Raw genomic sequence first — 115,343 nt, 5'->3', positions numbered from 1 at the left:
TGTTCCTTTTCCAGGCGGAGAAGAGCACCAGCAGCAGGGCGAAAAGGAAGGTGAGCTTGATCAGGCGCCTGATCGCGGTCCGCTGGGCGTCGAACTGATAGAGGATCAAGCCGGCGATCAGGGGCAGGCAATAGGAGCGGAACTCGACGCCGATCTGGACCGCGAATACGAAGCCGAGGAAGGAGACGCAGAGCAGCGGCGTGTGCAACGGAATGCTGCGGTGGTTCATCCGCATCGCCAGGATCCCCGGCACCCACAGCGCGGAGTGGATGTGCTGAAGGTCGACCCGGTTCGTCCCTATCTTCAGGAAGAGGATGGCAAGCAGCGTCAGGGCGATGGCTTCGGCGGCATGCAGCCGCAGCGTCCGCCCTTTCAGGTGGGAGCCCCAGAACAGGCCCAGCGCCAGCAGGTTGATGAAGAGGGCGAAGGCCGTCAGCGTCGCCGTTTTCTCGCTGGGGTTGTAGCGCCACTGCGCAGAGGTCTGCACCAGCACCATCACGTTCTCGATGAAAGCCCGTGGCGAGAAGACGTCGTGCAGGCAGGCGAGGATCACTAGGCCGGCGGCGAAGGAGAGCAGGGGCAGCACGAAGCGCCTGTCCGTCCAGGCCAGGTAAAGCGTGGCCGTGCCCAGGGAGACCACGGCGGCAATGCCGCGGTCGAAGGACCAGTACAGGCCGAAGGCGGTGGAGAGGCCGAACAGGAGCTGGAGCGCGGTTCGCCAGCCGGGGCGGAGTTCCGCGGTAAGCAGGCCGTAGAAGGCGCCCAGGGAGATCAGCAGGAAGAAATCCCGGTAGCCCACCGCCAGACCGCCGATGAGCGCCAGGGCGAAGAGGGAGGCGCGCCGCCTGGCGGCATCGCCGGCGGCGCCGGGGACGAGGAACAGCAGCAGGGCGGCCAGCGTTCCCAGCAGCGCATAGATGGCGTAGCTGGGGATGAAGTGGTGATCGCTGCCCCACAGCTGTGCGCCGATGAGACTGGGGATGAAATCCAGCGCGCCGTGGATGGAGAGCGCGTCCACCGCCTGAGTCGAGTTGCCCAGGGACTGGGCGAAGGCGAAATGCTCGCCCTGGTGGAAGGGATCGCTGAAGGCGAAGAGGCCGCCGTTGAGGGAGAAATTGCCGGGAAAATTCTGCAGGAAGGCGTTGAAGGCGGCCAGTAGCAGGGCGCAGGCGGCGAAAAGGCGGTTTGTCGTGGTTCTTGCCGGGTTCATCTTGTGGTTTGGGGGTTAGAGCGCAGCTGGTTCTCGGCCCAATCCAGCGCAGGCGGCGTCAGGCGCGGAGCAGGGGCTGGGGAATAACGGTGCCGGCGCGGCATCAGGCTTCCCGGTCGCCGGCGGGGTTGAACCGGCCGAGGCAGGCGGCCACCAGCACCTTGAAGACGGAGAGGTTGCCGCGCACGCTGGAAATCTTGGTCGGCACCTCGCCCTTCGGATAGCGCCGGATCGAGGGCAGCTCGATGCAGCGGAAGCCGAGCCGGGGGCCGCGATAGGAGAGGTAGGCCAGCAGTTCGTAAGTGAGGAAGACGTCGCGGAACGGTGCCACCCTCGGGTCCAGCAGCATGCGGCGGCTGTAGGCGCGGAAGCCCTGGGTGGTGTCGGTCCACCGGAAGCCGGAGGCCAGGCTCAGCATGGGGGCGTGGATGAAGCGGATCGCCCAGTCGCGCGAGCGCGGCGTGTTCTCCGCCACGCCGCCGGGCACGAAGCGCGAGCCCTGGACGAAGTCGTAGCCTGCCTTCAGCGCTTCGATGAAGCGCGGAATCCCCTCCGGGTCGTCCTTGTCGTTGCCGTCTATGGTGACGATGCCCGCGTAGCCCTGTTGCAGCGCGAAGGCGTAGGCGCAGCGCAGCTGGGCGCTCAACTTGCCCGGCCCGGTCTTGACCAGCAGGCCCCGCACGCCTTGCGCCTGCAGCGCATCCAGGGCCAGCGAGCCGTCCTTGCTGCCGCCATCGACGATGATGATGTCGGCCATCGCCGAAACGGAGAGCGCCGCCATCCGGCGCAGGAGGTTGCGGATGCGCTCGCCCTCGTTGATCACCGGAATCACCACGCACCAGGGCTGGCTGCGGCCCGGCCACAGGGCGATGTCGAAGGCGGGTACTTCCCAGGTGGCGGATCCGGGCAGCGCTGGCGGGGTGGATGGAGTCATTTTTTCTTGCAGGAGTTCAGGCAACACGAAGGGTGATCAGGCAGACGCCGGCAATCACCAGCAGGACGCCCACCGCGGTGGTCCAGTGGAAAGGCTCGCTGAACAGCACCACGGAGAAGAGCGCCACGGTGGCCACGGCGCCGGAGGTCAGGATGGGGTGGGCGACATTGAGCGGCAGCCGGGCGAGCGCGGCCGCGTACAGCAGGAAGGCGCCGCCATAGAGGGCAAGGCCCAGCCAGAAGGGCCAGTTGCCGAGCGCCGCCAGCGGGTCGGACAGCGAGGGGAAACGGCGCGGCGGCAGCATCGCGTACTTCACCAGCACGCTGGCGGACGCGTTGGCGAGGATGCCGAGGACGAGGATGAGCCACTTCATGAGGCTAGGCTCCGGCGGCCCGGTAGGCCGCGTCGGCCAGGTCGAGGGCCCGGCCTATGGCGGAAAGATGGGGCTCGCTCTCGCTGGCCAGCATTTCGATGCAGACCACATGCTGGGGCAGGCTGGCCAGCAGCGCCGCTGCGGCGCGCTGGTGGTCGCTGCCGCCGTCGCCCAGGGTTTTCAGGCCGGGCTCGCTGGCATGTACATGCGCGACGAGGTCGCCGCAGCGCTGCACCACCTCGGCGGCATCCTCGCCGTTCATGGTGACGGCGCCGACGTCGAACTGCATGCGGATGGCGGCATGGCCGATGGCGCGCACCACCGCGGCGGTTTCCGCGCTGGTAGTCATGAAGTTGGCGCCGTAGGCAGCGGGGTTGGGCTCCAGGCAGATCACCACGCCGTGGCGGGCAGCGGCATCGCCCAGGCGGGAGAAGAAGGCGCATGCCATGTCCGTGGCTGCGCTGTCGCTCATCCCGCTGCGGTCACGGTTCTTCGGCGAGCCGAAGACCAGGTGCGTCGCGCCGAGGCCGCCGCCGATGCGGCAGACCGCCTCCAGGTGGGCAAGCATGGCGTCCTGGGTGGCGGCGGGGCCGAAGACATTGAGGCCCTGGGTGCCGAACAGCAGGGCCTGCATGCCGGTGATCTCGATCTCCTGCTCCGCCCACCACTGGCGCACGGCGTGGATCTGGGCATCGGTGGCCCGTGCGGGATCGGGAAAATACTTGCCGGGGGCGATGTCGATCGCATCCACCTTGCGCTGGCGCAGCAGCGCGGCGACCGCGCCATCTTCCTCGATGTCCCAGGCAATGTTGGAGATGGACAGCCTCATGCCGGCGCCTCCGCCTTGGGCTTGCGCGGTTCCGACTGGGCGTAGGCACGCACCGCCAGCAGCGTTTCGCGCAGGTCGTATTGGTAGCTGCCGTGGCCGCCGAACAAGGCAGCATGGCGGCTGCGCATGTCGTAGCGTGCCGGCGGGTTGCCCAGCGCCTGCTCGAAACGGCGGCCGAAGCCGCTACCGGCGATGGTGGCCACGCTCACCGGCTCCGCCGTCAGGTGCAGCAGCGAAAGCCCGGCCTGCAGGGCCGTCTGCAGGTCCTGCCAGAGGTTGACCATGGGGTAGAACTGGAAGACGCCGCGGCTATCGATGGCGTGCAGGTTGTTGTCGTTGAGGAAGTCGAAGATGACGTTCTTGCGCAGCCCGGGGCCGACTAGGCCGGGCAGGCGCACGACGAGATGGCGCTCGAAGCGGCGCTCGACGAACTGCTCCAGCAGGCGGCGATGCAGTCCGTAGGCATGCAGGCCGTCCTCGATGACCGGCGAGGCTTCATCCACCTCCAGCGGCTGCTTGAACACGTCCACGGTGCTGATCAGCACGAAGGTCTTGCACTCGATCTTGTCCAGGTGGCCGATCAGGCCGTTGATGCTGGCGAGGTCGGCTTCCGGTTCCTTGTTGGCGATCCACTTCTGCGCCGGGGCGCCGGCGCAGACCACGAGATCGAAGCTGCGTCCCCGGACCTCATGGATGTCGGTGGAGCGGTACAGGGCATCGAATGCCGCCTGCCGCAGCAAGGTGCCACCGACGAAGCCGGTATGGCCGATCAGTGCGTTCATGTTGAGTGCTCCCTGGCCCCGGAGGCGGAAAGCAGCGGTTCGCTCTCCAGCTTCTCCAGGACGTCATAGATGTTGTCGATCTTGCCGCCGAGGATGGAATACGCCCCCGGCAATCCGGCGTGGCGTTCGAACAGGATGGGGCGGCCGTCGTCGCCTTCGTTTTTCTGCAGGACCGTCTTTACCTCGAACAGCGAATCCACATGGCGGGCCTGCGCCACCAGCGGCATGTAACGGGCGACGTCGCGCACCATGCGGTCCGCCCGGCTTGCCTGCCCGTAGTCCTGCATGCGGCGGTAGGGGTCCAGTCCGGGCTCGTCCTCCCACTGCAGGTGAGGCGTGTAGCGGACATGGGAGAGGGTGTGCAGCCCGCGCGCCGGGAAGGGCATCAAGGAGAAGAAGGGGCCGTCCATCACCGTCACCCCCAGGTCCTTGAACGGCGCCGGCACGTCCATCAGGGCCATCTCCGTCAGTTCGTGCTTCAGCCCGGTGCGGGTGGTGCCGAAACTGCCGCCCAGCTGGTTGAGCCCGCTGTAGGTGCAGTTGAATACACCGAATGTGTGAACCTGGTAAGCGTCTGCCCCGCCCGTCAGCGTCACCGTCAGCCCGCCCGCCGGGGCCACATCCACCGCGAGAGCCTGCGTTGCCAGCCGGACCTCGACGCCGCTTTCCCGCAGTTCCCGCTCCGCCCAGGCGCGCAATACGCAGGCGTCGAAGGCGTACTCCTCGACCACGTAGGCGCGCTCGATGAAGCGCGGGTCGAAATGCCTGGCCAGGGTGGCGGGAGCGGCCTGGATGCGGGCGCCGATGTCGCGGCAGAAACGCTCGAACTGGCGGCTCGTCACCTTGGAGTTGCGTCGGGCGATGGCATACAGCTTGGTGAAGTCGGTGCGCACCGCCGCCGGCCAGTCGCTGACGAAGCGCGGCAGGTTCACCCGGCTGCGGTAAGCGGTGGTGAAGCTGCGCGGGTAGTGGTAGCCGTTATGCACCCGGGCCTGGTTGTGATACGAGGCGCGCGTCAGCAGAGCCTGCCCGCGCTCGACCAGCAGCACCCTCCCGAAGCCGCGGCTGCGCGCCAGGTAGACCGCGATCGCGGCGCCGTAGAACCCTCCACCGACGACGACGGCGTCGAACGCCTGCAGGGTCACGCCGGGCGTCCCGCAGCGCTGAAGACGGAGCGCCCGCGCTCGGTGGAAGCGTCCTCCACGTTGAGCTTCTCCCGCCGCGTCAGCCGGGCGCTGGTGAACTCCTGGGCGACGTGGTACGGCGGCCCTTCGGTGGACAGGCTGGCCATGTGCAGGATGTATTCGCCCAACACCAGCAGCACCAGGGAGATCAGCAGGAACATGCCTGACTGCTGCAGCGACAGGCTCACCCAGCCGGCCGCCACGTTGGGATTGAGCAGCGCCACCGCCAGCACGTAGATGGAATAGAGCACGTTGGCGACCGCGCCGAACAGGGATAGCCCCATGACCAGCCGCATCGGCGCCCGGGTGGTGGACACCAGCAGCCGTGTTCCCCTGCCTATGCTCTCGCCCAGGGGCTTCGCCGCGGTGGCGCGCGGCGGCGCGCTGTAACGCAGGTTCACCCGGGCAAAGCCGCCGGTGGCCGGCAGATGGCGGTAGGTGATGGAGGGCTGGGGATGCTGCAGGATGAAATTGATCACCCGCTTGCTCAGCACCCGGTACTGAGGCGCCTCGTTGGCAAGGTGGATGCCGTTGAAGAATTTGTACAGACGGTTGAAGACGGAGTAGGCCAGCGTGTAGGCCAGGGACTGCCGCGGCCGCTGCTCGTTGGTGGCGAAGACGACGTCGGCACCGGAGACGGCCTTGTCCAGCATCTGCGGCAGGAAGGCGATGTCGTCGGCGAGCGGGTCGATGACGGCGACGAAGTCGCCCAGCGCGTTTTCCAGGCCCACCCAGGAGGCGGTGTCCGCGTCCACTTCCTTCGTCAGCGCGTACACCTGCAGGTTCGGCAGCCCGTTCTCGCTGGTCAGCCGCTTCAGCTCGGCCACGCTACCGTCGGTGGATGCGTTGTCGACGACGATGATCTCGTGGTCGCCAACCAGGGGGGAGATGCTGCCCACCGCCGCCGAGAGCATTTCCTCGAGCCGTGCCTCCTGATTGCGGACGACCAGCACGACCGAGAGAAACACCGGGAAAAACGCCATTGCACGCCACCTTTCACTGCCACGATTTGTATCTGCTTTGTGACAGATTCTACCGCAGCGCGGCGGGGTTCCTGTGGGGCGATGCCGGGCGCCGGGGCGCTCGATGCGGTTTCCGGCGGAAGCGGCGCCGGCCATCTGCGGTGGCGGCGCCGGCCATCTGCGGTGGCGGCGCCGCCCTGCCTCAATGCAGCTTCACCTTGGGCTGCGAGCGTTTGCTCAGCCATTGCCCCAGAGTGACGAAGGCGGTGCGCAGGCCGCCGAGGAGTACCGAGAGGTGTTTGCGGTAGAGCACCCAGTAGCCGAAGCGGGCGGAGCGGCCATGGAGGTGGAGGCGGCCGGTGGGGGCTTCGACGTTGCCGACGGCCTTGTCGCGGCCCAGCGAGATGAGGTTGCCACGCTCCTGGTAGCGGAATTCGAGCAGCGACTTGCCGGCGACGTGGCGCTGCAGCGAGCGCGCCAGCAGTTCGGCCTGCTGCTGGGCGGCCTGGGCCTTGGGCGGCACCGGCGGGGCGTCCGGGTCCGGCTGGCAGGCGGCGCAGTCGCCGAGGGCGAAGATGTTGGCGTCGCGGGTAGTCTGCAGCGTGGGGTGGACGACCAGTTGGCGGCGCTGGTTGGTCTCCAGGCCGTCCAGGCCCTGCAGCACTTCCGGGCCCTGCACGCCGGCGGCCCACACGGTGAGGTCGGCGGGGATGCGCTCCCCGCCCTTCAGCATCACGCAGTCTGCCCGTACCTCGGCGACGCGGGCGCCGAGCCGGATGTCCACCCCACGGCCGCGCAGGTCGTCGCCGGCCTTGGCGGCGATATCGTCCGGCAAGGCGGCGAGCAGCTTGTCGCCGGCCTCCAGCAGGGCGATCTGCAGCGGCAGGCGCAGGTCGCGCAGCTGCATGCCGTAGGAGGCGATCTCGTCGGCCGCGCCAGCGAGCTCGGCCGCCAGCTCCACGCCGGTGGCGCCGCCGCCTACGATGGCGACGCGCACCGCCTCGCCGGTGCTCATCTCGGCGCGGGCGCACAGGGCGAGCAGGCGGCGGTGGAAGCGCTGGGCTTCTTCCATGCTGTTGAGCGACAGGCTGTGGGCGCGCACGCCGGGGGTGCCGAAGTCGTTGTCGATGGCGCCGATGGCGATCACCAGGGTGTCGTAGGCCAGCGGCCGGCGCGGGGCCACCTCCATGCCTTCCTCGTCCACCAGCGGGGCGAGCCAGATCTGCCTGGCTTCCCTGTCCACCGTTTCCAGGCGGCCGAGGTGGAAGCGGAAGTGGTGGCGGCGAGCTTGCTGCAGGAAGTTGAGCTCGTTTTCCTGCGGCCCCAGGGTGCCGGCGGCCACCTCGTGCAGCAGCGGCTTCCACATGTGGGTGAGGACGGCGTCCACCAGCACGATCTCTGCCTTGCCGTGGCGGCCGGCGTCGTCGCCCAGGCGGGCGGCCAGCTCCAGCCCGCCGGCGCCGCCGCCGACGATGACGATGCGGTGGCGGCGTTCCGCGGCTTCGCGGGAGGCGAGGTCGGCGGCGCTGCGGCTGCGGCGCGGCGCTTCCTCCGGCATCGCGCCGGTGCCGCCGGGTTCGCCGGCGAAACGGGTTTGCAGCAGGCTCCAGCCTGGCATGCCGGCGGCGGCCGCGCCGGCGGGCAGCGGGAGCGATAGCAGGCAGGCCTGCTTCAGGGCGTTCAGCAAAGAGAGGGCGGACGGGGCGTGGGCGTATAGATGGGGCGGGGTGACTGTGGGCGGCATGAGGGTGTTCTCCGGGGGGCGTTGGGGCGGGCCGTCAGCCTGCGTAGGCCAGGGTGCTGAGCAGCGCGAGTTCGGCCTGGCGGGCGTCCAGCCGGGTGTGCTGGACGACGATGGGGCGGTCGGACTCGATGAGGCTGGCGTAGTCGGTGTCCGGCGGTATGGGTTCCGGCTCGCGCAGGTCGTTGAAGCGCAGGTGCAGGGTGCGCCGCGCTGGTACGGTGACGCGATAGGGGCCGGCGGGCTCGCGGTCGACGAAGTAGACGGTGATGCGCACATTGGCATCCTCGTCGCCGGTGTTGAGCAGGCAGGCGGTTTCGTGGCTGACGAGCTGGCGGCTGGCGTCGCCGCGCTGCGCCGGCAGATAGCCCTCGGCGATGGCCCAGCGCGTCTTGCCTATTGGTTCGCTCATGGTTGCTCGCTCCGTGCGGGTGAAAAGCTTCGGCTCATGTCCTCAACCCCCGCCCTCAACCCTTGCCAATGGGGAAGAGGGTCTCCCAGGTCTCGCGCAGCGAGGCGAGGATGAGCGCCCTGGCGTCCGGGTCGCCGCGCAGGGCAGAGAAGTAGGCCAGGGTCTGCTTGGCGGTGAGGTGGGGCGGAATGGGCGGAATGTTGGGGTCGGTCACCATCTCCACCAGCGTCGGCCTGTCGGCGGCAAAGGCAGCGTCCCAGGCAGGCGCGACCTGCTCCGGGCGGTCCACCCGTATGCCCTCCAGGCCCAGCAAGCGGGCGTATTCCGCATAGGGGAAGGCCGGCACCTCCTGGGCGTCGGCGAAGCGCGGGTCGCCCCCCAGCGCGCGCTGCTCCCAAGTGACTTCGTTGAGGTCGCCGTTGTTCAGCACCATCACCACCAGCCGTGGGTCGCTCCACTCGCGCCAGTGGCGGGCGATGCTGATGAGGCCGGTGATGCCGTTCATCTGCATGGCGCCGTCGCCCACCAGGGCGACTACCGGCCGCTGCGGATGGGCGAACTTGGCCGCAAGGGCGTAGGGCACCGCCGGCCCCATGGTGGCGAGGCCGCCGGACAGCGAGCCCATCATGCCGCGCTTGAACTGGATGTCGCGGGCGTACCAGTTGGCGGCGCTGCCGGAGTCGCAGGTGAGGATGCTGTCCGCCGGCAGCCGCGGCGACAGCTCCCAGAACACGCGCTGCGGATTCACCGGCTCGCCCGGGTTCAGCGCGCGGCCCTCCATCACCCGCCACCAGCGGTCCACCCAGCCGGTGATGTCCTTGCGCCAGCCGGCGGCGTCCTTCTGTTCCAGCAGCGGCAGCAGGGCGCGCAGGGTTTCGCGGCTGTCGCCCACCAGGCCGAGTTCCATCGGGTAGCGCAGGCCTATCATGCGCGGGTCGATGTCGATCTGCACCCCGCGCGCCTTGCCCTCCGGCGGCAGGAATTCGCTGTAGGGAAAGCCGGAGCCCACCATCAGCAGGGTGTCGCATTCGTTCATCAGGTCCCAGCTCGGCTTGGTGCCAAGCAGGCCGATGGCGCCGGTGACGTAGGGCAGGTCGTCCGGCATCGCCGCCTTGCCCAGCAAGGCCTTGGCCACGCCGGCGCCGAGGCGGTCGGCCACCGCGATCAGCTCCTCGGTGGCGCCCAGCGCACCGGCGCCCACCAGCATCGCCACCTTCTTGCCGCGGTTGAGGATGTCCGCCGCCCGCAGCAGTTCGGCCGCCGCCGGCACCTGGCCGAGGGCGGTGTGGCCGATGCCGCTATGCACCGTGCCGTGTTCCCGCGGCGGCTCGGCGGCCGGCAACTCCTGCACGTCGTTGGGGAAGATGATGCAGGTGACGGCGCGGCGGTCGCGGGCGATGCGCATCGCCCGGTCTACCAGGTGGCGCACCTGCTCCGGCGTGGTCGCCATGTGCACGAACTCGTGGGCGACGTCCTTGAACAGGGAGATGAGGTCCACCTCCTGCTGGTAGTCGCCGCCGATGGCGGAGCGCTTCTGCTGGCCGACGATGGCCACCACCGGCTGATGATCCAGGCTGGCGTCGTAGAGGCCGTTGAGCAGGTGGATGGCGCCCGGCCCGGAGGTGGCCAGGCAGACGCCGACCTCGCCGGTGAACTTGGCGTGGGCGCAGGCCATGAAGGCGGCCAGCTCCTCGTGGCCGGCCTGGATGAAGCGGATGCCCTCGTCCGGCTTGTCCGCGGTGCTGGCGGTGAGGCGGCCGAAGGCGCCCATGATGCCGTTGATGCCGTCGCCGGGATAACCGTAGATACGCCGGACCCCCCAGGCGGAAAGGCGTTCCAGCAGATAGTCGCCCACAGTCCGTGCCATGCCGTGCTCCTTGAAAGGCTTGCGGCAGTGGGTGCAAGCGACGTTCCCGCGCTTGCCGCCGGGTCCGCCGTTTGCTGGCTGGGCGCGCATGTCAGCCCCTCGCATGTCAGACCCTGTTTCCCACTCCGCCCCCCGTCCGGACCGGCAGGCCGACGCGGCCGCCCTTGCGCGCGATCCCGCAGCTGCCGAGCCCTATCCGGACATCGCCGACTACGCCGTTATCGGTGACTGCCGCAGCGCCGCGCTGGTGTCGCGCACCGGCTCCATCGATTGGCTCTGCCTGCCCCACTTTTCCGCACCCTCGGTGTTCGCCGCGCTGCTGGACAAGGAGCGCGGCGGCCGCTACCTGCTGCGCCCGGCGGACATTCTTTCCTGCCGCCGCCGCTACGACGGCGACTCGGCGGTGCTGGTCACCACCTATCACTGCCGCGACGGCATCCTCAAGGTCTCCGAGGCGATGACGCTGCTGCCGGAGGACGCCGGTGGCGAGGAACTGCAGCCCCAGCACGAACTCCTGCGCCTGGCCGAGTGCGTGGAAGGGGAGGTGCGGCTGCACGTGGAGTTCGAGCCGCGCCCCGGCTACGGGGCCCGCGGGGTAAAGCTGCGGCGGCGCGGCCGGCTGGGTTGGTATTGCGAGATCGACCCCGGCCGCCGCCATGGCAACCAGGGCAGCGGTGCCCTCTACCTGTATGGCGACATGGACCTGCAGGCGGAGGCCGGCGGCACCCGCCTGCGCGGCCAGATGCTGCTGCGCGAAGGCGACTGCTGCCGGCTGGCGATGGCCTGGAGCGGCAACGGCATCTGCGTGCTGCCGCCCGCCAGCGAGGTAAGCGAGCGCATCGCCTGCACCCGCCGCTGGTGGATGCGTTGGGCGGGCGGGAGCGGCTATCGCGGCCCCTACCGGGACGCGGTGCTGCGCAGCTGCATCACCCTGAAGCTGCTCACCTACCGGCTCTCCGGCGCGGTGGTGGCGGCGGCCACCACCTCGCTGCCGGTGCACCGGGGCGGCGAGCGCAACTGGGATTACCGCTACTGCTGGCTGCGCGACACCTCCATGCTGCTGCAATGCCTGCTGGATCTCGGCTTCCGCAGCGAGAGCGCCGCCTTCATCGACTGGCTGCTGCACGCCACCCGGCTCACCCGGCCGCGGGTGGACGTCATGTACGACGTGCATGGCAACCCGGTGCCGCGGGAGGACATCGCCCGGTTGGAGGGCTACCGCGGCATGGGGCCGGTGCGCATCGGCAACGCCGCGGCGGAGCAACTGCAGCTCGACATCTACGGCGAGGTGCTGCTCACCGCCCGGCGCTACGTGGAGCAGGGCGGCGAGCTGGACGGCCACGAGCGCCGCTTGTTGCTGGACCTGGGCGAAGCCGTGCGCCGGCACTGGCGCGAGCCGGACAACGGCATCTGGGAAATCCGTCTGCCACGGCGCCACAACACCCACTCCAAAGTGATGTGCTGGGTGGCGCTGGACGCGCTGCTGGCGGTGCACGGGCAGCTCGGCCTGGAACTGGACGAGGACGCCTGGCGCGCAGAGCGGGCCGCCATCCGCGACGACATCGAGAACCACGGCTACAGCGCCGACCTTGGCAGCTACGTCGGCTACTACGGCGGCACCGCGCCGGACGCCAGCCTGCTGCTGCTCGCCCGCTACGGCTACCTGCCGGCCGACCACCCGCGCATGCGTGGCACCTGGGCGCTGATCCAGCGGCAGCTGGCCAGCGGCGAACTGCTGTACCGCTATCCGCCGGGCAGCGAGTACGACGGCGTCGGCGGCGCCGACGAAACCTTCCTGCTGTGCAGCTACTGGCAGGTGGATTACCTGGTGCGCCTGGGCGAGTACGACCACGCCCGCGACATCTTCGAGCGCCTGGCGGCGCGCGCCAACGACCTCGGGCTGCTCGCGGAAGGGGTGGCGCCGGATAGCGGCGAGCCGGCCGGCAACTTCCCCCAGGCCTTCAGCCATGTCGGCCTGGTGGTGGCGGCGCTGGCGCTGGCCACCACGCGGGAGGGCGATGGCCGCGCCAGGGGCGATTCCGTGGTGGGCGGACGCCGCCGCACCTACAACAGCGGACGCGCCGGCTTCCTGGAGGATGACCTGCCCGGCAGCGGCGCGCAGGCGGAGAAGGAGGACCCATGAGCGAAACGGAGCGACTCTCGGTGCAGGCGGCGATGGATGTGGATGTGGCGCTGGCGGTGCTGGGCATCCTGGTGTGGGCGGTGATCGCCACCCTGGCGATGACCTCGCTGATGTTCATCAGCCAGTTCCGCGGCTGGTCGCGGCTGGACCTGCCGCTGCTGCTGGGCTCGCTGTTCACCGGCGACCGCGAGGCCGCCAGCCTGCTGGGCTTCCTGCTCAACTTCGCCGGCGGCTGCCTCATCGCCTTCCTCTACTACTTCGCCTTCGCCTTCGGTGGCAGCGGCGCCGGCTGGCTGGCGGGGCTGGTGGCCGGGCTGGCGCATGGCCTGGTAAGTCTTACCGTATTCCTCCCGGTGCTTTCCCATATCCACCCACGGCTGGCCTCGGAGCACGATGGTGCCGGCGTGCGCCGGCGTCTCGAGCCGCCAGGTTTTCTCGCGCTCAACTATGGTTACCGTACGCCTTTGGTTGCGCTGGCGGCGCACGCGGTTTACGGCACCGTGCTCGGCGCCGGATTTCGTCTCCTGATGTAAGGCGGGCGGACGGCAGCGCGGAACTGGCGCGGAACCTGCTGCTTTCCACGGGCAAGCTTTCCGGCACCGCCTTGACAGGCGGAGGAGGTGGATATGCCCTGTACCGTTCATTGCCTGGTCAGCGACGACGAGCAACTGGCGCCGATGCGCGAACGCATCGCCCGTGCCGGCATCGCCGACGAGCGTGTCTATGTCGTCTGGCGTGGCCCCGAAGCGCGGACACCCGCTGGCGCCACCCTGCGCGCCTGGGGCTTCATCCTGGCGCCGGCCGCCTGGTGGTGGTCGCAAGCGATGCGCGAGTGGCTGCTCGCCACCGAGCATGTGATCGCGCGCCCGAGCGCGGCGTCCGCTGCGGCTGACACGCCGGCCGAGCCTGTTGCCCGCCAGCCGGCGGCCCGCGCCAGGCGGGCGTCCGGGGCGCGCGGGCCCGGCGCAGCCCAGGCGGCGAAACCACGGCGGGCGCGACCCGCCGGCAAAGCCGCCGCCAAGCCGGCCATCAACGCGCCCGCCAGACCCAGGGGCAAGTCTCCTTCCAAGCCTCCCGCCAGCACCTTCTCCAGAAAACCTTCCAGCTCCCCCTCCAAGGCGGTCACCAAGCCCGGCCGTCGCGGGCGGATTTCCGGCCCGCCTGTGTCGCTTTCTTCCTCCGCCTGCCTGCACACCAAGGCGGCGCCGAGACTCGTGGATAAGGGCGATTCCGCGGCGGGGCCGGGGGCCGTCCCCGGCCCCTTGCTGCGGGCGAGGCGCGCGGCCAGTGCCGCCAGGCTGGCCAGGGCCGCCCGCCTGGCGGCGGCGCGTAGCGCCAACGGGCGCCCGCCGCTACGTCTGATAGAGGGCGGGCTGACGCGGACTTCCAGCGAGGAGGGCGACGACGAGCCGCAGCCGCCGGCGGGAGGAGGCAAGCGCCACCGCCCGGGTGGTGGCCGTGGTGCCAGCCAGGGGGCGGGCGGGAGAACGAGCTCGACCCAGGCCGTACGCCCTCCCGTGCCGGCGGACTCTGCGACTGAAACAGGAGCGCCGCAGGGCGCGGGGGCAGCGGCAACTCAGGCAGAAGCCGCGCCGGGCACGAAGACTGCGGCAGCCCGGCCAGCCGCTCCGCATGGTGGTGGCTTGAGCGTTCCCGGCGCCACCGCCGGTGGCCGGCGGAAAGCGGCCGCCGCTGCGCCCAGGGGCGCAAGGACAAATACAAGAACAAGAGGGGGGAAAACGGGGGTGGGCGCCCCCGTGCCGGGGCGCGGGAGGTGCTCCGGACCGGCTTGAACGCCGGTGTCGCCGGAAAAGGCCGGGATTCCGGGGGGGATCCCGGCCCGGCGCTTGCCCCTGAGGGCGCGCTCCAACGCGGCGCAACCATGCGTCGCCGCAGCCGTGCATCCCCGAGGGGCATCCCGCCCGTCTGTTCCGGCCGCCGTCCCCCGAGGCCCGAAGGTCAGGGCGATTGCCCGGATTGCCGATTGCGAAGCCAGGCCCCGGGCGCGAGCCGCGCGAGTGAGCGGGCGCCCTGGCTGGAAGTTTGCCGCTGCGGCTGGCTGTGCCATGCCGGGGAAGGCGAGGCCGTACGCGCGGTAGCGGCAATGTCGATCCCGTCAGCTGCCTCATCCGGTGCTTGCTGCTGCTGCCGGCTGGGCCCGGTGTGGTCCCGGTTTGCTTCCGCCCTGATCCGGAGGGATGGCGGAATCAGGCCGCCTTGCCCGCCTTGGCCGCTCCGTCGCCCGCCTGCCTGGCGGCTTCCGCACCCTCGCGTACCGCGCTGCGGGCGTTCTCGTTGATCCGCTCGCCGCCACGGCGCAGCGCTTCCACCTGTCGGCTGGCCAGTTCGCGGCTGTGCTCCAGCCCCTGGCGCACGGTGGCGCGGAACTGCTCGCCGCCTTCGCGCAGCGTGGCCTGCGTCATGTCGGTGATGGAGTCGGTGGCGCGGGCCATTTCATCCGCCTGTTGACGCGTCAGTTCCTGCAGCTCCTGCAGGCTCTCGCTGGCCTGCTGCTGCAATTCCTCCAGGCCGTTTTGCCAGCGCTCGGTGAAGCCTATGGCCTGCTGCTCCAGCAGGCGGGAGAAGTGGCTGTGGATCTGTCCCAGGGTGTCGTCCGCCTGGCCGACGAAACGCAGCGCATTGTCGGTGGTGGCCGAGAACAGCGTGAGGGCGCGGTCGTCCGCCACCTGCAGCAGGCGGGAATAGTCCGGCATCCCGATGGCGGACAAGGCGCGCAGCTGGGTCCGCAGCATGATGCGGGCGGTGGCGGCCTGGAGGTCGTAGAACTGGCTGATGCTGCGCAGCGTCGTCGCGGCGAAGTTGCTGGCGATGGCGTCGCGCGCGCTGGAATCGGACTGCTGTTTCAAGCCGCTGGAAGTCTGGGCCATGGTCTGATCTCCTGAAGTTGATGAAAAAAGCCGGGTACAAGGCGCTGCCCCGCACCGGCCGCAGCCCCTTTGGGGCTACGGTTACGTTGCATAGCAACATGAGGGCCCGCCGCGCTGCCGCCCGTCGATCCGCATGGATTCGCGCTCGACTGCGGCACCGCCGCAAGCCGCGATGGCGCCAGCGCGGCCTCGGCGGCCGCCCGCCGCGCTGGAGGCGGGCCCCGGCCCGGGTTTTCCGGCTGGCGAAATCCTTGTTCCAGCGCTGAAAAAAATGCACGCAGGGGAAAAAACTACCGGTCCGCCGGACTTGGGCAGCCCAGGTCCAGGCGCAGGCGTGCTGGGGTTCCGCAGTGGCGCCGGGAACGGGCCGCAGGGTGCAGGCGGGGCGGGGCTGGCAGCCTGCACCCCGCTCGGGCGTCGGCGAGGGCGGGGCCGACGCGCGGCTGGGCACCCGGCTTGCTGAGGCCGGCACCAGGCGAAGGACCGGGGGCAGGAGCGCCCGGCGGGATCGCCACCGTCTAGGAGGGGACCTTATGAGCGAGTTGAGCGAGCAGCAGCTGCGGGCCTTGAGCGAGTTGCTGGACAAGCGCGAGCAGGCGGTGAAATCCGGCGTGCATGAGCATGTGGACCGCCTGCGCGCCAGCAGCGAGCCGGGCCTGAGCGCGCCGGTGGGCGATGCCGCCGACCAGGCCGACCTCGAACTGCTGCGCGACAACGAGAATGCCGCGGTGGTGCGCGAGGTGCGGGAACTGCGCGACATCGAGGCCGCCCGTGCTCGCCTCGCCGAGGGCGAGGCGGGCATCTGCATCGACTGCGGCGACGACATTCCCTTCGCCCGCCTGGAGGCGCAGCCAGCCGCCGCGCGCTGCGTGCGCTGCCAGGATCTCTACGAACGCACCCACGCCACTACGCCGGAAATCGCGGTGCGCGAGGAGTAGGGCGACGATGGAGAGCCTGGACCCGGTCCTGCTGTCGCGGCTGCAGTTCGCAGCCAACATCACCTTCCACATCCTGTTCCCGGCGATCACCATCTCGCTCGCCTGGGTGCTGCTCTACTTCCGCCTGCGCTACGACCGCAGCGGCGACGAGTCGTGGATGGGGGCCTACCGCTTCTGGGTCAAGATCTTCGCGCTCACGTTCGCGCTGGGCATCGTCACCGGCGTCACCATGAGCTTCCAGTTCGGCACCAACTGGCCGGGCTACATGGAGACCGTGGGCAATATCGCCGGGCCGCTGCTGGCCTACGAGGTGCTCACCGCCTTTTTCCTGGAGGCGAGCTTCCTCGGCATCATGCTGTTCGGCACCAAGCGGGTGAGCCGCAGGGTGCACATCCTGTCCACCTTCCTGGTGGCCGCCGGCACCACGCTGTCGGCCTTCTGGATACTGGCGCTGAACTCCTGGATGCAGACGCCGGTGGGCTTCGAGATGATAGACGGCCGCGCCCACCCCACCGACTGGCTGGCCATCCTTTTCAGCCCGTCCTTCCCCTACCGCTTCACCCACATGCTGCTGGCCTCCGGCCTCACCACCGCCTTCCTCGTCGCCGGCATTTCCGCCTGGCGCTGGCGCCGCGGAGACCGGGGCGGCGACGTGCGCGTCGCCCTCGGCACCGGGGTGCGGCTGGCCGCCATCCTGATCCCGCTGCAGATCCTGGTGGGCGACCTGCATGGCCTTAACACCCTACACCACCAGCCGGCCAAGCTGGCGGCCATGGAGGGCATCTGGGAGACCCAGCGCGGTGCCGCCGCGGTGCTGTTCGCCGTGCCGGACGAGGCCAGCCGCAGCAACCGCTACGAGATCGCCATCCCCGGCCTGGCCTCGCTTTACCTGGGGCACTCCTTCGATGCCGAGATCCGCGGCCTCAACGACTTCGCCGGCGAGCATCCGCCGGTGAAGCCGGTGTTCTTCGCCTTCCGGCTGATGGTGGGCACAGGCCTGCTGATGCTGCTGGTGTCCTGGCTGTCGCTGTACCAGTTCAGGCGCCAGGGCGCACCGGGGCCGCGCACGCTGATGATCCTGGTGGCGATGACCTTCTCCGGCTGGGTGGCGCTGGTGGCCGGCTGGTACGTCACCGAGATCGGCCGCCAGCCCTGGCTGGTGCATGGCGTGCTCAGGACGGCGGAGGCCGCCACCGCCACCGCGGCCAGCCGCATCGGCCTCACGCTGGCGATGTACCTCAGCCTCTACGCAGTGCTGCTCACCGCTTTCATCTCGGTGATCTTCCATCTGGCGAAGAAGGCCGGCGAGAGCGAGCAGCCCAAGCAGATGAACCCGGTCGCCGACCCCTTCCATGCCGGCGTCGGCGTGGCCGACAAGGAGCGCGCCCAGCGTGGCGCCACCCCGGACGACGGCGCCCGCTCGCCGGAGGAGAGACGCGATGCCTGACCTGAGCCAACCCGCCGGCTGGCTGCCGCTGGTGTTCCTGCTGGTGATGGGGCTGGCCATCCTCATCTACGTGGTGCTGGACGGCTACGACCTCGGCCTGGGCGCGCTGCTGGGCGTCGCCGACGAGCACGACAAGGACATCATGGTTGCCTCCATCGGCCCCTTCTGGGACGCCAACGAAACCTGGCTGGTGCTGGGCGTGGGCGTGTTGCTCACCGCCTTCCCGCTCGCCCACGGCGTTGTCATGGGCGCGCTCTACCTGCCGGTGGCGGCGATGCTGCTGGGCCTGATCTTGCGCGGCGTCGCCTTCGATTTCCGCGTCAAGGCCCAGGCCCACCACAAGCCGTGGTGGAACCGCGCCTTCTGCGCCGGCTCGCTGATCGCCGCGCTGGCGCAGGGCTACATGGTGGGGCTGCTGGTGGTGGGCTTCGAGCGCAGCGCCATCAACCTGTTCTTCGCCGCCTTCATCGGCCTCGGCCTCACCGCTGGCTACTGCCTGCTGGGCGCGGGCTGGCTGCTGATCAAGACCGAGGGGGAACTGCAGATACGCGCCGCGCGCTGGGGCTGGCGGGCGCTGTGGTTCACCGCCTTCGGCGTCGCCGCGGTGTCGGTGGCCACGCCGCTGCTGAGCCGTGCCATCTTCGACAAATGGTTCGAAGTGCCCAACCTTTTCCTGCTCGCGCCCATACCGCTGATCACCGCAGTGTTGTTCGTCTTCGCCGCGGTGGTGCTGCGCCGGCTGCCGGCCCAACTGGCGCGGGGCAACCACGCCTGGGTCTGGGTGCCCTTCGCCGCCACGGTGGCGATCTTCATCCTCGCCTTCCACGGCCTCGCCTACAGCCTCTTCCCCTGGATCGTGCCGCAACGCATGGACGTCTGGCAGGCCGCCGCCGCCCCCGGCTCGCTCGCTTTCATCCTGGTCGGCGTGGTGGTGGTGCTGCCGTTCATCATCGGCTACACCATCTTCGCCTACCGGGTGTTCTGGGGTAAGGCGACGCACCTGGAGTACGGCTGAGGGGGCGCTCAAGCGGCGGAATCTGCTGCCTGCCCCATCCGCTCCGGGCCTGCCGAAGAGCGACTGCCCGCGAGGCCGGCAGTCCAGTGCAGGCCTGCACACCCGCCTGCGGAAAAAAGAAGCGCAGGCACCGCAGCGGCGCCCGCCCTTGTCCCGTCTTTCAAAGAGGCTTGCCGCTTAGCGCTGATGTTTGGCGATCGCCCGCGCCAGTTCAGCCTTGTTCATGCTGGAGCGGCCGCGGATGCCGAGGTCGCGGGCGCGTTCGTACAGCTCCTGCCGGCTATGGCCCTGGTAGTCCACGCCGCCGAAGGTCTCGCCCTTGCCCTGGCGCTTCTCGGCGGTGGAATGCTCGGCGCGCGGGTCCGAGGGGCCGCGCTCCTTCTTTGCCTCCCAGTGGTCGCCCACCTTCTCGAAACCGTGCTTCAGCGCGGCGATCGCGGTACGCCCGGCCCGCTCGCCGGGGCCGTACTCCCGCTCGGCGTTCTCCAGCGTCTTCGCATAGGTGCGCTGCGCCTTGGCCGGCGAGCGCTTGAGCGTGCGTGGAACTTCGATGTGATGCCTGGGCATGGCTGTCTCCGGTTGCTGGGCGGAATTGCCTGCCCCAACGCATGAGAACCGCGTGCCCGGCGGTGGCCTACTGGTCGCTTTGTGCGGACGGGAGACCGTCGCACTGGTTGATCTCATACCGCGTGCTGCGCCCGCCGCCCGGCAGGCGGACCAGGCAGCCTTTGGCGACGAGGTCGGCCAGGTGGCGGGTGGCGGTGGCCTTGGAGACTTGCGCCACCGCCTTGTACTGGGCGGCGCTGATGCCGTCATCGAAGCCGCGTTCCCCGCCGTCCAGCAGGCGGTTGAGCACCTTGAGCTGTTCGGCGGACAGGCCCTCGTGGCGGTGGCGCTGCCAGAAGCGCGCCTTGGCCAGCACGCGGTCGATGCGGGCGAGGGCTTGTTCCAGGCTGTGCAGCAGCGTTTGCAGGAACCACTGCAGCCAGGCGGTGACGTCCAGGCTGCCTTTCTGACTGGCTTCGAGGATGCGGTAGTAGGTGGCGCGCTGCTCCAGGATGCTGGCCGACAAGGCATGGAAGCGGATTGCCTCCGGCGCGTCCTGGGCCAGCGCGAGGTCGGTCAGGGCGCGGGTGAGGCGGCCGTTGCCGTCGTCGAAAGGGTGCAGGGTGACGAACCAGAAATGGGCGATGCCGGCGCGCAGCATGGGGTCCAGCGTGGTATCGCCGCGGCTGTGTTCGAACCAGGCGATGAAGCCATCCAGTTGTTGTTCCAGGCCGGCGCGCGGCGGCGCCTCGAAATGCACGGTGGGCCGGTCCAGCCGGCCGGAGACGACCTGCATGGTCTCGTCGCCGCGCAGCTCGCCGACGCGGATGCGGGTGAGCTGCAGCTCTTCGGCCGGGAACAGCCAGCGGTGCCAGCGGTACAGGCGTTCCAGGGTGAGCGGCTGATCGGGATGGCGGGTGGCATCCAGCGACAGTTCGGCCAGGCCTTCGCTGCGGGGGCTGGGGTTGCCGCTGTCGTCCAGGCCGAGGCGGCGGGCGAGGGAGGAGCGCACCGAGCCGACGTTGAGCTGTTCGCCCTCGATGGCCGAGGAGGTGATGATGTTCTGCAGCAGGGCGTCCAGATTGTTTTGGGCTTCCACATCGGCGCCGATCGCGCCCGCCATGCCCAGCAGTCGCCCCTGGGCCTGGGTGCAGGCCCGCAGCAGCGGTGCAAGCGCTTCGGCTTGCCAGCGGAACTGAGGCCAATCGGGCTGCTGCCAGATCCAGGGTGGGGTGCGCATCGCGGGGCGGCTCGTGTTGTGAGCCGATTGGGAGGGGTTAATCGGCTCATTGAGTGAGCCGATTTTGCGGCTTATTTGGCTCAGGGTCCAGCGAGCAGCAGATTTCAGGCCGAGCGCGCCTGCCGCTGCGGCGGCACATGTTCCACCTGCGCGCTGGCCGGCGGTACTGCGGGGGCGACGATGGCTCTCACCGGCAGATGGTCGGAGGCGATGCGGGAAGAGGGGCTGCGGTGGGTTTCGAAGGCGAGCAGGGTGTGGCGGGGGCGGACCCAGACGCGGTCCAGCGCGAACAACGGCAGGCCGGAGGGGAAGGAGCGTTCGGCCGGGGCGTGGCCGAGCAGGTTGTTCAGCCAGCGCAGCGGCCGGCCCATGGGCAGCCATTCGTTGATGTCGCCCAGTACCACCACCGACTGCTCCGGCGGGATGTCGTGCAGCAGCCTGAGCATCTGCTGCACCTGGTAGCGGCGCTCGGCCGGCCGCAGGCCCAGGTGGGTGACGATGACGCGCACCGTTTCGCCGGCCACGTCCAGGTCCACCTCCAGCGCGCCGCGCGGTTCGCGGCGGCGGTAGCTGAGGTCGTGGCGGCGTACCGCCAGCACCTTGCGGCGGGTGAGCAGGGCGTTGCCGTAGCTGCCTTCGTGGCGAATGATGGTGTGGCCGGCGACCGCCTCCATGCCGGTCTGGGCGGCGAGGAAATCGAGCTGCATGGAGTCGTGGCGGCCGTCGGAGCGGCTGTCCACCTCCTGCAGGCCGACGATGTCGCAGCCCAGTTCGCGTATCACCTGGCCGACGCGGGCGACATCGCAGCGGCGGTCGCGGCCGACGCAGCGGTGCACGTTGTAGGAGGCGATGCGCAGGCAGTCCTCGCCGAGGGCGAGGTCCAGGTTGCGCCAGCTAGCGAGGCTGTTGGCCTGGGTTGCCATGGGCGTGGGTGCGGTGCTCGGAGACCAGCCAGCGGCGCACCGCCAGGGTGATGAGGGCGACGCCGGCGACGGCGGCGGCGATCAGGCCGTAATTCACCCGCGAGGGATCGCGCAGCGCCGACTGCAACTGGTCGCCGAACACGGTGGTGGCCAGGGTGCCGGGCAGCATGCCGAACAGGGTGCCCAGCATGAAGGGCAGCAGGCGGATGCCAATGGCGGCGGCGACCACGCCTTCCACCGCGAAGGGCGCGATCGGCACCAGGCGCAGCGCGGTGATGGCGATCACGCCGCGCCGTCGCAGGGTTTCGGCGATGTGGCGCAGCTTGCGGCCGGCGAGGTTGTGCACCGTCTCCTGCGGCATCGCCATGCCGGCGACGTAGGTGAAGAAGGCCGCCAGCAGGATGCCGGAGAGGGAATAGACGAAGCCCAGCATGGGGCCGAAGGCCACGACTGCCGCCAGCGTGATCAGCGGCCGCGGGAACATCAGCACGCAGGCCGGGGTATAGGCGAGCAGGATGAGGATGGGCGCCCACGGCCGGTCGGCGAACTCCCGCGCCCACTGGGTGACGCGCTCCGCGTTCACCCACTGCGCCAGCGGCGTGTATTGCCACACCGCGGTGAGCGCAACCAGCACCACCGCGAGGGCGGCGATGCGGGCGGCGAGGCGGCGTACCGGATGCATGCGACGCGGCCGCGGCATGCCCGGCAGCAGCCCGGTGGCCTGGCCGCCGGGGCTGCCCTCGGCAGCGTATTCCGGGCTGCTGGCGATGAGGCTTTCCGGGCTGAACTCCTCGATCAGCCGCTCCAGCGACACCGGTTTGCCGGGGTCGCCGACGCGGGCGAAGTCCAGCACCGCCTGCGGCCAGTCCGGCTGGTCCTCAAGCGGTTTCAGCGTGCGGCTGCGCCCGGCCAGCGCGGCAATGGCGGCCGCCAGGCTGCCGTGGCGGCGTAGCGCCGCCTCCACCGCATCTGGCGCGCAGTCCAGGTGTTCCGCCAGCAGGCGGTTGCGGTAGGTGGCGATGGCGGAGGCGACGCGGGTGTCGCCACGGGCTTCCAGCGCGGCGTCGCACTCGCTGTCCATGCCCATGGAGCGGTTGCACAGGTTGGCCGAGCCGATGCGCAGGATCTCGTCGTCTACGATCATCAGCTTGGCGTGCAGGTCGATGCAGGTGCGCTCGGACAGGCCGTCCACATGCGGGTAGTAGATGTGGAAGCGACCGTGGTGGTCGGCGGCGCGCAGGCGCTCCACCAGCCGGGCGCGCAGCACGTGCATGGTGTGTTCTTCCAGCCAGCCGTGGCTGAACAGGCGCACCACCACGATGATCTCCGGCCCGTCCTCCTCCTCCAGCCGCGCCGCCAGCGCCTCGCCGATGCCGCCAGCGGTGAAGTACTGGTTCTCCACGTAGATGCAGCGGCGGGCGGCGGCCACCATGTCCAGGTAGAGCTGCTCGACCTCGCGCACCGCCGGCTGGCCGGCGCGTTCCGGCAGCGTGCGGGAGATGGCGATGTCGATATCGGAGAAGGCCACCTCCAGTCCGGGCGGCCAGGGGCTGCCATCGGCGGCCAACTCCGCATGTCGCGGCGGCGGGGGCAGCGGATGGCCGAGGGCCGCCTCCCAGCGGGTGCGCACCACGCCGGCCAGTGCGCGGGCGGCTTCGCCATCCACCGCCAGCATCATGTCGTGGAAGGGCGGATAGGGCTTGCCGGCGCAGTCGCGGCGCGGATCGTCGGCGCGGTGGGCGCAGGTGTCCCAACGCCGCACGGTGAGATCGAAGCCGCCGATGAAGGCGAGGGCGTCGTCGATGACGACGATCTTCTGGTGGTGCGAGGCGCCCAGCGGATGGGTGTCGTCATAGGCCAGGTGTACCCGGCGGTGTGGCTCCCAGCCGCCCAGGCCATAGAGCGGCGGGAATTCCCTGTCGGTGCCGAACACCATCGGGTAGTCCCAGTCCAGGATGTGCACCTGCAGGCCACGGCGGCGCTGCACCAGCCAGTTGAGGAAATCGCCCAGGCGTTCCGGCATGCCGGGCACCGGCGGCTCGTCGTCGAAATGCAGGCAGGTATTGCTGTTGAAGTCCCAGGCCAGGATGGTGATGGAGCGGGTGGCACGCTCGGCGGCGCGGGCGAAGGCGCGGAAATACTCTTCGCCATCCACCACCATGCCGGCGCGGTGGGCGCGGGCCACGGTGCAGCAGTTGTGGCCGGGGACGAACAGGCTGGCCGCAGGGCCGGCCGGCGGCGGAGCGCTGCGGGCGCCGGTGCCGGCAAGGCCGGTGTCCGGGAGGGCGGTGGCGGGGAGGGCGCCGCCGGCCACGCTGCGCAGACCGCCGCTGCCAGGATCGCCAAGAAGCGTGGGGTCGCGGGGGCGCAATCCGGTGCCCTCCGCTCAGCGCGCCACCCGGCGGCGGCCGCGGCTGCTGCGCGTGCCGCGGCAGGCAGTACCGCTGCGCGACCGCCGGGGATGCGCTTCGGCCGTTCCCATCAGCGGGGCACAGCGGGAGCAGCCCTGGCAGGGCAGCACCCAGCGCAGGATTTCCGGGACCTCGAACTCGAATTCCGCGGGTTCGGTGTCGGTCTCGTACGGATTGCTCATGAAGTCATCCCGGGCAGCAGCGATGGCCGGGGGGTTGCAATGGGCGTGCCCGGGGTCGTCGGCGGTGACCCGGCCCGCCTTCCCGAGGGCGTCCGCATCGCGGCCGGGCTCCAGCAGCTCCGCCGGGCCGCATGCAAATTCGACAGCGGCATGTAGTTTTTTCCCCTCGCAGATCCATTCCGCTATTCCGCCTGCCCCGCCCCCGACCGGGGGCGGGAGTGGGCATTGCTGCGCTGCGGTCGCTCTCGCCGGCGTGGGGCGGCGCCGGCCGCCCGCCCGCCGATGCGGGCGCTTCCCGCGGCTCCGCTCGGGCATGGCGATTGCCTTCAGTGCCCTGCCCGCCGGTTTTCCTGTGCGCAGGAAGCCCCGACACAGAGACACGCGCTGCGGCGCGAAGGAGAAAACAATATGGAACGCCCCCGCCTGTCCATCGCCGTGGTGACCGAGACCTACTCGCCGGAACTGAACGGCGTGGCGCTTACGGTTGAGCGCACGGTGCACTACCTGCGCGGCCGTGGTCACAAGGTGGATCTGGTGCGGCCGCGGCAGGCGGGAGAGGTGGCGGAAGAGGGGACGCTGCTGGTACGCGGTTTTCCGCTGCCGCGCTATCCCGGCCTGCAGTTCGGCATGCCGGCGGTGTTCCGCCTGCTGCGGCGCTGGCGCAAGGCGCGTCCGGACGTGGTGCACATCGTCACCGAAGGGCCGCTGGGCTGGGCGGCGCTGTTCGCCGCGCGCCAGCTGGGCGTGCCGGTGACCAGCGATTACCGCACCCACTTCCAGAAGTACAGCGGCTATTACCGGCTGGGCAGGCTGGCCGATGTCATCAGCGCCGCGTTGCGTACCTTCCACAACCGCTGCGATCTCACCTTCGTGCCCACCCGCATGCTGGCGGCGGAGATGGCGGCGCAGGGCTACCGCAACCTCGCCATAGTCGGCCGCGGAGTGGATGGCGAGCTGTTCTCGCCCACCCGGCGCAGCGCCGGTCTGCGCGCGCAGTGGGGGTTGGGCGAGCGCCAGCTGGCGGTGCTGCATGTCGGCCGGCTGGCGCCGGAGAAGAACCCGGCGCTGGTGCGCGAGGCTTTCCACGCCATCCGCCGCGAGCGGCCGGATGCGCGCCTGATCTGGGTGGGCGATGGCCCGCTGCGGCCGGAGCTGGAGCGCGACGCGCCGGGTGAGATCTTCGCCGGCGTGCAGCGCGGCGAAGCGCTGGCACAGCACTACGCCTCCGCCGATCTCTTCCTCTTCCCCAGCCTCAGCGAGACCTTCGGCAACGTGGTGGTGGAGGCGATGGCGAGCGCGCTGCCCATCGTCGCCTTCGACATCGGCGCCACCCATGAGCATCTGGCCGACCGCCTGAGCGCGCGGGTGCTGCCGCCGCCGGGCGGCGACACCCGGGCCGCCGCCGCGCTGGCCGAGAGCGCCTTCATTGGTGCCGCCCGCGTGCTGGCGGTCCAGGACAGGGAGCGCCGCCTGCTGGCGGATGCCGCCCGCAGTGCGGCGCGGCAACTGGCCTGGCCGGTGATCCTGGGCGAGTTCGAAGCCCGCCTGGTGGCCTGCGCCGCCGGCGTCGGCCACTACCGCCATGCGGCCGGACTCGCTTGAGCGCGTGGGCCGGCTGCTGGCCATCGACGGCGCCTGCGTCGTCGCGCTGAACCGCGTGCTGGCCTATCGCCCCTGCCTGTGGCTGGCACGGGCGGTGAGCCGCATGGGCGATGGCGAACTGTGGGGCGCGCTCATCCTCGGCCTGCTGTTGCTGCCCGGGCAGACAGGGGTGCGCTGCGCCCTGCACATGGGGGCGGTGGCGCTGGTGGGCGTGGCGCTGTATCTGCTGATCAAGCGCCGCGCCGGCCGGCCACGGCCCTGCGTGCGCCTGGCCGGGCTCACCGTGTGCGCCCGGCCCCTGGACGAATTCAGTTTTCCTTCGGGCCACACCATGCATGCGGTGGCCTTCGCCGTCATCGCCTTCGCCTACTTTCCGCTGCTGGGGGGCGCCCTGGCCGGCTTCGCGGTGCTGACCGCGGTGGTGAGGGTGGTGCTGGGCCTGCACTATCCCAGCGATGTGCTGGCCGGCTCCGCCCTCGGCGCCACGCTGGCGACACTCTCGCTGGCGCTGGTGCTGCCGGCGTAGGGGGCCTTGTCGCCAGCAGGGGCCCCGGCTGCCGCCTGCGGCGGCCGGCGGCCCAGCAGCGCGGCGGCGAACGCGCGCTTGGTCAGCGCCATACGGCTGCGCAGCAGACTCTCCAGCAGGCCTTGCAACTGGCGGATCACCGCCGGCTGCCCGGCATCGTCCGGATGCAGGGCGATGCGTACCCCGGGGGCACGCGGCAAGGGGCGCAGCCCGTGCCACGCCAGCGAGAGGCCGAGGCGGGCGCGGCTGCGGGTGCTATAGGCGATGGCGGGCATGTCCACGCTGCGTCGCGGATGCAGCAGGTGAAAGCCGGTGGCGGTGGTGGTGTAGCTCAAGGGCAGGTTCTCCAGCGCCTGCCAGGTCCCGGGGCTGAGCAGCCAGGCCGGGGCGACGAAGCCCTCCACCGGCCAGCCGTGCTGGCGACACCAGCCCAAACCGGCGCTGAGGCGGTTGCGGGCGGCGGAGGTGTCCAGCGCCGAGAACTCGCCTTCGGCGGCGGTCATGATGCGCCGGCGCCACCACTGCCGCGGCGTGCGCGGCAGCGGCGCTTCGTCCTGGTGGGCGTAGCCGTGCAGGGCGAGTTCGTCGCCGCGGGCGAGGTGCTCGCGCAGCGCCTGCTCGTACCAGTCCGGCACCCGGTCGCCCTGCCGGTGGTAATTGGGTACCACCAGGAGGGTGAAGGGCACCGGCGCGACTTCGCTCATCGCCTTCAGCAGGCTGGCGCAGCGCGTCCAGGTGGCCGGGGCGACGTCATGCATGGCGACGCACACCGCGGGTGGGGCGGGGAAGAGCGAGAGGGCGGCACCGGCGTGGCGCGGCGGGCTGGCTTGCGGGTTCACCGTGGCGGCTTCATCGGTTCAGGAAAGCGGGAGCGGCCCAGGCCGGCGCGGGGCGGCAGGCAAGGGGCGGTTGGTGCGGCAGGGCGGGGCTGCCCGCCGCCGCAAGGGGCGGGGATGGGGCTGGATCGGGCAGCGGCCAGGTCAGCGTCTTCATCGCCGGAACGGGCTTTCCCTTCAGCGCAGTGCCGAGGGGCTGAGGCCGATATCGCCCAGCGGCAGCTCGCGATGGCGGCCGAGGGCGGCGTAGCGGGCGGCGATGCCGGGCAGGATGCGCTCCCAGTCATAGCTCTCGGCGCGGCTGCGGGCGGCTTCGCGCAGCGGCTGCAGGTCGGCGGCGCACAGCTGCTTCACCGCCTCTGCCATGCCGCTGGCCAGGGTGGCAGGGTCGGGGGCCGGTACCGCGCAGCCCACGCTGTCGTCCACCAGTTCCGCCAAGCCGCCGGCACGGGCGGCCACCACCGGCAGGCCGCAAGCCATGGCTTCCAGCGGCGCGAGGCCGAAGGTCTCCTGGTCGCCGGCATGGACGAAGAGGTCGCAGCTGGCGATCAGCCCTGCCAGCCGGGCCGGGTCGGAGATGAAGGGCACCACCCGCACTGCCGGGTGCTCCGGCGGCGGGTTGCCGTTGCCGACCAGCACCAGGACGTGGCCGGGCCCCAGGCGGTCCAGCATGTCGTACAGCACTGGCAGGTTCTTTTCGGCGGCGAAGCGGCCGACGAACACCAGCAGGCGGTCGCGCGGGCCGGCGCCCAGGCGCAGCCGCCAGCCCTGGCTGCGGCGCGAGGGGTGGAAGACGCGGCTGTCCACCCCCAGCGCCTGGCGTTCCACCCGCGGCAGGCCCAGTTCCAGCAGGCGCTGCACCATGCAGGCGCTGGGCGCCAGCACGAGGTCGAAGCGGCTGTAGAGGCGGCGGGTGTAGGCCTCGGCCAGGCGCTCGGCGGCGGCGCCGCAGGCCTTGCCGATCACCCGTGGCATGTCGGAATGGTAGAAGCCGACTACCGGCACGCCCAGCGCCTGGCCGGCGTCCACCGCCGCCCAGGCGAGGCGGTAGGGGTCGCCGGCCTCGATCACGTCCGGTTGCAGCTCCACCAGCGCACGGGCGGCCGCCCGGCGCGCGAGCGGCAGGCGGTAGCCGTGGGAAAAGGGCAGCGGCAGGCTGGGTACTTCGACCGCTTCCTCGCCAAGGGCGGCGTGCCGCGGCAGCACCAGCGAGTGGCGGAAGCCGGGTCGCGCCTGCAGCCAGCGCCGCTTCTCCTGCAGGTAGCGGCGGATGCCGCCGCTGCGGGCGGCGTAGAACATGGTGACGTCGGAGACGTGGAGGGCGCTGCCCTCGCGCATGCCAGCGCTGCTCACCGGCCCTGGCCCTGGCCTTGGCGCAGCAGGGTCTGGATGGGTTCGCGGGGGTCGAAATCCAGCCAGTCGCCATCCCGCCATTCGCCGTTGGCGCGGTCGATCTGGCGTGCATGGCAGCGACCGAGGATGGCAACGGCGGCCGCCTCGGCGCCGGGCTTGTCGACGTTCACCGCCACCATCGGGCCGCCGGGCGGTTCGGCCGGGGCCTCGGTGCTGGCCTTCGCCGGTTCGGGGGCGTCCGCCGCCCGCAGGGCGCCGGCCAGGGCGCCCAGGTAGGCGCCGGCGCCGGCGCCGGCGAGCATGCCCATCGGCCCGCCTATGGTGCCGACGATGGCACCGGCGGCGCCGCCGGCCACGGCGCCGGCGGTGGCATTCTTGCCGGCCTTCCGGGTGCCTTCATCGCTGGCGGCATCGCCGCCCAGGTGGTAGAGGCCGTGCTGGCCCGGGGGGTTGAGAAAGTAGGTTGCGTACTCGTCCCGGCTGAAGCCCTGGGCGCGCAGCTGCGCGGTGGCCTCGTGCATGTGTTCGACGTGGGCGAAGTGTGCGGCAATGATCGCGGTCATGATGCCTCCCTCCTGTGGTGGCGCCGCTCAGGCGGCGTTGGCTTCGACGTGGGACCCGCGGCCGGCGACGCGGCGCAGCTCCACGCTGGGTATGCGCATCAGCGTGCGGTACTTGGTCACCGTGCGCCGGGCCAGTTTCAGGCCCTGCTCGGCGAGCATGCGGGCGAGTTGGGCGTCGGACAGCGGCGTCTGTGGATCTTCGGCGGCGATCAGCTCCTTCATCAGCGCGCGGATGGCGGTGGCGGAGCAGCTGCCGCCGTCCTCGGTCGCCAGCTGGCGAGAGAAGAAGTACTTGAACTCGAACAGGCCGCGCGGTGTGGCCATGTACTTGCCGTTGGTGACGCGGCAGACGGTGGATTCGTGCAGCCCCAGTTCGGTGGCGATGTCCTTCAGCGCCATCGGCTTCATCGCCGCCTCCCCGTAGCTGAAGAACACCCGCTGGCGGGCGACGATGGCGTCGGCCACCCGCTGTATGGTGTTGAAGCGCTGCTCCACGTTGCGCAGCAGCCAGCGCGCTTCCTGCAGCAGGCGGGAGAAGGAGCCGCCGCCGTTGCGGCCGGCGGCGATGTCGGCGTAGGCGCGGTTGATCCGTACCTGCGGCTGCACCGCCGGATTCAGCGTCGCCACCCAGCGGCCGCGCTGGTTGGTGACGATGATGTCCGGCACCACGTAGCGGGTGTTGTCCGGCGCGAAGACGCGGCCGGGGCGGGGTTCCAGCGTGCGGATGAGGGCGCGGGCGCTGTGCAGGGCGTCCTCGTCGCATTCCAGGATCTGCTGCAGGCGGGTGAATTCGCGCTTGGCCAGCAGATCGAAATGTTCATTGACCAGCGCCATTGCCAGCGGCAGCGCGGGGGTGTCTTCCGGCAGCACCTGCAGCTGCAACTGCAGGCATTCCTGCAGGGAGCGGGCGCCGATGCCGGGCGGGTCCAGCTGCTGCACGAGTTTGAGCGCGGCGCTCAGTTCGCAGACATCCACTTCCTCTTCCGGTGAGATCAGCTCGGCCAGTTCCTCCAGCGGCGTCTCCAGGTAACCGGCATCGGTGAGCTCGTCGATGATCATGTAGGCCAGCGTGCGGTCGCGGTCGCTCATCGGCGACAGCTGCAGCTGGGTGCGCAGATTCTCGCGCAGCGAGATGGGTGACTCGGTCCACTCCGTCCAGTCGTTCTCCTCGTCGCCGCTGCTGCCGCCGCCGGAGCGGCCTATCTCGTGCAGCGCCATCGGCATCGGCGCTTCGCCGGATTCCATGCTGTCCGGCGTGGACACCGTGGTCTCCGACGGGGCCGGCATCGCGATTGCTGCGGAAGGTTGGGGGGGCGCTTCCGGGTCTTCCTCGAGGAAAGGGTTGCTGGTGACCGCTTGCTCGACTTCCTGTGAAAACTCTTGCGATGACAACTGCAATAGCCGGAGGGCCTGCTGGATCTGGGGCGTGATGGCCAGATGCTGTCGCAGGCGTAATTCCATTCCGAGGCTCATGACGTCTCCTTGCTCCGATCTCTTCTACCGCGAAGGGGGACGCGGTGGGCCTCCGACTTCCGCAAGGACCATGCCAGTGAGATTTTCCTTGTATTCACTGGGATCCAGGGCCGCGAGCAATTGAATTTCCCGGAACGTTTTACATGCCGGCAGTAAGAATTTCCGGAGAGTCATGACTTCGGCCATACCTCCGGCATGGCTGTGAGTTCCATGTCTCTGGCATGGATTCGGATTCGGCTCCTGGCCTTGGGGGTCCCCAACGTCATCCGCTTCTCCCCTCGCGCAGGGCAGAGGGTGTTCTTCCTTTGTTGCGGGATCACTAAATCCGGCGCGCCCGAATGTAAGTCGTTTTTTCCTGTGCGATGACTTTTTTTCCCACCGGCCGCTTCCCGAGGCCGGTAGCCGGGCCCTTCTTCCCGCCGCCGTTTGATGCGGCGCCGCAATCCGCGCCTTGGCTTCGCACCGGCGCTGAGGCGGCTGTATGCCGCTGTTTTCAGGGTGATGACCCATTCCGGGCAGTCGCGCCCGCATGCCTTTATCCATGCTTTCCCGGCGCAGCAGAACAAGGCGGGCACGCCGAATGCAGGGTAGGGGCTCGCCAAAGCCGCCAGCCCGCTTGCACGGGGCATGAAATCAGGCGGCCAACAGAAGGGGATCGCACTGCGGCAATCCCCAAGACAGGAGGACCAGCAATGGACATGAGACGACTTCGCCACTTCGCCGCGCTGGCGGCGCTGGGCGGCGTTCTTACGGCCTGCGACCGTCAGCCCGCGGAGGCTCCGGCAACGCCCCCGGCTTCGCCCGCCACGCCCACGGTACCGCCCGCCGCGCCGCCGGATGTGCCGCCGCCGGGCAGCCAGGGTGTGCCGCGTTCGGATTCCAATCCTCCGCCCGCCAGTGGCGGCCCGGAAGACCCGCAGCCGCTCGCCCCCAATCCCGATCAAGTGCCGCGCGCACCCGATCAGACCCCGGAAGATCCGCGCCAGACTCCGCACGAGGACAACCCCAACCCGCCGATGCAGGACTCCGGCAACCCCGCCAGCCCGCAAGGCGCCGGCGAGGGGCAGCGCGGCCAGCCCAGCTCCTCGCTGGGCGATGCCCTTTATGTCGCCATGCATCCGCGTTTGCACCTGGTACAACTCGCCCCGGCGCCTGGTGGCACCGGCCAGGGCGGCAGTGGTACCGGCACTGGGCAAGGTGGGACGGGAACGACATCCCCGGGTACGACCACGCCAGGTACGACCACGCCGGGAACGAGCACGCCGGGTACGACTACCCCGGGCACGACCACGCCGGGCACGACCACGCCGGGCACGACCACCCCGGGAACGACTACCCCGGGCACGACCACCCCGGGCACGACCACCCCGGGCACGACCACCCCGGGCACGACCACCCCGGGCACGACCACGCCAGGCACGACCACGCCGGGCACGACCACCCCGGGCACGACCACCCCGGGCACGACTACGCCGGGCACGACCACCCCCGGTACAACCGCTCCCGGTACAACCGCTCCCGGCACCCGATCCCCCGGAACGACCGCGCCGGGCACCCGCTCGCCGGGGACCACAGCGCCGGGTAGCCGTGGCACCGCGCCTGGCGGCACCACCGCCCCGGGCGGTACCCCCACCGCCCCGGGCGGCACGCCGGGAGGAAGCGGCGGGGGCTCCATGTCGCCCGGTGCCTCGCCGGCGGGTCCCGGCTCCAGGGCGCCGGCGGCCGTGCCCAGCTTGCTGACCGGCCTGCACAGCGGTCCGGTGCTCGCCTACTCGCCGGTCCATCAGGGCGCCCACTTCCACCGGACACAGGCGCAGTCAGCCCCGTCCCAGGTGAAGCCAGCCGCCCAGCCGCAGATGCAGCTCAACCAGGCCGATGCCCACTTCGTCACCATCGCCATGTCGCGTGGACTGGGCGAGATGGAGGCCGGCCGCATTATTGCCGCCGGCAGCTCGGATGCGCGGTTGAAGCGCTTCGGCGAGCGCATGGTGGTGGATCACCAGCAGGCCAACGTACACCTGGCCAAGCTTGCCAGCGCCCGCGGCATCACCGTGCGGGAGGAGATCCAGGACCGTGAGCGTGCCCAGCTGGACGAAATGCGCCAGCTCTCCGGCCCCCGGCTGGATGCCGCCTTCATGCGCCATTTCGGCGTCGCCGCCCACCAGGAAAGCATCGCCCTGTACGAGCAGCAGGTGCGCGAAGGCAAGGACCAGGAGCTGCGCGCCTATGCCGACCAGCGAGTGAAGGTGCTGCATGGGCACCTGGATGAGCTGCGCAAGATCCAGCCGCTCATCGCCGATGAAGAGAAGGGGGGCCGCTGATGGAGGTAGTGGGCGACTTCATCGCCAGCCGGCCCTGGCTTGCGCTGCTGTTGCAATGCGCGGCGGCAGCGCTGGTCGGGCTACTGGTGCATGCCGTACTGGACCGGGTGGCCCGCCGCCTGTTCCGCCGCTTCTCCCCGGCCGAGCGGGTGCTGGAATACACCCGCCGGCCCACCCAGATCCTGCTGCCGCTGCTCTTCATCCATGTCGCCCTGGCCGACGCCGCGGTGCCGGCCGGCGTGCTGGTCGGCCTGCGGCAGCTGATGTCCATCGCGGTGATCCTGCTGGTGACGCTGTTCGTCATCCGGTTCATCGCCGCCTTTGCCGACGACGTGGTCGCCCGCCATCCCACCGACGCGGCGGACAACCTGCGTGCCCGCAGCGTGCAGACCCAGGTGCGGGTGCTGGCGCGCACCGCCATGTTCATCGTCGGCCTGCTGGGTCTCGGCTCCATGCTGATGACCTTCCCCAATGTGCGCCAGATCGGCGCCAGCCTGCTGGCTTCCGCCGGCCTCGCCGGCATCGTTGCTGGCCTGGCGGCGCGGCCGGTGCTGGGCAACCTCATCGCCGGCCTGCAGATCGCCCTCGCTCAGCCCATACGGGTGGACGACGTGCTCATTGTCGAGGGCGAATGGGGCAGGGTGGAGGAGATCACCGGCACCTATGTGGTGGTGCGCATCTGGGATGACCGCCGCCTCATCGTGCCGCTGGAGTACTTCATCCAGAACCCCTTCCAGAACTGGACGCGCCGCACCTCCGACCTCATCGGTTCGGTCTTCCTGTGGGTGGACTACCGCATGCCCGTCCAGCCGCTGCGCGAGCAGCTCAAACGCATCCTGGAAGACGCGCCCGAGTGGGATGGCCGCGTCTGCGTGCTGCAGGTCACCGATTTCAGCGAGAAGTCCATGCAGCTGCGCGCGCTGGTCAGCACCCGCGACGCCGGCCGCGGTTGGGACCTGCGCTGCAAGGTGCGCGAGCAGCTCATCGCCTACATGCAGGACAACTACGCCGAATGGCTGCCTCAGGTGCGCGCCACCCTGGACCGCAGCGACAGGCTGGACCAGCCCGGCGCCCCCGAGAACACGCCCGCCCAGCGGCCAACGAACCTGACGGAGGGCGCGCAGGCGCCGGCGCCATGAAGACCTTCCACTGCACCAATTGCGGCTTCGTCGCCTTCTTCGAGAACAGCAACTGCGGCAACTGCGGCGCCGCCCTGGGCTTCGTGCCGGAAGAACTCGCGATTGCCGCCTTCGAGATCCAGGAGGACGGCGCCTGGCGCCGGCTGGGCGTGGATGCCGCACTGGTGAATCCATTCGACTGGCAGCCTTGCGCCAACTACAGCCAGCACCAGGTCTGCAACTGGATGAGCCGGGTGGAGGAGGGCAAGGCCCTGTGCCGCTGCTGCCGCCATACCGAAGACAGCGAAGCCATCGCGGTGGACGACCCCGACAGCAAGGCCGCCTGGTTCAAGCTGGAGGCAGCCAAGCGCCGGCTGTTCTATTCCCTCTACCGCCTCGGCCTGCCGGTGGATGACGAGAACGGCAGCGTGCCGCTGCTGTTCCACTTCCGCGGCGGCAACGGCGAGAAGGCCACCACTGGCCACCTGCACGGCACCATCACCCTGGACATCGCCGAGGCGGACGACGGCACCCGCGAAACCCGCCGCGTCGAACTCGGCGAGCCCTACCGCACGCTGCTCGGCCATTTCCGCCACGAGATCGGCCACTACTACTGGGACCGTCTCATTGCGAAGGGCCCGCGGCTGCAGGATTTCCGCACCCTGTTCGGCGACGAGACGCAGGACTACGCCGCCGCCGCCGCCGCCCATTACGCCAACGGTGCGCCGGCCGACTGGGCGGAACGCCACATCAGCGCCTACGCCACCATGCACCCGTGGGAAGACTGGGCGGAGACCTGGGCCCACTACCTGCACATCACCGACGCGCTGGACACCGCCGCCCACTGGGGCTTCGCCCTGCATTCCGACCAGGCCGCCGGCGGCCCGGCCGACGTGCCGGCGGTGGGCGGCAGCGGCCGGCCCTTCCGCCAGGTGCTGCTGGAGCAATGGCTGCCCCTCAGCCAGTTCCTCAACAGCATGGGCCGCAGCCTGGGGCAGGGCGATGCCTACCCCTTCGTGATCGCCACCGTGGTGCTGGACAAGCTGTGCTTCGTGCACCAGGTGGTGGAGGAGGCCAAGGCCGCCACCGCGGCCGCCGCGCCCGCCGGCACGCCGCCCGCCGATCCGGCCGCAGAAATCCCGCCTGGGGGGGCAGCATGAGAGAACTCCATCTCGCCGCCGGCCTGCCGTATCCGCTGGGCGCCACCTGGACCGGCGATGGCGTGAACTTCGCCGTCTTCTCCGCCCACGCCAGCCGCATCGAGCTGTGCCTGTTCGATGAAGCCGGGCGCAACGAAGTCGGCCGGGTCGATCTGCCGGAACTCACCGACGAGGTCTGGCACGGTTTCCTGCCCGGCGCCGGCCCCGGCCTGGTGTATGGCTACCGCGCCCACGGCCCTTACGTGCCGGAGCACGGCCACCGCTTCAACCCCAACAAGCTGCTGCTCGACCCCTATGCCACCGAACTGGTCGGCCGCCTGCGCTGGGGGCCCTCGCTGTTCGGCTATGACATGCGCAACCGCAAGCAGCCCGGCGCCGGCTTCGACAAGCGCGACAGTGCCTCGTCCATGTTCAAGGCCCGCGTCACCGCGCCCGGCCTCGCCCCGGTGACGCCGCCGCGGCCGGCGCCGCGGGTGCCGTGGGAGCGCACCGTGTTCTACGAAGCCCATGTGCGCGGCCTCACCCGGCTGCATCCGGCGGTGCCGGCGGACCTGCGCGGCACCTTCGCCGGCCTGGGCACCGCAGCCATGATCGACCACCTCAAGGCGCTGGGCGTCACCTCGGTGGAACTGCTGCCCATCCATGCCTTCGTGGACGACGCCTATCTCACCGACAAGGGCCTGCGCAACTACTGGGGCTACAACTCCATCGGCTTCTTCGCGCTGGAGCCGCGCTACCTCGCCGGCGGCGGCATCCAGGAGTTCCGCGACATGGTCGCCCGCCTGCATGACGCCGGCCTCGAAGTCATCCTGGACGTGGTCTACAACCACACCGCCGAAGGCAACGAGCTGGGCCCCACGCTCAGCTTCAAGGGTCTGGACAATGCCTCCTACTACCGCCTGAACCCGGAAGACCGCCGCTACTACATCAACGACACCGGCACCGGCAACACGGTGAACCAGAGCCACCCGCGGGTGGTGCAGCTCATCCTCGACAGCCTGCGCTACTGGGTGCAGCAGATGGAGGTGGACGGCTTCCGCTTCGACCTCGCCACCATCCTCGGCCGCGAAGACGGCGGCTACGACCCCGGCTGCGGCTTCCTCGACGCCTGCCGGCAAGACCCGGTGCTCAACCGCGTCAAACTCATCGCCGAACCCTGGGACTGCGGCCCCGGCGGCTACCAGCCGGGCAACTTCCCGCCGGGCTGGGCGGAATGGAACGACGGCTTCCGCGACACCGTGCGCGCCTTCTGGCGCGGCGACGAAGCCCAGGCCGCCGGCCTCGCCACCCGCCTGGCCGGCTCTGCCGACCGCTTCAACCACCGCGGCCGCCGGCCCTGGGCCAGCGTCAATTTCATCACCGCCCACGATGGCTTCACCCTGCACGACCTCGTTTCCTACAACGACAAGCACAACGAGGCCAACGGCGAGGACAACCGCGACGGCCACGCCGACAACCGCTCCTGGAACTGCGGCGCCGAAGGCCCGACCGACGATCCCGCCATCCTCGAACTGCGCGAGCGGCAGAAGCGCAACCTGCTCGCCACCCTGCTGCTGGCCCAGGGCACGCCGATGATGGTGGCCGGCGACGAGTTCGGCCGCAGCCAGCAGGGCAACAACAACGCCTACTGCCAGGACAACGAGATCAGCTGGCTGGACTGGACCGGCATCGCCGCCGAGGGCCGGGCGCTGCTCGCCTTCGCCCGCCGTGTGCTCGCCATCCGCCAGGCCCTGCCGGTGCTGCGGCCGGCGCGCTTCGCCACCGGCGGCGATCCCGCCCATGAACTGCGCGACGTCATCTGGTTGGATCCGCTGGGCAACGAACTGCAGCCCGAAGCCTGGGCCGAGCCGCACATGCGCTGCTTCGGCATGCTGGCCGACGGCCGCGCCCACCTCGGCACCGGCCCCGAACCCTGCGCCGACGCGGTGGTGCTGCTGGTGTTCAACGCCGCCCACGAAGGCGTGGAATGGACGTTGCCCGCCGCCGCTGGCATAGAACGCTGGACCCGCCTGCTGGATACCGGGCTGGCGGAGCGCGAGCGCTACCCGATGTTCACCATTGGCGACAACTACACCGCCGGCGGCCGCTCGCTGCTCCTCTTCGTCGCCGCGCCGGCCAGCGACACCGCCGAATGCCTGGCGGCGCTGCTGGCCCGCCTGGGCGGGGAGGGCTGAGCGATGGCTACGCTCCCCACCGAGTTGCTGCAGCAACGCTACCTGCGCCGCGAGCCGCTGCCGGAAGGCGGCTTCCGCTACCTGCGCCCCAACGGCCGCGAGTACAAGGACGCCGCCGGCCTCGCCCGCATCGCCGCGCTGGCGGTGCCGCCGGCCTACCAGGAGGTCTACGTCAGCCCGGACGCGGACGCCGAACTGCAGGCCTTCGGCCGCGACGCCCGTGGCCGCCTGCAATACCGCTACCACCCGGATTTCATCCATGCGCAGGCGATGCGCAAATGGCGCCGCCTCGCCCGTTTCGCCCAGGCCCTGCCGCAGCTGCGCGAACGCGTGGCCGCCGATCTGCGCTGCAGCGGCCTGCCGCGGCGCAAGGTGCTGGCGCTGCTGGTGCGCCTGCTGGACCGTGCCCACCTGCGCGTGGGCAGCGCCGACTACACCCGCCGCTACCGCAGCTACGGTCTCACCACGCTGAAGAAGCAGCATGTACGGGTTGAAGGCAGCAAGGTGGTCTTCCACTACCGCGGCAAGCACGGCGTGGAGCAGGAGCAATCGGTGCGTGATCGCACCCTGGCCCAGCTCATCGGCCGCCTGCTGGCGCTGCCCGGCAGCACGCTGTTCCAGTACGAGGACGAGGAAGGCGGCCGTCGCAAGGTGCGGGCCGAAGACCTCAACGCCTACATCCGCGAAGCCATGGGCCGCTTCACCGCCAAGGATTTCCGCACCTGGGGCGGCACCTTGAAGGCGGCGGAGTACCTCACCGCCCTGGGCGCACCCACCTGCCAGCGCACCGGCGCCCGCATGCTGTCGCGCTGCGTGCGCGCGGTGGCGTCGCAACTGGGCAACACCGCCGCGGTGACCCGCTCCAGCTACATCTGCCCGGTGATCTTCGACCTCTATCTCGCCGGCGAACTGGTTGCCGGCGAGGCGGGTGGGGAAGGCGGCCTGTGCCCCAGCGAAGCGGCCCTCAGCCGCTTGTTGGCGCGGGGATTGCGCCGCCAGCGGCAGGCGGTTGCGGTGGCGGAGAAAGCGGTGGCGACGCAACTGGCGGAGTCGGTGGTTCAGCTTGAGGAAGGAGGGCGCGAGAAGGCCCGGCCCAAGGCCGCCCCCACCCGGCAGACGACGAAACCCACCCGCCAGGCTGCCCCCGCCAACCGGATGGGGAGCAGGGAGCTGCAGCTATGAGCTCCGCCTGCCATCTGAACGTCATGAGCGCAGATTTTCTCCCCTCCCCCCTTGTGGAGCACAGGGGGAAAAGCGAAGCACTGCTTCGTCCGCCGGAGCGCCCGGAGGCCGTCAGGCCGCAGGGCCGGGGCGCGGAACGGGCGCCGGGGGAGAGGGGGAGAGGCCCGGGAGCCCTGAACGCAGCCGCCTCCGGCGGGGCGTCCCTCTCTCCCCAACCCTTCCCCGCGAGGGGGGCGGGCAACACCCCCGACCCCCTTCCTCATCCCGAGGCCGGAGACCCGTGTTTCCAGCCTCTTCACCATGTTTTCCCCAATCCAGCCCCGCTTGCGTCACCCCGTCGCTGCGGGTGCCCCTAGGAGGTGCATCATGATTGCCGGCAAGTCCGTACTCGCATTTGTCATGGCAGGGGGAGAAGGCAGCCGCCTGCATCCGCTTACCGCAGAGCGTTCCAAACCCTCTGTGCCGTTCAACGGCCGTCATCGCATCGTCGATTTCGTGCTCTCCAACCTGATCAACTCGGAGATCTTCTCGATCTACCTGCTGGTGCAGTACAAGTCCCAGTCGCTGATCGAGCACATCCGCAAGTCCTGGGTCATGAGCCCGGTGATCCCGCATCACTTCATCACCGTGGTGCCGCCGCAGATGCAGCACGGCCCCGAGTGGTTCCAGGGCACGGCGGATTCGGTCTACCAGAACCTGCACCTGATCGACCTGGTGAAGCCCGACCTGGTGGTGGTGTTCGGCGCCGACCATGTGTATCGCATGGACATCCGCCAGATGGCGCGCTACCACCTGGAGAACAACGCGGATGCCACCGTGGCCGCCATTCCGGTGCCGCTGGAGCAGTCGCGCTCCTTCGGCATCATCCGCACCGACAGCGCTGGCCGCATCCGCGACTTCCGCGAGAAGCCGGAGACGGCCGAGCCCATGCCCGGTCGCAGCGACCATGCGCTGGCCTCCATGGGCAACTACATCTTCAATACCGATGTGCTGGTGGACGCGCTCACCCGCGCCCACTCCAAGGGCGGCCACGACTTCGGCAAGAACCTGCTGCCGGCCATGAGCGAAACCCACCGGGTGATGGCCTACGACTTCTCCACCAACAGCGTGCCCGGCGTGCGGGACAGCGAGGAGCAGGGCTACTGGCGCGACGTCGGCACGATAGACGCCTACTACGACGCCCACTTCGACACCCTGGGCGAGGAGCCGCGCTTCTGCATGGCCAACTCGCGCTGGCCCATCTATGCCGCGCCGGACCAGACCGAAGCCGCCCAGGTGCATGACGGCCACATCCGCGGCGCCTCGCTCGGCGCCGGGGTGCTCATCCGCCGCGCCACGGTGGAGCGCTCGCTGCTGCGGCGCGACGTGGTGGTGGACGTCGGCGCCGAGGTGGCCGACTCCATCGTCATGGACCGCAGCGTGATCGGCGCCGGCGCCAAGGTGCGGCGCGCCATCATCGACCAGAACAACATCATTCCACCCGGCATGCGCATCGGCTACGACCTCGAAGCCGACCGCGCCCGCTTCCACGTCAGCGACAGCGGTGTCGTCGTCGTTGGCAAAGGGCAGTTGAAGCCATGAGAACAGGGACCCGACATGTCGCCGGGCGGCAACTCCGCCACGGCCATTTCGCCGGCAACGGCGAGGGCGGTGCAGGCCCCCAAGGCCTGGCCTGCGTACATCGCATGCCCTTCGGCCCGCGCCCGGTGGATGACGCCAGCCCGGAGGCCGGCTACCGCTTCCGCCTGTGGGCGCCGGCGGAGAAGCGGGTGGAGTTGTGCCTGATGCCCGCCAATGGCGAGCGCAGCGCGCACGCCTGCGCCAAGTCCGACGGCTGGCACAGCTGCAAGGTGGCCGAGGCCCGCCCCGGCGACCGCTACTGCTTCCGCCTGGACGGCCAGCTGGAGGTGCCGGACCCGGCCTCCCGCTTCAACCCCGACGGCGTGCACGGCCCCAGCGTCATCCTCGACCCGGCGACCTTCGCCTGGGACGAGGACTGGCAGGGCCGGCCGTGGGAAGACGCGGTGCTCTACGAGCTGCATGTCGGCTCCTTCACCCCGGAAGGCACGTACGCCGCCGCCGAGCACAAGCTGGACGAGCTGGCGGCGCTGGGCATCACCGCCATCGAGCTGATGCCGCTGGCGGAAAGCGCCGGCCGGCGCGGCTGGGGCTACGACGGCGTGCTGCCTTATGCGCCCCACGCCCACTACGGCACGCCGGACGAGCTGAAGCACTTCATCCAGGCGGCCCACCGGCGCGGCCTGATGGTCTTCCTCGACGTGGTCTACAACCACTTCGGGCCGGAGGGCAATTACCTGCACGTGTATGCGCCGCAGTTCTTCACCGCCGGGCATGAAACCCCCTGGGGCGGCGCCATTGCCTATGAAGGCGCCGCCAGCCCGGCGGTGCGGGCCTTCTTCATCCACAACGCCCTCTACTGGCTGGAGGAGTACCGCTTCGACGGCCTGCGGCTGGACGCGGTGCAGACCATCCACGACAGCAGCAAGCCGCACATCCTGGAGGAACTTTCCATCCGGGTGCGCTCGCGCATCGGCAACCGCCATGTGCACCTGGTGCTCGAGAACGTGGACAACCGCGCCAGCCTGCTGGCGCCGCCGGCCACGCCGGGGCGCTACGACGCCCAGTGGAACGATGACTTCCACCATGCCGCCCATGTGATCCTCACCGGCGAGCGCGATGGTTATTACGCCGACTACGCCGACCGCCCGGTGCAGCACCTGGCGCGCTGCCTGACGGAGGGCTTCGCCTACCAGGGCGAGCATTCGCCCTTCCACGGCGCGGTGCGCGGCGAAGCCAGCGCCAGCCTGCCGGCCAGCGCCTTCGTGAACTTCCTGCAGAACCACGACCAGATCGGCAACCGCGCCTTCGGCGAACGGCTGAGCACGCTCACCACGCCGGAGCGGCTGCGCGCCCTGATCGCGCTGCAACTGCTGGCGCCCTCGCCACCCCTGCTGTTCATGGGCGAAGAGGCCGGCGCCACCACACCCTTCCTCTATTTCTGCGACTACCAGGGCGACCTGGGCACTGCGGTACGAGAGGGCAGAAGGCGTGAATTCGCCGGCTTCAGCCGCTTCAGCGGCGCCGACGTGGCGCGCATTCCCGACCCCAGCGCCGAAGACACCTTCCGCGCCAGCAAGCTGGACTGGATCGCCCGCGAAGAGCCCGAGGCGCAAGCCTGGCTGGCCTTCTACCGCAAGCTGCTGGAGCTGCGCCGGACCATGGTGGTACCGCGGGTGCCCTGGCTGGTGCCCGGCCGCTGCGGCGTGCAGTTCGCCGGGGACGAAGCCTTCGACCTGCGCTGGACCACGGTGGACGGCTTCGCGCTCGTGCTGCGCGCCAACCTTTCCGACAAGCCCTCGCCGCTGCTGCCCAGCCCCGGCGTGCTGCCTTTCGCCGCCGTCGGCGCCGACGCCGCCGAGCCGGACCGGCTCGGCCCCTGGGCGGTGCGCGCCTATGTGCTGCCGGTGGACGAGGGCAGGGCGCCATGACGCTGGCCGCGGTGCATTCACCCGCGCTGCACGGCTGGCCCGGGGCGGCCGTGCGGCATCGACGTTCCACGCTCCGGATCAGGAGAGCTGCCCATGAAGGGTGAAGCCGTGGATGCCTTGTGCGGTTTTCTCGGCCTGGACCTCGCATTCGAGGATGCCTGGGGCAGGCGAACCGAAGTGCCCCTTTCCAGCCGGCTGGCCTTGCTCGCCGCCCTCGGCCACCCGCTGGGCGCGGACGGCGGGGGCGGTGACACGCCGGCCGACAGCGAGGCGCTCGAGGCCCGCGCCACCGCCGAGCTCGCCCGTCTGCGCGCGGAGGACGCCAGCCAGCTGCTGCCGGCGATGCTGGTGCTGGAGGCAGCGCCGCCGCCCCTGCAACTGCATCCGCGCCTGCCCGCCGGCCTGCTGGGCGGCAGGCTGTGGTGGCGCATCCGGCTGGAAGACGGCGCCGAGCGCCGTGGCGCGGCGGCGGTGCGCGCGGTCGAAAGCGTGGGCCTGGAACGGGAGCACGCCGCCGCGCGGGAGGCCGGCGAAGCCGCCACCGCGGTGGAGGGCCCGGCCCGGCTCTACCAGGCGGAGATCACCCTGCCGGTGGACCTGCCCCAGGGCTATCACCGCCTTTTCCTGTACGACTCCGCTTCCTCTTCCCAGCCACTGGCGGAAGCCGGGCTGGCGATCTGCCCCGCCACCTGCTTGCCCGGCGCCGAGCCGGCGGCCGGTGGCCGGCTGTGGGGGCCAGCGGTGCAGGTATATGCGCTGCGCTCTTCCCGCGACTGGGGCGTGGGCGACTTCGGCGACCTGCGCCGGCTGGTGGACCTGGCGGCGGATGCCGGCGCCCACTTCGTCGGCGTCAATCCGCTGCATGCGCTCTTCCCCCACGACCCGGAGCGGGCCAGCCCCTACAGCCCCTCCAGCCGCGAATGGCTGAACGTGCTCTACATCGACATCGAGGGCATGCGCGACTTCGCCGAATGTGCCGCTGCCGCCGAGCTGGCCGGCTCCGCCGAATTCCGCGCCCGCCTGGACGCCCTGCGCAGCCGCGGCGAGATCGACTACCGCGGCGTGGCGGCGGCCAAGTTCGAAGTGCTGGAAATGCTCTACCGCCATTTCCGCGCCACCCACCTGGAGCGCGGTACCCAGCGCGCCGGCCTGTTCCGCGACTTCCAGCGCGAGGGCGGCCGCAGCCTGCGCCTGCACGCCTTGTTCGACGCCCTGCAGGCCCACTTCCATGCGGACGACCCGATGGTGTGGGGCTGGACCACCTGGCCGGCGGAGTACCGCGACCCGGACAGCGCCGCGGTGGAAGCCTTCGCCCAGGACAACGAACTGCGCATCGAATTCTTCGAATACCTGCAGTGGCAGGCCGAAGCCCAGTTGCATGCGGTGGCCTCGCGGGCGCGGGCGCGCGGCATGCGCATCGGCCTCTACCGCGACCTCGCGGTGGGCGTGAACGAAGGCGGCTCCGAGACCTGGGCGCGGCAGTCGCTGCATGCCTTCGGCGCCCATGCCGGTGCGCCGCCGGACGAACTCAACCCGGCCGGGCAGGACTGGGGCTTCCCGCCGCAGCTGCCGCGCCAGCTCGCCGCCGAGGGCTATGCCAGCTTCCGCGCCGTGCTGCGCGCCAACATGCGCCACGCCGGCGCGCTGCGCATCGACCATGTGATGAGCCTGCTGCGCCTGTTCTGGCTGCCGGCCGTCCGCGGCGCCGACGGCCAGCCGCCGGTGGGTGCCTATATCGGCTACCCGCTGGAGCCGCTGATGCGCCTGCTGTGCCTGGAGAGCCGGCGCCATCGCTGCATCGTCATCGGCGAGGATCTCGGCATCGTGCCGCCGGCCATACGCGAGGCCATGGCCCGCCACGGCCTGCTGTCCTACCGGCCGTTCTATTTCGAATACAGCGAAGGCGGCCAGGGTTTCCGGCGACCCGGCGAATGGCCGGCGGCCGCGCTGGCGGTGGTCGGCACCCACGACCTGCCGACGCTGCGCGGCTACTGGCGAGGCTACGACTTGCTGCTGCGCGACCAGCTCGGCATCTACCCGGACACCGAGCTGCGCGACCGCCACATCGCCCGCCGCCGCGCCGACCGCCATGCGCTGCTCGATGCCCTGGGCGCCGAAGGCTTGCTGGACGCCGATGCCGAGCGCCGCAGCGCGGAAGAGGGCGGCGACCCGCCGCCGGCGCTGACCCCGGCGGTGTACCGCTACATTGCCCGCAGCCCGGCGCTGATGGCGGCGGTGCAGCTGGAGGACGTGCTCGGCCAGCTGGCGGCGGTGAACCTGCCCGGCACCAGCGAGGAAATGCAGCCCAACTGGCGCAGGCGGCTATCCGCCAGCCTGGGCGAGTTGGCCGCCGACCTGCGCTGGCACGCGGTAGCGTCGGCCATGAAGGAGGAGCGCCGCAGCACGCCGCTGCCGGTCAGCGGCGGCCCGGCCGACTTCCACCCCGAACATGCCGACGTGCCGCGCGCCACCTACCGCCTGCAGATGCATAAGGATTTCGGCTTCGCTGCCGCCGAGGCGGTGCTGCCCTACCTGGCCGACCTCGGCATCAGCCACGTCTACGCCTCGCCCTTCCTCAAGGCGCGGCCGGGCAGCAGCCACGGTTACGACATCGTGGACCACGACGCGGTGAACCCGGAGATCGGCAGCGAGCAGGACTTCGACCGCTATTGCGAGCGCCTGGAGGAACTTGGCCTGGGCCAGGTGATAGACGTGGTGCCCAACCACGTCGGCGTGCTCGGCGCCGACAATGAATGGTGGCTGGACGTGCTGGAGAACGGCCCCGCCTCCGCCCACGCCGACCACTTCGACATCGACTGGGAGCCGCCCTTCGCCGAGCTGCGCGGCAAGGTGCTGCTGCCGGTGCTGGGCGACCAGTACGGCCTGGTGCTGGAGAACGGCGAGCTGGCGCTGGCCTTCGCCGCCGAGCGCGGCGAGTTCTATGTGGAGTACTACCAGCACCGCTTCCCCATCGACCCGCGCGACTATCCCGCCATCCTGGAGGCCGGCGCCCCGGCTGGCGCGCGGGAGGAGGGCGGCGACGGCCAGCAGGGGGACGAGGTGGAACTGGAAACCCTGCTCGCGGCCCTGCGTCACCTGCCGCCGCGCGAGGTGGAAGACGCGGAGGCGCTGGCCGAGCGCAGGCGCAACAAGGAGGTGTTCAAGAAGCTGCTGGCCGATCTGTACGAACGCCTGCCGGGCGTGCGCGGGCGGGTCGAGGCGGCGCTGGCGGCCTTCCGGGGCACCGTCGGCGAGCCGGAGAGCTTCGACGCGCTGGATGCGCTGCTGTCTGGCCAGGCCTACCGCCTCGCCTCCTGGCGGGTGGCGGCGGACGACATCAACTACCGCCGCTTCTTCGACGTGAACGACCTCGCCGCGCTGCGCATGGAGCATGAGGCGGTGTTCGAAGCCACCCACGCCCGCATCCTGCATTGGGTGGCCGAGGGACGCGTTTCCGGGCTGCGCATCGACCATCCCGACGGCCTCGCCGACCCGGCCGCCTATTTCGACCGCCTGCAGGCGCGCTACGCGGACGCCGCCCGCGACGCCCGCATCACACCGTGGAATGCGGTGTCGCTGTCGGCGGAGGAGACCCTGGACGGGCCGGAGGCCAGCTGCAGATCGCGGGCGGACCGGAGCGCGAGCGCCAGGGCCGCGGCGCAGGCGGCGCTGCGGGACGGGCAGCACGCCGAAGCCGGCACCTTCCTGCGCGCGCCGGTTTCCCCCGAGGGGCTGGTGCAGGGCGCGGAGCCGGTGAGCACGCCGGGGACCGACCTGGGCGCCGCTGCCAGCGGCCTGGCCACCCCCTTCCCGCCGCCGGCCAGCGCTGGCGGGAAGGAGCAGGCGGCGCGGCCCGCGGTGACCGACGAGCACCGCACCCTCTACCTGGTGGTGGAGAAGATCCTCGCCGAGTTCGAGGTACTGCCGGCGGACTGGCGCATCCACGGCGGCACCGGCTACCGCTTCGCCAACCTGAGCAACAACCTGTTCGTGGATCCGGTGCAGGAGTCGCGCTTCAACCGCATCTACCGCGCCTTCACCGGCGAATCGCGCAACTTCAGCGAGGTGCTGCTGGAGGCCAAGCACATCATCATGACCCACTCGCTGCCCGGCGAGCTGGGCACGCTGGCCTACCTGCTGCACGCCATCGCCCAGCGCGACCGCCGCACCCGCGACTTCACCCGCAGCCGCCTGCGCGGCGCGCTGGTCGAGGTCATCGCCGCCTTCCCGGTATACCGCAGCTACATCAGCGAGCGCGGCGTTTCCGCCGCCGACCGCCGCCACATCGAGCGCGCGGTGGAAGAGGCCGCCGCCCGCGGCCTGGCGGGCGACGCCAGCGTGCTGCGCTTCGTGCGCGACGTGCTGCTCTCCGCCCCCACCGAGCAGGATGCGGCGCTGCGCCGGCTCAAGCTGCGCTTCGTCCGCCGCTTCCAGCAATTCACCGCGCCGGTGATGGCCAAGGCAATGGAAGACACCGCCTTCTACCGCTACAACCGGCTGGTGTCGCTGAACGACGTCGGCGGCGATCCGCGCACCTTCGGCGTCGGCGTGGAAGACTTCCACATCGCCAACGAGCGCATCGCCTGCAGCCACCCCTTCGGCCTGCTGGCGTCGTCCACCCACGACAGCAAGCGCTCGGAGGACGTGCGCGCCCGCATCGACGTGCTCTCCGAACTGCCCGGCGCCTGGCGCCTCGCGCTGCGGCGCTGGCGCCGCCTCAACGAGCGGCGCAAGACCCGCGTGGGCGACCAGGCCGCGCCCTCGGCCAACGACGAATACCTGTTCTACCAGACCCTGCTCGGCATCTGGCCGTGGCAGCCGCCGGCGGCGGCGGAGAAGGCGGAGCTGGTCGAGCGCGTCCAGGCCTACATGCTGAAGGCGGTGCGCGAGGCCAAGCGCCATACCAGCTGGATGAACCCCGAGCCCGCCTATGAGGCCGCGCTGGCCACCTTCGTGCGCCGCACCCTGGCCGACGAAGCCGGCTTCCTCGCCGACTTCCAGCCCTTCCAGGCGGTGCTCGCCCGCTACGGCGCCTACAACAGCCTCAGCATGCTGCTGCTCAAGCTCACCGCCCCTGGCGTGCCGGACATCTACCAGGGCTGCGAGGGCTGGAACTTCAGCCTGGTGGACCCGGACAACCGCCGCCCGGTGGATTTCGACGCCGCCCGCGAACGCCTGAGCGGGCTGCAGCGGGATTTCCCCGATGGCGCCGATGCCGCCGGCCTGGCCGGAATGCTGGAGAACCTGGCCGACGGCCGCCTCAAGCACTACCTGCTGTGGCGCGCGCTGGCGGTGAGGGAGAGCTGCGAGCGCACCCTGCGCTGCGGCCGCTACGTGCCGCTGGACGTGCGCGGCCCCGCCGCCCGCCATGTGGTCGCCTTCGCCCGCGTGCTCGGCCGGGAGACGGTGGTGGTCATCGCCACCCGGCTGCTGTTCGGCCTCACTGGCGGTAACGAAGCCCGCATCTGCGACCCGGCCACCTGGGCCGGCACCCTGGTCTCCATGCCCTGGCGGCGCGAAGGCATGGGCTGGCGCGACGCCATCGCCGGCCGCCGCATCCCGCCCCGACCGCAGGGCCCGGCAGCGCTGCCGGTGGCCGAAGTCTTCGGCCCGCTACCCCTGGCCTTGCTGGTGCGGGATAACGGAGGAGAGGCGTAGTGGAGCGGGGCGGGCAAGTGCTTGGGAATGCGCTTTTCTCCCCTATCCTCTCGGGGGGCATAGGCGGAAAAGCGAAGCACTGCTTCGCCCGCCGCAGCGCCCTGCGGCTGTCAGGCCACAGGGCCGGGGCGCGGAGCGGGGGCCGGGGGAGAGGGGGAGAGGTCCGCGAGCCTGGATCGCAGCCGCCCCTGGCGGAGCGCCCCCTCTCCCCAGCCCTCCCCCGCGAGGGGAGAGGAGGGAGAACCCCGGCGGGGCGGTTGGCTCATCTGCACGGGATTTCGGCGACGGGTGATGTAGCCACTGAAAGCAGCACTGCCAGCCGATACTCTCCCTCCACGCGGCGCTCACTCCCCGCGCCCCATCTCCCCCTTGCCATACCCTTCCCCCGCCAGCCGCCATGCAGCCCGGGCCGCCCCGAGCAGTGGCAAGCGCTCATCAGTGACGAGGTACACCGGCAGCCCTGCCATGAGCGCCATATGCGGCCCCTTGTCGCGGAAGGCGGCGAGGAAGCGGTTGGCAGCGGCGCCCGGCAACACCCGTGGGCCAATGCCGCCGGTGAGGAACACGCCGCCGCGCGCCAGCACGCTGAGCGCATGGTCGCCGCTGACCGCGCCGTAGGCATCGACGAACAGCTCCACCGCCTCGCGCGCCTGCGGGTCGCCCGCCTGCGCCCGTTCCCATACGGCATCGCCGCGCCCGGCGCCGTTGCCGGCGGGGCGGGCGGGGGAGCTGTCCGGCGTGGTCAGCGCGGGGCGTTCGCCGCCCTGGGGCAGCAGCCACTCATAGATGCGCGCCAGCCCGGGCCCGGATACCACGTGTTCCGCGCTGACGCGGCCGAAGCGCCTCTGCAGGTGCTGCCACAGCCGCGCCTGCTGGGCATCCCGCGGAGCGAAGCCGACGTGCCCGCCTTCGCCGGGCAGCACCCGCAGCCCGCCGCCATCGCCGGGCAGGCGGAAGGCCACGCCCAGGCCGGAGCCAGCGCCTATCACCAGCTGTGGCGCGGCGGTGTCCGGTTCGCCAGCCTGCAGCGTCAGCCGGCCTTCCGGCGGCAGGTCGCCTATGCCCCAGGCGCTGGCCTCGAAGTCGTTGAGCAGGCAGGCCGGCGCGCCGCCCAGCAGGGTGCGCAGGGAGTCGCCGCCGATGTGCCAGTCGAGATTGGTCATGCACACGCCGCTGGCACTCACCGGGCCGGCGATGCCGAAGCCGGCCATGGCCAGCTCCACCGGCCGGCCAGTGGCCGCGGCGCCAGCGGCGAGAAAATCGTCCACCAGGCTGGCGAAGCTGGGCCAGGCGCGGTTCTCGTAGCGCTGCACGAAGGCGAAGTGGATGACGCCTTCCCGCATCCCGGCGAGCGCGAACAGGCTTTTGGTGGCGCCGATGTCACCGCACAGAATCATGTTGTCCTTCCTTTTCCCTTGGAGCGATTGAGGCCGCCGCCTGCGGCCTGGAGAACGTCGTCATGAGCAAGAACAGTACCCTGCAGATCCTTTTCGTTACCCCGGAATGCGCCCCTTGGGCCAAGACCGGCGGCCTGGGCGAGGTCAGTGCCGGCCTGCCCGCCGCGCTGCTCGGCCTCGGGGTGGATGTGCGGGTGTTGATGCCCGCCTACCCGAGCGTGCTGGAGCAAGCGAAGGGCCTGCGTCGGGTGGCGGCTTTCGAGGCCGAGGCGGGGCTGCCGGCGGCCGGCCTGCTGCGTGGCAAGCTGCCCAGCGGCGTGCCGGCGCTGCTGCTGGATTGCCCGGCGCTGTACACCCGCAGCGGCGGGCCCTACCAGGACGCCCACGGCCTGGACTATGCCGACAACGTGCTGCGCTTCGGCCTGCTGTCGCGCGTCGCCGCCCAGCTGGCGAGCGCAGGGAGCCCGCTCGGCTGGCGGCCGGACGTGCTCCACTGCAACGACTGGCCGGCGGCGCTGGCGCCGGCCTACCTCAAGCTCGGCCTGGAGGGGCCGGCGCCCAGCGTGGTCGCCATTCACAACCTCGCCTTCCAGGGCATCTTCCCGCTGGACAATGGCCCGGCGCTGGGCCTGCCGGACTCCGCACTGGGCGTGGAGGGGGTGGAGTACTGGGGCCATATGTCCTTTCTCAAGGCCGGCCTGTACTACGCCGACCGCATCGTTACCGTCAGCCCCACCTATGCTGGAGAAATCCTGGGCGAGCACCTGGGCTGTGGCATGCAGGGCCTGCTGCAGACCCGCAGCGCGCGCGTGAGCGGCATCCTCAACGGCATAGACACCGACATCTGGAATCCGGCCACCGATCCCCACCTCGTCAGCAACTACGACGCCGACAGCCTGGCGGCCAAGGCGGACAACAAGCGCGCGTTGCAGGCACAGATGGGGCTGGAGCAGGACGACGCGGTGCTGCTGCTGGGCATCGTCAGCCGCCTCACCGACCAGAAGGGCGTGGACCTGGTGCTGGAGGCCCTGCCGGAGTTGCTGGGGCGGCCGGTGCAACTGGCGGTGCTGGGCAGCGGCGAAGAGAAGCTGGAGAACGCGCTGCTGGCGGCGGAGAAGGAATGGCCGGGCAAGGTGGCGGTGAAGATAGGCTTCGACGAGGCGCTGGCGCACCGCATCGAGGCCGGTGCCGACGCCTTCCTGATGCCCTCCCGCTTCGAGCCCTGCGGCCTCAACCAGATGTACAGCCAGCGCTATGGCACGCCGCCCATCGTGCGTGCCACCGGCGGCCTGGCGGACTCGGTGGGCGATTACACCCCGGCCGGGCTGGAGACCGGCGAGGCCACCGGCTTCGTCTTCGACGATCCGACCGCCCAGGCGTTGATCGCCACGGTGGACCGGGTGGCGGCGGTACGCGCCGAGCCGGCGGCCTGGGTGCAGCTGCAGCGCAACGGCATGAGCTGCGACTTCGGCTGGAGCACCAGCGCCCGCGGCTATCTGCGCTTGTACCGGTCCATGCTGGAAGAGCAGGACGAGGGGAAGGACGGAAGGGGGAGCCAGGCGAAAGGCCGCGGCAAGGGTGCCAAGGAAGGGGAGGGAGGCGCTGGCGCCGGCCGCGGCCGGAAGAAGATGCCGGAGACGGTGGCTGTGGCGGTGGTGGAGACGCTGGCAGGCCCTCGCCGGGCCGGGGCCGGCGTACGCCGTGGCGGCCGCAAGGCGGCCGAACTGGCGGAGCAGGAGGCGGGCAACGTGGCGCCACCGCCCAAGGTGGAAACCGAGCCGCGGGGCGGCGGCGGAGGCAAAGGGGGAGCGGGCTAGCGCTGCCGTGGCGGGGCCAGGCGCTCCGTCACCTTCGTCAAGCCGGTCGAGCAGGCGATGGCGGCCGGCCGAGGCCAGGATCCCTCCGCCCTCAGCCGGCCGGCGCCCGTTCCCGGCTGGCTGAAGGCAGGCTGCTCGGCTGCTCAGTCGGTCCACTCCTCTATCCCCGCCTGTCCGCCGCGGGCGCCGGGCGGGGTGGAGAGGATGTCCGCCACCGCTTCGGTGAGGCTGGCGGCCACATGCTCCGGCTGGCACAGCGGTGACGTTTCCGCTTCCAGATCCAGCAGTACCGTGCGACAGCCGGCGCGCCTGCCGGCCTCGATGTCGTCCGGGGTGTCGCCGATGAGCCAGCTGCGTTTCAGCGCCAGCCCGAGCTCCTCCGCCGCCTGCAGCAGCAGGCTGGGGCCGGGCAGGCAGCAGTCGCAGCCAGCCGGCTTCGCATGCGGGCAGCGATAACTTGCGTCGAGCACGACGCCGTGCGGGGACAGCGCTTCGGCCAGCGCGCCGACGGGCGGTACCGCACAGGGCTCGCCGGCAGTGCCGGCATCCGGGGCGGCGATCAGCACCAGCCGGTAGCCGGCGCGCTGCAGCCGCGCCAGCGCGGGCCCGGCATCGGCTCGCAGCGTGCCGCAGCCTGGATGCAGCAGCACTCCGGCTTCATCGATGAAGACCGCGCGGTTCGCCGGCTGCACCGCGCGGGCGTCGGCCGGCGGGCTCATCGCCCTGTCCCCGCGGAGGAGGCCAGGGGCCGGGGGCGTGGCGGAGGCTCGCGGGTGGCAAGGGGCATGGGGCCTCCCAGGACTGGCCTTGTTTGGGCTGCGGACCGGCGTAAGGGCTGTTTGCGGCGATGTTCTTTCCGGCAGGGCTGCGCTGCGCCTCGATCAAGGTTCGGCGAACCTGTCCGAAGGGGCAATCGATGTGCCCCGCAGGCCGGTTTCATCCCGTCCCGGCATGCCGGGAAGCTCGTGCCGGCTGGCGTGTAACTTCGTCCAGCCTGGGAAAAAATTACTGCTTCGCGCAGGCTTCTTCCCCCCCGCCTTGGCGCTGCAAACCCAATAAGGGCGCGGCGGAGCCCGGGCGGGAGCGCGTGGCACGGAGTCTGCTTCTGGCTCCAGCATGAAACCGCTCGCCCACCTCCGCGAAAGCTTCCTCGCCGCCTGCCGGCAGCTTCATCCGGCCGCAGCCGCAGAGCAAGCCAGCCTCTATACGGAGATGCTGCATGGCGCCTTGGTGGGCTGCGTGGCCGCTTTCCTGATGGCTTCATGCTTCTCGCTCACCTTTGCGCTGTATGCCGCGGTGGGGGGACTGTGCCTGGGCAGCCTGATCGGCCTGCTGCTGTGGAGTGCTTCGGCGGCCGCGCCGGATGGTGGCGCGATACCGCCGGCCAAAGGGCCACGGCGGCACCCGTAGGGGAAGGACTGTTACCTCGCCAGCTGCCGCCCGAGCGGTCTTCCCTGTTACCTGGCCCCGACCGCCTTCATGCGGCCGGGGCCGTGCTGCGTTCGGGGGCGCGAGGTGTTCAGGCGGCACACATGCGGCAGGCGGCGGCTGCGAAACTGCCGGTGGGGCTTACAGCGGACGGTCGCGGGCATTGCCGCCGTCTTCCCCTTCGTCATCGCCCGCGGTATCGGAGCGGCGAATTACGCTGATGGTGCCGTCGCTCTCCATGAAGGCGGCCTGCACCTGCGAGAGATGGGAGATACCGTGCTCGCGCAGTTTGGCGTACAGCTCGGACTGACTGATGAATTCGCGGCGCAGATTGCGGCTGAGGATGCGGCCGCGGTGCACCAATTTGAGCGCAGGCGGTTGTAGGATGCGGCGCACTTTGGGGAAACGGAAGGCGAGATAGTCGAACAGAACGTTCCATCCTAGGATGGTGGAGAGCAGCACCAGACCGTCGCCGACCGAGCGGTATTCACCCGCCATGGCGTTTTGCGCCGCATCGGCGATGAGGACGAGAACCAGCAGATCGGCGAGGCCGACCGCCCCGACGTCGCGCTGCATGAAGAAGCGCAGCGCAGCGAGGAGGAAGAGATAGATCGCTGAGCCGCGGACCAGGAGCTCCAGCGGCGACATGCTTAGGGCAAAGACTTGGTACCAGTCGACCGACACGTGGGCAGCCCTCCCGAGGGGACCACGTGGACGGTGCAAATAGCCTGCCCGGTGCGCATGGGAATGCGCCCGGATAAAAAGCAACTGAGGCTCCGTGGAGGGAGGCCGGACGAAGCTAACATCCGGTCCACGGGGCAGGCTCATTATTCAACATGGAGGCAAAATGCCGCAGGTACTGTTGGTGGACGACGACCCGGATACCATCGGCTGGATGACGGAGTTCATCCGTGCAGAAGGTTTTACCGTGGGGTCGGTGGATTCCCTGAGGGCGGCGCGCATCCACCTCACGCGCTCCAAGCCGGAGTTGATCCTGACCGATCTGATGCTGCCCGATGGTCAGGGCATCGAACTGGTCAACGAATTCGAAGCGGGCGAACTGCCCGAACTGGTGGTGATCACCGGCCACGCCAGCGTGGAGAGCGCCATCGAGGCGCTGCGCGCAGGCGCCACCGACTACCTGGTGAAGCCGGTGGACATCGAGCGCCTGCGCGGCATCCTGCAGCGGGTGCCCAAGACCGAGCACCTGCGCGAGGAAATCGGCGAGCTGCGCAACGAGCTCCTGCGCCTGGGGCGCTTCGGCCACATCCTTGGCAACTCGCCGGCGATGCGCAAGGTGTACGACCAGATGGCGCGGGTGGCGCCCACCTCGGCCTCGGTGCTGCTGGTGGGCGAGAGCGGCACCGGCAAGGAGGTGGCGGCGCAGACCATTCACGAGCTCAGCCGGCGCAAGCGCCAGCCCTTCCTGCCGCTCAACTGCGGCGCGGTGTCGCCGCAACTGGTGGAGAGCGAACTCTTCGGCCACGAGAAGGGCAGCTTCACCGGGGCCGACCGCCAGCACCAGGGCTTCTTCGAACGTGCCAACCGCGGCACCCTGTTCCTGGACGAAGTCACCGAGATGCGCCCCGACCTGCAAGTGAAGCTGCTGCGGGTGCTGGAAACCAAGAGCTTCATGCGGGTGGGCACCAACGAAGCCATCGCCACCGACGTGCGCCTGATCGCTGCCACCAACCGCTCGCCGGAGAAGGCGGTGGCCGAAGGCCGCATGCGCGAGGATCTGTACCACCGCCTCAACGTCTTTCCCATCCACCTGCCGCCGCTGCGCGAGCGCGGCACCGACATCGAACTGCTCGCGGAGCACTTCCTCGCCGAGCTGAACGAGCAGGAGCAGGCCAACAAGCGCTTCTCGCCGGAGGCCGTCGCTGCGCTCTATGCCCATTCCTGGCCAGGCAACGTGCGCGAGCTGAAGAACTATGTGCATCGCGCCTTCATCCTCGCCGACGAAGTCATCGAAGCCGAGCTTGCGCCTGAAGCCTTCCTGCAGCCGGCCCACAGCCCGGTGCTCACCATCCGCATCGGCACCCCGCTGGAAGAGGTGAACCGGCGCGTCATGGAAGCCACGCTGCTGGAATGCGGCAACGTCAAGCGCAAGGCGGCGGAGATGCTGGGCATCAGCCTCAAGACCCTCTACAACCGCCTCGCCGCCTACAACGCCGGCAAGGGCGGGAGCGAGGACGGGGCCGATGGCCTGGAGGACTATGACGACGAGGACGACGCGCCGGAAGAGTCGCGTCGCGCCAGGCGTTAGGGCGGGTGGCGGCGAGGCAGCCATCGGCCCGTACCCCCGCCCAGCGTAGGCCGGGCCGGCGGTGTGGAAGCCAGCCTGTGCGGGCGGGGCTGCCGTCGGCATAGCCGGCGGGCATGTAAGAGCTACAGCGTCGCGGTAGCTCTTACTTCCGGCACCGCCGGGAACGGCGGATGCTGCAGGCATGGCGTCCCTATCCAGAAGGAGGCAAGCCGATGAAACCGCAGGACGAGGACAAAGCGCGGCCGAAGAAGGACCCGGGCAAGGATCCGAAGAAGGATCCGCTGAAAACGCACGGGCGTTTTCCCGTGCCCGACGCGGAGGACAGCAATGTCGCCCGCCAGCCCCGCGAGGACGAATTGCCGCTGCCCTTCGAGCGCGACGAAGCGCCGGCTGCGCCGCCCAGGCCGGGCGAGAAGCGGCCGCGCCAGGTGATAGAGCAGGCCGCCAGCGACATCGAGCACGGCCTGGTGGATACCGACCGCCGCGGCGTGCCCTCCGATGTACCTGGCCCGGGCGCGGCACCGGAGGGCAGCCCGGGCGCGGATGTACCGGAGGACGGCGTGGACGTCGCCGGGCACTCCAGAACGGGCGAGCGGGCGCGCAAGAGGGGGAAGGGCTGAGCAAGCAAGGCCGGGAGAGGCGGGAAATGCGGGCGGGGGAGGGCCGCTCTGCCTTGGCGCCAGGCTGTAGCGCTCGGGAACGCCGATTGCGTCCACCGACGCGCCGCCGGCTTCCTTTTCTGCCCTGCCGGCCGCGGCGCAGCCTTGCCGGGCGAACCACGGACGGAGGATGAAACATGACGACCACTACGGGTTCCACCATCGCCGGAACAAGCGAACAGGGCGCTGCCCGCCTCGAACGTCTTTCCGGCAGCGCGCAGGAAGCAGTGGGCCGCGTCACCGAGGCCGCGGCTTCCGCCATGCGTGACGTCGGTGCGCGGGGAGAAGAACTTGGCCACCAGTTGATGGACAAGCAGGAGGTATGGATGCAGAACGCGCGCGGCTGCGTGCGCGATCATCCTCTCGCCGCGGTGGCCGCGGCGGTGGGCGTCGGCCTGCTGCTCAGCCGCCTGCTGTCGCGTTGAGCGGTCCGGGGATGCAGGGCGAAAGAGGACCTGGCGAAGGAATGGCAGGCCGGAGAGCGGCCAGCGCCGGGGCGGCAGGAGGCAGGGCCAGCGCCGGCGAGAGCATTGTCACCCTGTTCGGCCGGGCGCGCCGGCTGGCGGGGGATTTGCTGCTGCTCGCGGTGCTGGATGCCCGCTATTCCGCACGCCGGGCGATAGAGATCGTCTGCGTGGTGGTGGTCACCTCGGTGCTGCTGGTGACCGCCTGGCTGGCCCTGGTGGTGGCCGCCAGCGGCTGGCTGCTGGGTGCCGGCGTGTCCTGGCCCATGGTGCTGATGGTGGCGGCCGGCCTGAATGTGGTGGCCGCGCTGGCCGCGGCTGCCTGGTTGCGCCGCCGGCTGGATGAACTGCCCTTCGCCGCCACGCTGCGACAGCTGCGGGGCGAGCCGGCGGAAGGAGAAACGCTGTGATCGATGGCGGGGACGTACGCGAGGCGGAGATCCAGGTGCAGGAGAGCCGCCGCCAGTTGGAACAGGCGGCGGCGGTCTGGCTGCGGGGCAAGCGGGACGCCGCTGTGTCCGGCAAGGGCCTGCTGGCGGCGGTGGCTGCCGGCTTCGTCGTCGGCGGCGTGCTGCGCGGGCGCAAGGGCGCACGCGGGCAGGGGCCGCAGCAAGTGGCGGCGGCCGGTGGCGCCGCGGCCGCTGGGGGCGGGGTGCTGGGGATGGTTGCTGGTCTGGCGATGACGCTGTTGCGCATGCGCTACGGTGATCCGCTGACGGCGGCGAGCGCCTTGCTGCTGAAGCGCCGCAGCCGCGTGGCGCAGACCGGAGCGCCCCCTCCGGGCCCTCCTGCCCGGCGCGGCCGGGTGGGATGAAGCAGGGGGGCGGTGCCTAAGGCGGGCCGGCCGCGGGCCTGCCCGGCGGCGGTAGTGAGAGCATGAACGGAAGTGAATGAGTCAGATGTTGAAAAAGAACTTTGAATGCAGCCTGCCAGGGTTTGACTGCATCTCCCCGGTCCGCAAGGGCCCGACAGAGGGACGATGCGCATACCCGACATATTCCGCCGTCTGGTAATGGGCGACACCGGGCTCTGGGCTGCAAGACTGCGCTGCGGCGCGGTGGGGGCGAGTGCCCTCATCGCGCTCTTGGCGCTTCTGGGGCTGGTCGGCTGGGTGGCCGACATTCCCGAACTGACCACGCTGGGAGCGGACTCCCGGCCGATGATGCCCAGCGGCGTCTTCATGCTGATGCTGTTCGCCCTCGGGTTGCGGATGCTGGGCAGCGAAAGGGCAGGGGAGTTGCGCTGGCCGGTACGCGGCGTCGGCACGCTGGCGCTGCTGCTCGCCGCCCTGGGCGTCGGCCTGGAGATGGGCTGGCTGCCGGAGCCCGGCACAGGCGCGCTGGCGCTGCTCAGCGAACTTGAATCCCGGCCCACCTCGGCGGGCACGGCCTGCTGCTATGGGCTGCTCGCCGCCGGCATGGTGCTGGCGACCTTGAAGGGACAGCGGGCCTGGGAGTGGTCGCAGTTCTTCGCGGTGGCGGTGGCAGGCGTGGCGCTGGTGGCGCTGGTGGGTCTCACCTTCCGCCTGGTGCGGCTGGACCTGGCCGTGCCCTCGCTGGGCATGGCCTTGCCGGTGGCGCTCGGGCTGGCGGCGGGCAGCTTCGGCCTGATGGTGACGCGGCCATCCTCCCGCCTGATGCAATTGCTGGAGCACGACTCGCCCGGCGCCGTCATCGTCCGCCGCCTGGTGCCGCTGGCAGTCTGCCTGCCGCTGCTGGCCGGCTGGCTGCAGGCCCTGGGGCAGCGCGTAGGCTGGTTCGAGAACGTGGAGAGCGAGGGCGCGCTGACGGTGGCGGTGATCGTCGCCTGCCTCACCCTCATCCTGTGGACCTCCAGCCGGCTGGACGAGATGAACCAGTCGCGCTCCCTCGCCGAGCGCCGCGAAGCCACCCAGCGCCAATGGCTGGATGCCACGCTGGCGAACATCGGCGACGCGGTGTTGACGGTAAATGACGAGTGCCGGGTGAGCTTCCTCAATCCGGCGGCGGAGGCGCTGCTCGAAGCGAAGGCGGCCGCCGCGGTTGGACGCGACGTGGGCGAGCTGCTGACGCTGGTCGACGAGGCCACCGGCGAGCCCCTGGGCGGGCCGCTGCGTACCGCCTTCTCGCGCGGCGTGTCGCTGTCGCTGGATGGCGAACCGGCGGTGCGCCGGCGCGATGGCAGCCTGCAGGCGGTTGAGGTGACCTCCACCCCGATACGCGACCACCGCGACCGCTTGATGGGCGGAGTGATGGTGCTGCGGGACGTCAGCACCAATCGCGCCCGCGCCCACGCCGAACGCGAGGCCTACGCCGCGCTGGACCGCCGGGTGGCCGAGCGCACCCGCGCGCTGGACCGCACCATGACCGTGCTGCGCGAGAGCACCACCCTGCTGCGTACCATTGCCGCCAGCACGCCGGAACTGATCGTGGCCAAGGGCCGCGACGGCCGCATCATGATGGTGAATCCGGCGGCGCTGCAGGTGATGGGGCTGAGCCAGGCGCAGGTCATAGGCCGCAGCGAGGCCGACATCTTCGGCGACGATGGCGAGACCGCCGTCTCCGCCGCCAACGACCGCCGGGTGATAGAAACCGGGCGGCCGGCGGTGGTGGAGGAGCATCGCACCATAGGGGGCATCAGCCGGACCTTCCTCGTCACCAAATCGCCGCTGCGCGACGAAGATGGCGTGGTGTTCGGCCTGGTCGGCGTGGCCAAGGACATCACCGACCGCAAGCGCGCCCAACTGGAACTGGAGCAGTTGCTGGTGGCCGAGCACAAACTGCGTGGCGACGCCGAGCGCGCCAACCGGGCGAAGGACGAATTCCTGGCCATCGTCTCCCATGAACTGCGGTCGCCGCTGAACGCGCTCAAGGGCTGGAGCCAGATCCTCTCCAGCGCGAAGACGCTGGATACCGGCCTGGTGGGGCGGGCGGCGGATGCGATCAAGCGCAACATCGACCACCAGACCCGGCTGATCGACGATCTGCTGGACACCTCCCGCATCATCAGCGGCAAGCTGGACCTCAACCTCTACCGGGTGAACCTGGTGGACGTGGTAGGCGTGGCGCTGGACCTGTCGCGCGAGCCGGCGGCGGCCAAGCAGATAGAGCTGCGCTTCGATTGCGACTACGCGGTGGTGCCGGTGGAGGGCGACTTCGACCGCCTGCAGCAGATCGTCAGCAACCTGCTCTCCAATGCCATCAAGTTCACCCCGGAGGCGGGGCTGATCGAAGTCAGCCTCAAGCAGCAGGAGGAGCATGTCGAACTGTCGGTGGCGGACAATGGCATCGGCATAGAGCCGGATTTCCTGCCCCATGTGTTCGACCGCTTCAGCCAGGCGGACACCTCGATGACGCGACGCTACCTTGGCCTTGGCATCGGCCTCGCGCTGGTGCGCAACCTGGTGGAATTGCATGGCGGCAGTGTGCGTGCGGCCAGCGCCGGGGCGAAGCAGGGCGCGGTGTTCACCGTGGTGCTGCCGCGGGCGCGCAGCGGCGCCTCGGTGAAGGGCGCCAACCCGGAAGGACCGGGGCCGGAGGCCCGGGTGCTGGATGGGGTGGTGGCCTATGTGGTGGATGACGAGGACGACGCCCGCGAAGTCATGCGCCTGATGCTGAGCAATGCCGGCGCCCAGGTGCGCACCTTCGAGTCCGGCGAGGCGCTGCTGGAGATATGGGGGACGACCACCCTGCTGCCGATGCCGGCGGTGCTGGTGCTGGACATCGCCATGCCGGGCGCCAGCGGCTTCGAGGTGCTGCGCGAGATCCGCAAGATGGACCACCTGCCCCAGGTACCGGCGATCGCCTGCACCGCTTTCACTCATCTCGGCGAGGATTGCTTTGCCGAGGCCGGCTTCCAGTCCCGCCTGGGCAAACCGGTGGAGGAAGACAGGCTGATAGACACCGTGCTGGACGTGCTCGGCCGGCGGGAAGCCGCCGGCACCTCGGCGCTGGTTTCCACCACCCAGGCGCTCGCGCGCGAAGCCTGAGCGCCCGCCGGCGCTGCCGCCCGGGCAATAACGTGTGATACATGGAGGGGCGGCCCGCCCACTCCGGCATACGGCCCCGCCCGGCTCCGCAGCCCCCGCGACGCGCCATCGAACCTGTTGAATTCTTCCACCTGCCATGCGCTCAGGCGGCTTGCCTTGCCCGTGCCCCGGTCTGCTCGGTGGCTCGCGCCTTCGGCGGGCACCCGGTTTGCAAGCGAGCCGGCATGGCTCCTTCCTATCCCGGCGCACAGACCCGTTCCTCCCACCCCGCCGCGACCGCCCGGCCGCCGGTGAAGCGTCGCGATCCCGGCGCCCATGCTGCCGGCGCCCAGGTCGAAGAGGAAGACTGCCCGCCGCCCCCGGATGAGGCCGGCAACAAGGCGGCGTCCCGTTCGCCGCTGGCCCGCGCCTCGGGCGGGGCGCGCTTCGTTGCCGGCGTGGTCGGCGACTGGATGTCCGTCGGCGGCCTGTCGATGGCGGCCTCTGTCGCCTTCTACACCGCCTTCTCCCTGGCGCCGGTGCTGGTCGTGGCCATCGCCGTTGCCAGTCTGTTCTTCGGTGTCGAGGCGGTGCAGGGACGTCTGTTCTCCGGCATAGAGACCGTGGTCGGCGGCGATGGCGCGGTGGCGGTGCAGGCAATGGTCGCCAGCGCCTGGAAGTCCGGCGGCGGCGGCTGGGCCGGTTGGCTCTCGCTGGCGGGCACCGCCGTGGGCGCCACCGCCACCTTCGCCGAGCTGAACCGCTCGCTCAACCTCATCTGGCGGGTGCCCGACAACCCGCATGTGATCACCAGCCTGCTCAAGGTGCGGCTGATCTCCTTCGGCCTGGTCGTCGGCATCGGCTTCCTGGTGGTCGTCTTCCTGATCGCGGACGCGGCGCTGGCCTATGGCAGCCGGGTGGTGTTCGGCGGGTTGGGGCTGGTGACGCTGCTGCACGCGCTGGAGATGGCGATCTCCTTCGGCTTCCTCTGCCTCGCCTTCTCGATGCTGCACAAGGTGCTGCCGGACCTGCCGGTGCGCTGGCGGGCGGCGGTGATCGGCGGAGTGGTCACCGCCCTGCTGTTCACCGTCGGCAAGCAACTCTTCGCCCGCTACCTCGCCTATGTGGGAACCGCCAATGCCTTTGGTGCCGCCGGCTCCCTGGCGGTGCTGATGATGTGGCTGTTCTTCTCCGCCGCTGTTTTCCTGATAGGCGCGCAGGCCGCCGCCAACGTGGCGCGGCGCTGGGAGCAGGCGAAGAACTACACGCCGCTGTAATTCTTGCGTGAAGACGGGCGCTGGCAGGCGTGCTTTCGCCGCGGATCCGGCGGGGAGAGCGCAAGGCACGGCGATTGCCCTCCATAGGGCAGGCAAAAGGGAAGAAGGCAGAGGAAAGCCGAGGGAAAACCAGCGCCGGAGCTGCACCTTGGGCGGCGGCCCGGAAGGGGGCGCTAGAGGGCGGCCAAGAATGGCGACGCAATCCAAGGAAACAGGAGTGGTGACGATGGGAACACGATATCCGCAGTCCCTCCCGCAGCCCGGCGGCGCTGCGGCCGCGGAGGAGCCGATACCGCCGGGGCAATGGACCGGCAGCGGGCTGGTCGGCCGCCTGGATGCCAAGTTGCGCTTCGGGGACGGCCAGGCCGCGCTCGCCGTCCCCGGTGCAGGCCGGGCGGAACTGGCCGCACCCGGTCACGGCGAGTGGCGCTTCGCCGGCGGCGGATCGGAGGATGAGGGCTATGGCGGCTTCACCAATCGCGACATTGCCTTCGACGGTCCGGATGGCGACGAGCGCTGCCCCCGCCTGGATAGCACGCTCCCGTATGGCGCTCGGCCGGCTGACTTTGCGGCCTCAGCCGAGGGGAGCCGTCCGCTGGCCCCGTGGGCCGCGCAACTGCAGCCGCCTGCACGGGCGCATGCGCGAGCTCATCCGCGAGCCCCTGACGCGGATGGAAGAACTGGACGTCAGCGACGTGAGCGCGGGGGTGAATGACGCTCGCGTCACCCTGGAAGGGACGGTGCCCGAGCGCGGCATGAAGCATGCGATCGAGGACGCCGCCCATGACTGCTGGGGCGTGAGGGATGTGATCAATCGCATTCCTGTCGCACCCCGCGCCGGCCAGAGGATGGCCGGCGGGCAGGGCGCGGGCCCGGCGGGGGCCGCCCGGCGGCTGGCCGCCGACGTGGCCCGCGGGCAGCGCAAGGGATGAGTCCGCCGCCGGCACCGCCGGTGGATGGCCATCACCCGATTGACTAATGGAGGAAACGGAAAATGGCTAGTGCATACCCCCCTCAGACTGGAAGCACGACCCGCAGCGGCGGCAACCCCGCCATCGTGGGCGCTGAAACCGACATCCCCAACGGCCCCGGCCCGGAAGTGATGGCCGCCAGCACGCTGGAAGGCGACGACGTGGTCAATCGTCTGGGCGAGGATCTGGGCAAGATCAAGGAAATCATGATCGACGTGCCCAGCGGCCGGGTGGCCTACGCGGTGCTGTCCTCCGGCGGCTTCCTTGGCCTGGGCGACAAGCTGTTCGCGATCCCGTGGTCTGCGCTGACGCTGGACGTGAACCGCAAGTGCTTCGTGCTGGATGTGGACGCCGAGCGGCTGAAGAACGCGCCCGGCTTCGACAAGGACCATTGGCCGAGCATGGCCGATACCACCTGGGCCAACGAGGTCCATGCCTACTACGGCCAGCGTGCCTACTGGCAGCCGGACCGCATGTAAGCGCCACCGGCCCCCGGTGCGCGCCAGCGTGCCGGGGCGCCCCCTGGGGCCGTGCCGCAAGGCGCGGCCCCTCCCTATGACGGCTCCGGACGAAGGGTATGGCCTTGCAGGCCGGGCCGCCGGAGCGTGACAGGAGGACGGCCATGCAAGCAGCGGATGGAGGCCAGGGCGGTAGCCACTACCTCGGCGCAGACCTGGCCCGGCAGGCGGTTTCCCTGGCCGCGCCGATGATGGAGCGCGCGCTCGCCGACCGCGAGGTCGTGGGCAGCGGCTTCCTCTACATCGTGGTGATGGACCCAGGCCGTTTGCCGGGGGAGTGCAGCTTCGAGGATGCGGTGCTCTACGAACAGGCCTTCGGTGACCGCAGCCGCTGGGATGCCGACTACGCCGCCTTTGCCCGCGCCAAGGCGAAACTGAGCTGGCGCACCGGGAGCGACGGCCGGCGGGTGCAGGAATGCCTGCCCCATCTGCTGCGTACCGGCGACACGGTACTGGCCGGCAGCGTCTGCATCGACGGCATCGTGGTGGCCGCCAGCGGCGCCTTCCCGGTCTTCGACGAAGTCTTCGCTGGCACGGTGGCGCTGTGCCTGCGGGCATTGGCGCGGCGCGCGCGGGAGGCGGAAACGGCCGGCGTGAGCCTGGGCGACGCGCCGCAATCCTGAAGCGCGGCGGCGAAGCGGGCGGAGGGGCAATGGATTTCCTGATCGCGGAACTGCTCGCCGGTTTCGGAGATGGGCACGAGGTGCTGCGCTCCCTGTTGCGGCTGGCCTTCGCCATCGTATGCGGCGCGGTCATCGGCTACGAGCGGGAGCGCATGGGCAAGTCCGCCGGCCTGCGCACCCACATCCTGGTGGCAGCCGGTTCCGGCCTGGCGGTGATCGTTGCCGAAGAGGTGGAGATGGGGCAGGACGGCGTTTCCCGCGTCATCCAAGGCCTGGTGACCGGCATCGGCTTCCTTGGCGCCGGCGCCATCCTCAAGCGCCACCACCTGCATGACATCCGCGGCCTCACCACCGCCGCCGGCATCTGGATGACCTCGGCCATAGGCATCACCGCCGGCCTGGGCCGTTTTGGCACCGCACTGGCGGCCACCGTGCTCACCTGGTGCGTGCTCTCGCTGCTGCACCGCATGGAAGGACGCGGCGACGATGTGGAGCGCACCGCCCCCACCGCCGCTGCCCTGGAAAAGGAGAGGAGCATGAACAAGCCGATGAACGAAAAACTGCCGGTGACCGATCCGGCCAAGCGCAAGCCGCAGGATTCGCATGTGGAAGACCTGATAGACGAATCCGGCGAGGAGAGCTTTCCCGCCAGCGATCCGCCGGCGGTGTCGCCGGAGAAGAAGCCGACGGAGAAGCCACCGAGCCACAACGGCCGGCCGGGGTAGTGGCCGTGCCAGTTGAAGGTGGGCGCCTGTGGGTTCCCGCGCAGGGCTACTCACGTAGCCCCGGCAAGCCGGCATGGCCTCTCATGCCACATCTGCATCAGCCTGCAGGCGGCGTCAGCCGTCGCCCCGTCCGTGGCATGGCGCAAGCACGGCCCAAAGAAAACGGCCGACCCTAAGGCCGGCCGTTCGATCTTCCCGAAAGGAAGCCTCAGCCTGCGAACGCGCTCGGCGGCACCTGGAAATCCACCGCCATCATCACGCTCAGCGCGGTGATGGTGACGATGGAGAACAGGAACACCTTGTGGGCCCACACGCGGTCGTCGGTGGCGCGCTTGTAGCCGGACAGCGCCATGCCCAGCCACCACAGGGTGGTGGCACCGGCCACCGCCAGGTAGTCGTAGCCGGCGTAGCCTTGCAGGCCCAGCATCGCGGTGGCGACCGCGAAGGCGACGATGTACAGCACGATCTGGCGCTTGGCCGCGGAGATGCCCTTGGCCACCGGCAGCACCGGGATGTTCGCCGCCTTGTAGTCGGCGTAGCGGAAGATCGCGATGGCGTAGGAGTGGGGCATCTGCCACAGGCTGAACATGGTCAGCAGGATGGCGGCGCCGGCGTCGAACTCGTTGCTGACGGCACAGTAGCCCACCACCGGCGGCACCGCGCCGGACAGGCTGCCGACCAGCGTGCCATAGACCGAGTTGCGCTTCATGTACAGGCTGTACACGCCGACGTAGATGACGAAGCCAGCGGCGGCGAAGGTCACGGCCACGGCGTTGGTGTACCAGGCCAGCAGGCCGAAGCCGGCCAGCCCGAGCACCACGCCGTGGGCGGCGGCGGCCCGTGGCGAGATCGCGCCGGTCACCGTCACCCGGTTGCGCGTGCGCTGCATCTTGCCGTCGATGTCACGGTCGATGCAGTTGTTGAGCGCGCAGCCGGAGGCCACCACCAGCGACAGGCCGGTCACGGTCGCCAGGAACAACACCGGGTCGATGTTGCCCTGGCTGGCGAGCAGAAAGCCGCCGATGACCGAGATCAGGTTGCCGAAGATGATGCCGGGCTTGGTGACCGACAGATACCGCGACAGGTAAGGGGAGAGAGTCACCTTACCGCTCCGCTCACATCATCAGCGCGTTGGCGCTGAAGATGATCCACACCGACAGGCCCACCAGCATCACGATCACCAGCGCGGTGAACAGGAAGGAGAAGGTGTTGGGCTTGCCCTCGGTGGAAAAGTCCAGGTGCAGGAAGTACTTCAGGTGCACCACGATCTGGACGATGGCGAACAGCGAGATCGCAATCAGCGTGGCTTTGCGCGACACATTGCTGTCCATGACCATCCAGAACGGGATCACCGTGAGGATCACCGCCAGGATGAAGCCGACGAGGTAGCTCTGCACGCTGCCGTGCTTGCCCTCGTCCGCATGGGCCGCGTGGGCGCCGTGGCCGGCTTGGGGATGTTGTCTCATTACAGGGCTCCCATCAGGTAGACGACGGTGAACACGCAGATCCACACGATGTCGAGGAAGTGCCAGAACAGGCTGAGGCAGGTCAGGCGCGTCATCGTGCGCGGTGCCAGGCCGCGGCGATTCACCTCGACGATCATCACGATCATCCACAGCATGCCGGCGGCCACGTGCAGGCCGTGCATGCCCACCAGGGCGAAGAAGGCCGACAGGAAAGCGCTGCTGCTGGGGCCGTGGCCGGCGGCGACGAGGTGGTGGAACTCGTAGACTTCCATGCTGATGAACACCGCCCCGAGCAGGAAGGTGGCCAGCAGCCAGCGGGTGGCGCCGCCCTTGTTGCCCTTGTGGGCGGCGATCATGGCGAAGCCATAGGTGATGCTGGACAGCAGCAGGGCGAAGGTTTCCACGAGCACGAAGTCGAGCTCGAAGATGTCCCTGCCGGAGACGCCGCCGGCGGTGTTCATGAACAGCACCGCGTAGGTGGCGAACACCGAGGCGAACAGGATGCAGTCCGTCATCAGGTACAGCCAGAAACCGAAGACGGTGCTGCCGCCGCTGTCGTGGTGTTCGTGCTCGTGGTCGTGCCCATGCGCGGCGGCATGGGCGACGTGGGATTGGATAACGTGGGACGTCATGGGGAATCAGGCCTTGGCGAGTTTGGCGAGATGGGCGCTTTCGAGGCGCTCGATCTCGGCGGGCTGGACGTAGTAGTCCACATCGTTGTCGTAGGCGCGCACCAGGAAGGCGGCGATGATGCCCACCAGGCTGACGATGGCGAGCCACCAGATGTGCCAGATGGCGGCGAAGCCACCGACCGTGGCGAAGGCGCCGATGATGAGGCCGGCCGAAGTGTTGCGCGGCATGTGGATGGGCGCGTACTTGGCCGGGCGGTCGTAGGCGATGCCCTTTTCCTTCATGTCGGTGAAGGCGTCGATGTCATGCACGACCGGCGTGGTGGCGAAGTTGTAGAACGGCGGCGGCGAGGAGGTGGCCCATTCCAGGGTGTGGGCGTTCCACGGGTCGCCGCTCTCGTCCACCAGCTTCTTGCGGTCGCGCACGCTCACGAACACCTGGATGAACTGGCACAGGATGCCGAACAGGATCAGCACCGCGCCGATGCAGGCCACGTACAGCCAGGGCGTCCAGTCCGGGTTGTCGGTGTGGTTCAGGCGGCGCGTCATGCCCAGGAAGCCGAGGATGTACAGCGGCACGAAGGCGAAGTAGAAGCCGATCTGCCAGAACCAGAACGAGGCCTTGCCCCACTTTTCGTTGAGCTTGAAGCCGAACACCTTGGGGAACCAGAAGGTGAAGCCGGCCAGGTAGCCGAACACCGCGCCACCGATGATGGTGTTGTGGAAGTGGGCGATGAGGAACAGGCTGTTGTGCAGCACGAAGTCCGCGCCCGGCACCGCCATCAGTACGCCGGTCATGCCGCCGATGGTGAAGGTGACCATGAAGCCCAGCGTCCACAGCACCGGCGAGGTGAAGTGCAGGCGGCCGCGGTAGATGGTGAACAGCCAGTTGAACAGCTTCACCCCGGTGGGTACCGAGATGACCATGGTCGCGATGCCGAAGAAGGCGTTCACGTTGGCGCCCGAGCCCATGGTGAAGAAGTGGTGCAGCCAGACGATGAAGCCCAGGAAGGCGATCACGCCGCTGGCGTAGATCATCGACTTGTAGCCGAACAGGCGCTTGCCGGTGAAGGTGGAGATGACCTCCGAGAAGATGCCGAAGGCCGGCAGGATCAGGATGTACACCTCGGGGTGGCCCCAGGCCCAGAACAGGTTGATGTACATCATCGCGTTGCCGCCGCCGTCACTCGTGAAGAAATGGAAGTCGAGGTAACGGTCCAGCGTCAGCAGGCCCAGCGCCGCGGTCAGAATGGGGAAGGAGGTGACCACCAGCACGTTGGCCCAGGTGCAGGTCCAGGTGAAGATGGGCATTTCCATCAGCTTCATCGTCGGCGCGCGCATCTTCAGCACGGTGACGAGGAAGTTCACCGCCGTCAGCGTCGTGCCTATGCCGGATATCTGCAGCGCCCAGATGTAGTAATCCACTCCGACCCCCGGGCTGTACTCCAGCCCCGACAGCGGTGGGTAGGCCACCCAGCCGGTACGGGCGAACTCGCCGACGCCCAGCGACAGGTTCATCAGCACCACCGCCGCAACCAGCAGCCAGAAGGACAGCGAGTTGAGGAAGGGGAAGGCCACATCGCGCGCGCCGATCTGCAGCGGCACGATGATGTTCATCAGGCCGAACATGAAGGGCATGGCCATGAAGATGATCATGATCACGCCGTGGGCGGTGAAGATCTGGTCGTAGTGGTCCGGTGGCAGGTAGCCGAGCGCGCCATTGGTGGCCAGCGCCAACTGGGAGCGCATCATCATGGCGTCGGCGAAGCCGCGGATCAGCATGACGAGGGCGACGACGATGTACATCACGCCGATGCGCTTGTGGTCCACCGAGGTGAGCCACTCGGTCCACAGGTAGTTCCACTTGCGGAAGTAGGTGATCGCCGCGATCAGGGCGAGGCCGCCGAGCGCGACCATGGCCAGTGTCACCATCACGATGGGCTCGTGATAGGGCACCGCCTCCAGTGTCAGTTTGCCGAACATCTGATCAAAGCTCCGTGTTGGCGGGCGCCAGGCAGATCTGCGCGCCGGGCCAGGTGTTGAAACCCAGGATTTCGCCGACGGTGCCGACGTCGTGGGTATTCATGTACTTGCCGATGATGGCGCCGAAGAGGTTCGGCGCGACCGAGGCGTAATAGGTCACCGCATGCTTCTCGCTGGGCTTGGCCAGGTCGTCGTAGGCGAGGGCGTCCAGCGTGCTGCCGGAGGTGCGCACCTTCTCCACCCAGGCCTGGAAGGCCTCTTCGCTGGGCTGGGCGATGGCTTCGAACTTCATGCCGGAGAAACCGCCGCCGCTGTAGTTGGCGGAGAAACCGTTATAGGTGCCGGCTTCGCTGGCGATCAGGTGCAGCTTGGTCTGCATGCCGGCCATGGAGTAGATCTGGCCCCCCAGCTGCGGAATGAAGAAGGAGTTCATCGCCGCGTCGGAGGTGATCTTGAAGGCCACCGGCACGTCCTTCGGGAAGGACAGCTCGTTCACCGTGGCGATGCCCAGGTCCGGGTAGATGAACAGCCACTTCCAGTTCAGCGACACCACCTCGACGTTGATCGGCTTCTTGTCCGACTCGATCGGGCGGTAGGGGTCGAGTGCATGGGTGCTCTTCCAGGTGATCACCCCCAGGATGGAGACGATGAGGATAGGCACGATCCATACCACCAGCTCGATCTTGGTCGAATGCGACCACTTCGGCTCGTAGACCGCTTCGGTGTTGGTGGCGCGGTACTTCCAGGCAAACACCAGGGTCATCACGATGACCGGCACCACCACGATCAGCATCAGCAGCGTGGCGGTGATGATCAACGACTTCTCGTCTGCCGCGACCTGGCCCTTGGGGTCCAGAATCCCTCCGCTGCAGCCGCTCAAGGCGGCTGCAGCGAGGGCTGGCGAGAGCCATCGGAGAATGTTGGGGTACTTCCTCGTTCTCATTTTTTGCCTCATGGATGAAAGGAATGCGTGGTATGGCCCGCTGCGAACGGGCCGGCGCGTGGCGGCGAAACTGCGTACGGGGACGGCACGCGCGGAATCGGGAGGTGAAGCCAGCCAGGGAACGGGCGGGAGCCGGTGGGGCCGGTGCTGAAGCTGCGGCGGTGCAGAACGTGCTGGCGGCAGCGGGCCGGAGGCAGGCCCGGGGCGGAAAAAGGGCTGTCTTGCAGATATCCCGGACGTGAATTGCCCGAGAGAAATTCGCTGCAATTCCGGTATTGCGGCCACGTTGCGGAATTGTCATCGCAACGTCCGGAAGGGAGGAGGAGACGGACCACGCCAGCAGGTCGGGGGGAGGAAAGCGCGGATACTACAATACGAGGGAGCCCGTAAGTAATGGGTTAATGCGGCGGTGCGCAATGAATATGGGTATTGGAAAATGGATAGAAAAATCCCCTTCCTCCTAAAGGCCTTTCTGCTCGGACGGGAATAAAAAGCCGTTCTTCAGAGTTTTCAACAAATTGAAAAACAAGGGTAAAAATATTTTTTCTTGAAGGAGAGCAAGATGCTTTTAGGGAGATGGGAGGAGATAGCGAAGCAATATGGCATTTACTGATATTAATTTAATTAATGAGTGGATTAAAACAAAAAATGCTGCACCATCGCAATTCTTAAAGATAGATTAAGGAAATTGCCGACAATAACCCCTCGTCTTCAAGTTCATAAAACCCTATTTCCTTTATTGGATAAAGGTTAATTGGATCGTCCGCGATTACTTGAATTGTCCCCATATTGGATGCCGCGCTGGCCGGAGGGGAGCACCGGTTTCGCCACGCAGCAGCAGGAAGAGGCCGCACCCTCCACCGGCCGTGTTCCCCGGCTTTGCCACCGCCGGCGTCCTGCCCAGGGGCGCGGGCGAACTGGTAGACTCCGCCGCTTCCTCCCCCTCCCTCCCTGAGCGCACACGGCCGTGTCCCTGGCCTTCGTCGTGCTGGGGCGAAGGGTTCCCAGTCCAGAGGCGGCGCCCGGCGCGCCGGTGAGCATGCGGTTTCCCGGTTTTCCAGTTTCCCTGTCCCTTAGGTGTCTGACGGCCTGGTCCGCCTTACCCGGCCCCGTCCAGCGTTCCTCCTTCGCCGGAGGCCGGCGATGAGCGAGAGCGAGGTCAATGAAGTGGCCAGCCCTACCGGGCACGAAGGCAGCATCCTGGTCGTCGATGACGAGCAGGGCATGCGCAGCTTCCTCGCCCGCGCGCTGGCAATGCGCGGCTACGCGGTGGAGCTGGCCGGCTCGGCGGAGGAGGGGGCGAAGAAGTTCGAGCACACCCATTTCGACCTCGTCATCCTCGACATCGCGCTGCCCGGCAAGGCCGGCATCGAGTGGCTGCAGGACCTGAAGGCGGAAGGCTTCGCCGGCGACGTGATCCTGATCACCGCCTTCGCCGACATGGAAACCGCCATCGACGCGCTGCGCGCCGGCGCGTCCGATTTCATCCTCAAACCCTTCCGCGTCGACCAGATCGCCAACGCCATCAAGCGCTGCACCGAGCGCACCCGGTTGTCGCGGGAGAACTTCCTGCTGCGCCGTCAGGTGGCCGAGAGTGCGCGTGGCGACGACGGCATGGTGGGCGCATCGCCCGCCATCGCCCGGCTGCGGCAGATCCTGCACCGTATCGCCCCCACGCCTTCGACCGTTCTGATCCAGGGGGAATCCGGCGTCGGCAAGGAGGTGGTGGCGCGGGCGCTGCACCAGTGGTCGCCGCGGGCGGAGAAGCCCTTCGTGGCGGTGAACTGTGCGGCGATTTCGGCCGAACTGATCGAGTCCGAGCTGTTCGGCCATGTGAAGGGGGCTTTCACCGGCGCCCGCGAAGCGCGCAACGGCCTGTTCCATTACGCCCACGGCGGCACCCTGTTCCTGGACGAGATTGGCGAACTGCCGCTAGCGCTGCAATCCCGCCTACTGCGGGTGCTGGAAGAACGCCGGGTACGGCCGGTGGGCGCCGAAACGGAAGTACCGGTGGACGTGCGGGTGCTGGCCGCCACCAACCGCAACCTGCGGGCGGAAGTGGAGGCCGGCCGCTTCCGCGAAGACCTGTTCTACCGCCTGGAAGTCATCACCCTGACGGTGCCGCCGCTGCGCGAACGTGCCGAGGACATCCCGGAGCTGGGCGCCGCCTTCATGCGCCAGCTCTCCATGCAGCTGGGCGTGCCGCCGCTGCCAGTGGAGCCTGAGGTGTCGGCGCGGCTGATGGCTTATCCCTGGCCGGGCAATGTGCGCGAGCTGCGCAACTTCGTCGAACGCTCGCTGCTGTTCGGCGAGTTCCCGCTGGACAGCCTGGGCGGCAGCGTGGCGGGGCGGAGCGATGCCGGCACTCCCACGCCGGCGGCCACCTCGCTGCTGCTGGACGAGGTGGAGAAGCGCCACATCCTCGCGGTGCTGGAGCAGTGCGGCGGCAACAAGACCCGCGCGGCGGAGCTGCTGGGGGTTTCGCGCAAGACGCTGGAGCGCAAGTGCGCCGAGTGGGCGGTGTGAGCCGCCTGTACCGGCGCGGCGTGCGTGGCCGGGGCTGAAGGCGGTGGCGCCATCCGCCCATGCCGGCGCCGCCGAAAGGCGCAAATGGCTTTTTTTCCCCGGCCTCGGCTCGGTGCGGGCACGCCTGCTCGCACTGGTGCTGGCGCCGCTGCTGCTGGGCGTGCCCATCCTGCTCGGTATCGTCTGGGTGTGGGGCACCCAGGGCTACAACCAGCTGCTGGTGAACAAGGTGAGTTCCGACCTGCTCACCGCCCGGCAGTACTTCGAGCGGGTGCAGGAGGGCGTGGCCAGCGGGCTGGTCGGCTTCGCTGGCTCCCACCAGCTGGCGGTGGCGCTGGACCGGGGCGTGAACGGCAGGAACGCCGGCGACGTCAGGGAACTGCTGGCTTCCGCCGCCTCCATCCAGGGCCTGGATTACCTGATGCTGCTGGACGAACATGGCCAGCCCCTGTCGGTGCAGCGGCCGCTGCCGCAGGAGTTCCAGCAGCGCACCCTGTGGCCGGTGGTGCGCGAGGCGCTGGCCGGGCGGGCCCACCATGCGCTGGCGGTATTCTCGCCGGCCCACCTGGGCGCCCTCTCGCCGGCGCTGCGCGAGCGCGCCGCGCTGACGCTGATCGCCACCCCGAACGCGCCGCCCGACTGGCGCAAGCGCGAGGAGCGCGGGCTGATGATCCAGATCGCGGTGCCGGTGTTCAACGCCGCCGGCCAGCTGCGCGCGGTGCTGGAAGGTGGGGTGATGCTGAACCGCAACCTGGGCATCGTCGACCGCATCAACGCGGTGGTGTACCAGGACACCTCCTTGCCGCTGGACAGCCAGGGCACCGCCACGCTCTTCCTCGGCGACACCCGGGTGGCGACCAATGTGCGCCTGTTCCGCGATGGCGGCCGGGCGCTGGGCACCCGGGTGTCCGCCGCGGTGAAGGAGAAGGTGCTGGGCCGGGGCGAAACCTGGCTGGGTTCAGCCTTCGTCGTCAATGAGCCCTACATTTCCGGCTATTCGCCGCTGTTCGACGACAACGGCGAGCGCATCGGCATGCTCTATGTCGGCTTCCTGCAGGAGCCGCTGCAGCGGGCGCTGTACTGGGCCTTGAGCGGCCTCTTCCTGCTCTTCCTGCTGGTGTCGGCGCTGGGTACCCTGGCGGCGGTGCGCTGGGCGCGCTCCATTTTCCAGCCGATAGAGCGCATGGCGGCGGTGATGAAGCGCATCGAGGCCGGCGAGGAGAAGGCACGGGTAGGCACGGTGGTGCGCGACGACGAACTGGGCCAGCTCGCCCGCACCTTCGACAACCTGCTGGACATGCTGGATGCCCGCCGTACCGAGCTGCAGCGCTGGGCCGACGAGCTGGACATCATGGTCGCCGCCCGCACCGCCGAGCTGGAGATGGCCAACGCCACCTTGCGGCGCGCCCACCAGCAGCTGGTGATGAACGAGAAGCTGACTGCCATCGGCGAGCTCACCGCCGGCGTGGCCCACGAGATCAACAACCCGGTGGCGGTGATACAGGGAAACCTGGAGCTGCTGCGCGAGGTGCTGGGCAAGGGTGCCGAGCCGGTGCGGGAAGAGATCCGCATGATCGACGAGCAGGCCGGCCGCATCCACGGCATCGTCGCCAAGCTGCTGCAGTTCGCCCGCCCGGGCGATTTCGCCGGCTATACCGACGCGGTGGACGTGAGTGCGCTGGTGAACGACTGCCTGGTGCTCACCCGCCACAACCTCAGCCGCGGCAATGTGCGGGTGGAGGTGATGCTGAACGCCAGCCGCAAGGTGGAGATCAACCGCGGCGAGCTGCAGCAGGTGCTGATCAACCTGATCGTGAATGCCATGCAGGCGATGCCGGAGGGCGGCGCGCTGCAGCTGCGCACCGAGGATGCCGAGGTGGATGGTGTCGAAGGCGTGCGCATCGAAGTGGAGGACACCGGCCAGGGCATCGCCGCCGAGGTGCTGGACCGCATCTTCGACCCCTTCTTCACCACCAAGAAGCAGGAAGGCACCGGCCTGGGCCTGTCCATCAGCTACGCCATCGTCACCCGCTACGGCGGCCACATCGCGGTGGAGAGCACGCCCGGCTCCGGCACTTGCTTCGCGGTGCACCTGCGCAGCCACCCCGTGTTCAGCGAGGAACCCAGCGCACCGGGTTTCGCCAACCGCTTCTTCCGCCGCGATGGGGCTTGAATGCCCTGGGCGCGACGCACGCCCGCCCCGACACGAGGCGGACGCCTGGCCTCAGGCCGCCTGCGCGGCCAGCAGCAGGTAGGGATTGGCGCCCAAGCGCTGGTAGCCGGCCTCGCCCAGCGCGAGGTCCAGCGCCACGCTGGCAAGGTCGTCCGCCACCGGGTCCAAGCTCAGGGCCTTGCTGCGGTTGAAGAGCTTCAGGTAGCTATGGCAGTCGTCGCAGGTTTCCGCCTGCCATAGCCCGCCTTCCTCCAGCGCCTGGTAGGCCACGCGGCCGGACTGGTTGCAGTGGCTGCACTGGGCGCGCACATGGTGCCAGCCGCTGTTGCAGCTGCCGCAATAGAGATAGCGCAGGCCGTTGAGCTTGTGGGTTTCCAGCACGCTGGCGACGGCGGCTCCGCCACAGGCGGGGCAGGCTGCGCTGAGGCTGGAGAAGCCGTCGGCGGAGCTGCGGCTGGCGATCACGGTGGCCACCAGCTCCAGCGCCGCGGTGGCGAGCGGGGCCTGGTCCATGTCGCCCTCGCCGAGCTTGCCGTTGATCACCCGGCCGGCCAGCGCGCTGCGATCGTCCGCGGACAGGGCCGCGAGCTTGCGCAGCGCGATCAGTGCCTGGCCATCCACTGCTGCCGCCAGCGTTTCCAGCAGCCCATCCAGTGCGCCTTGCCAGGCAGGCAGCTGCGGCAGCAGCGCGATGTCCAGCGGACCGCTGCGCTCATGGCTGAAGCCGTCGAGGCGGGGCAGGGTGTGCACTTGCGCGCCGGCGACCAGGCCGACGAAGCCCAGCCAGTCCGCCATCGGCGAGGTGGCGGCGAGTTCGGTGAGACGGTCCTGGCGGGCGGCGAACAGGGCGGCCGGCTCCGGCGGGATGAAGTTGCGCGGTTCCGGGCCGGGGACGATGGTTTGCGGGCTGAGGCTCATGAGGCTGGGGTTCTCTCGCTGCCGAAAAGGGGAGGGCAGTGCAAGAAGCGTGCGCGGGCTCCGCCTTGGCGCAAACGCCCGGGGGCCGGGGCTTGCGCTCATTGCCCTGCTGACGATGGGGATAATTTGTCGCGCCCCGCATGGACAAATTGTCCCTTATGCCTTCCGTAGTACCCCGGAAACGACCGTTCTACTGGCTTTCCGGGGCTGGCACGGATACTGCTGTCAGCCTTCCTATTCCGGATGGCGCGTGCCGCCTCTGAGCCCAGCTGAAACGGTCTGACGGCCGTCGACGTCTTGCGGCCGTGCGCCTTCCGGGTGTGTAAACCAGGAGGCTTCATGCAGATTTCAAGACGTCAGTTCTTCAAGATATCGAGCGCGGGCCTGGGTACGTCCAGCCTTGCCGCGCTCGGCATGGCACCGGCGCTGGCCCAGGCGGAGGTGCGCCAGTACAAGCTGTTGCGGGCGAAGGAAACCCGCAACAACTGTACGTACTGTTCCGTGGGCTGCGGCGTGCTGATGTACAGCCTCGGCGACGGTGCCAAGAACGCCAAGGCGAAGATCTTCCACATCGAGGGCGACCCGGACCATCCGGTCAGCCGTGGTTCGCTCTGTCCCAAGGGTTCCGGGCTGATCGACTACATCAACAGCCCGCAGCGTCTGAAGTACCCCGAAGTGCGTGAAGCCGGCAGCAAGGAGTGGAAGCGCATCAGCTGGGATGAGGCGATTGACCGCATCGCCCGCCTGATGAAGGACGACCGCGACGCCAACTTCATCGAGAAGAACGAGAAGGGCCAACTGGTGAACCGCTGGACGACCACCGGCTTCCTCGGCTCCTCCGCCGCCAGCAACGAAACCGGCATTCTCGACGTCAAGTTCGCCCGCGGCCTCGGCATGGTGCACTTGGAGAACCAGGCCCGCCTGTGTCACGGCCCCTCGGTGGCTGGCCTGGCGCCGTCCTTCGGGCGTGGCGCGATGACCAACAACTGGGTGGACATCAAGAACGCCGACGTCATCCTGGTGATGGGCGGCAACCCTGCCGAGGCCCACCCGGTGGGCTTCAAGTGGGCGGTCGAGGCCAAGACCAAGAACAAGGCCTACATGATGGTGGTGGACCCGCGCTTCAACCGCACCGCCGCGGTGGCCGACTTCTACTCGCCCATCCGCGCCGGCGCCGACTCGGCCTTCCTGCTCGGCGTCGCCAACTACCTGCTGAACAACGGCAAGATCCAGCACGAGTACGTCAAGGCCTACACCAACGCGCCGCTGATCGTGCGCGAGGACTACGGCTTCGACGACGGCCTGTTCAGCGGCTACAACGCCGAGAAGCGCGCCTACGACCGCTCCTCCTGGGCCTACGAACTGGGCGCCGACGGCTACGCCCTGCGCGACGACAGCCTGCAGCACCCGCGCAGCGTCTTCCAACTGCTGAAGAAGCACGTCGAGCGCTACACGCCGGAGATGGTCAGCAGCATCTGCGGCACACCCAAGGAAGACTTCCTGCACATCTGCGAGAAACTGGCCGCCACCTGCGTGCCGGACCGCACCACCAGCATTCTTTACGCGCTGGGCTGGACCCACCACGTCGGCGGCTCGCAGATCATCCGCGCCTCCGCCATCGTGCAACTGCTGCTGGGCAACATCGGCATGCCCGGCGGCGGCATCAATGCACTGCGCGGCCACTCCAACGTGCAGGGCTTCACCGACCTGGGCGTGCTCACCACCATGCTGCCCGGCTACCTGACGCTGCCGCACGAGAACCAGCAGTCGCTCAAGGCCTACCTGGACGAGCGCACGCCCAAGACCCTGGTGGCCAACCAGGTGAACTTCTGGCGCAACACGCCCAAGTTCATGGTGAGCTTCCTCAAGGGCATGTACGGCGACAAGGCCACCGCAGGCAACGACTTCGGCTACCACTGGCTGCCGAAGTGGGACCGCAGCTACGACGTGATGGCCTTCGTCGAGCAGATGCACAAGGGCAAGGCCAATGGCTACGTCATCCAAGGCTTCAACGTGATCGCCGCGGCCGCCTCCTCGGGCAAGGTGCGCGAGGGGCTGGCCAAGCTCAAGTTCCTGGTCGTGATTGACCCGCTGCAGACCGAAACCGCGTCCTTCTGGGAGAACCACGGCGAGTTCAACGATGTGAATCCGGTGGAGATCCAGACCACCGTGTTCCGCCTGCCCTCGTCCTGCTTCGCCGAAGAAGATGGCTCCATCGCCAACTCCGGCCGCTGGCTGCAGTGGCACTGGGCGGGCCAGGTGCCGCCGTTCGAGGCCCGTCACGACGGCAGGATCCTCGGCACCTTGCTGATGAAGATCCGCGAGTTGTACGAGAAAGAGGGCGGCACCTGCCCCGAACCGCTGATGAGCCTGGACTGGAACTACCACGATCCGAAGGACCCGCACCCGGAAGAGGTGGCCAAGCAGGCCAACGGTTACGCGCTGGCCGACCTGTTCGACGACAAGGGCAACCAGATCGCCAAGAAGGGCGACCTGCTGTCCAGCTTTGCCCACCTGCGCGACGACGGCACCACCACCAGCCTGTGCTGGATCTACACCGGCCAGTGGACGCAGGCCGGCAACATGATGGCCCGCCGCGACAACACCGACACCGGCTTCGGCAACACCCCGGGCTGGGCCTTCGCCTGGCCGGCCAACCGCCGCCTGCTCTACAACCGCGCCTCGCTGGACCCCGCCGGCAAGCCCTGGGATCCGAAGCGCGCCTTCCTGCACTGGGATGGCGCCAAGTGGACCGGCGCGGACGTGCCGGACTACCCGGTCGGCTCGCCGCCGAACAGCGGCGTGAGCCCCTTCATCATGCTGCAGGACGGTGTCGGCCACCTGTTCTCCATGGGCGCGCTGGTCGATGGACCCTTCCCGGAGCACTACGAGCCGGAGGAAAGCCCCATTCCCGCCAACCCGCTGCATTCGGGCAGCGGCAAGAGCCCGGTGGCGCGCATCTTCAAGGACGACCTGCCCAGCTTCGGCAGCCGCGAGGACTTCCCCTGCGTGGCCACGTCCTATTCGATCACCGAGATGTTCCGCCACTGGACCAAGCACTCCCGCCTGAACGCCATCGTGCAGCCGGAACAGTTCGTCGAAATCAGCGAGAAGCTGGCGGCGAGCAAGGGCATCGTGGCCGGCGACATGGTCAAGGTGGCGAGCAAGCGTGGCTACATCCGCGGCAAGGCGGTGGTCACCAAGCGCGTGATGACGCTGCAGGTTGCCGGGCAGGAAGTGGAGCAGGTCGGCATCCCGGTGCACTGGGGCTTCGAAGGCACCACCCGCAAGGGCTTCCTGGCCAACGTGCTGAGTCCGCGCGTGGGTGACGCCAACACGCATACCCCGGAATACAAGGCCTTCCTGGTCAGCGTCGAGAAGGCCTGAGGAAAGAAACCATGTCCATGCAATCCCAAGACATCATCCGGCGCTCGGCGACCTCCACGCTGACGCCTCCGCCCCAGGTACGGGACCACAAGCAGGAAGTCGCCAAGCTCATCGACGTCACCACCTGCATAGGCTGCAAGGCCTGCCAGGTGGCCTGTTCCGAGTGGAACGACATCCGCGACGAGGTCGGCTTCAACCACGGCGTCTACGACAACCCGGTCGACATGACGGCCAAGAGCTGGACGGTGATGCGCTTCGCCGAGCACCAGGACGAAGGCGGCCGTCTGCAGTGGCTGATCCGCAAGGACGGCTGCATGCACTGCGCCGACCCCGGCTGCCTCAAGGCCTGCCCGGCGCCGGGCGCCATCATCCAGTACGCCAATGGCATTGTTGACTTCCAGCCCGAGCACTGCATCGGCTGCGGCTACTGCATCGCCGGCTGCCCGTTCAACGTTCCCCGCATCAACAAGGACGACAACAAGGCCTACAAGTGCACCCTGTGTTCCGACCGCGTCGGCGTCGGCCAGGAGCCGTCCTGCGTGAAGACCTGCCCGACCGGCGCCATCCAGTTCGGCACCAAGGAGGACATGAAGGTGGCAGCCGAAGGCCGTGTGGAAGACCTGAAGTCCCGCGGTTTCGCCAACGCCGGCCTGTATGACCCGCAGGGCGTGGGCGGCACCCATGTGATGTACGTGCTGCACCACGCCGACCGCCCGCAGCTCTACAGCAAGCTGCCCAAGGATCCGCAGATCAGCTCCACCGTGAGCCTGTGGAAGGGCATGCTGAAGCCGCTGGCGACCATAGGCATCGCCGCCGCCGGCCTGTTCGGCTTCCTGCACTACACCGCGGTCGGCCCCAACCGGGCCGACGAGGAAGAGGAGGGCGAAGGGGAGAAAGGCCACGGCGAGCACGCCGCGAAGGAAACCGAGGTGAGCAAATGAAGGAAAAACTGATTCAGCGCTATTCCGCGGCTGAGCGGATCAACCACTGGATCGTCGCCGGCTGCTTCGTGCTGCTAGCGATCTCCGGCCTGGCCTTCTTCTACCCGGCCTTCTTCTGGCTCACCGGCGTGTTCGGCACGCCGCAGCTGGCGCGCCTGCTGCATCCCTTCATCGGCGTGGTGATGTTCCTCGCCTTCGCCCGCCAGTTCTTCCGTTACTGGCACCACAACTTCATCGACAAGGAAGACGTGAAGTGGATGAAGGCGGTCGGCGAAGTCATGAAGGGCAACGAGGTCGGCGACATCGGCCGCTACAACGGCGGCCAGAAGGGCATGTTCTGGCTGATGTGCGCCTGCATGGCGACGCTGCTGGTCACCGGCCTCGTCATCTGGCGCCAGTACTTCGCCATCTACTTCCCCATCCCGGTGATCCGCATCGCGCTGCTGCTGCATGCGGCCAGTGCCATCGCGCTGATCGCTGGCATCATCGTGCACGTGTATGCGGCGCTGTGGGTCAAGGGCACGATACGGGCGATGGTGGAAGGGGTGGTCACCCACGGCTGGGCGAAGAAGCACCATCCGCGCTGGTACCGGGAGATGACCGGCAAGCGTAGCGGCGAATGAGGCGCTGAGCGGCAAGGCCGGGGCGGCTGCCGCCCCGCCTGCGGGCGAGTCGCGCGCAGTGCGCGGCAGCAGCGGATACACTTCCGCTGCTGCCGTTTTTCTTTTTCCCCAGTCAGATCAGCATGAGCACCTCCTGCCCGCTTCCATCCGCCTCAGGCCCTGTCGAGTTCGACCCGGCCGATTGGCCCACCGCCCGCACACTGCCGGTGAGCCGCATCCGTGCCGGGGCCGGAGTGCGCGAGGGCGAGGACGAGATCGTCGAGGAGGTGCCGGTGGCGCTGGTGTTCAACGGGATTTCCCATGCGGTGATGCTGGCTTCGCCCGCCGACCTGGAGGATTTCGCGCTCGGCTTCGCGCTGAGCGAAGGCATCGTCGCCTCGGTGGCCGAGGTCTTCGATCGCGAGGTCTTCGCCGCGCCGCAAGGGCTGGAAGTGCGGGTGGAGATTGCCGCCCAGCGTTTCCTGGCGCTGAAGGAGCGCCGCCGCTCGCTGGTCGGGCGCACCGGCTGCGGCCTGTGCGGGGTGGACAGCCTGAGCGAGTTCGAGCGGCCGCAGGGCAGCGTCGCCAGCGGGCTGCGCCTGGACCCGGCGGCGATCTTCAGCGCCCTGGGCGCGCTGGCCGGCTGCCAACCCCTGCGCGAAGCCACTGGCGCGGTACATGCCGCCGCGTGGGTGACGCCGGATGGCCGCATCGCCGCGGTGCGGGAGGATGTGGGCCGGCACAACGCGCTGGACAAGCTGGTGGGCTGGCGGGCGGCCAGCCTGGCCGGCGGCCGGGCCGGCGAGGGCGCCCAGGAGGGGTTTGTGCTGGTGTCCAGCCGGGCCAGCTACGAGATGGTGCAGAAGACCGCCCGCGCCGGCATCCCGGCGCTGGTCGCCGTCTCGGCGCCGACCGCGATGGCGGTGCGGCTGGCGCAGGAGAGCGGGGTGGCGCTGATGGGTTTTGCCCGCGGCGACCGGCTGGTCGCCTATGCGCACGCGGAGCGCCTGCTGCCCGCCTGAATTTCGCCAGCCATCCATCTCCGCGGCTGCCAGCGCTTCCGTTCGTCTGCCGGGCTGCTTGTCCGAATGTTATGGCCCCTTGTCCTGCGAGGGCGGGCGATGCCTGCCGCTTGGCGCGCTCAGGGCGGGAAGCGTTCTAGGGTCTCCCGCAGCCGTAGCAGGACCCCCTCCAGTTGCTCCAGCGGCACCGAGCTCAGCCCCAGCCGCAGCGCATGCGGCGCGTGCCGGGTGGTGGCATAGGCCTCCGCTTTGGAGACCGCGATGTCGCGTTCGGCCAGTGCGGTGGCGATGCGGTCCATCCGCAACTCCTCCGGCAAAGGCAGCCAGATGAAGAGGGAAGCGGGATTGGCGACCATCTCCATGCCGGCGAACACTCGCCGCGCAATCGCTTGCCGCGCCCGCGCTTCCCGCCGCAATACCGCCTCTTGCCGCACTACCGTGCCGTCCGCCATCCACCGGCTGGCCATCGCGGTGATGAGGCTGGGGAGGCTCCAGTAGCTGGCGCGTATCGCGGCTTTGATCCGCGCCGCGCAGTACGCCGGCGCCAGCAGGTAGCCGAAGCGCAGGCCACTGGCCAGGCTCTTGGAGAGGCTGGAGACATGCACCGTGCGCTCCGGCGCCAGCGTGGCCAGCGCAGGCGGCGCATCCTCGGGCAGGTACGCATAGGAGGCATCTTCGATCAGCAGGCAGTCGTAGCGGCGGGCTGTCTCCACCAGGCGTTGCCGCTGCTCCAGGTCCAGTATCCAGCCCAGCGGGTTGTGCAGGGTGGGCATGGTGTAGATCGCGCGGATGTGGTGCTTGCGGCAGAGGGATTCCAGCGCGTTCAGGTCGGGGCCGTCGGCGAGCGCGGGAACCGGCTCCAGCCTTAGCTCCTGCAGTTCCGCCAGCATCCTGAAGCCGGGGTAGCTCAGCGCATCCACCGCCACCGTGTCATGCCGCTTCAGCAGCGCGCGCACCGCGATGTCCAGGCCCTGCTGGGCGCCGTTGACCAGGAAGAGATGATCCGCAGTTACCTCCATGCCCCGGGTTCCGGCGAGGAAGTCGGCGACGGTCTGCCGCTCCCGCATCCGGCCGCCAGGTGGCTGCTGGTGCATCAGCGTCGCCAGATCGCCGCTGGCGGCCAGTTCGCGCAGCATGGCGCGCAGCAACTCCGCCTGGCCGGGCGGGCTGGGGTGGTTGAAGGAGAGGTCGGCGGCGGCGCTGCTCAGCCGTGCCTCGTCGCCGCTGTCCCATTCGCGCTGCTGCGCGCGGTCGCGCACGAAGGTGCCGCGGCCGATCTCGCCGACGACCAGCCCCATGGCCTGAAGCTGCGCATAGACCTTGCTGGCCGAGGCCAGCGCCATGCCGTGGCGGGCGGCGAGTTGGCGGTGGGTGGGCAGCAGGCTGCCGGGCGGGAGCTTGCCGCTGCGGATGTCGGCGGCCAGTGCTGCGACCGCGGCGGAGACGGGGGAGGGGGAGGGCATGAAGTGTATCTAGGACAATTCTTTGATTGTCCTAGTCTAAGTGCCTAGGCTGCGCCTCGGAAGCCGTCGTTGCATGCCCGCCCTCTCCTGTCCCTTGGGAATTGCGGGCGAGATGGCGGCCCTCGACTCCCGACAGAGGAAAGCAAGGACCATGAACGCAGCCATCCGCAAGCTCCCCGTCCTGGAATACCTGCAGCGCCAGCTGGCTGGCACGCTGGCCGCCGGCGATACCACTCACATGCGCTATCCCACGGCCATCTCCACTTTGCTCGGCTTTCGCATCGTCGACATCGGCGAGGCGATGGCGGTGCTGGAACTGGATGCCGACCCGCTGCGCCACGGCAACCAGCAGGGCACCGTACATGGTGGGCTGTTGTGCGAACTGGCGGATGCCGCCATCGGCACCGCGCAATCCACGCTGGCAGGCGAGGGCGAGAGCTTCACCAGCATCGACCTGAAAACCACCTTCCTGCGCCCGGTGTGGCGAACCCGCCTGCGCGCCCACGCCTGGGCGGAGCACCGCGGCAGGACGATCAGCCACTACCGCTGCGACATCCAGCGCGACGACGGCAAGCTGGTGGCGAGCATCTCAAGCGTGGTGATGACCCTGCGCGGGGAGTACGCGCAGGGGCGGTGAGGGTGGCTGCTGAGAGGGAACGGTGGCGGGCAGCAGTCTTCTCCGACCGGGATCGCGCCGGGGACGTGGTCAGGCTTGATGCGTTCGAAGGAGGTGACGCTGCAGTGTTTTTTCCCTGCGGGAGAGGGGGAGAGACCCGCGCGGGGCTGAACGCAACCGCCCCTTGGCGGAGCGCCCCCTCTTCCCGGCCGGGGAGCTGCAGACGCTGCGGAGACTGGCAGACGGCCTGAGTGCCCTCACACCTAGCTCTTCGTCAGCAGCCCGAGGTAGTTCCACCAGGTCGCGGCGAAGAGCAGCAGCATCAGGTAGCCGACCGCCGTGATCCACAGGCCGAAGCGGGTGAATTGCTTGCTGGTGAAGGTCTCGGTGCCGAAGCAGAACATGTTCTGTGGCGCGTTCACCGGCAGGATGAAGCCGAAGCTGACGACGAAGCCCAGCAGCATGGTCATGCCCATGACGTTGATGTCGCCGCCCAGGCGCTGCAGTACCGCGATCATGATGGGGATCATCGCCGAGGTCAGCGCGGTGGCGCTGGCGAAGCCGAGGTGGATCACGATCAGGAAGGCGGACAGCGCGGCGAAGATCCAGAACGGCGTCAGCGTTTCCAGGTGCAGGTTGGAGACGGCGAGGTCCGCCAGCCATACCGCCGCCTTGGTCTGCAGCAGCGCGGTGCCCAGGCCGATGCCCACCCCGAACACTACCAGCGTGCCCCAGGGGGCCTTGCTCTGCACGTCCTTCCAGCTCATCACGCCGATGCCAGGCAGCAGCAGGATGGAGAGGCCGACCAGGGTGGTGGAGGCGGTGTCGAAGCTGTGCAGCGTTTTCTCGGTGCTCCAGAAGCCCAGCAGGCACAGGGTGACGATCAGCAGCCGCCATTCCTTGCCGCTCATCGGGCCGAGTTCCGACAGTGCCTTCTTCATCGCCTCGCGGCCGCCGGCGATGCGTTCGGTTTCCGGCGGGAACAGCCAGCGGGCGAGGAAGTAGAGCGCCACCGACATCACGATGGCCCAGGGCGCACCGGCCACCAGCCACTCGATCCAGCTCGGCGAGTCGCCCAGCATCTGGCGCATGAAGCCGACGGTGAGCAGGTTCTGCGCTGCCGAGGTCTGGATGCCGACGTTCCATACGCTGGTCGCCTGCGCCACCATCATCATGATGGAGGCGGCGAACACCGAACGCTTGTCCACCCCGAAGGCGGCGATGATGCCCGCCATGATGGGCACCACGCAGGCCGTGCGGGCGGTGGCCGAGGGCACGATGAAGGACAGCAGGATGGTGACGACGATGGCGCCGATCAGGATGCGGCGGGCGCCGGTGCCGACCACCGAAAGCGTTCGCAGGGCGATGCGCTTGTCCAGCCCGCTGGCGGTCATCGCCACCGAGATGAAGAGGCCGGCGCCGACCAGGGTGAGGCCGGAGTTGGAGAAGCCGGACATCGCGGTGGTGAGGGCGCTGCCGGTGCCTACCGCCACTTCCGGATTCGCCGCCGAGGGCGCGGTGCCGAGCAGGAAGGCGATCATCGCCACGATGAGCACCGACGAGACCGCGTAATCGATGGCCTCGGTGAGCCAGACGATGACGGCGAAAGCCAGCACCGCGAGGATGCGCTGGCCAGCCGGTGTGAGCCCCTCCGGCTGGGGCAGCAGCAGGATCACGAATGCCGCCAGGATGCCGGCGAGCAGACCCAGAGGAAGACGCTTCCATGCTGGCGTTTGCTGGCTGGCCGCCATCATCCGGGCAGGGGGAGCGGTGGGTGCTGGCGCGGCTGCCGCCGCGGAGGCGAGCGGGGCCTGCTGTAGCGGCCCGGCGGGGGAGGACGTGGTGTTCATTTTTCTACCTCCGATGCGTTGGGAAGCAGCGCCTCGTGGGCGCCGCCGCGATGCCGCTGAACGGATCGCAGTTCCGTTTTAGCACCCTGCCCCTGGCTGGGTTTTGACTTCGGTCATAGCGCCTCGATGTGGGCGGTCTATGCTGAAACCGGCTGAAAAACGCATTCCCGTCATCTTCGAGGAGTCCATCATGGCCACGAAAATGAAAGCCGCCGTTGTCCATTCCTTTGGCGCACCGCTGCAGATCGAGGAGCTACCGATACCCGAAGTCGGGCGCGGCCAGGTGCTGGTGAAGGTGGTCGCCTCCGGCGTCTGCCACACCGACCTGCACGCCGCCGACGGCGACTGGCCGGTGAAGCCCAGCCTGCCCTTCATCCCGGGGCATGAGGGCGTGGGTTATGTGGCCGCCGTCGGCGAGGGCGTGAGCCATGTGCGCGAGGGCGACCGCGTCGGCGTGCCCTGGCTGCACACCGCTTGCGGCCATTGCGAGCATTGCCTCACCGGTTGGGAAACCCTGTGCGACGAACAGCAGATGACCGGCTACACGGTGAACGGCGGCTATGCCGAATACGTGCTGGCCGACCCCAACTACGTTGGCCGCCTGCCGGATGGCCTGGCTTTCGCCCCGGCCTCGCCGGTGTTATGCGCCGGCGTCACCGTCTACAAAGGCTTGAAGATGCTGGATTGCAAGCCGGGCGACTGGGTGGCGATCTCCGGCATAGGCGGCCTGGGCCACATGGCGGTGCAGTACGCCAAGGCCATGGGCTTCCATGTGATCGCGGTGGACGTGGCGGAGGACAAGCTGGCGCTGGCCCGCAGCCTGGGCGCGGATGAGGTGATCAACGCTGCCACCAGCGATCCGGTAGCCACTGTGCAGGCGCAGATCCGCGGCGCCCACGGCGTGCTGGTGACCGCAGTGTCGCGTGCCGCTTTTGCCCAGGCGGTCGGCATGCTGCACAAGCGCGGCACGATGTCGCTGGTCGGCCTGCCGCCGGGGGACTTCGGCCTGCCCATCTTCGATGTGGTGCTGAATGCCAAGACGGTGCGCGGCTCCATCGTCGGCACCCGCAAGGACCTGGAAGAGGCGCTGGCCTTCGCCGGCGAGGGCAAGGTGGCCTCCCACTTCAGCACCGACAGGCTGGAGAACATCAACAACATCTTCGCCCGCATGAAGGAAGGGCGCATCGACGGCCGCGTGGTGCTGACCCTGTAGCAAGGCGGGCGGAGGCCGCGGCGAGGCGGCGGGACGGCACCTGTTCCGTCGCACTGCGGCGCCGGTGTCGATGAGAATGACGAGAAGGCCGGATGGGCCGCTGGCGAGCTGATCTGCGGCCCCTTTCACGCGCTCAGCCCGGCCCCAGGCTGAAGCAGAAACGGGCGCCCTTGCCGGGCTCGCCGGTGGCGTCTATGTCACCGCCGTGGCGATGAACGATGCGCGCCACCGTCGCCAGGCCGATGCCGGAGCCTTCGAAATCGCGCTCGTGGTGCAGGCGCTGGAAAGGCACGAAAAGCTTGTCGGCGTAGCGCATGTCGAAACCGGCGCCGTTGTCCTCCACGCAGATGCGCAAGGCGCCTGCGCCATCCCCAACTCCCTCGCTGCGGACGTCGATTCGCGCTGCCGGGCTGCGGGCGGTGAATTTCCAGGCATTGCCCAGCAGGTTGCGCAACAGGATGCGAGTGAGGCCGGGGTCGGCATTGGCCAGGAGGCCGGGCTGGATACTGACTTCGAGCGCGCGCAGGGAGTCGGTCAGCCGCAGTTCGGCGATCACCTCGGCCGCCAGCTCGCTGATGTTCACCGGATCGCGCCGTATGGCCTGGCGGGAGACGTGGGCGAGGTTCAGCAGATCGTCGATCAGCCGGCCCATGCGCTGGGCGGCCGCCCGCATGCGCTGCAGCAGATGGCGGGCGTCCTCGCCCAGGGCTTCGGCGTGCTCGGAGGAGAGGATCGCGCCATAGCCGTCGATGGCGCGCAGGGGGGCCCGCAGATCGTGGGACACCGAGTAGCTGAAGGACTCGAGTTCAGCCAGGGCGGTGGTCATCTGCGCGGTGCGTTCGGTGACGCGGGATTCCAGCTCGCGGTTGAGTGCCTGCAACTCGGCCTCCGCGGCCTTGCGCGGGGTGATGTCGCCCACTGAGCCCACCATGCGGTAGGCCTGGCCCTTGTCGTCTATCTGCGCCAGCCCGCGCGCCAGCACCCAGCGCCATTCGCCGGCGGCGTCACGCACGCGGTATTCGCATTCGAAGTGGGGCGTGTGGCCCTTCAGGTGCTCTACCAGGGTCTGGCTGAAGCGCCGGGCGTCCTCCGGATGCAGGCGCGCCAGCCAGTCCTTGCCATTGGTACGCAGGTGCTCGCCCTGCATGCCCAGCATTTCCACCAGGCGGCTGGAGAGGAAGAGGTCGTCGCTGGCCGGGCTCCAGTCCCACAGGCCTTCGTTGGTGCCGCGCATCGCCAGCGCGTAGCGGGCCTCGCTGTCGTGCAGCATGGCTTCGGCTTCGTACTGGGCGGTGGTGTCCTCGACGATGGCGACGCCGCCGGTGATGCGGCGGTCCGGGCCGTACACCGGCGCGGTGCGCAGGCGAACCTGCAGGCGGCGGCGGGACCGGGTGACGTGGTAGGCACCGTCGTAGCGGCCGGATTCTCCTGCCAGCGCAGCCCGCAGCGCGGGCAGCACGCGCTGGTCCTGCAAGCGGTCCATCTCCAGGCCCAGCAGGGCGTCGCCGGGCACCTGCAAGAGCTTGCTCAGGCGGCTGTTGTGCTGGGTGATCTTGAGCTGTTTGTCGTAGTGCAGGATGCCGACCGGCGAACTCTCCACCAGCACGCGGTAGCGCTCGGCCTCCTCGTCCAGTCGCTGCTCCAGTTTGTGGGTGGCCGTGGCCGGTGGCGGTGTTGGTTGCGCTGGCAAGGAGCGACGCCAGGAACAGGAGAGCGCCAGCGCGCCTATCGCCAGCAGGCCGGCGGTGCGCCAGGCGTCGGCGTGGGCGTGGGGCAGCCGGCTGCATATCGCCAGCCAGGTCAGCGCCGCAATGAAGTAAAGCGTCACGCTCTGCCAGCGGCTGAGGTGTTTTAGCTTGACGGTCTCTGAGGGAGTGGGTGCTGTTGTTGGCATATCGTGCCCCATGTTGAGCGCATCTTACGGTCGCCGCCGGGGCCGGCAAGCGGGCGCCGGGGCCGGGCTGTGAAGCGCGTCACAGCCGGAGCAATCCGGCTCCGCTCCGGTAAACTGCGGTCTTCGATTGAAGAGGCGCCGTGGCAGGACGATGGACGACGAGGATTTCATGCGCGAGGCGCTGAGCCAGGCCAGGGAGGCGGGCGCATGCGGGGAGGTGCCGGTGGGGGCCGTCGTGGTGCTGAACGGCGAGATTGTCGGCCGCGGCTTCAACCAGCCCATAGGCCGGCATGATCCCACCGCCCACGCCGAGGTGATGGCGCTGCGCGATGCCGCCAGCCGCCTGGGCAACTACCGGCTGCCCGGCTGCGAGCTGTTCGTCACCCTGGAGCCGTGCGCCATGTGTTCTGGCGCCATCATGCACGCCCGTATCGCCCGCGTCGTCTTCGGTGCCCGCGATCCGAAGACCGGCGTGGCTGGCAGTGTCATCGACCTGTACGGCGAGGAGAAGCTGAACCACCACGCCAGCGTGGTCGGCGGCGTGTTGGCGGAGGAGTGCGGCGGCCTGCTGTCCGCCTTCTTTGCGGCTCGTCGCAAGCGCAGTGTGAGCGTTTGAACATGCGCATCCGCATCGATCTCGGCAGCCAGCGGCTCGCCCTCTTCGGCAACGATGGCGCCTGCATACGGCGCTACTCGGTGTCGACTTCGGCAAAAGGGGCGGGCGAGCAGAGCGGCAGCCTGCAGACGCCACGCGGACGGCATCGCATCCGCGCGCTGATCGGCGCTGGCCAACCGGCGGGCGCGGTTTTCCGGGGCCGCCGGCCGACGGGGGAATGCTGGTCGCCCGAGCTGGCCGCGGCGCATCCAGAGCGCGACTGGATCCTGTCGCGCATCCTGTGGCTGTGCGGTGAGGAGCCGGGGCGCAACCGCCTGGGCCAGGTGGACAGCATGCGGCGCTACATCTACATCCACGGTACCGGCGAAGACCAGCCTATGGGCGAGCCGCATTCCCACGGCTGCGTGCGTATGCGCAATCGCGACGTCCTGGAGCTGTTCGCGCTGGTGCAGCCGGGGACTCCGGTGGAGATTGTGGAATGAGCGTCGAATGAGCGATGGGCTGGAACTGAGCCTGCTGGACTGGCGCGAGGCCGAGGCGCTGGCCCTGCCGCTGCGCGAGCAGGTCTTCGTCGTCGAACAGGGCGTGCCGCTGGAACTGGAGCGGGACGAATTCGACCCGTTGTGCCGCCATGCGGTGCTGCGCCAGGCGGATGGCCGGGTGGTGGCCACCGGCCGTCTGCTGCCGGATGGCCACATCGGCCGGATGGCGGTGGCGGCGGACCGGCGTGGCTGCGGCCTCGGTGGCCAGGTACTGGAGGCGCTGGTGGCCGAGGCGAGGCGGCAGGGCTTTGATGCAGCGGTGCTCAACGCCCAGGTGCAGGCGCAGCCCTTCTACGCCCGCCACGGCTTCGTCGCCGAAGGCGAGGTGTTCATGGATGCGGGGATTCCGCACCGGACGATGCGGCGGATGCTGGCCGTCTGAGCTTGGGCCGGACGGCGGAGCTGTCGCCGTTCGCCGCTGGGCGGAACAGGGTGCCCTGGTTCAGCTCTTGCCGCCGGGCGCAGCGAGGTGGTAGCGATGATCGACCTCGCTGGCCAGCTCGCCGTCGTCGCGCCAGGTCCACTCGCGGAAGCGCACATGGCTATCGCGGTGGAACAGGATCAGGCTGGTACAGCGGGTACCGTAGCCCGGTGCGCGAATGAAGGCAGGCGACAGGTGACGCTCCCATTCCAGGCTGACGCCGGTGGCGGGGAGATGGCCGTCCGCCGCCGGGGTGGGGTCGCGCAGCGCGGCAAGGATGGCGTCTGCGTTCGGCTCGCCCTGCAGCGCGGCGATGAAGCGCTCGCGGCTGCGCTTCACCTTGGGCCAGGGCGTGTCCAGCAAGTGGTTGGAGAGGCCGTACACGCCGGGCTCCAGCACGCGGACGGCGCCGCCCACGCTCTCATGGATGCCGAGTTCGCGGCCATCGCACAGCAGCAGGTTGAAGCCGGCGTAGCGGGCGCTGTCGCTGGCGATCGCCTCCAACGTCGTCAGCGTGCCAGTGTCGCTCTCCAGTGCATTGCGCACCAGTTGCCCGCGCGAGGGCAGGCCGGGGCGATGCTGGCTGGGGTCGCGATAGTTGGTCAGGGCGGCGAAGCGGCCGCCGCGGGAGAGGCCCATCCAGGTGCCGCCGGCTTCCAGGTCGCGGCCGGCGAGCAGATCGGGTGCATCCGGCCACCAGTGCGCCGGCGAGGCCGGCCGGGCGAGGAACTCATCCCGGTTGCCGGCGACGATCAGCGGGTAGTCGGGGTGCGCCTGCCAGGCCAGCAGGATCAGACACATTCGCGGAAGCGCTCCAGGTGGCGCACGGTGCCTTCCTCCACCAGATCCACCACCTGGTGTGCTTCCGCTTCTTCCATAAGCGCGGTCTCGAAGGCTTCGGCGACGCCGTCGCCTTCGTACACTTCCATCCAGGTGCGCTCGTCGTTCACCCGCTCCAGCAGCCGGCCCGCGATGCCGCTGCGGCTGGCGATCACCGTTTGCATCGCCCGTATGGTGGCGCGGGCATCGACCGGGTCGATGTCCGCCCGGACACGGTAATAGATGTAGTAGCGCAGCGGGACCGGAGTGGCGTTCATGAGCGTTCCTGTTCGGTTCAGGGCAGGGCGTAGGGCAGTTCCAGCAGCTTCAGCAGCGGGCCGCTGGGGCTGCCGAGGTGAATCTCGCCGGCTTCGGCGCTGCTGCTCTGCAGCACCGCCAGGGCCTCGAAGCCGCCGGCAGGCGAAGGAGCGACGTTCACCAGCTTGCCGGCGGACTGGTCGCCGAAATCCGGCGCATAGAGGTCACTGCCGGCCGCTGGCAGAGCGCCGGCCTCGCCGGCCACCCGGTACATCCGCTTCTTCAGCTTGCCCAGGTACTGGGTGCGGGCGACGATCTCCTGGCCGGGGTAGCAGCCCTTCTTGAAATTGACGCCGCCGATGACCTCGTAGTTGAGCATCTGGGCGACGAATTCCTCCTGGGTGGCCGCGGTGACCAGCGGCAGGCCGGCGCGTATCGTCGCCAGTTCCCAGGCGGCGGTGCCGGCCCTGGCGGCGCCGGCTTCGAGCAGGGCGCCGAAGGTGGCCGCGGCGGCGTCGGTGGCGACGGCCAGCAGGTAGAGATCGTCCTGCAGGCGCACGACGCGCACGCCGTTCGCTTCCGCCTGCTGCAGGCTGCCTTCTGGCAGCGGCAGGCCGGCCCGGCCAAGGAGGGCGGCTGCGTTGGCGCCGGAGAGGCCGATCAGCGCGGTGTCCGCGCTGGCGTCGGCCAGTTTCACCTTGCTGCGCAGGACATACATCGACAGCTTCTTCGCCAGCGCCGGCACGATGTCGGCGCTGGCCACCAGCGCATGGCCCTCGCCTTCAGGCCACAGCAGCAGGCTGGCGAGCATGCGGCCCTTGGGCGTGTTGAAGCTGTTCCACTGCGCCTGGCCCGCGGCCAGCTTGTTCACGTCGTTGGAGAACAGGTTGTGCAGGAAGGGCGCGGATTCCGGGCCGACGCTGCGTATCAGCCCAAGGTGGAGCAGGGGAACGGCAACCGTCTGTTCAACCGCGACGCGGACCTCGTCGGCAGCGGCGCCGAAGCGCAGGGTGGGGCGGTTGTCGGTGTCCACGGAGGCGCCCTGTTGGGCGAGGTAGTCAGTCCAGGTGGTCATATTTCGGCTCTCGATGAGGGTTGCGGGGCCGGGTTCGATGAGGGCCAGAACCCGGCGGGCGATACGTAGATCGGCATAGTCGGTCGCAGAGAAGGCTGTGGGTTGGGCCTGCTGAGCGATGAAGTATTATAGGGCCCCGCCGCAGGGCGGCAGCCTGTCCGCGCCTCCGGCGCGCGCGCCTGCTGCCGCGGCCTTGGTCCTTTCGTTCTGCATGAAGCGTTTCCTGTTCCGACTCTTCCTCTTCGCCTGCCTGCTGGCTGCGCTGGCTGCCGGCGGCGCCTGGTGGTATGCCCACCGCGCGCTGCCGCTGCCGACGGAACCGCTGGATTTCACCGTGGAGCGCGGCTACAACATGCGCCAGGCGGCCAACGCCATCGCCCGCGCGGGCGTGCCGATAGAGCCGGCGGCGCTGTACTGGATGGCGCGGCTCAGTGGCAAGGCGCAGTCCATCAAGGCCGGCAGCTACGAAGTGCATACCGGCGTCACGCCGTGGGAGCTCATCCTCAAGTTGTCTGCCGGCGACGTTTCCCAGGGCGAACTGCTGGTAGTGGAGGGCTGGACCTTCCGCCAGATGCGCGACGCGGTGGAGTCCAATCCCAACCTGAAGCCGGACAGCGTCGGCCTGACGGACGCCGAGTTGCTGCAACGCATCGGCGTGGCGGATGCCCATCCCGAAGGCCTGTTCTTCCCGGATACCTATCTGTTCGACAAGCAGTCCAGCGCCATCGCCCTATTCAAGCGCGCCTACGGCGCCATGCAGGAGCATCTGCAGAAGGTATGGGCGGAGCGCGATCCCACGTTGCCGCTGGCCAGCCCTTACCAGGCGCTGATTCTCGCCTCCATCATCGAGAAGGAGACCGGCCGGCCTGAAGACCGCGGGCTAGTTGCTTCGGTGTTCGTCAACCGGCTGAAGGTAGGCATGCGGCTGCAGACCGACCCGACCGTGATCTACGGCCTGGGCAGCGACTTCGACGGCCGCCTGCGCAAGCGCCAGCTGGAGACGGACCACCCCTGGAACACCTACACCCGGATCGGCCTGCCGCCGACGCCGATCGCCATGCCGGGGCGGGAGTCCCTGCTGGCGGCGGTGAGGCCGCCGCAGACTGATCTGTACTATTTCGTCTCGCGCGGGGACGGCAGCAGCGAGTTCTCGCGCAACCTGGACGACCACAACCGCGCGGTCAACCGCTACCAGCGCGGCAGCCGCGGCAATTGAAATCGACGCCGAGCGGGGCATCGGGAAGAACGACATGGCAGTTGCGCAAGGGCGCTTCATCACTTTCGAAGGCATAGACGGCGCCGGCAAGAGCAGCCAGATCGCGGCGGCGGTGGACTGGCTGCAGGGCCGCGGGCTGGCGGTGGAGCAGAGCCGGGAGCCGGGTGGCACGCCGCTGGGCGAGCGCCTGCGCGAGCTGGTGCTGCATGAGGCGATGGACCTGGAAACCGAGGCCATGCTGATGTTCGCCGCCCGGCGCGAGCACCTGGCCGCCCGCATCCTGCCAGCGCTGGCGGCGGGCCGCTGGGTGGTGTGCGACCGTTTCTCCGACGCCACCTATGCCTACCAGGTCGGCGGCCGCGGCCTGGACAAGGCCAAGTTCGAGGCGCTGGAAGCCTGGGTGCATCCCGGCCTGCAGCCTGACCTCACCTTGCTGTTCGATCTGCCACCGGAGGTGGCCGCCGCCCGTGTCGCCGGCACCGGCGAGGCACCGGACCGCTTCGAGCGCGAGCGCCGCGACTTCTTCGAGCGGGTGCGCGCCGCCTACCTGGAGCGGGCTGCCGCGTCCAGCGGCCGCATCCGGGTGATCGATGCGAACCGCCCGCCGGCGGCGATCCGCGAGGAACTGTTGGCGCTGCTGCAGGAGCGCTACGCGTGATGCATCCCTGGCTGCAGCCGACCTGGAAGCGCATCGTCGATCTCGGCGAGCGCCTGCCGCACGCCTTGCTCTTCGTCGGGCCCGGCGGACTGGGCAAGCGCGAGCTGGCAGAGACGCTGGCCGCCCGCCTGCTGTGCGAGGCGCCGGCCGCCGACGGCCACGCCTGCGGCCATTGCGCTGCCTGCCAGTGGCGGCTCTCCGGCAACCATCCGGACTTCTTCCGCGTGATCCCCGCCGCCGATGCCGAGACGCCGGTCGGTGAAGGTGGTGAAGGCGAAGGCGCCAAGGACGGCGGCAAGGAGAAGGCCAAGTCGGCGCAGATCGTCATCGAGCAGATCCGCGATCTGCAGGCCGCGCTGATGGTCACCGGCCACCACAGCGCCCGGCGGGTGGTGATCCTCGACCCGGCGGAGGCGATGAACATCTTCACCGCCAATGCCCTGCTCAAGCTGCTGGAAGAACCGCCTGCCGGCTGCGTCTTCCTGCTGGTGTCCTCGGCGCCGCGCCGCCTGCTGCCGACCATACGCAGCCGCTGCCAGCAGTGGGCCTTCTCCCGCCCGGCCGAGGCCGAACTGGCTCGCTGGCGCGAAAGCCATCAGGACGTGGATGCCGCCATGGTCGCCCTCTGCGGCGGCATGCCGCTGGCGGCGGAGCGGCTGGCGGCGCAGGGCGGGGGCGCGCTGTTGCAGCGCTTCGTCGCCGACGTCGCCCGGCCGCAGGGTAGCGATCCGCTGAAGCTGGCCGGCCAGTGGGAGGCGTGGCTGAAATCCAAGGAAGCGCTGGCTGCCGGCTTCGGCCTGCCGCAGCTGGTGGACTGGATGCAGCGCTGGGTGGCGGACATCGCCGCGCTGCGCCTGGGCGGCAAGGTGCGCTTCTTCCCCGGGCAGGCGGCGCAGCTGGAAGCGCTGGCGGGGCGTGCCACCGTGGCGGCAGTGACGGGCTGTTACAATGAACTCAGCCAAATCCGCCGCGTAGCCCAGCATCCCCTGAACATGCGTCTCGTCCTCGAAGACATGCTGCTGCGCTACATGCGAGCAACCCACGGAGCGCGAGGATGAACGACACCGTCCGGCCCATGGCGGCACGCCCCAGCGTGCTGTCGCTGAACATCAACTCGAAGTCGGCCCTGTACGCCGCCTACATGCCCTTCCTGGTGAATGGCGGCATCTTCGTACCGACGCCGCGTCCCTACGGCCTGGGCGACGAGGTGTTCATGCTGCTGCAGCTGATGGACGACCCGACCAAGCATCCGGTGGCCGGCGTGGTCGCTTGGGTCACGCCGCAAGGCGCGCAGGGCGGCAAGACGCAGGGCATAGGCGTGCATTTTGCCGCCGACGAAGCTGGCCATGCGCTGAAGGCGCGCATCGAACAGATCCTGGCTGGCCACCTCGGCTCCAGCCGCCCCACCCACACCCTCTGAGCGCGGTTCCATGTTCGTCGATTCCCATTGCCACCTCGATTTCCCCGACCTGCGCGAACGCGAGGCCGAGGTACTGGCGGCGATGGTCGAGAACGGCGTGGGCCGCGCGCTGTGCATCAGCGTGACGTTGGAGGATTTCCCGGCGGTGCTGTCCCTGGCCGAGCGCCACGACCATCTTTGGGCCTCGGTCGGCGTGCATCCGGACAATGCCGATTGCGAGGAGCCGGACGTCGCCCGTCTGCTGGCGTTGGCCGATCATCCCAAGGTGATCGCCATCGGCGAAACCGGGCTGGACTACCACTGGCACAAGGACGCGCCAGAGTGGCAGCGTGAACGCTTCCGCACCCACATCCGCGCCGCGCGCGCCTGTGGAAAGCCGCTGGTGATCCATACCCGCAGTGCCGCCGCCGACACCCTGCGGCTGATGCGGGAAGAGAATGCCGGCGAGGCCGGCGGGGTGATGCACTGCTTCACCGAGAGCCGGGAAGTAGCCGAGGCCGCGCTGGACCAGGGCTTCTACATCTCCTTCTCCGGCATCGTCACCTTCCGCAGCGCCGCCGACCTCAAGGAGGTGGCCGCCTACGTGCCGCTGGACCGCCTGCTGATCGAAACCGATTCGCCCTACCTCGCGCCGGTGCCACACCGCGGCAAGACCAACCAGCCTGCCTGGGTGGTGCATGTGGCCGAGGAAATCGCCCGCCTGCGCGGCGAACCGCTGGCGCGCATCGAGAGCGCCACCACCGAGAACTTCTTCCGTCTCTTCCGACATGCCCAAGCCTGATACCCGCCGCCACCTGCTCTCCGCCGTCGCTCTTGCCCTGTTGTGCGCCGTCAGCGCGCCGGTGATGGCTGGCAGTTATGAAGACGCCGTCAGTTCCGCCCGCCTGGGCGACACCGCGCAGCTGAGCGACCTGCTGCGCCGCGGCATCGACCCGGACACGGTGGACGCCAACGGCAATTCCCTGCTCATCCTCGCCGCCCGCGAAGGCAACGCCGCCACGGTGAAGGCGCTGCTGCAGTACCGCCCGCGGCTGGGCCACCGCAACCAGGCCGGCGATTCCGCGCTGATGCTGGCGGTGCTGCGTGGGCATGAGGAAGTGGCGGAGCTGCTGATAGCTGCCGGAGCGCCGGTCAACCACGAGGGTTGGACGCCGCTGCACTACGCTGCCTTCGAGGGCCGCGAAGCGCTGGTCGACCGCCTGCTGGCCGCCGGCGCCGATCCCGGCGCGCTGGCGCCCAACCAGGCCAACGCGCTGATGCTGGCCGCCCGCAATGGCCACATCGGCGTGGTCAAGCGGCTGCTGAAGACGCCGGTGGACCTCAACCAGATCAACGACGCCGGCTACACCGCGGATGCCTGGGCATTGTCCAATGGCAATACCGATATCGCCGAACTGATCCGCGCCGAGCGCGCCCGCCGGGGGATCGAGCCGCCGGGGTTGCGAATCGAGATCCAGTAAGGCTGGTCGCTGCTGCCCAAACGGCGTGGCTCCGGACGGAAGCACTGGGTCTTCTCCTCTCGCGGTTGGGGGAGAGGGGGAAAACAGGGCTCCTGCGTAGGGGATCGAGCGGTCTGGCTGATCTGAACGGTATTGGCCGCGTGCTACAGCTGGTGGCCGCTGGCGTTTCCGATCGGGGGCGCAATGCCGCCAACTTTGCGACCCGGCGTCAACTCAGCCCCCACTCACCAGAGCCTCAGCTCGAAGCCGAATTCATCACCTGCTGCGCCGCCAGCCGCTCCAGCAATCCTTCTGCAGGCTCCGGCCGGCCGAACAGGTAACCCTGGTATAGCATGGGCGCGCGGCGGGTAAGAAAGTCCGCCTGCTCGCGCGTTTCCACGCCTTCCGCGACCACGTTGAGGCGCAGGTGGGCGGCGACCGCCAGGATGGTGTCGATGAGCGCAGCATCGTTGGGGTCGCTGGGGGCGTCCTGGATGAAGGTCTTGTCGATCTTCAGCTCGTTGATCGGCAGGCGCTTCAGATAGGCGAGCGAGGAATAGCCGGTGCCGAAATCGTCGATGGAGAAATGCACGCCCAGCGCGCGCAGCTCGGACATCGTCGCTACGGTCTGGTGTATCCGGTCTATCACCAGGCCCTCGGTCACTTCCATCGTCAGTCGCGTGGGATCGGCGCCGGTTTCGGCCAGGATGTCGCGCACGCGGCGGATGAAGCCGCTGCGGTGGAATTGCCGCGGGCTCACGTTCACCGCCATGCGGATGGGGGTGCCGGCGGCTTCGGCGCGGGCGAGCAGGCGGCAGGTCTCCCGCATCGCCCATTCGCCCAGTTCCAGGATCAGCCCTGTTTCCTCCGCCACCGGGATGAAGTGGGAAGGCGGCACCAGGCCGCGCTGCGGATGCTGCCAGCGCATCAGCGCTTCGGCGGCCTGGATCTGGCCCTCGGCATCCACCTGCGGCTGCAGGTACATCTGCAGTTCGCCGCGCTCGACCGCATGGCGCAGGTCGCCTTCGAGGGCGAAGCGCGCTTCCACCCGCGCCTGCATCTCCGGCTCGAAGAAGCGCACCTGGTCGCGGCCGGCCTCCTTGGCCTGGTACATGGCGGTCTCGGCCTGCTTCAGCAGGTCGGCGATGGTGGTGGCCTGGCCGTTGGGGATCAGGGTGACACCTATGCTGGCGGCGACCACCACGTCCTCGTCGTCCATCGGGTAGGGCAGGGCGACCGCGTTGCGCACCTTGGCCGCCACGCTGCGCGCCATATCGGCGGCGAAGCCGGCGTGGGAGGCGAGGTCGGGCAGGAGCAGCACGAACTCGTCGCCACCGAAACGAGCCACGGTATCGGCTTCGCGCAGGCAGCCGGTGAGGCGCTCGGCGACGGCCTTCAGCAGGCGGTCGCCCATCTCATGGCCGCGGGCCTCGTTCAGTGTCTTGAAGTAGTCCAGGTCCACCAGCAGGATCGCGCCGTAGCGGCCGCTGCGGCGGGCGCCGGCCTGGGCGTTGGCGATGCGGTCCTGCAGCAGGCGGCGGTTGGGCAGGTTGGTGAGCGGGTCGAAATAGGCCAGCCGCTCGATCTCGGAGTCCGCCGCCTTGCGCGCGGTGATGTCGCGGCCGATGACGACCATGCCGCGGCGGCTGCCGTCCGGGTTGAAGAGCGGCACCTTGATGACGTCGAACACGCTGTGCGGGTTGTCTGGCGAGGGGATGCGCTCTTCGCTGCGATAGACGCTGCGCTGCTGCCAGGCGGCTTCGTCGGTGGCCTCGCAGGCGTGGAAGGTGTCGTGGTGGAAGGGCTGGCGCTCGGCCAGCTCCAGGTTGCGGCAGTTGTGGTAGTCGATGCCTTCCAGCCCGAGCTGGCGCACCGCGAAGGCATTCACCTGGCGCCAGCGGCCGTTGCCATCCTTGAAGCAGACCAGGTCGGGCATGGCGTCTATCAGCGCGGTGAGCTGTTCCTCGCGATGCACCAGGGCGCGGGTGATGCGGCGGCGGTTGGCGACGTTGGCGATCAGCAGGGCGATGATGAGCGCCTGTATCAGTACCGCGGCGAGCAGCGCCTGGCGCAGCCGGGACTGCGTCTCGACCGCCTCGCGGTTATTGCGGAGGATGGCCTCTTCGGTATGCAGGCGGTACTCCGCGAGCCTCGCCTCGGCTTCGCGCAGGCCCTCCACGTCCTGCAGCACCGCAAGCTGGGCCGGGCCGCCAGCGGCGGTGGTGGTACCGGCCAGTGGCGAAGTGTAGAACTCGACAGCCCGCACCCGGCCGTTTGCGAGCCGCTGAGGCAGCACCAGGTGGCTGCGCGATTCGAGCTGCGCCAGTGCGCGCTCGCCGGCGATGGCTTCGTTGTCCATCGCGGTGAGTTCATCCAGCGTGCGACCTATCAGTCGCTCGGGTGGATAGCCGTAGAAATGCGTGGCGGCGGCATTGGCGTCCAGGATGCGGCCGTCGCCGGGAGAGAGCAGCAGCATGGCGGCGCCATGGTTGCGGAAGGGCGTGAACTCGGCGACGCCGGAAGGGGGAACCTTGGGCCCTGCCTGCGCCGGCGGCGCACTGAACACGCCGGCTGCGGGGGTGAGCAGTGCGAACAGGCTGATCGCGAAGAAGCGCCGGGCTGGCGTCATTGCTGGCAGGAGCACGTCGAGAACGAGCGGACCGCAGCTGTGGGGTGGCATTGGGAGCGGCCTGCTGGCGTCGGGAACATGGGGGACGGCATGCGCTCTCGGTATGGCGGTGCGGTTACGACGAAAGGCGAAGGCCGATCAAACCATCAATCGCATTCGGCGGTCAAGGAAGAGCTTGGCGGCACGCGGCGGCGGTGGCCGCTGAAAGGGGGCTGAAGGGGGGCAGCGGAGCACAGGCGATCCAGCCTTCCAGCGGGTCGATCTCCGCAGGCAGGCCGAAGGAGGGTGGGCCGGCCAGCATGGAGGCGGCGGCCTCCGTCAGCGCCAGCACGGCGTCGAGCAGGTCGCCGCTGGCGTTGCCAACCAACTGCCGGAGCAGGGCGTCCTGGCCGCGCAGTTGCAGGCGCAGCGGGTGGCTGCCGGCGGCGAGCGCTTCGACGATCAGGTGGCGGGTGGCCTCCCGCGCAGGTGAATGTTTGCGCGGATCGTCGCTCTTGTAAGGCGCCCTGCTGATGCTACGGGCAAGCAGGCCGGGATAGGCCTCCAGCGCTATCCGTCGCGGATCGCCCGCATGCAGCCCCGGCATGCTGAGGCCGGCGGCGAACAAGCGCGGCGCGCCTTCGAGGAACATCAGTCCGACCGGTGGATTGACCAGCTTCAGCGAACTGTGGGAGACAGCGGCCATGTCGGTCGCTCTATGCGCGTAGCGACGCCCGGCGGGGCGGCTTTCGCGGTAGCGGTCCAGCGCCTGGCGGAAGGCGGCCCTGCCCAGTGCCTGGCAATGGCCCAGCAGCGCCGGCCAGGTCTCCGGCCAGCCGAGGTCGGACACTGCTTCGCGCGGCAGGCCGAAGGGGAAGTCGAAGCCGCCCACCCAGGGGCCGGGGCGGGCGAGCAGGGCCTCGAAACCGGTCCAGTCGGGAAAATGCTCGAAACCGTCCAACTGTAGCAGGGTCTTGCCGACAACATGACCGTGGGCGACGGTAATGGGCTTGCGCTTGCGCGGTGCGGAGGTGAAGTCCACGCCCAGCAAGGCGGTGGTGGCGAGATTCACGGCTGGAGCAGGTCCGCGGCTGTGAGCAGGGTGGCAAGGTGGATGTCCACCGTGTCGTCTATCTCGCGCGCATAACCGCCGGCCATGGCGAGGGCGACCGGGACGCGGGCCTGGTGGCAGCGCTGCAGCACGGCGCTGTCGCGGGCGATGAGCCCGCGCTTGCTCAGCGCCAGCCGGCCCAGGCGATCGCCGGCGTAGGGGTCGGCGCCGGCGAGGTAGATCACCAACTGCGGGCGGAAATCGTCGAAGACGATGTTCAGCGCGCCGGCCAGCGCCTCCAGGTAGGCCTCGTCGCCGGTTTCGTCCGCCAGTTCCACGTCGAGATCACTGCGCGCCTTGGTGAAGGGGAAGTTGCGGGCACCGTGGAGGCTGCAGGTGAAGACCTGAGGTTCGCCGGCCAGGATGGTGGCGGTGCCGTCGCCCTGATGTACATCGCAATCGACGATGGCGATGCGCTCCACCCGGCCCTCGGCGCGCATCGCCAGCGCGGCGATGGCAGCATCGTTGAACACGCAGAAGCCGGAGCCGGCGTCACGATGGGCGTGGTGGGTGCCGCCGGCGAGGTTGGCGCCCCAGCCGGCCTGCAGCGCATGGCGGCAGGCGGCCAGCGTGGCGCCGGCGGAGCGGCGGGAGCGCTCCACCATGGCGGCGGACCAGGGAAAGCCGATGGCCTTGAGTTCCGCCGCGCTCAACTGGCCGCTGATGACGCGTTCAAGATAGCCGGCGTCGTGTGCGCGCAGGACCTCTGCGTCGCTGGCGGCGTCCGGCACGGAGAAGTCCGCCGGGAGGAAGCGGCCGCTGTCCAGCAGGCGCTGGCGCAAGCGGGCGTATTTCTCCATCGGGAAGCGATGGCCGGCCGGCAGTGGCAGGACGAAATGGTCGGCGTAGAAGAGGCGCATCCGGCAGGCGGCCCTCCGGGGCTGGTCGGTGGATCAGCGGCTCAGCGGATCAGCGGGACGGAGGCGGGAAAGGACGGGTCGTCGTGGCCATAGACTTGGGCGATTTCGTCCGCGGGGACCACGGTGACCGCGATCTCCGGCTCGTGCTCGCCGCCGCCGAGGATGACGCCACGCAAGGGGGAGACGTCGGAGAAGTCCCGCCCCCAGCCGAGCACGATGTGCTCCCGCGCCGGCAGCAGCGCGTTGGTGGGGTCGAAATCCACCCAGCCGTGCTGCGGGCAATGCACCGAGACCCAGGCATGCGTGGCGTCGGCGCCGATGAGCCGCGGCTTGCCCGGCGGCGGGCGGGTGAGCAGGTAGCCGCTGACGTAGCGCGCGGCCAGGCCCAGCGAGCGCAGGCAGGAAAGCATGAAGTGGGCGAAATCCTGGCATACGCCGCGCCGGCGCTCGAACACCTCGGTGACGGGCGTGGAGACGTCTGTCGCCTCGGGGTCGAAGGTGAACTCGCGGAAGATGCGGTGCATCAGCGCGTCCACCGCTTCCAGCAAGGGCCGGCCGGGGGGGAAGTCGGCGGCGGCGTAGTCGGCGAACTCGCGCTTGAGGCGTACATGGGGCGACTCGAACATGAATGCCATCGCCTCCAGCACGTGCTGTTCCGCCGGCCGGCCAGCGTGGTAGCCGAGCAGGTCGCGCACCTGCTCCCAGCTGGGGCCGTCCTCCAGCGCCGGCAGCGGCGGTGCGTCCCGCTCCACCCAGCTTTCGGCGCGGATGAACAGGGTTTCATGGTCGCGTTCGAAGTGCAGCGACTGCACCGCGTTGCCGAAACCGTCGACGAAATTCAGCCGCCGTGCCGGCTCGGGCGAGATCTCCACATGGTGGCTGAGGCAACGCTGCCAGGGCAGTTCCCGCGGCGTTAGGCGCAGCAACTGGCGGGATTCGCCCACAGGCTGATCGTAGTGATAGACAGTGTCATGGCGCAGGTGGTAGCGCACCGGGCCGGCGGGCAGGGCTTCGGCGGCCGGCGCGGCGGCGCCCGGCGGGGCTGCCGCCAGGGTTTCCAGCTCCGGCTGGGGCTGCAGGGCGGCGCTCATGCGACTCTCCGCAGCGCCACCGGCCGCACGGTATGGGTGAAGAAGCGGCGGTGTAGTTCGTCCGACAAGGTGTGCGCGCCTTGCTGGATCTGCATCAGCAGGCGGCCCAGGTGGCCGCAGGCGCCGTCGCAGTGTTCGGCCTCCAGGGTGGTGAGGTCGAAGCGGCGCAATTGGGAGGAGAGTTCGTCCAGCAGCGGCGGGCAGGGATGGCCGAGTTCGGAGGCGGTGCGCTCCAGGTCGTGGCGCAGGGTCTCCACCTGGAAGGCCACCGAGTGCGGGTTGGAGGTGTCGAACACCAGCAGGTGCGCCACCGGCAGCGTCTCAGGCGCGCGGCGGTAGCGAGCACGGTAGGTGACGATGGAGTTGGCGGTTTCCAGCAGCCAGTCGAACATGCGCTCCCGGGTTTCCGCCGGCGCGTCCAGTGGCACCGAGATCAGTGTCGAGAGACCGACCATGCGTTCGGCATGACGGCCGAGGATGAGGAAGCGCCAGCCTTCGTCGCGGGTCATGTCGTCCATGGCGAAGCCGGCCAGCGAGATGCAGGAGAGCATCACCCGGTCGAGGGCGGCCAGGGCCTGGTCTATGGTCGCGGCCGGCGTCTGCAGCACCTGCTCCAGGCGGTTGAGCGCATGCCAGTTGTCGGAGGACATGCGCTCCCGCACCTGGCTGGCGGCGAAGGCGAGGGCGCGCAGATTGGCGGCGACCGAGCCGGCCTGTTCCGGGTCGAACACCGCTGCCAGCAGGCGCTCTTCGATGTCCTCGTCCGGGTCTTCTATGGTTTCCACCGGCAGCACGCCGGCGTGGCAGGCGGCGGTCAGCAGGCCGCGGAAGCTGGGGTCGCGGCCGCCTTCCGAACTGGACACCCGGGCCAGCGCGGCGCGCAGGATGCGGGAGCTGGCCTCGCAGCGCTCGGCGTAGCGTCCCATCCAGAACAGGTTTTCGCCGACGCGGGAGGGAATGTCGCTGGCCGCGCAGACGAGGTCGATGACGCCCAGGCGCTTCTTCAGCAGGCTGGTATGGACGACCGGCTCTTCGGCCTTGATCCAGGTGTCCTTGGACAGGCCTCCGCGCTGCATGGAGATGACCTCCATGCCGGCGCGCGGTGCCACTCGGGCAAGCGCGCCGGGCATCACCACGTAGCCTTCGGGCGTGGCGGTGGCGAACACCCGCAGGCCGACCGAGCGCGGCATCAGGCGCTGCTCGCGGTAGCGGCTCCATACTGGCGCCTGCGCCAGCCGCACCCATTCCTGCGCAACGTAGGCATGGGGCTGGGCCTGCAGGCGGGCGATCATGTTGCGGCGGGCCTCGCCGCGCAGCTGGTGGCCGAACATCGCTTCCATGTGCATGCTGGCGAAGGCCGGCTTGATGACCAGGTCGTCCAGGTGCTCCAGCGCATACTCCAGCGCCGGCGGCTCGCCGCACCACCAGGTGGCGACCGAGGGCATGGCCAGCGGCTCGCCCAGCAGGCGTTCGGAGATGGCCGGCAGGAAGCCGAACAGGGCGCCGGACTCCAGCACGCCGCTGCCCAGCGCGTTGGCCATCAGCACTCGGCCGGCGCGGATGGCGCCCAGCAGGCCGGGAATGCCCAGCGCGGAGTCGGCGCGCAGCTCCAGCGGATCGCAGAAGTCGTCGTCCAGCCGGCGCAGGATGGCGTGCACCCGGCGCAGGCCGCGCAGCGTCTTGAGGTAGACCGTGTCGTCGCGCACGGTGAGATCCTGGCCCTCGACCAGCGGGAAGCCGAGGTAGCGGGCGAGGAAGGCGTGCTCGAAATAGGTTTCGTTGTACTGGCCGGGCGTGAGCAGCACCGTCAGCGGCGCTTCGCCGTCGGTGGGCGCCAGGCGGCCCAGGCTGTCCTGCAGCGCGCGGAAGAAGCCGGCCAGCGGCTGCACATGCATGTCGCGGAAGGCGTCCGGGAAGGCGCGCGAGACGATGAGCCGGTTCTGCAGCGCGTAGCCGGCGCCGGACGGGCCCTGGGTGCGGTCGGCGATGACCCACCAGCGGCCGTCGGGCGAGCGGGCGAGATCGGCGGCGTAGTTGTGCAGCCACACGCCGCCCGGCGGTTGCACGCCGCGGCAGGGCCACTTGTAGCCGTGCTGGCCGAACACCAGCGCCGGCGGCAGCAGGCCCTCGGCGAGCAGGCTCTGGTCACCGTAGAGGTTGCCCAGCACCGCGTTGAGCAGGCGGGCGCGCTGGGCGATGGCGGCTGAGATCTGCGCCCACTCGTCGGCGCTCACCATCAGCGGCAGCATGTCCAGTTCCCACGGACGCTTGGTGCCCTTGGGGTCGGCGTAAACGTTGTAGGTCACGCCGTCGGCCTCGATGGCGTCGCGCACGAAATCGGCCCGGCGGGCAAGGTTGTCGTCGGGGAAGTGATGCAGGCGGTCGGCGAATCCCTGCCAGTGGGCGCGCGGGCGCCCGTCCGCCGCGAGCATTTCGTCGTAGCGGTCCGGGCTGGGGGGATAGGCGTCGATTAGGCCGGAGGGCATGGTCAGAAAAAGCGGCGCCGCCTCGGATTGAGCCGAGGCGGCGCGTGTGGGTCAGAATTGGCGCAAGTCTAGCGTGAACGGGAACTCCGGGTTGATCCGGGCTTCCCCGATGTCCATACGACCCGGGGTATGCCCCATGCGGAAGAAGCGGGCCATGCGGCGGCTTTCGGCCTCGAAGGCGTTCACCGGGAAAGTCTCGTAGTTGCGCCCTCCGGGGTGGGCGACGTGGTACTGGCAGCCGCCCAGGCTGCGCTGGTTCCAGGTATCCACGATGTCGAACACCAGCGGGCCGTCCACGCCTATCGTCGGGTGCAGGCAGGAGGCTGGCTGCCAGGCGCGGTAGCGCACGCCGGCAACGAACTCGCCCACGGTGCCGGTGGGTCGCATCGGCACCGGAACGCCATTGCAGGTGACCTGGTAGCGGTCCGGCGCAGTGCCGCTGAGCTTCACCTGCACCCGTTCCAGCGAGGAGTCCACATAGCGCACGGTACCGCCTATGGCGCCTTCCTCGCCCATCACATGCCAGGGTTCCAGTGCCCCCCGCAGCTCCAGGGTCATGCCCTTGACGTTGAAATCGCCGTACTTGGGGAAGCGGAATTCCTGGTGCGGCGCGAACCACTCGGCCTGCATCGGGTAGCCGTCGGCCTGCAGGTCGGCGATGACGTCGCTGAAGTCCTGCCAGACGAAGTGCGGTAGCAGGAAGCGGTCGTGCAGTTCGGTGCCCCAGCGCGCCAGCCGCTGCGGTTCATAGGGCTCTTTCCAGAAGCGGGAGACCAGGGTGCGCAGCAGCAGTTGCTGAGTGAGGCTCATCTGCGCATGCGGCGGCATTTCGAAGGCGCGCATCTCCAGCAGGCCGAGGCGGCCGGTGGGGCCGTCGGGCGAGTACAGCTTGTCGATGCAGAACTCGGCCCGATGGGTGTTGCCGGTGACGTCGATCAGCAGGTTGCGCAGCAACCGGTCCACCATCCACGGCGGGCAGCCGTTGGGGCCCTGGGCGGTGACCCGCTCCATCTCGCGAAAGGCCAGTTCCAGCTCGGGCAGGGAGTCGTTGCGGGCTTCGTCCACCCGCGGCGCCTGCGAAGTCGGGCCGATGAAGAGGCCGGAGAACAGGTAGGACAGGCTGGGGTGGTTGTGCCAGTAGCTGACCAGGCTGCGCAGCAGGTCCGGCCGGCGCAGGAAGGGCGAGTCGGCCGGTGTGGCGCCGCCGAGCACGAAGTGGTTGCCGCCGCCGGTGCCGGTGTGGCGGCCGTCCAGCATGAATTTCTCGGTGCTGAGGCGGGAGTAGTGGGCGGCCTCGTAAAGGTGGGTGGTCTGGTCCACCAGTTCCTGCCAGCCGGTGGCCGGGTGGATGTTGACCTCGACCACCCCCGGATCCGGCGTGATGCGGAACTGCGACAGGCGGGTGTCGCGCGGCGGCTCGTAGCCTTCCAGCAGCACCGGCTGGCCGAGGTGTTCAGCGGTGGCTTCCACCGCCGCGACGATCTCCAGGTAGTCCTCCAGCCGCGGCACCGGCGGCATGAAGATGTAGAGAGTGCCGTCGCGCGCCTCGGCGCACATTGCGGTGCGGGTGATCCAGCCGGCGGACTGCTTGGATTGCGGTCGCTGGTCGGTGACCGTGGCGGCGGCTTCGGCGCCGCCATTGCCGTTGGCGCCCGGGCTGGCGCTGCGCCGGCCCACGCCAGCGATGCCGCTGCCGGGCGAGAACTGCTGGCGGATGGCGGCATGCGCCGGCAAGGGCGGCACGCCGGCAAAGGGATCGGGCTGGTGTATCCAGGGATAGTCGGCCTGGCTGGCCCAGGGCTGGGAGTCCAGCGGCAGGCGGTAGCCCAGGGCGGAGTCGCCGGGCACCAGGTAGCAGCGCTCGGTGCGCAGGAACCAGGGGCCGGTCTGCCAGGCGTTGCCGGCCGGGTTGCGGGCGATGGGCAGCACATAGCCCACCGTCCTGTCCAGGCCCTGGGCGTAGACCTTCATCAGCCGCGCCCGCTCCAGCGGATCTTCGAGGCGGGAATCGAAGGGATCGACGTTGGCCGGCAGGCGGCGCTCGCGCCACAGGTAATAGAAGACGTCCTCGAAGGCGGGGAAGACGTACTGCGCATCCAGGCCGACGCGATCGGCGAAGGCGCGCAGGAAGCGGCCGGCGACCTCGTCGCTGGCGGTGCCGGCGCGGCTCTCGTCGGCGATCAGTTCAGGGCGGGTCCACATCGGCTCGCCGTCCTTGCGCCAGAAGCAGTTCAGCGACCAGCGCGGCAGTTGCTCGCCCGGATACCACTTGCCCTGGCCGAAGTGCACCAGGCCCTGCGGCGCGTAACGTTCGCGCAGGCGGTGGTAGAGGTCAGCGGAGAGGCGCTTCTTGTTCGGCCCCATCGCCGCGGTGTTCCACTCGGCGCCGTCCGGGTCGTCCACCGAGACGAAGGTGGGTTCGCCGCCCTGGGTGAGGCGCACATCGCCGGCCACCAGTTCTTCATCCACCGCGTGGCCCAGGGCCTGGATGTCCGCCCACTGGGCTTCGGAGTAGGGCTTGGTGACGCGCGGCGCCTCCCAGATGCGGGTGACCTTCATCAAGTGTTCGAAGCTCACCTCGCACTTGTCCAGCGCACCGGTGACCGGTGCGGCGGAGTAGGGGTCAGGCGTGCAGGCGAGCGGGATATGGCCTTCGCCGGCGAACAGGCCGGAGGTGGGGTCCAGGCCGATCCAGCCGGCGCCCGGCAGGTAGACCTCAGCCCAGGCGTGCAGGTCGGTGAAGTCGGCTTCGGGGCCGGAGGGGCCGTCCAGCGACTTCACGTCCGGCGTGAGCTGGATCAGGTAGCCGGAGACGAAGCGTGCGGCCAGGCCCAGGTGGCGCGCCAACTGCACCAGCAGCCAGGCGGAGTCGCGGCAGGAGCCGGAGCGGCGCTCCAGGGTTTCCTCCGGCGCCTGCACGCCGGGCTCCAGCCGGATGGTGTAGTCGATGTGCTTGTAGAGATTGCTGTTGAGCTCGACGAGGAAATCCACGCTTTGCTTCTTTTCGCGCTCGACGCCGTCCAGGTAAGCGGCGAATTCCGGCGTCAGCGGCAGCTTCTTGAAGTAGGGCGCGAGTTCGTCCCGCTGCCAGGATTCGTATTCGAAGGGATAGTGCTCGGCGTAGGGTTCGAGGAAGAAGTCGAAAGGGTTGATGACCGCCATTTCGGCCACCAGCTCCACCTCGATGTGGAACTGACGGGTCTTCTCTGGAAAGACGATGCGGGCCAGGTAGTTGGCTTGCGGATCCTGCTGCCAGTTGATGAAGTGCTGCTCCGGCAGGATCTTCAGCGAGTAGCTGAGGATGCGCGAGCGGCTGTGGGGCGCCGGACGCAGGCGGATGATCTGCGGACCGAGGTTGATCGGGCGGTCGTAGTCGTAGCGGGTGATGTGGGACAGCGCCACATGGATCGACATGAACTTGTTCCTCGTGCAGGCGGACTGGGCAAAAAAGCGATCGTTGCGGACCAGCAATTCCCGCGCCATGCGGGATGGGATTCAAAGACGCCGGTATGCCACCGAAAATGCACCGTTCATGGGCGGCGCCAGCGGCCGGCGCACCGTTTCGAAACCTGCCTGCGGCAGGAGGCGGACGCGGTCGGATTCCTGTAATACACTCATCGTTTGCCCGGGCCGGACTGGCTGTTCTGCAAGTCCTCGGCCCAGATGCCACGATCGGGTGTAGCCATGAGCGTAACCGACATTTCCAGCCCCAGTCATGCCGATTTGATTGCAATCCGGAGAGATATTCACGCTCATCCGGAACTGGCTTTTGCCGAGCACCGTACCGCCGAACTCGTCGCCGACCGCCTGACCCGTCTCGGCCTGGAAGTGCACCGCGGCATCGGCGGAACCGGCGTGGTCGGTGTGCTGCGCGCCGGCCGCGGCCTGCGCGCCATCGGCCTGCGCGCCGACATGGACGCGCTGCCCATCACCGAGCGCAACACCTTCGCACACCGCTCCACCCACCAGGGCTGCATGCATGCCTGCGGCCACGACGGCCACACCACCATGCTGCTGGGGGCGGCCGCCGAGCTGGCGGCCAGGCCGGAGTTCGACGGCATTGTCTATTTCCTCTTCCAGCCGGCGGAGGAAGGCGAAGGCGGAGCGCTGGCGATGATAGAAGACGGCCTGTTCGACCGCTTCCCGATGGAGTCGGTGTTCGGCATGCACAACTGGCCCGGCATGCCGGCCGGCCATTTCGCAGTGCACGACGGCCCGGTGATGGCCAGTGCCGACCGCTTCGACATCCGCATCCTCGGCCGTGGCGCCCACGCCGCAATGCCCCACCTGGGGAATGACCCGGTCGTCGCCGGGGCCGCGCTGGTGCAGGCCATACAGTCGGTGGTGGCGCGCAACCTGGACCCGCTGGACGCCGGCGTGGTGTCGGTGACCGGCTTCCACGCCGGCGAGGCCTACAACGTCATCCCCGACCGCGCGGAGATCTACGGCACGGTGCGCGCCTTCTCCCCGGCGGTGCGCAATCAGATCGAGGCGGCGCTGAAGCGCCAGTGCGAAGGCATCGCCGCGCTGTTCGGCGTGGAGGTGGAATACGCCTACCGCCGCGGCTATCCGCCCACCATCAACTCCAGCGCCGAAGCGGCTCTGGCGGCGGAAGTGGCGGCCAGCGTGAGCACCAGTGTGAGCACCGATGCGCGCCCCAGCATGGGCGCAGAAGACTTCGCCTACTTCCTCGAACGCAAGCCGGGTGCCTACATCTGGATAGGCAACGGCCCGGGTGAGGGCGGCTGTACGCTGCACAACCCCAACTACGACTTCAACGACGAGATCATTCCCGCCGGAGTCGCCTACTGGGCGGGCCTGGCCCGTCGCCTGCTGCCGGCCTCAAGGTGAACACGCCGCCTCTCCCGCCCGCGCCCTCCACCCCGCCGGCCAGCCGGCTGGGGGAGGCGGACGCCGCCGCCCAACTCGCCTATCTCCGTGCCATCCTCGGCTCGCTGCCCGATCCCATCATGGTGATTGGCCGCGATGGCCGTTATCTGGACGTGCTCGGCGGCGCCGACCGTGGCAATTACGATGCCGCTGCACCCTTGGTCGGTCTGCACATGCAGGACGTGCTGCCGGAGGAAAAGTGGCGCTTCTTCCTCGACGTGGTCCACCGTGCGCTGGACAAGGGATGCCTGCAGACCGTCGAGTACCGCCTCTCTGCCGACGAAGTCGAGCCCACCGATAACGATGGTCCCAGCGGGGCGCAATGGTTCCAGGGCCGGGTCTACCCCATCGCCGGACGGGATGCCGTGGTGTGGCTGGTGGTGAACATCTCCGCGCAGAAGGCGCTGGAGGAGCGTCTGAAGCGCCTCTCCGAGGTGGACGACCTCACCGGCGCGCTCAACCGGCGCTGTTTCCTGGAGCGGCTGGAAGCACTGTTCGGCGCCCACTACCGGCGCAGCCGCAGCCTGGCGGTGATCGTATTCGACGTGGACCACTTCAAGTCCATCAACGACATCCACGGCCACGCCCAGGGTGACCGGGTGCTGAAGCGCCTGGGCGAGGTGGTGGCGGCAGGCCTGCGGGCGGACGACGTCTTCGGCCGCACCGGCGGCGAGGAGTTCGCCATAGGCTGCCCGGCCACCGACGCCCAGGAGGCGGAGATCCTGGCCGAGCGTCTGCGCGCCGCGGTGGAGAACCTGGTGTTCCAGACGCCGAGCGGCGAACTGCACGTCACCGTCAGCCTGGGCGCGACCCAGCTCGGCCCTGACGACAAGGATGTGGACGGGCCGCTGCACCGCGCCGACCAGGCGCTCTACCTGGCGAAGCGGCGCGGCCGCAACCAGACCTGCGTGTGGGCCGGCGACGAAGAGCCGGACATCGATCTGGTCGTCGATTGAACCGAACGGCCCGCCGGCCGTCCATCCGCCGTTCCCCCTTTTTCGTTTCCACCAGATGAATACCTTCCGCCTCGCCCTCCGCATGATGTTCCGCGACTTCCGCGCGGGCGAGTTGCACCTGCTCGGCCTCGCCATCATCGTCGCCGTCGGCGCGCTCACCAGCGTCGGTTTCCTCGCCGACCGCGTCGGCCGCGCGCTGGACCGGGAGGCCAACCAGCTGCTGGGCGGCGACCTGCTGCTGCGCGCCGACAAGCCCTGGTCGGACGAGGTGGTGGCCGAGGCCCACAAGCGCGGCCTGCGCACCGCCACCACCGTACTGTTCACCAGCATGGCCAGCACCGCCGAGCAGGCGACGCTGGCCGGCGTGAAGGCGGTGGAGCAGGGCTACCCGCTGCGCGGCACGGTGCGCATCGCTCCCGGCCCCAACCAGGCGGACGCAGTCGCCGACCGGGTGCCGGCCAGCGGCGAAGTGTGGCTGGACGAGCGCCTGTTCGCCGAACTGGGGGTGAAGCAGGGCGAGCTCGTCGGCCTGGGTACCAAGGAGTTCCGCGTCGGCGGCATGGTGACCTTCGAGTCCGACCGCGGCGCCAACTTCTTCAGCCTGCTGCCGCGCGCCATCTTCAACGTGGCCGATCTGCCGGCCACCGGCCTCATCACCGTCGGCAGCCGCGCCACCTACCGCCTGCATGTGGCCGGCGGCATCGCCGAGGTGGAGGATTTCGAGCGCTGGGCCCGCGCCGGCCTGCAGCGTGGCCAGGCGGTGGAAACCGTTGCCAACGCGCGGCCTGAGGTGCGCAATGCGCTGGATCAGGCGCAGCGCTTCCTGCGCCTGGCCGCGCTGCTGGCGGTGATCCTCGCGGCGGTGGCGGTCGGCCTGTCGGCGCGCCGCTTCATGCGCCGCCATCTGGACGGCTGCGCGGTGATGCGCTGCCTGGGCGCGCGCCAGCGCCAGCTCATGGGCATCGTTGTCGGCGAGTTCCTGCTGTTCGGCCTGCTGGCTGCGCTGGCCGGTACTGCGCTGGGCTGGTTCGTGCAGTGGGCGCTGGCCGGCGGGCTGCGCGAGATCCTCGCCACCGAGTTGCCGGTGCCTTCGCTGCTGCCACTGGCCCACGGCCTGATCGTCGGCATGGTGCTGCTGGCCGGCTTCGTGCTGCCGCAGCTGCTGCGCCTGGGCGCGGTGCCCACGCTGCGGGTGCTGCGGCGGGAATTCTCCGCCGCCGAGCCGCTCAGCGGCAGCGCCTGGGTGGCCGGCTTCGTCGCGCTGACGGCACTGGTGTTCTGGATTGCCGCCGACCTGCGCCTGGGCCTGTTGGTGACGCTGGGTTTCAGCGCTGCGCTGGGCTTGTTCGCCCTGGCCGCCTGGTGGGTGTTGCGGCTGGCTGGCCGGCTCAAGGGCACCGGCAGCCTGCGCGGCGGTGGCTGGCGCTACGGCGTGGCGGCGCTGGGCCGGCGCATGGGCGGCAGCGTAATCCAGGCTGCGGCGCTGGGCCTGGGCATCACCGCCCTGCTGCTGCTGACCCTGATCCGCGCCGACCTGCTCGACAGCTGGCGGCGGATGACGCCGCCGGACGCGCCTAACCGCTTCATCATCAACATCCAGCCGGACCAGCGCGACGCCCTGGCTGCCGCCTTCATCGCCGAAGGCCTGCCGGAGCCGGCCATCCTGCCGATGATCCGCGGCCGCATGGTGGAGATCAACGGCAAGCCGGTGAACAGCGAGGACTACGAGGACGAGCGCCTGCGCCGGCTGGCGGAGCGGGAGTTCAACCTGTCCCACTCCGATCACCTGCAGACCGGCAACACCGTTGTCGACGGCAAGTGGCATGCCGGTTCGCACACGCCGCAGTTCTCGGTGGAGAAGGGGCTGGCGCAGGATTTCGGCATCAAGGTTGGCGACGTGGTGGCCTTCGAGATCGCCGGCGAGCGGGTGCAGGCGCCGGTCACCAGCGTGCGCGAGCTGGACTGGGATTCGATGCGGGTGAATTTCTTCTTCATCTCGAACGAGGGGCTGCTGGAGGATTACCCCGCCTCGCTGATCACCAGCTTCAACCTGCCGCCGGGCCATCATGAATTCACCACCCGGCTAGTGGCGCAGTTCCCCAACCTCTCCATCATCGATACCGCGGCGCTGCTGGAGCAGGTGCAGTCGATGACGGACAAGCTCATCCTCATCGTCCAGTTCGTGTTCGGCTTCGCGCTGCTCGCCGGCCTCATCGTGCTCTATGCCGCGCTGCAGGCCACCCATGACGAGCGCGAGTACGAATTGGCCATGCTGCGCACCCTGGGTGCGCGACACCGCCAAGTGAAGCAGGCGCTGCTGGCCGAGTTCGCGGTGCTGGGCGGCATCGCCGGCGTGCTCGCCGGTGCCGGCGCCAGCGCGCTCGGCTGGGCACTGGCCCACTACGCCTTCAAGATGCAGTACGTACCGGGCCTGCTGCCGGTGCTGGTGGCGGTAGTGGTCGGCGCGCTGGGCGTGATGGCCGGCGGCTGGCTGGGCACCCGCGGGCTGCTGTCGCGGCCGCCGCTGGCCAGCCTGAGGGCGCTGGCCTGAGGGGAGGGCGCTGTGGGCCGGCGGCTATAATCCCGCCCCATCCCTGCGTCGTCCCACATTCGCCCCAGCGGCAAGCGGAGCCTCCGTGCAGCAAAACCTGATGTTCGCAATCGCGGCCCTGGCGCTCTTCGCCGGGGCCGCCGCCATTTGGCTGGCCCTCAGACTGGCGCGGCTGGAACGCAGCCTGCCAGCGGTAGTGGAAGCCGGCCTGCGGGAGCAACTGGCGGAGCAGCAGCGCGCGCTGCTGGCGGATCTGCATCTCGGCCTGGGCCGGCAGGGCGACCGCCTGGGCGCGCAGGCGGAGCAGGGCAGCGAGCGGCTGAGGGAGTCCATGCAGGCCCTGCATCTGGCGCTGCAGGGGCAGCTGGGCCGGCACCGGGAGGATGTGGCGCTGCGCTTCTCGGAACTGTCCAGTTCGGTCACCGCTTCGCATGAACGTCTGCGCGGCGAGATGCTGGAGCAGACGCTGAAGACGCTGTCCGAACATGCCCGCGCTGACCGCGAGTTGCTGCAGGCCGGTCTCAACAATGCCACGACTCAGCTATCGACCTCCATCGAGGCGCTCACCCGCACAATCAATGAACGCCTGGAAGGCATCAGCGGCCATGTGAACCAGCGCCTGGACGAAGGCTTCCGCAAGACCAACGAAACCTTCGCCAACGTGATGGCGCGGCTGGCGACCATAGACGAGGCGCAGAAGAAGATAGACGGCCTCACCACCAACGTCGTCGGCCTGCAGGAACTGCTGGGCGACAAGAAGGCGCGCGGCGCCTTCGGCGAGGTGCAACTGGAGGCGCTGGTGAAGAACGCGCTGCCGCCGGATGCCTGGGCTTTCCAGGCGACGCTGCCGAACAACGCCCGGGTGGATTGCCTGCTCAAGCTGCCGGAGCCCACCGGCCAGGTGGCGGTGGATTCCAAGTTCCCGCTGGAGAACTACCACCGCATGTTCGACGGCGCGCTGGCCGACGCCGACCGCCGCGCCGCGCAGGCCGCCTTCCGCGCCGACATCCGCCGCCATGTGGACGCCATCGCCACCAAGTACATTCTGCCCGGCGTGACCTCCGACGGCGCGGTGATGTTCGTGCCGGCGGAGGCGGTGTTCGCCGAGATCCACGCCTATCACCCGGAGGTGGTGGAGTACGCCCAGTCGCGCCGGGTGTGGATCGTGTCGCCGACCACCCTGATGGCGGTGCTGAACACCGCCCGCGCGGTGCTGAAGGATGTGGAGACGCGCAAGCAGGTCCATGTGATCAAGGACGCGCTGGGCAAGCTGGCGAAGGACTTTGGCCGCTTCGACGAGCGCATGGCGGCGCTGGCGCGGCACATCGAACAGGCCGGCCGCGACGTGCAGGAGGTGCAGACCTCCAGTCGTAAGATCAGCGCCCACTTCCGCCGCATCGAAGCGGCACGGCTGGAGGAGGACGCGGCGGACGACGAAGCCGCTCCGGCGCTGCCGGCAGGCGGGCCCGGCCTTCAGCCGCCGATGTAGGACATCTCGATCTTGCGCGCCGCCGCGGTATGGGCGGTGCGGATCTCGGAGTAGCGGTCCTCCCGGCCCTGCCACACGCTGGCGATGGCCGCATCCAGGCGGACGTCGTCGGCATCCGCCCGCAGCAGGCTGCGCAGGTCGTGGCCAGCCTGGGCGAACAGGCAGGTGTAGAGCTTGCCCTCGGTGGACAGGCGTATCCGCGTACAGGTGGAACAGAAAGCCTGGGTGACCGAGGAGATCACGCCGATCTCGCCGCCGCCATCCACGTAGCGCCAGCGCTCGGCTACCTCGCCGCTGTAGTTGGGATCCACCGGCTCCAGCGGGAAGTGGCGATGGATGCGGGCGACGACCTCGCTGGAGGGCAGCACCTCGTCCATTTTCCAGCCATTAGAGGAGCCCACGTCCATGAACTCGATGAAGCGCAGGATGTGGCCGCTGCCGCGGAAGTGGTGCGCCATGGCCTCGATGTCCCCATCGTTGGTGCCGCGCTTCACCACCATGTTCACCTTGATCGGCCCGAGGCCGGCCTCAGCGGCCGCGGCGATGCCTTCCAGCACCTGGGAGACCGGGTAGTCGGCATCATTCATGCGGCGGAACAGGGCGTCGTCCAGCGCATCCAGGCTCACGGTGACGCGGTTGAGGCCGGCATCCTTCAGCGTCTGCGCCATGCGCGGCAGCAGCACGCCGTTGGTGGTCAGCGTCAGCTCGGCGCCCAACGGGGCCAGCATCCCGATCAGCCGCTCTATGTGCTTGCGCAGCAGCGGCTCGCCGCCGGTGATGCGGATCTTGCGCACCCCACGGGCGACGAACAGCCGGGCGACGCGCAGGATTTCCTCGAAGCTGAGCAGATCCATCCGCGGCAGGAAGGGATAGTCCTTGTCGAACACCTCCCGCGGCATGCAATACACACAACGGAAGTTGCAGCGGTCGGTCACCGAGATGCGCAGGTCGTGCACCTCGCGCCCGCGGCGGTCCGTCAACGGCGAACCGGGCGGCGGCAGCGTCGCAGAACCCAGCGGCGCGGCGGCCAGGGCGGAGCGGATGGGAATGACCTTCATGGGCGGAAGCTTCTGGGTTTTGCTCTTCGAGTCCGGCCTGCGGATGGCGTTCCATGGCGGGCGCCGGGCCGGAGTCCGGATTATCGACAGGCCGGCAGATGGTGGCAAGCCGAGGTACTCCCCATCTTTGGCGCGTGGTGTGAAAAACCGCATGGCGGCGGGCTCTGGCGGCCGGTATAAAAGCCCTGTCGTCTAACCAAAGTTGTAATTCTGGCAGCCATGAACGCACCTCAGTCCGCGAAGCTCAAGCGTACAGACACGGCTTCGCTCTTCCAGCGCTTTCCTCATCTGAGCGTGATCGACCTGATGTGGGGCAGCCGGGAATGCCGCAGCTATATCTTCCGTTTGATGACGGACACCCGCGGCGGCTCGCGCCAGGGCTTTCCGCCCGAGCATGCGCGCACCATCATGACCTTGCTGCTGGAGCATGACCGCAATTTTCCCCAGTTCGAGAACGACGGCGAGGACAACCGCTGGGGCGACCACTACCAACGGCGCTGAACAGGCGCAGGGAGCGGCGCGCTTGCAGCGCGCGCTCGGCAAAGGCGAAGATGTCG

The 115,343-nt window shown here is 69.3% G+C and carries 92 protein-coding genes (1 of these 92 running past the window's edge); 50 read left to right on the top strand and 42 right to left on the bottom strand.

Going from position 1 to position 115,343, the window contains the following annotated elements; all coding sequences use genetic code 11:
- From C7389_RS05620 to C7389_RS05575, 10 genes are all read right to left on the bottom strand, one after another.
- On the bottom strand, positions 1–1,210 hold the 5' portion of the coding sequence (locus C7389_RS05620) for a hypothetical protein (RefSeq protein ID WP_133589188.1). It extends 401 nt beyond the left edge of the window; the window shows 1,210 of its 1,611 coding nt (coding positions 1–1,210); the start codon lies at positions 1,208–1,210; its stop codon lies off the left edge, out of view.
- Positions 1,211–1,313: 103 nt separating this feature from the next.
- Positions 1,314–2,144, bottom strand: a complete 831-nt coding sequence (locus tag C7389_RS05615) for a glycosyltransferase family 2 protein (protein ID WP_133589186.1) — start codon at positions 2,142–2,144, stop codon at positions 1,314–1,316.
- A gap of 16 nt (positions 2,145–2,160) precedes the next feature.
- Complete coding sequence (locus C7389_RS05610) at positions 2,161–2,517, bottom strand: SMR family transporter (RefSeq protein ID WP_133589184.1); 357 nt, start codon at positions 2,515–2,517, stop codon at positions 2,161–2,163.
- 4 nt (positions 2,518–2,521) lie between these two features.
- Positions 2,522–3,346 (bottom strand): sugar phosphate isomerase/epimerase family protein, encoded by an 825-nt coding sequence (locus tag C7389_RS05605; RefSeq protein WP_133589182.1) that lies wholly within the window; start codon positions 3,344–3,346, stop codon positions 2,522–2,524.
- The gene (locus tag C7389_RS05600) at positions 3,343–4,128 is read right to left on the bottom strand and encodes an NAD-dependent epimerase/dehydratase family protein (protein ID WP_133589180.1); all 786 of its coding nucleotides are present in this window, start codon (positions 4,126–4,128) and stop codon (positions 3,343–3,345) included. Before C7389_RS05600 ends, C7389_RS05605 begins: the two co-directional genes overlap by 4 nt.
- Entirely contained in the window at positions 4,125–5,273 is a 1,149-nt protein-coding gene (locus C7389_RS05595; protein ID WP_133589178.1) for an FAD-dependent oxidoreductase, read from the bottom strand. The genes C7389_RS05600 and C7389_RS05595 overlap by 4 nt, the downstream gene beginning before the upstream one ends.
- Positions 5,270–6,295, bottom strand: a complete 1,026-nt coding sequence (locus C7389_RS05590; RefSeq protein ID WP_133589176.1) for a glycosyltransferase — start codon at positions 6,293–6,295, stop codon at positions 5,270–5,272. The genes C7389_RS05595 and C7389_RS05590 overlap by 4 nt, the downstream gene beginning before the upstream one ends.
- Before the next feature lie 181 nt (positions 6,296–6,476).
- A complete protein-coding gene (locus C7389_RS05585; RefSeq protein WP_246034640.1) occupies positions 6,477–8,018 on the bottom strand; it encodes an NAD(P)/FAD-dependent oxidoreductase in 1,542 nt (513 codons plus the stop codon).
- A gap of 34 nt (positions 8,019–8,052) precedes the next feature.
- Complete coding sequence (locus C7389_RS05580; RefSeq protein ID WP_133589174.1) at positions 8,053–8,427, bottom strand: sensory rhodopsin transducer; 375 nt, start codon at positions 8,425–8,427, stop codon at positions 8,053–8,055.
- A gap of 55 nt (positions 8,428–8,482) precedes the next feature.
- On the bottom strand, positions 8,483–10,294 hold the full coding sequence (locus C7389_RS05575; protein WP_133589172.1) for a thiamine pyrophosphate-requiring protein: 1,812 nt from the start codon (positions 10,292–10,294) through the stop codon (positions 8,483–8,485).
- 103 nt (positions 10,295–10,397) lie between these two features.
- Here C7389_RS05575 and C7389_RS05570 point away from each other — a divergent pair, with 103 nt between their 5' ends.
- Together C7389_RS05570 and C7389_RS05565 are read left to right on the top strand one after the other, a co-directional pair.
- Positions 10,398–12,437 carry a glycoside hydrolase family 15 protein gene (locus C7389_RS05570; protein WP_162851678.1) on the top strand — a complete coding sequence of 680 codons (2,040 nt, stop codon included), beginning with the start codon at positions 10,398–10,400 and terminating at the stop codon, positions 12,435–12,437.
- A complete protein-coding gene (locus C7389_RS05565) occupies positions 12,434–12,970 on the top strand; it encodes a hypothetical protein (protein WP_211168509.1) in 537 nt (178 codons plus the stop codon). Before C7389_RS05570 ends, C7389_RS05565 begins: the two co-directional genes overlap by 4 nt.
- Before the next feature lie 1,674 nt (positions 12,971–14,644).
- On the opposite strand, the gene C7389_RS05560 is transcribed toward C7389_RS05565, so the two are convergent.
- Entirely contained in the window at positions 14,645–15,325 is a 681-nt protein-coding gene (locus C7389_RS05560) for a hypothetical protein (protein WP_133589168.1), read from the bottom strand.
- Between the two features lie 533 nt (positions 15,326–15,858).
- Between C7389_RS05560 and C7389_RS05555 the strand changes: the two genes are divergently transcribed.
- The 3 genes from C7389_RS05555 to C7389_RS05545 are packed head-to-tail and all read left to right on the top strand — an operon-like array spanning position 15,859 to position 18,725.
- Entirely contained in the window at positions 15,859–16,263 is a 405-nt protein-coding gene (locus C7389_RS05555; protein ID WP_133589166.1) for a TraR/DksA family transcriptional regulator, read from the top strand.
- A 7-nt stretch (positions 16,264–16,270) separates the two neighbouring features.
- Positions 16,271–17,710 carry a cytochrome ubiquinol oxidase subunit I gene (locus C7389_RS05550; protein WP_133589164.1) on the top strand — a complete coding sequence of 480 codons (1,440 nt, stop codon included), beginning with the start codon at positions 16,271–16,273 and terminating at the stop codon, positions 17,708–17,710.
- Complete coding sequence (locus C7389_RS05545; RefSeq protein WP_133589162.1) at positions 17,703–18,725, top strand: cytochrome d ubiquinol oxidase subunit II; 1,023 nt, start codon at positions 17,703–17,705, stop codon at positions 18,723–18,725. The genes C7389_RS05550 and C7389_RS05545 overlap by 8 nt, the downstream gene beginning before the upstream one ends.
- Positions 18,726–18,902: 177 nt before the next feature.
- Here the strand turns inward: C7389_RS05545 and C7389_RS05540 are convergent, their stop codons facing one another.
- The 5 genes from C7389_RS05540 to C7389_RS05520 form a co-directional block, all read right to left on the bottom strand.
- Positions 18,903–19,292 carry a ChaB family protein gene (locus C7389_RS05540; protein WP_133589160.1) on the bottom strand — a complete coding sequence of 130 codons (390 nt, stop codon included), beginning with the start codon at positions 19,290–19,292 and terminating at the stop codon, positions 18,903–18,905.
- A gap of 67 nt (positions 19,293–19,359) precedes the next feature.
- The gene (locus C7389_RS05535; protein WP_133589158.1) at positions 19,360–20,511 is read right to left on the bottom strand and encodes a Fic family protein; all 1,152 of its coding nucleotides are present in this window, start codon (positions 20,509–20,511) and stop codon (positions 19,360–19,362) included.
- Between the two features lie 104 nt (positions 20,512–20,615).
- Positions 20,616–21,434, bottom strand: coding sequence for an endonuclease/exonuclease/phosphatase family protein (locus C7389_RS05530; protein WP_133589156.1), 819 nt, complete (start codon positions 21,432–21,434; stop codon positions 20,616–20,618).
- Positions 21,406–23,805, bottom strand: a complete 2,400-nt coding sequence (locus C7389_RS05525; protein WP_246034639.1) for a VTT domain-containing protein — start codon at positions 23,803–23,805, stop codon at positions 21,406–21,408. The genes C7389_RS05530 and C7389_RS05525 overlap by 29 nt, the downstream gene beginning before the upstream one ends.
- Before the next feature lie 15 nt (positions 23,806–23,820).
- Complete coding sequence (locus C7389_RS05520) at positions 23,821–24,027, bottom strand: hypothetical protein (RefSeq protein ID WP_133589154.1); 207 nt, start codon at positions 24,025–24,027, stop codon at positions 23,821–23,823.
- 408 nt (positions 24,028–24,435) lie between these two features.
- Between C7389_RS05520 and C7389_RS05515 the strand changes: the two genes are divergently transcribed.
- Both C7389_RS05515 and C7389_RS05510 read left to right on the top strand, forming a co-directional pair.
- A complete protein-coding gene (locus C7389_RS05515) occupies positions 24,436–25,629 on the top strand; it encodes a glycosyltransferase family 4 protein (RefSeq protein ID WP_133589152.1) in 1,194 nt (397 codons plus the stop codon).
- The gene (locus C7389_RS05510) at positions 25,610–26,155 is read left to right on the top strand and encodes a phosphatase PAP2 family protein (protein ID WP_133589151.1); all 546 of its coding nucleotides are present in this window, start codon (positions 25,610–25,612) and stop codon (positions 26,153–26,155) included. The genes C7389_RS05515 and C7389_RS05510 overlap by 20 nt, the downstream gene beginning before the upstream one ends.
- Here the strand turns inward: C7389_RS05510 and C7389_RS05505 are convergent.
- From C7389_RS05505 to C7389_RS05490, 4 genes are all read right to left on the bottom strand, one after another.
- A complete protein-coding gene (locus tag C7389_RS05505; RefSeq protein WP_246034638.1) occupies positions 26,074–26,994 on the bottom strand; it encodes a DUF2334 domain-containing protein in 921 nt (306 codons plus the stop codon). The genes C7389_RS05510 and C7389_RS05505 overlap by 82 nt on opposite strands.
- Before the next feature lie 174 nt (positions 26,995–27,168).
- Positions 27,169–28,329: a glycosyltransferase gene (locus C7389_RS05500; protein ID WP_133589149.1), complete on the bottom strand. Its 1,161-nt coding sequence runs from the start codon at positions 28,327–28,329 to the stop codon at positions 27,169–27,171.
- 11 nt (positions 28,330–28,340) lie between these two features.
- Entirely contained in the window at positions 28,341–28,907 is a 567-nt protein-coding gene (locus C7389_RS05495; protein WP_133589147.1) for a hypothetical protein, read from the bottom strand.
- A 27-nt stretch (positions 28,908–28,934) separates the two neighbouring features.
- Positions 28,935–30,380 (bottom strand): RNA polymerase factor sigma-54, encoded by a 1,446-nt coding sequence (locus tag C7389_RS05490; protein ID WP_133589145.1) that lies wholly within the window; start codon positions 30,378–30,380, stop codon positions 28,935–28,937.
- A 698-nt stretch (positions 30,381–31,078) separates the two neighbouring features.
- On the opposite strand from C7389_RS05490, the gene C7389_RS05485 reads away from it, so the two are divergent.
- The 8 genes from C7389_RS05485 to treY all read left to right on the top strand — a co-directional run bounded on the left by C7389_RS05485 (position 31,079) and on the right by treY (position 47,502).
- Positions 31,079–32,701 carry a DUF4142 domain-containing protein gene (locus C7389_RS05485; RefSeq protein ID WP_133589143.1) on the top strand — a complete coding sequence of 541 codons (1,623 nt, stop codon included), beginning with the start codon at positions 31,079–31,081 and terminating at the stop codon, positions 32,699–32,701.
- Positions 32,701–33,840, top strand: coding sequence for a mechanosensitive ion channel family protein (locus C7389_RS05480; protein WP_133589141.1), 1,140 nt, complete (start codon positions 32,701–32,703; stop codon positions 33,838–33,840). Before C7389_RS05485 ends, C7389_RS05480 begins: the two co-directional genes overlap by 1 nt.
- A complete protein-coding gene (locus C7389_RS05475; RefSeq protein ID WP_133589138.1) occupies positions 33,837–34,979 on the top strand; it encodes a zinc-binding metallopeptidase family protein in 1,143 nt (380 codons plus the stop codon). The genes C7389_RS05480 and C7389_RS05475 overlap by 4 nt, the downstream gene beginning before the upstream one ends.
- The gene (gene glgX, locus C7389_RS05470; RefSeq protein ID WP_133589136.1) at positions 34,976–37,153 is read left to right on the top strand and encodes a glycogen debranching protein GlgX; all 2,178 of its coding nucleotides are present in this window, start codon (positions 34,976–34,978) and stop codon (positions 37,151–37,153) included. Before C7389_RS05475 ends, glgX begins: the two co-directional genes overlap by 4 nt.
- Before the next feature lie 3 nt (positions 37,154–37,156).
- Complete coding sequence (locus C7389_RS05465) at positions 37,157–38,335, top strand: DNA topoisomerase IB (protein WP_133589134.1); 1,179 nt, start codon at positions 37,157–37,159, stop codon at positions 38,333–38,335.
- Positions 38,336–38,701: 366 nt separating this feature from the next.
- Complete coding sequence (locus tag C7389_RS05460; RefSeq protein WP_133589132.1) at positions 38,702–39,916, top strand: glucose-1-phosphate adenylyltransferase; 1,215 nt, start codon at positions 38,702–38,704, stop codon at positions 39,914–39,916.
- Complete coding sequence (gene treZ / locus C7389_RS05455) at positions 39,913–41,844, top strand: malto-oligosyltrehalose trehalohydrolase (RefSeq protein WP_246034637.1); 1,932 nt, start codon at positions 39,913–39,915, stop codon at positions 41,842–41,844. Before C7389_RS05460 ends, treZ begins: the two co-directional genes overlap by 4 nt.
- 93 nt (positions 41,845–41,937) lie before the next feature.
- On the top strand, positions 41,938–47,502 hold the full coding sequence (gene treY / locus C7389_RS25365; RefSeq protein WP_246034636.1) for a malto-oligosyltrehalose synthase: 5,565 nt from the start codon (positions 41,938–41,940) through the stop codon (positions 47,500–47,502).
- A gap of 344 nt (positions 47,503–47,846) precedes the next feature.
- Here the strand turns inward: treY and glk are convergent, their stop codons facing one another.
- Positions 47,847–48,899, bottom strand: a complete 1,053-nt coding sequence (gene glk, locus C7389_RS05440) for a glucokinase (protein ID WP_133589130.1) — start codon at positions 48,897–48,899, stop codon at positions 47,847–47,849.
- Positions 48,900–48,961: 62 nt separating this feature from the next.
- Between glk and glgA the strand changes: the two genes are divergently transcribed.
- Complete coding sequence (gene glgA / locus C7389_RS05435; RefSeq protein ID WP_133589128.1) at positions 48,962–50,716, top strand: glycogen synthase GlgA; 1,755 nt, start codon at positions 48,962–48,964, stop codon at positions 50,714–50,716.
- Positions 50,717–50,859: 143 nt separating this feature from the next.
- On the opposite strand, the gene C7389_RS05430 is transcribed toward glgA, so the two are convergent.
- Positions 50,860–51,435: an HAD hydrolase-like protein gene (locus C7389_RS05430; RefSeq protein ID WP_133589126.1), complete on the bottom strand. Its 576-nt coding sequence runs from the start codon at positions 51,433–51,435 to the stop codon at positions 50,860–50,862.
- A 397-nt stretch (positions 51,436–51,832) separates the two neighbouring features.
- Between C7389_RS05430 and C7389_RS05425 the strand changes: the two genes are divergently transcribed.
- The gene (locus C7389_RS05425) at positions 51,833–52,126 is read left to right on the top strand and encodes a hypothetical protein (RefSeq protein WP_133589124.1); all 294 of its coding nucleotides are present in this window, start codon (positions 51,833–51,835) and stop codon (positions 52,124–52,126) included.
- A 159-nt stretch (positions 52,127–52,285) separates the two neighbouring features.
- On the opposite strand, the gene C7389_RS05420 is transcribed toward C7389_RS05425, so the two are convergent.
- Positions 52,286–52,828: a DUF421 domain-containing protein gene (locus tag C7389_RS05420; RefSeq protein ID WP_133589122.1), complete on the bottom strand. Its 543-nt coding sequence runs from the start codon at positions 52,826–52,828 to the stop codon at positions 52,286–52,288.
- Between the two features lie 163 nt (positions 52,829–52,991).
- Between C7389_RS05420 and C7389_RS05415 the strand changes: the two genes are divergently transcribed.
- The 11 genes from C7389_RS05415 to C7389_RS05365 all read left to right on the top strand — a co-directional run bounded on the left by C7389_RS05415 (position 52,992) and on the right by C7389_RS05365 (position 63,596).
- Positions 52,992–54,413, top strand: a complete 1,422-nt coding sequence (locus tag C7389_RS05415) for a sigma-54-dependent transcriptional regulator (RefSeq protein WP_133589120.1) — start codon at positions 52,992–52,994, stop codon at positions 54,411–54,413.
- 212 nt (positions 54,414–54,625) lie between these two features.
- Positions 54,626–55,033, top strand: coding sequence for a hypothetical protein (locus C7389_RS05410; RefSeq protein WP_133589118.1), 408 nt, complete (start codon positions 54,626–54,628; stop codon positions 55,031–55,033).
- Positions 55,034–55,209: 176 nt separating this feature from the next.
- Complete coding sequence (locus tag C7389_RS05405) at positions 55,210–55,497, top strand: glycine zipper domain-containing protein (protein ID WP_133589117.1); 288 nt, start codon at positions 55,210–55,212, stop codon at positions 55,495–55,497.
- Positions 55,498–55,538: 41 nt separating this feature from the next.
- Positions 55,539–55,946, top strand: coding sequence for a phage holin family protein (locus tag C7389_RS05400; RefSeq protein WP_133589115.1), 408 nt, complete (start codon positions 55,539–55,541; stop codon positions 55,944–55,946).
- Positions 55,943–56,350: a hypothetical protein gene (locus tag C7389_RS05395; RefSeq protein WP_133589113.1), complete on the top strand. Its 408-nt coding sequence runs from the start codon at positions 55,943–55,945 to the stop codon at positions 56,348–56,350. The genes C7389_RS05400 and C7389_RS05395 overlap by 4 nt, the downstream gene beginning before the upstream one ends.
- Positions 56,351–56,515: 165 nt before the next feature.
- Positions 56,516–59,503: a hybrid sensor histidine kinase/response regulator gene (locus C7389_RS05390; RefSeq protein WP_133589111.1), complete on the top strand. Its 2,988-nt coding sequence runs from the start codon at positions 56,516–56,518 to the stop codon at positions 59,501–59,503.
- A gap of 224 nt (positions 59,504–59,727) precedes the next feature.
- Complete coding sequence (locus C7389_RS05385; protein WP_162851677.1) at positions 59,728–60,759, top strand: YihY/virulence factor BrkB family protein; 1,032 nt, start codon at positions 59,728–59,730, stop codon at positions 60,757–60,759.
- A 638-nt stretch (positions 60,760–61,397) separates the two neighbouring features.
- Positions 61,398–61,691, top strand: a complete 294-nt coding sequence (locus C7389_RS24810; RefSeq protein WP_162851676.1) for a BON domain-containing protein — start codon at positions 61,398–61,400, stop codon at positions 61,689–61,691.
- 62 nt (positions 61,692–61,753) lie between these two features.
- Complete coding sequence (locus C7389_RS05375; RefSeq protein ID WP_133589105.1) at positions 61,754–62,209, top strand: PRC-barrel domain-containing protein; 456 nt, start codon at positions 61,754–61,756, stop codon at positions 62,207–62,209.
- A gap of 143 nt (positions 62,210–62,352) precedes the next feature.
- Positions 62,353–62,871 (top strand): hypothetical protein, encoded by a 519-nt coding sequence (locus tag C7389_RS05370; protein ID WP_133589103.1) that lies wholly within the window; start codon positions 62,353–62,355, stop codon positions 62,869–62,871.
- Between the two features lie 29 nt (positions 62,872–62,900).
- Entirely contained in the window at positions 62,901–63,596 is a 696-nt protein-coding gene (locus tag C7389_RS05365) for an MgtC/SapB family protein (protein ID WP_133589101.1), read from the top strand.
- A 208-nt stretch (positions 63,597–63,804) separates the two neighbouring features.
- Here the strand turns inward: C7389_RS05365 and cyoE are convergent, their stop codons facing one another.
- The 5 genes from cyoE to cyoA are packed head-to-tail and all read right to left on the bottom strand — an operon-like array spanning position 63,805 to position 68,617.
- Positions 63,805–64,698: a heme o synthase gene (gene cyoE / locus C7389_RS05360; protein WP_211168215.1), complete on the bottom strand. Its 894-nt coding sequence runs from the start codon at positions 64,696–64,698 to the stop codon at positions 63,805–63,807.
- 13 nt (positions 64,699–64,711) lie between these two features.
- A complete protein-coding gene (cyoD, locus tag C7389_RS05355; RefSeq protein WP_133589099.1) occupies positions 64,712–65,062 on the bottom strand; it encodes a cytochrome o ubiquinol oxidase subunit IV in 351 nt (116 codons plus the stop codon).
- Positions 65,062–65,694, bottom strand: coding sequence for a cytochrome o ubiquinol oxidase subunit III (cyoC, locus tag C7389_RS05350; RefSeq protein ID WP_133589097.1), 633 nt, complete (start codon positions 65,692–65,694; stop codon positions 65,062–65,064). Before cyoC ends, cyoD begins: the two co-directional genes overlap by 1 nt.
- Positions 65,695–65,700: 6 nt before the next feature.
- The gene (gene cyoB / locus C7389_RS05345; RefSeq protein ID WP_133589095.1) at positions 65,701–67,674 is read right to left on the bottom strand and encodes a cytochrome o ubiquinol oxidase subunit I; all 1,974 of its coding nucleotides are present in this window, start codon (positions 67,672–67,674) and stop codon (positions 65,701–65,703) included.
- 4 nt (positions 67,675–67,678) lie between these two features.
- Positions 67,679–68,617: a ubiquinol oxidase subunit II gene (cyoA, locus tag C7389_RS05340; protein WP_133589093.1), complete on the bottom strand. Its 939-nt coding sequence runs from the start codon at positions 68,615–68,617 to the stop codon at positions 67,679–67,681.
- A gap of 1,143 nt (positions 68,618–69,760) precedes the next feature.
- Between cyoA and C7389_RS05335 the strand changes: the two genes are divergently transcribed.
- Both C7389_RS05335 and C7389_RS05330 read left to right on the top strand, forming a co-directional pair.
- Positions 69,761–71,143: a sigma-54-dependent transcriptional regulator gene (locus tag C7389_RS05335; protein WP_133589091.1), complete on the top strand. Its 1,383-nt coding sequence runs from the start codon at positions 69,761–69,763 to the stop codon at positions 71,141–71,143.
- A gap of 43 nt (positions 71,144–71,186) precedes the next feature.
- Entirely contained in the window at positions 71,187–73,316 is a 2,130-nt protein-coding gene (locus tag C7389_RS05330; protein WP_133589089.1) for a sensor histidine kinase, read from the top strand.
- 51 nt (positions 73,317–73,367) lie between these two features.
- Here the strand turns inward: C7389_RS05330 and fdhE are convergent, their stop codons facing one another.
- Entirely contained in the window at positions 73,368–74,234 is an 867-nt protein-coding gene (gene fdhE / locus C7389_RS05325) for a formate dehydrogenase accessory protein FdhE (RefSeq protein ID WP_162851675.1), read from the bottom strand.
- 339 nt (positions 74,235–74,573) lie between these two features.
- Here fdhE and fdnG point away from each other — a divergent pair, with 339 nt between their 5' ends.
- The 4 genes from fdnG to fdhD all read left to right on the top strand — a co-directional run bounded on the left by fdnG (position 74,574) and on the right by fdhD (position 80,186).
- A complete protein-coding gene (gene fdnG / locus C7389_RS05320; RefSeq protein ID WP_133589085.1) occupies positions 74,574–77,621 on the top strand; it encodes a formate dehydrogenase-N subunit alpha in 3,048 nt (1,015 codons plus the stop codon).
- Between the two features lie 11 nt (positions 77,622–77,632).
- On the top strand, positions 77,633–78,562 hold the full coding sequence (gene fdxH / locus C7389_RS05315) for a formate dehydrogenase subunit beta (protein WP_133589083.1): 930 nt from the start codon (positions 77,633–77,635) through the stop codon (positions 78,560–78,562).
- Positions 78,559–79,185, top strand: a complete 627-nt coding sequence (locus C7389_RS05310) for a formate dehydrogenase subunit gamma (protein WP_133589081.1) — start codon at positions 78,559–78,561, stop codon at positions 79,183–79,185. The genes fdxH and C7389_RS05310 overlap by 4 nt, the downstream gene beginning before the upstream one ends.
- A gap of 122 nt (positions 79,186–79,307) precedes the next feature.
- Entirely contained in the window at positions 79,308–80,186 is an 879-nt protein-coding gene (gene fdhD / locus C7389_RS05305; protein WP_133589079.1) for a formate dehydrogenase accessory sulfurtransferase FdhD, read from the top strand.
- Positions 80,187–80,305: 119 nt separating this feature from the next.
- Here fdhD and C7389_RS05300 read toward each other — a convergent pair whose 3' ends face one another.
- The gene (locus C7389_RS05300) at positions 80,306–81,649 is read right to left on the bottom strand and encodes an aminotransferase-like domain-containing protein (RefSeq protein WP_133589077.1); all 1,344 of its coding nucleotides are present in this window, start codon (positions 81,647–81,649) and stop codon (positions 80,306–80,308) included.
- 151 nt (positions 81,650–81,800) lie between these two features.
- On the opposite strand from C7389_RS05300, the gene C7389_RS05295 reads away from it, so the two are divergent.
- On the top strand, positions 81,801–82,286 hold the full coding sequence (locus C7389_RS05295; RefSeq protein WP_133589075.1) for a PaaI family thioesterase: 486 nt from the start codon (positions 81,801–81,803) through the stop codon (positions 82,284–82,286).
- A 242-nt stretch (positions 82,287–82,528) separates the two neighbouring features.
- Here C7389_RS05295 and C7389_RS05290 read toward each other — a convergent pair whose 3' ends face one another.
- Complete coding sequence (locus C7389_RS05290; RefSeq protein WP_211168214.1) at positions 82,529–84,115, bottom strand: DASS family sodium-coupled anion symporter; 1,587 nt, start codon at positions 84,113–84,115, stop codon at positions 82,529–82,531.
- 190 nt (positions 84,116–84,305) lie between these two features.
- Between C7389_RS05290 and adhP the strand changes: the two genes are divergently transcribed.
- Positions 84,306–85,328 (top strand): alcohol dehydrogenase AdhP, encoded by a 1,023-nt coding sequence (adhP, locus tag C7389_RS05285; RefSeq protein WP_133589074.1) that lies wholly within the window; start codon positions 84,306–84,308, stop codon positions 85,326–85,328.
- Between the two features lie 133 nt (positions 85,329–85,461).
- Here the strand turns inward: adhP and C7389_RS05280 are convergent, their stop codons facing one another.
- A complete protein-coding gene (locus tag C7389_RS05280; RefSeq protein ID WP_162851674.1) occupies positions 85,462–87,156 on the bottom strand; it encodes a sensor histidine kinase in 1,695 nt (564 codons plus the stop codon).
- 217 nt (positions 87,157–87,373) lie between these two features.
- Between C7389_RS05280 and tadA the strand changes: the two genes are divergently transcribed.
- Genes tadA through C7389_RS05265 form a run of 3 tightly spaced genes read left to right on the top strand, consistent with a single transcriptional unit; the run spans position 87,374 to position 88,762 of the window.
- The gene (gene tadA, locus C7389_RS05275; protein ID WP_133589070.1) at positions 87,374–87,838 is read left to right on the top strand and encodes a tRNA adenosine(34) deaminase TadA; all 465 of its coding nucleotides are present in this window, start codon (positions 87,374–87,376) and stop codon (positions 87,836–87,838) included.
- A gap of 2 nt (positions 87,839–87,840) precedes the next feature.
- Positions 87,841–88,320 carry a L,D-transpeptidase gene (locus C7389_RS05270; protein WP_133589322.1) on the top strand — a complete coding sequence of 160 codons (480 nt, stop codon included), beginning with the start codon at positions 87,841–87,843 and terminating at the stop codon, positions 88,318–88,320.
- A 7-nt stretch (positions 88,321–88,327) separates the two neighbouring features.
- A complete protein-coding gene (locus tag C7389_RS05265; protein ID WP_133589068.1) occupies positions 88,328–88,762 on the top strand; it encodes a GNAT family N-acetyltransferase in 435 nt (144 codons plus the stop codon).
- A gap of 60 nt (positions 88,763–88,822) precedes the next feature.
- Here the strand turns inward: C7389_RS05265 and C7389_RS05260 are convergent, their stop codons facing one another.
- Genes C7389_RS05260 through ygfZ form a run of 3 tightly spaced genes read right to left on the bottom strand, consistent with a single transcriptional unit; the run spans position 88,823 to position 90,953 of the window.
- A complete protein-coding gene (locus tag C7389_RS05260) occupies positions 88,823–89,602 on the bottom strand; it encodes an NRDE family protein (protein WP_133589066.1) in 780 nt (259 codons plus the stop codon).
- Positions 89,593–89,898 (bottom strand): DUF4936 family protein, encoded by a 306-nt coding sequence (locus C7389_RS05255; RefSeq protein ID WP_133589064.1) that lies wholly within the window; start codon positions 89,896–89,898, stop codon positions 89,593–89,595. The genes C7389_RS05260 and C7389_RS05255 overlap by 10 nt, the downstream gene beginning before the upstream one ends.
- 17 nt (positions 89,899–89,915) lie before the next feature.
- The gene (gene ygfZ / locus C7389_RS05250; protein WP_133589062.1) at positions 89,916–90,953 is read right to left on the bottom strand and encodes a CAF17-like 4Fe-4S cluster assembly/insertion protein YgfZ; all 1,038 of its coding nucleotides are present in this window, start codon (positions 90,951–90,953) and stop codon (positions 89,916–89,918) included.
- Positions 90,954–91,164: 211 nt separating this feature from the next.
- Here ygfZ and mltG point away from each other — a divergent pair, with 211 nt between their 5' ends.
- Genes mltG through C7389_RS05220 form a run of 6 tightly spaced genes read left to right on the top strand, consistent with a single transcriptional unit; the run spans position 91,165 to position 95,707 of the window.
- Positions 91,165–92,169, top strand: coding sequence for an endolytic transglycosylase MltG (mltG, locus tag C7389_RS05245; protein WP_133589060.1), 1,005 nt, complete (start codon positions 91,165–91,167; stop codon positions 92,167–92,169).
- A 34-nt stretch (positions 92,170–92,203) separates the two neighbouring features.
- Positions 92,204–92,827 (top strand): dTMP kinase, encoded by a 624-nt coding sequence (gene tmk, locus C7389_RS05240; RefSeq protein WP_133589058.1) that lies wholly within the window; start codon positions 92,204–92,206, stop codon positions 92,825–92,827.
- On the top strand, positions 92,824–93,885 hold the full coding sequence (gene holB / locus C7389_RS05235) for a DNA polymerase III subunit delta' (RefSeq protein WP_133589056.1): 1,062 nt from the start codon (positions 92,824–92,826) through the stop codon (positions 93,883–93,885). Before tmk ends, holB begins: the two co-directional genes overlap by 4 nt.
- Positions 93,882–94,247, top strand: coding sequence for a PilZ domain-containing protein (locus C7389_RS05230; protein ID WP_133589055.1), 366 nt, complete (start codon positions 93,882–93,884; stop codon positions 94,245–94,247). Before holB ends, C7389_RS05230 begins: the two co-directional genes overlap by 4 nt.
- Before the next feature lie 10 nt (positions 94,248–94,257).
- Positions 94,258–95,028: a TatD family hydrolase gene (locus tag C7389_RS05225; RefSeq protein WP_133589053.1), complete on the top strand. Its 771-nt coding sequence runs from the start codon at positions 94,258–94,260 to the stop codon at positions 95,026–95,028.
- The gene (locus C7389_RS05220; RefSeq protein WP_133589051.1) at positions 95,015–95,707 is read left to right on the top strand and encodes an ankyrin repeat domain-containing protein; all 693 of its coding nucleotides are present in this window, start codon (positions 95,015–95,017) and stop codon (positions 95,705–95,707) included. Before C7389_RS05225 ends, C7389_RS05220 begins: the two co-directional genes overlap by 14 nt.
- A gap of 235 nt (positions 95,708–95,942) precedes the next feature.
- Here C7389_RS05220 and C7389_RS05215 read toward each other — a convergent pair whose 3' ends face one another.
- The 6 genes from C7389_RS05215 to C7389_RS05190 all read right to left on the bottom strand — a co-directional run bounded on the left by C7389_RS05215 (position 95,943) and on the right by C7389_RS05190 (position 107,256).
- On the bottom strand, positions 95,943–98,366 hold the full coding sequence (locus tag C7389_RS05215; protein WP_133589049.1) for an EAL domain-containing protein: 2,424 nt from the start codon (positions 98,364–98,366) through the stop codon (positions 95,943–95,945).
- Positions 98,367–98,478: 112 nt separating this feature from the next.
- Positions 98,479–99,366, bottom strand: coding sequence for a DUF429 domain-containing protein (locus tag C7389_RS05210; RefSeq protein WP_246034635.1), 888 nt, complete (start codon positions 99,364–99,366; stop codon positions 98,479–98,481).
- Positions 99,363–100,265, bottom strand: coding sequence for a histone deacetylase family protein (locus C7389_RS05205; RefSeq protein ID WP_133589047.1), 903 nt, complete (start codon positions 100,263–100,265; stop codon positions 99,363–99,365). The genes C7389_RS05210 and C7389_RS05205 overlap by 4 nt, the downstream gene beginning before the upstream one ends.
- Positions 100,266–100,306: 41 nt before the next feature.
- Positions 100,307–101,356, bottom strand: a complete 1,050-nt coding sequence (locus tag C7389_RS05200; protein WP_133589045.1) for a transglutaminase family protein — start codon at positions 101,354–101,356, stop codon at positions 100,307–100,309.
- Positions 101,353–103,842 carry a circularly permuted type 2 ATP-grasp protein gene (locus C7389_RS05195; protein ID WP_133589043.1) on the bottom strand — a complete coding sequence of 830 codons (2,490 nt, stop codon included), beginning with the start codon at positions 103,840–103,842 and terminating at the stop codon, positions 101,353–101,355. The genes C7389_RS05200 and C7389_RS05195 overlap by 4 nt, the downstream gene beginning before the upstream one ends.
- 51 nt (positions 103,843–103,893) lie before the next feature.
- The gene (locus C7389_RS05190; RefSeq protein ID WP_133589041.1) at positions 103,894–107,256 is read right to left on the bottom strand and encodes a transglutaminase family protein; all 3,363 of its coding nucleotides are present in this window, start codon (positions 107,254–107,256) and stop codon (positions 103,894–103,896) included.
- A 270-nt stretch (positions 107,257–107,526) separates the two neighbouring features.
- Here C7389_RS05190 and C7389_RS05185 point away from each other — a divergent pair, with 270 nt between their 5' ends.
- The 4 genes from C7389_RS05185 (at position 107,527) to C7389_RS05170 (ending at position 113,728) form a co-directional block, all read left to right on the top strand.
- The gene (locus C7389_RS05185; protein WP_133589039.1) at positions 107,527–108,693 is read left to right on the top strand and encodes a M20 aminoacylase family protein; all 1,167 of its coding nucleotides are present in this window, start codon (positions 107,527–107,529) and stop codon (positions 108,691–108,693) included.
- Positions 108,690–109,688, top strand: a complete 999-nt coding sequence (locus C7389_RS05180; protein ID WP_133589037.1) for a sensor domain-containing diguanylate cyclase — start codon at positions 108,690–108,692, stop codon at positions 109,686–109,688. Before C7389_RS05185 ends, C7389_RS05180 begins: the two co-directional genes overlap by 4 nt.
- 55 nt (positions 109,689–109,743) lie before the next feature.
- Positions 109,744–112,239 (top strand): ABC transporter permease, encoded by a 2,496-nt coding sequence (locus C7389_RS05175; RefSeq protein ID WP_133589035.1) that lies wholly within the window; start codon positions 109,744–109,746, stop codon positions 112,237–112,239.
- Positions 112,240–112,339: 100 nt separating this feature from the next.
- Complete coding sequence (locus tag C7389_RS05170; RefSeq protein WP_133589033.1) at positions 112,340–113,728, top strand: DNA recombination protein RmuC; 1,389 nt, start codon at positions 112,340–112,342, stop codon at positions 113,726–113,728.
- Here C7389_RS05170 and moaA read toward each other — a convergent pair.
- On the bottom strand, positions 113,713–114,786 hold the full coding sequence (gene moaA / locus C7389_RS05165; protein ID WP_133589031.1) for a GTP 3',8-cyclase MoaA: 1,074 nt from the start codon (positions 114,784–114,786) through the stop codon (positions 113,713–113,715). The genes C7389_RS05170 and moaA overlap by 16 nt on opposite strands.
- A 219-nt stretch (positions 114,787–115,005) precedes the next feature.
- On the opposite strand from moaA, the gene C7389_RS05160 reads away from it, so the two are divergent.
- Positions 115,006–115,287 (top strand): hypothetical protein, encoded by a 282-nt coding sequence (locus tag C7389_RS05160; protein WP_133589029.1) that lies wholly within the window; start codon positions 115,006–115,008, stop codon positions 115,285–115,287.
- The last annotated feature ends 56 nt before the right edge of the window (positions 115,288–115,343 follow it).

Source organism: Azoarcus indigens (assembly GCF_004361735.1).
GTDB lineage: Bacteria > Pseudomonadota > Gammaproteobacteria > Burkholderiales > Rhodocyclaceae > Azoarcus > Azoarcus indigens.
The sequence above is the reverse complement of the archived record's forward strand: the minus strand, read 5'-3'. Positions and strand labels throughout refer to the sequence as shown.

Excerpts from the sequence above, each read along its gene's own strand:
- C7389_RS05615 (WP_133589186.1), bottom strand. The coding sequence starts at position 2,144 with ATGACTCCATCCACCCCGCCAGCGCTGCCCGGATCCGCCACCTGGGAA.
- C7389_RS05610 (WP_133589184.1), bottom strand. The coding sequence starts at position 2,517 with ATGAAGTGGCTCATCCTCGTCCTCGGCATCCTCGCCAACGCGTCCGCC.
- C7389_RS05605 (WP_133589182.1), bottom strand. The coding sequence starts at position 3,346 with ATGAGGCTGTCCATCTCCAACATTGCCTGGGACATCGAGGAAGATGGC.
- C7389_RS05600 (WP_133589180.1), bottom strand. The coding sequence starts at position 4,128 with ATGAACGCACTGATCGGCCATACCGGCTTCGTCGGTGGCACCTTGCTG.
- C7389_RS05590 (WP_133589176.1), bottom strand. The coding sequence starts at position 6,295 with ATGGCGTTTTTCCCGGTGTTTCTCTCGGTCGTGCTGGTCGTCCGCAAT.
- C7389_RS05585 (WP_246034640.1), bottom strand. The coding sequence starts at position 8,018 with ATGCCGCCCACAGTCACCCCGCCCCATCTATACGCCCACGCCCCGTCC.
- C7389_RS05580 (WP_133589174.1), bottom strand. The coding sequence starts at position 8,427 with ATGAGCGAACCAATAGGCAAGACGCGCTGGGCCATCGCCGAGGGCTAT.
- C7389_RS05575 (WP_133589172.1), bottom strand. The coding sequence starts at position 10,294 with ATGGCACGGACTGTGGGCGACTATCTGCTGGAACGCCTTTCCGCCTGG.
- C7389_RS05570 (WP_162851678.1), top strand. The coding sequence starts at position 10,398 with ATGTCAGACCCTGTTTCCCACTCCGCCCCCCGTCCGGACCGGCAGGCC.
- C7389_RS05565 (WP_211168509.1), top strand. The coding sequence starts at position 12,434 with ATGAGCGAAACGGAGCGACTCTCGGTGCAGGCGGCGATGGATGTGGAT.
- C7389_RS05560 (WP_133589168.1), bottom strand. The coding sequence starts at position 15,325 with ATGGCCCAGACTTCCAGCGGCTTGAAACAGCAGTCCGATTCCAGCGCG.
- C7389_RS05555 (WP_133589166.1), top strand. The coding sequence starts at position 15,859 with ATGAGCGAGTTGAGCGAGCAGCAGCTGCGGGCCTTGAGCGAGTTGCTG.
- C7389_RS05550 (WP_133589164.1), top strand. The coding sequence starts at position 16,271 with ATGGAGAGCCTGGACCCGGTCCTGCTGTCGCGGCTGCAGTTCGCAGCC.
- C7389_RS05545 (WP_133589162.1), top strand. The coding sequence starts at position 17,703 with ATGCCTGACCTGAGCCAACCCGCCGGCTGGCTGCCGCTGGTGTTCCTG.
- C7389_RS05540 (WP_133589160.1), bottom strand. The coding sequence starts at position 19,292 with ATGCCCAGGCATCACATCGAAGTTCCACGCACGCTCAAGCGCTCGCCG.
- C7389_RS05535 (WP_133589158.1), bottom strand. The coding sequence starts at position 20,511 with ATGCGCACCCCACCCTGGATCTGGCAGCAGCCCGATTGGCCTCAGTTC.
- C7389_RS05530 (WP_133589156.1), bottom strand. The coding sequence starts at position 21,434 with ATGGCAACCCAGGCCAACAGCCTCGCTAGCTGGCGCAACCTGGACCTC.
- C7389_RS05520 (WP_133589154.1), bottom strand. The coding sequence starts at position 24,027 with ATGAGCAATCCGTACGAGACCGACACCGAACCCGCGGAATTCGAGTTC.
- C7389_RS05515 (WP_133589152.1), top strand. The coding sequence starts at position 24,436 with ATGGAACGCCCCCGCCTGTCCATCGCCGTGGTGACCGAGACCTACTCG.
- C7389_RS05510 (WP_133589151.1), top strand. The coding sequence starts at position 25,610 with ATGCGGCCGGACTCGCTTGAGCGCGTGGGCCGGCTGCTGGCCATCGAC.
- C7389_RS05500 (WP_133589149.1), bottom strand. The coding sequence starts at position 28,329 with ATGCGCGAGGGCAGCGCCCTCCACGTCTCCGACGTCACCATGTTCTAC.
- C7389_RS05495 (WP_133589147.1), bottom strand. The coding sequence starts at position 28,907 with ATGACCGCGATCATTGCCGCACACTTCGCCCACGTCGAACACATGCAC.
- C7389_RS05490 (WP_133589145.1), bottom strand. The coding sequence starts at position 30,380 with ATGAGCCTCGGAATGGAATTACGCCTGCGACAGCATCTGGCCATCACG.
- C7389_RS05485 (WP_133589143.1), top strand. The coding sequence starts at position 31,079 with ATGAGACGACTTCGCCACTTCGCCGCGCTGGCGGCGCTGGGCGGCGTT.
- C7389_RS05480 (WP_133589141.1), top strand. The coding sequence starts at position 32,701 with ATGGAGGTAGTGGGCGACTTCATCGCCAGCCGGCCCTGGCTTGCGCTG.
- C7389_RS05475 (WP_133589138.1), top strand. The coding sequence starts at position 33,837 with ATGAAGACCTTCCACTGCACCAATTGCGGCTTCGTCGCCTTCTTCGAG.
- glgX (WP_133589136.1), top strand. The coding sequence starts at position 34,976 with ATGAGAGAACTCCATCTCGCCGCCGGCCTGCCGTATCCGCTGGGCGCC.
- C7389_RS05465 (WP_133589134.1), top strand. The coding sequence starts at position 37,157 with ATGGCTACGCTCCCCACCGAGTTGCTGCAGCAACGCTACCTGCGCCGC.
- C7389_RS05460 (WP_133589132.1), top strand. The coding sequence starts at position 38,702 with ATGATTGCCGGCAAGTCCGTACTCGCATTTGTCATGGCAGGGGGAGAA.
- treZ (WP_246034637.1), top strand. The coding sequence starts at position 39,913 with ATGAGAACAGGGACCCGACATGTCGCCGGGCGGCAACTCCGCCACGGC.
- treY (WP_246034636.1), top strand. The coding sequence starts at position 41,938 with ATGAAGGGTGAAGCCGTGGATGCCTTGTGCGGTTTTCTCGGCCTGGAC.
- glk (WP_133589130.1), bottom strand. The coding sequence starts at position 48,899 with ATGATTCTGTGCGGTGACATCGGCGCCACCAAAAGCCTGTTCGCGCTC.
- glgA (WP_133589128.1), top strand. The coding sequence starts at position 48,962 with ATGAGCAAGAACAGTACCCTGCAGATCCTTTTCGTTACCCCGGAATGC.
- C7389_RS05430 (WP_133589126.1), bottom strand. The coding sequence starts at position 51,435 with ATGAGCCCGCCGGCCGACGCCCGCGCGGTGCAGCCGGCGAACCGCGCG.
- C7389_RS05425 (WP_133589124.1), top strand. The coding sequence starts at position 51,833 with ATGAAACCGCTCGCCCACCTCCGCGAAAGCTTCCTCGCCGCCTGCCGG.
- C7389_RS05415 (WP_133589120.1), top strand. The coding sequence starts at position 52,992 with ATGCCGCAGGTACTGTTGGTGGACGACGACCCGGATACCATCGGCTGG.
- C7389_RS05410 (WP_133589118.1), top strand. The coding sequence starts at position 54,626 with ATGAAACCGCAGGACGAGGACAAAGCGCGGCCGAAGAAGGACCCGGGC.
- C7389_RS05405 (WP_133589117.1), top strand. The coding sequence starts at position 55,210 with ATGACGACCACTACGGGTTCCACCATCGCCGGAACAAGCGAACAGGGC.
- C7389_RS05400 (WP_133589115.1), top strand. The coding sequence starts at position 55,539 with ATGGCAGGCCGGAGAGCGGCCAGCGCCGGGGCGGCAGGAGGCAGGGCC.
- C7389_RS05390 (WP_133589111.1), top strand. The coding sequence starts at position 56,516 with ATGCGCATACCCGACATATTCCGCCGTCTGGTAATGGGCGACACCGGG.
- C7389_RS05385 (WP_162851677.1), top strand. The coding sequence starts at position 59,728 with ATGGCTCCTTCCTATCCCGGCGCACAGACCCGTTCCTCCCACCCCGCC.
- C7389_RS24810 (WP_162851676.1), top strand. The coding sequence starts at position 61,398 with ATGCGCGAGCTCATCCGCGAGCCCCTGACGCGGATGGAAGAACTGGAC.
- C7389_RS05375 (WP_133589105.1), top strand. The coding sequence starts at position 61,754 with ATGGCTAGTGCATACCCCCCTCAGACTGGAAGCACGACCCGCAGCGGC.
- C7389_RS05370 (WP_133589103.1), top strand. The coding sequence starts at position 62,353 with ATGCAAGCAGCGGATGGAGGCCAGGGCGGTAGCCACTACCTCGGCGCA.
- C7389_RS05365 (WP_133589101.1), top strand. The coding sequence starts at position 62,901 with ATGGATTTCCTGATCGCGGAACTGCTCGCCGGTTTCGGAGATGGGCAC.
- cyoD (WP_133589099.1), bottom strand. The coding sequence starts at position 65,062 with ATGAGACAACATCCCCAAGCCGGCCACGGCGCCCACGCGGCCCATGCG.
- cyoC (WP_133589097.1), bottom strand. The coding sequence starts at position 65,694 with ATGACGTCCCACGTTATCCAATCCCACGTCGCCCATGCCGCCGCGCAT.
- cyoB (WP_133589095.1), bottom strand. The coding sequence starts at position 67,674 with ATGTTCGGCAAACTGACACTGGAGGCGGTGCCCTATCACGAGCCCATC.
- cyoA (WP_133589093.1), bottom strand. The coding sequence starts at position 68,617 with ATGAGAACGAGGAAGTACCCCAACATTCTCCGATGGCTCTCGCCAGCC.
- C7389_RS05335 (WP_133589091.1), top strand. The coding sequence starts at position 69,761 with ATGAGCGAGAGCGAGGTCAATGAAGTGGCCAGCCCTACCGGGCACGAA.
- fdhE (WP_162851675.1), bottom strand. The coding sequence starts at position 74,234 with ATGAGCCTCAGCCCGCAAACCATCGTCCCCGGCCCGGAACCGCGCAAC.
- fdnG (WP_133589085.1), top strand. The coding sequence starts at position 74,574 with ATGCAGATTTCAAGACGTCAGTTCTTCAAGATATCGAGCGCGGGCCTG.
- fdxH (WP_133589083.1), top strand. The coding sequence starts at position 77,633 with ATGTCCATGCAATCCCAAGACATCATCCGGCGCTCGGCGACCTCCACG.
- C7389_RS05310 (WP_133589081.1), top strand. The coding sequence starts at position 78,559 with ATGAAGGAAAAACTGATTCAGCGCTATTCCGCGGCTGAGCGGATCAAC.
- fdhD (WP_133589079.1), top strand. The coding sequence starts at position 79,308 with ATGAGCACCTCCTGCCCGCTTCCATCCGCCTCAGGCCCTGTCGAGTTC.
- C7389_RS05300 (WP_133589077.1), bottom strand. The coding sequence starts at position 81,649 with ATGCCCTCCCCCTCCCCCGTCTCCGCCGCGGTCGCAGCACTGGCCGCC.
- C7389_RS05295 (WP_133589075.1), top strand. The coding sequence starts at position 81,801 with ATGAACGCAGCCATCCGCAAGCTCCCCGTCCTGGAATACCTGCAGCGC.
- C7389_RS05290 (WP_211168214.1), bottom strand. The coding sequence starts at position 84,115 with ATGAACACCACGTCCTCCCCCGCCGGGCCGCTACAGCAGGCCCCGCTC.
- adhP (WP_133589074.1), top strand. The coding sequence starts at position 84,306 with ATGGCCACGAAAATGAAAGCCGCCGTTGTCCATTCCTTTGGCGCACCG.
- tadA (WP_133589070.1), top strand. The coding sequence starts at position 87,374 with ATGGACGACGAGGATTTCATGCGCGAGGCGCTGAGCCAGGCCAGGGAG.
- C7389_RS05270 (WP_133589322.1), top strand. The coding sequence starts at position 87,841 with ATGCGCATCCGCATCGATCTCGGCAGCCAGCGGCTCGCCCTCTTCGGC.
- C7389_RS05265 (WP_133589068.1), top strand. The coding sequence starts at position 88,328 with ATGAGCGATGGGCTGGAACTGAGCCTGCTGGACTGGCGCGAGGCCGAG.
- C7389_RS05260 (WP_133589066.1), bottom strand. The coding sequence starts at position 89,602 with ATGTGTCTGATCCTGCTGGCCTGGCAGGCGCACCCCGACTACCCGCTG.
- C7389_RS05255 (WP_133589064.1), bottom strand. The coding sequence starts at position 89,898 with ATGAACGCCACTCCGGTCCCGCTGCGCTACTACATCTATTACCGTGTC.
- ygfZ (WP_133589062.1), bottom strand. The coding sequence starts at position 90,953 with ATGACCACCTGGACTGACTACCTCGCCCAACAGGGCGCCTCCGTGGAC.
- mltG (WP_133589060.1), top strand. The coding sequence starts at position 91,165 with ATGAAGCGTTTCCTGTTCCGACTCTTCCTCTTCGCCTGCCTGCTGGCT.
- tmk (WP_133589058.1), top strand. The coding sequence starts at position 92,204 with ATGGCAGTTGCGCAAGGGCGCTTCATCACTTTCGAAGGCATAGACGGC.
- C7389_RS05230 (WP_133589055.1), top strand. The coding sequence starts at position 93,882 with ATGAACGACACCGTCCGGCCCATGGCGGCACGCCCCAGCGTGCTGTCG.
- C7389_RS05225 (WP_133589053.1), top strand. The coding sequence starts at position 94,258 with ATGTTCGTCGATTCCCATTGCCACCTCGATTTCCCCGACCTGCGCGAA.
- C7389_RS05220 (WP_133589051.1), top strand. The coding sequence starts at position 95,015 with ATGCCCAAGCCTGATACCCGCCGCCACCTGCTCTCCGCCGTCGCTCTT.
- C7389_RS05215 (WP_133589049.1), bottom strand. The coding sequence starts at position 98,366 with ATGCCACCCCACAGCTGCGGTCCGCTCGTTCTCGACGTGCTCCTGCCA.
- C7389_RS05205 (WP_133589047.1), bottom strand. The coding sequence starts at position 100,265 with ATGCGCCTCTTCTACGCCGACCATTTCGTCCTGCCACTGCCGGCCGGC.
- C7389_RS05200 (WP_133589045.1), bottom strand. The coding sequence starts at position 101,356 with ATGAGCGCCGCCCTGCAGCCCCAGCCGGAGCTGGAAACCCTGGCGGCA.
- C7389_RS05195 (WP_133589043.1), bottom strand. The coding sequence starts at position 103,842 with ATGCCCTCCGGCCTAATCGACGCCTATCCCCCCAGCCCGGACCGCTAC.
- C7389_RS05190 (WP_133589041.1), bottom strand. The coding sequence starts at position 107,256 with ATGTCGATCCATGTGGCGCTGTCCCACATCACCCGCTACGACTACGAC.
- C7389_RS05185 (WP_133589039.1), top strand. The coding sequence starts at position 107,527 with ATGAGCGTAACCGACATTTCCAGCCCCAGTCATGCCGATTTGATTGCA.
- C7389_RS05175 (WP_133589035.1), top strand. The coding sequence starts at position 109,744 with ATGAATACCTTCCGCCTCGCCCTCCGCATGATGTTCCGCGACTTCCGC.
- C7389_RS05170 (WP_133589033.1), top strand. The coding sequence starts at position 112,340 with ATGTTCGCAATCGCGGCCCTGGCGCTCTTCGCCGGGGCCGCCGCCATT.
- moaA (WP_133589031.1), bottom strand. The coding sequence starts at position 114,786 with ATGAAGGTCATTCCCATCCGCTCCGCCCTGGCCGCCGCGCCGCTGGGT.
- C7389_RS05160 (WP_133589029.1), top strand. The coding sequence starts at position 115,006 with ATGAACGCACCTCAGTCCGCGAAGCTCAAGCGTACAGACACGGCTTCG.